The organism is Scandinavium sp. NPDC088450 (assembly GCF_044900545.1).
In the GTDB taxonomy this organism is placed as follows: domain Bacteria; phylum Pseudomonadota; class Gammaproteobacteria; order Enterobacterales; family Enterobacteriaceae; genus Scandinavium.
This window is the reverse complement of sequence record NZ_JBJDNI010000002.1, coordinates 111,748-227,090: the sequence shown is the minus strand read 5'-3', so window position 1 is coordinate 227,090 and position 115,343 is coordinate 111,748. Positions and strand designations below refer to the sequence as shown.

At 55.1% G+C, this 115,343-nt stretch carries 97 protein-coding genes, 1 tRNA gene, 1 other RNA gene and 1 pseudogene (2 of these 100 only partly in view); 44 read left to right on the top strand and 56 right to left on the bottom strand.

Translation table 11 applies throughout. From position 1 onward, the window contains the following. From hmsP to bcsR, 7 genes are all read right to left on the bottom strand, one after another. On the bottom strand, nucleotides 1-92 hold the 5' portion of the coding sequence (gene hmsP, locus ACI2I2_RS03630; protein WP_404656662.1) for a biofilm formation regulator HmsP. Its footprint begins 1,915 nt before the window's first position; the window shows 92 of its 2,007 coding nt (coding positions 1-92); its start codon is at nucleotides 90-92; its stop codon lies beyond the left edge, outside the window. Nucleotides 93-244: 152 nt separating this feature from the next. Further along, the gene (gene bcsC, locus ACI2I2_RS03625; protein ID WP_404656661.1) at nucleotides 245-3,562 is read right to left on the bottom strand and encodes a cellulose synthase complex outer membrane protein BcsC; all 3,318 of its coding nucleotides are present in this window, start codon (nucleotides 3,560-3,562) and stop codon (nucleotides 245-247) included. Beyond that, nucleotides 3,544-4,653: a cellulose synthase complex periplasmic endoglucanase BcsZ gene (gene bcsZ / locus ACI2I2_RS03620; RefSeq protein ID WP_404656660.1), complete on the bottom strand. Its 1,110-nt coding sequence runs from the start codon at nucleotides 4,651-4,653 to the stop codon at nucleotides 3,544-3,546. The genes bcsC and bcsZ overlap by 19 nt, the downstream gene beginning before the upstream one ends. A gap of 3 nt (nucleotides 4,654-4,656) precedes the next feature. Beyond that, nucleotides 4,657-7,086, bottom strand: a complete 2,430-nt coding sequence (gene bcsB, locus ACI2I2_RS03615; RefSeq protein WP_404656732.1) for a cellulose biosynthesis cyclic di-GMP-binding regulatory protein BcsB — start codon at nucleotides 7,084-7,086, stop codon at nucleotides 4,657-4,659. Between the two features lie 10 nt (nucleotides 7,087-7,096). After that, entirely contained in the window at nucleotides 7,097-9,715 is a 2,619-nt protein-coding gene (gene bcsA / locus ACI2I2_RS03610) for a UDP-forming cellulose synthase catalytic subunit (RefSeq protein WP_404656659.1), read from the bottom strand. After that, the gene (bcsQ, locus tag ACI2I2_RS03605; protein ID WP_404656658.1) at nucleotides 9,712-10,464 is read right to left on the bottom strand and encodes a cellulose biosynthesis protein BcsQ; all 753 of its coding nucleotides are present in this window, start codon (nucleotides 10,462-10,464) and stop codon (nucleotides 9,712-9,714) included. Before bcsQ (ACI2I2_RS03605) ends, bcsA (ACI2I2_RS03610) begins: the two co-directional genes overlap by 4 nt. Before the next feature lie 10 nt (nucleotides 10,465-10,474). Then, nucleotides 10,475-10,663, bottom strand: coding sequence for a cellulose biosynthesis protein BcsR (gene bcsR, locus ACI2I2_RS03600; RefSeq protein WP_404656657.1), 189 nt, complete (start codon nucleotides 10,661-10,663; stop codon nucleotides 10,475-10,477). Between the two features lie 215 nt (nucleotides 10,664-10,878). Here bcsR and bcsE point away from each other — a divergent pair, with 215 nt between their 5' ends. Genes bcsE through bcsG form a run of 3 tightly spaced genes read left to right on the top strand, consistent with a single transcriptional unit; the run spans nucleotide 10,879 to nucleotide 14,304 of the window. Beyond that, complete coding sequence (gene bcsE, locus ACI2I2_RS03595) at nucleotides 10,879-12,438, top strand: cellulose biosynthesis c-di-GMP-binding protein BcsE (RefSeq protein WP_404656656.1); 1,560 nt, start codon at nucleotides 10,879-10,881, stop codon at nucleotides 12,436-12,438. Next, a complete protein-coding gene (gene bcsF / locus ACI2I2_RS03590; protein WP_404656655.1) occupies nucleotides 12,435-12,632 on the top strand; it encodes a cellulose biosynthesis protein BcsF in 198 nt (65 codons plus the stop codon). Before bcsE ends, bcsF begins: the two co-directional genes overlap by 4 nt. Further along, nucleotides 12,625-14,304 carry a cellulose biosynthesis protein BcsG gene (gene bcsG / locus ACI2I2_RS03585; protein ID WP_404656654.1) on the top strand — a complete coding sequence of 560 codons (1,680 nt, stop codon included), beginning with the start codon at nucleotides 12,625-12,627 and terminating at the stop codon, nucleotides 14,302-14,304. The genes bcsF and bcsG overlap by 8 nt, the downstream gene beginning before the upstream one ends. 41 nt (nucleotides 14,305-14,345) lie before the next feature. Here bcsG and ACI2I2_RS03580 read toward each other — a convergent pair whose 3' ends face one another. The 19 genes from ACI2I2_RS03580 to ACI2I2_RS03490 all read right to left on the bottom strand — a co-directional run bounded on the left by ACI2I2_RS03580 (nucleotide 14,346) and on the right by ACI2I2_RS03490 (nucleotide 37,917). Continuing rightward, nucleotides 14,346-14,600 carry a Txe/YoeB family addiction module toxin gene (locus tag ACI2I2_RS03580; protein ID WP_404656653.1) on the bottom strand — a complete coding sequence of 85 codons (255 nt, stop codon included), beginning with the start codon at nucleotides 14,598-14,600 and terminating at the stop codon, nucleotides 14,346-14,348. Beyond that, nucleotides 14,597-14,848 (bottom strand): YoeB-YefM toxin-antitoxin system antitoxin YefM, encoded by a 252-nt coding sequence (gene yefM, locus ACI2I2_RS03575; RefSeq protein ID WP_404656652.1) that lies wholly within the window; start codon nucleotides 14,846-14,848, stop codon nucleotides 14,597-14,599. Before yefM ends, ACI2I2_RS03580 begins: the two co-directional genes overlap by 4 nt. A gap of 167 nt (nucleotides 14,849-15,015) precedes the next feature. Continuing rightward, nucleotides 15,016-16,005, bottom strand: a complete 990-nt coding sequence (locus tag ACI2I2_RS03570; RefSeq protein WP_404656651.1) for a glycosyl hydrolase family 8 — start codon at nucleotides 16,003-16,005, stop codon at nucleotides 15,016-15,018. Nucleotides 16,006-16,016: 11 nt separating this feature from the next. Further along, on the bottom strand, nucleotides 16,017-16,490 hold the full coding sequence (bcsD, locus tag ACI2I2_RS03565) for a cellulose biosynthesis protein BcsD (protein ID WP_404656650.1): 474 nt from the start codon (nucleotides 16,488-16,490) through the stop codon (nucleotides 16,017-16,019). 1 nt (nucleotide 16,491) lies between these two features. Next, nucleotides 16,492-20,547, bottom strand: a complete 4,056-nt coding sequence (locus tag ACI2I2_RS03560; protein WP_404656649.1) for a cellulose synthase subunit BcsC-related outer membrane protein — start codon at nucleotides 20,545-20,547, stop codon at nucleotides 16,492-16,494. Then, entirely contained in the window at nucleotides 20,544-23,072 is a 2,529-nt protein-coding gene (gene bcsB, locus ACI2I2_RS03555) for a cellulose biosynthesis cyclic di-GMP-binding regulatory protein BcsB (protein ID WP_404656648.1), read from the bottom strand. The genes ACI2I2_RS03560 and bcsB (ACI2I2_RS03555) overlap by 4 nt, the downstream gene beginning before the upstream one ends. Next, a complete protein-coding gene (bcsA, locus tag ACI2I2_RS03550; RefSeq protein ID WP_404656647.1) occupies nucleotides 23,069-25,174 on the bottom strand; it encodes a UDP-forming cellulose synthase catalytic subunit in 2,106 nt (701 codons plus the stop codon). Before bcsA (ACI2I2_RS03550) ends, bcsB (ACI2I2_RS03555) begins: the two co-directional genes overlap by 4 nt. 17 nt (nucleotides 25,175-25,191) lie before the next feature. Beyond that, the gene (gene bcsQ, locus ACI2I2_RS03545; protein ID WP_404656646.1) at nucleotides 25,192-25,998 is read right to left on the bottom strand and encodes a cellulose biosynthesis protein BcsQ; all 807 of its coding nucleotides are present in this window, start codon (nucleotides 25,996-25,998) and stop codon (nucleotides 25,192-25,194) included. Continuing rightward, nucleotides 25,989-26,561 (bottom strand): cellulose biosynthesis protein BcsO, encoded by a 573-nt coding sequence (gene bcsO / locus ACI2I2_RS03540; RefSeq protein WP_404656645.1) that lies wholly within the window; start codon nucleotides 26,559-26,561, stop codon nucleotides 25,989-25,991. Before bcsO ends, bcsQ (ACI2I2_RS03545) begins: the two co-directional genes overlap by 10 nt. A gap of 490 nt (nucleotides 26,562-27,051) precedes the next feature. Next, nucleotides 27,052-28,065, bottom strand: a complete 1,014-nt coding sequence (gene dppF, locus ACI2I2_RS03535) for a dipeptide ABC transporter ATP-binding subunit DppF (protein ID WP_404656644.1) — start codon at nucleotides 28,063-28,065, stop codon at nucleotides 27,052-27,054. After that, the gene (gene dppD / locus ACI2I2_RS03530) at nucleotides 28,062-29,045 is read right to left on the bottom strand and encodes a dipeptide ABC transporter ATP-binding protein (RefSeq protein ID WP_330984747.1); all 984 of its coding nucleotides are present in this window, start codon (nucleotides 29,043-29,045) and stop codon (nucleotides 28,062-28,064) included. Before dppD ends, dppF begins: the two co-directional genes overlap by 4 nt. Before the next feature lie 10 nt (nucleotides 29,046-29,055). Then, nucleotides 29,056-29,955, bottom strand: coding sequence for a dipeptide ABC transporter permease DppC (gene dppC, locus ACI2I2_RS03525; RefSeq protein WP_404656643.1), 900 nt, complete (start codon nucleotides 29,953-29,955; stop codon nucleotides 29,056-29,058). Between the two features lie 9 nt (nucleotides 29,956-29,964). After that, the gene (gene dppB, locus ACI2I2_RS03520) at nucleotides 29,965-30,984 is read right to left on the bottom strand and encodes a dipeptide ABC transporter permease DppB (RefSeq protein WP_404656642.1); all 1,020 of its coding nucleotides are present in this window, start codon (nucleotides 30,982-30,984) and stop codon (nucleotides 29,965-29,967) included. 159 nt (nucleotides 30,985-31,143) lie between these two features. Further along, complete coding sequence (gene dppA, locus ACI2I2_RS03515) at nucleotides 31,144-32,751, bottom strand: dipeptide ABC transporter periplasmic-binding protein DppA (RefSeq protein ID WP_404656641.1); 1,608 nt, start codon at nucleotides 32,749-32,751, stop codon at nucleotides 31,144-31,146. Nucleotides 32,752-33,527: 776 nt separating this feature from the next. Continuing rightward, nucleotides 33,528-33,660, bottom strand: a non-coding RNA gene (locus ACI2I2_RS03510) — RtT sRNA. Nucleotides 33,661-33,693: 33 nt separating this feature from the next. After that, nucleotides 33,694-33,770 (bottom strand) — tRNA-Pro (locus ACI2I2_RS03505). An 89-nt stretch (nucleotides 33,771-33,859) separates the two neighbouring features. Beyond that, entirely contained in the window at nucleotides 33,860-35,542 is a 1,683-nt protein-coding gene (gene eptB / locus ACI2I2_RS03500; protein WP_404656640.1) for a kdo(2)-lipid A phosphoethanolamine 7''-transferase, read from the bottom strand. A gap of 230 nt (nucleotides 35,543-35,772) precedes the next feature. Further along, nucleotides 35,773-36,975, bottom strand: coding sequence for an MFS transporter (locus ACI2I2_RS03495; RefSeq protein WP_404656639.1), 1,203 nt, complete (start codon nucleotides 36,973-36,975; stop codon nucleotides 35,773-35,775). A gap of 231 nt (nucleotides 36,976-37,206) precedes the next feature. After that, on the bottom strand, nucleotides 37,207-37,917 hold the full coding sequence (locus tag ACI2I2_RS03490; protein ID WP_404656638.1) for an autotransporter domain-containing protein: 711 nt from the start codon (nucleotides 37,915-37,917) through the stop codon (nucleotides 37,207-37,209). Nucleotides 37,918-38,061: 144 nt separating this feature from the next. Between ACI2I2_RS03490 and tag the strand changes: the two genes are divergently transcribed. Both tag and ACI2I2_RS03480 read left to right on the top strand, forming a co-directional pair. Further along, nucleotides 38,062-38,646: a DNA-3-methyladenine glycosylase I gene (tag, locus tag ACI2I2_RS03485; protein WP_404656637.1), complete on the top strand. Its 585-nt coding sequence runs from the start codon at nucleotides 38,062-38,064 to the stop codon at nucleotides 38,644-38,646. Continuing rightward, on the top strand, nucleotides 38,621-39,061 hold the full coding sequence (locus ACI2I2_RS03480; protein WP_404656636.1) for an N-acetyltransferase: 441 nt from the start codon (nucleotides 38,621-38,623) through the stop codon (nucleotides 39,059-39,061). Before tag ends, ACI2I2_RS03480 begins: the two co-directional genes overlap by 26 nt. On the opposite strand, the gene ACI2I2_RS03475 is transcribed toward ACI2I2_RS03480, so the two are convergent. Further along, nucleotides 39,030-41,363, bottom strand: coding sequence for a molybdopterin guanine dinucleotide-containing S/N-oxide reductase (locus tag ACI2I2_RS03475; RefSeq protein WP_404656635.1), 2,334 nt, complete (start codon nucleotides 41,361-41,363; stop codon nucleotides 39,030-39,032). The two genes, ACI2I2_RS03480 and ACI2I2_RS03475, sit on opposite strands and share 32 nt — an antisense overlap. 168 nt (nucleotides 41,364-41,531) lie before the next feature. Here ACI2I2_RS03475 and ACI2I2_RS03470 point away from each other — a divergent pair, with 168 nt between their 5' ends. The 6 genes from ACI2I2_RS03470 (at nucleotide 41,532) to ghrB (ending at nucleotide 47,480) form a co-directional block, all read left to right on the top strand. Further along, nucleotides 41,532-42,194: an OmpA family lipoprotein gene (locus tag ACI2I2_RS03470; RefSeq protein ID WP_404656634.1), complete on the top strand. Its 663-nt coding sequence runs from the start codon at nucleotides 41,532-41,534 to the stop codon at nucleotides 42,192-42,194. A gap of 101 nt (nucleotides 42,195-42,295) precedes the next feature. Further along, nucleotides 42,296-43,312, top strand: a complete 1,017-nt coding sequence (locus tag ACI2I2_RS03465; protein ID WP_404656633.1) for a LacI family DNA-binding transcriptional regulator — start codon at nucleotides 42,296-42,298, stop codon at nucleotides 43,310-43,312. A gap of 108 nt (nucleotides 43,313-43,420) precedes the next feature. Beyond that, nucleotides 43,421-44,173, top strand: a complete 753-nt coding sequence (locus ACI2I2_RS03460) for a sugar phosphate isomerase/epimerase family protein (protein ID WP_404656632.1) — start codon at nucleotides 43,421-43,423, stop codon at nucleotides 44,171-44,173. After that, nucleotides 44,170-45,111 (top strand): sugar kinase, encoded by a 942-nt coding sequence (locus tag ACI2I2_RS03455; protein WP_404656631.1) that lies wholly within the window; start codon nucleotides 44,170-44,172, stop codon nucleotides 45,109-45,111. Before ACI2I2_RS03460 ends, ACI2I2_RS03455 begins: the two co-directional genes overlap by 4 nt. Before the next feature lie 93 nt (nucleotides 45,112-45,204). Continuing rightward, the gene (locus ACI2I2_RS03450) at nucleotides 45,205-46,485 is read left to right on the top strand and encodes an MFS transporter (protein ID WP_404656630.1); all 1,281 of its coding nucleotides are present in this window, start codon (nucleotides 45,205-45,207) and stop codon (nucleotides 46,483-46,485) included. A gap of 23 nt (nucleotides 46,486-46,508) precedes the next feature. Then, nucleotides 46,509-47,480 (top strand): glyoxylate/hydroxypyruvate reductase GhrB, encoded by a 972-nt coding sequence (gene ghrB / locus ACI2I2_RS03445; RefSeq protein ID WP_404656629.1) that lies wholly within the window; start codon nucleotides 46,509-46,511, stop codon nucleotides 47,478-47,480. Nucleotides 47,481-47,580: 100 nt separating this feature from the next. Here ghrB and ACI2I2_RS03440 read toward each other — a convergent pair whose 3' ends face one another. Further along, on the bottom strand, nucleotides 47,581-48,291 hold the full coding sequence (locus ACI2I2_RS03440) for a DUF3053 domain-containing protein (RefSeq protein ID WP_330984765.1): 711 nt from the start codon (nucleotides 48,289-48,291) through the stop codon (nucleotides 47,581-47,583). A 388-nt stretch (nucleotides 48,292-48,679) separates the two neighbouring features. Between ACI2I2_RS03440 and ACI2I2_RS03435 the strand changes: the two genes are divergently transcribed. Both ACI2I2_RS03435 and ACI2I2_RS03430 read left to right on the top strand, forming a co-directional pair. Further along, on the top strand, nucleotides 48,680-50,047 hold the full coding sequence (locus ACI2I2_RS03435; RefSeq protein ID WP_404656628.1) for an MFS transporter: 1,368 nt from the start codon (nucleotides 48,680-48,682) through the stop codon (nucleotides 50,045-50,047). A 249-nt stretch (nucleotides 50,048-50,296) separates the two neighbouring features. Then, the gene (locus ACI2I2_RS03430) at nucleotides 50,297-50,587 is read left to right on the top strand and encodes an HTH-type transcriptional regulator (RefSeq protein ID WP_404656627.1); all 291 of its coding nucleotides are present in this window, start codon (nucleotides 50,297-50,299) and stop codon (nucleotides 50,585-50,587) included. 45 nt (nucleotides 50,588-50,632) lie between these two features. Here the strand turns inward: ACI2I2_RS03430 and ACI2I2_RS03425 are convergent, their stop codons facing one another. The 6 genes from ACI2I2_RS03425 to ACI2I2_RS03400 form a co-directional block, all read right to left on the bottom strand. Continuing rightward, nucleotides 50,633-52,255: an ABC-F family ATP-binding cassette domain-containing protein gene (locus ACI2I2_RS03425; protein ID WP_404656626.1), complete on the bottom strand. Its 1,623-nt coding sequence runs from the start codon at nucleotides 52,253-52,255 to the stop codon at nucleotides 50,633-50,635. Nucleotides 52,256-52,449: 194 nt separating this feature from the next. Continuing rightward, nucleotides 52,450-52,737 (bottom strand): type II toxin-antitoxin system RelE/ParE family toxin, encoded by a 288-nt coding sequence (locus ACI2I2_RS03420; RefSeq protein ID WP_404656625.1) that lies wholly within the window; start codon nucleotides 52,735-52,737, stop codon nucleotides 52,450-52,452. After that, on the bottom strand, nucleotides 52,737-52,976 hold the full coding sequence (locus ACI2I2_RS03415; protein WP_404656624.1) for a type II toxin-antitoxin system RelB/DinJ family antitoxin: 240 nt from the start codon (nucleotides 52,974-52,976) through the stop codon (nucleotides 52,737-52,739). The genes ACI2I2_RS03420 and ACI2I2_RS03415 overlap by 1 nt, the downstream gene beginning before the upstream one ends. A 209-nt stretch (nucleotides 52,977-53,185) precedes the next feature. Next, nucleotides 53,186-55,255 (bottom strand): glycine--tRNA ligase subunit beta, encoded by a 2,070-nt coding sequence (glyS, locus tag ACI2I2_RS03410; protein WP_404656623.1) that lies wholly within the window; start codon nucleotides 55,253-55,255, stop codon nucleotides 53,186-53,188. Between the two features lie 9 nt (nucleotides 55,256-55,264). Further along, a complete protein-coding gene (gene glyQ / locus ACI2I2_RS03405; protein ID WP_004126458.1) occupies nucleotides 55,265-56,176 on the bottom strand; it encodes a glycine--tRNA ligase subunit alpha in 912 nt (303 codons plus the stop codon). A 148-nt stretch (nucleotides 56,177-56,324) separates the two neighbouring features. Next, the gene (locus tag ACI2I2_RS03400; protein WP_404656622.1) at nucleotides 56,325-56,627 is read right to left on the bottom strand and encodes a YsaB family lipoprotein; all 303 of its coding nucleotides are present in this window, start codon (nucleotides 56,625-56,627) and stop codon (nucleotides 56,325-56,327) included. A 186-nt stretch (nucleotides 56,628-56,813) separates the two neighbouring features. Here ACI2I2_RS03400 and ACI2I2_RS03395 point away from each other — a divergent pair, with 186 nt between their 5' ends. Then, nucleotides 56,814-57,809, top strand: a complete 996-nt coding sequence (locus ACI2I2_RS03395; RefSeq protein ID WP_404656621.1) for an acyltransferase — start codon at nucleotides 56,814-56,816, stop codon at nucleotides 57,807-57,809. Here ACI2I2_RS03395 and ACI2I2_RS03390 read toward each other — a convergent pair. The 4 genes from ACI2I2_RS03390 to xylA form a co-directional block, all read right to left on the bottom strand. Continuing rightward, entirely contained in the window at nucleotides 57,798-58,721 is a 924-nt protein-coding gene (locus ACI2I2_RS03390; protein ID WP_404656620.1) for a GlxA family transcriptional regulator, read from the bottom strand. The genes ACI2I2_RS03395 and ACI2I2_RS03390 overlap by 12 nt on opposite strands. Then, the gene (locus tag ACI2I2_RS03385) at nucleotides 58,718-59,257 is read right to left on the bottom strand and encodes an isochorismatase family protein (protein ID WP_404656619.1); all 540 of its coding nucleotides are present in this window, start codon (nucleotides 59,255-59,257) and stop codon (nucleotides 58,718-58,720) included. The genes ACI2I2_RS03390 and ACI2I2_RS03385 overlap by 4 nt, the downstream gene beginning before the upstream one ends. A gap of 89 nt (nucleotides 59,258-59,346) precedes the next feature. Beyond that, nucleotides 59,347-60,801 (bottom strand): xylulokinase, encoded by a 1,455-nt coding sequence (xylB, locus tag ACI2I2_RS03380; RefSeq protein WP_404656618.1) that lies wholly within the window; start codon nucleotides 60,799-60,801, stop codon nucleotides 59,347-59,349. A 99-nt stretch (nucleotides 60,802-60,900) separates the two neighbouring features. After that, nucleotides 60,901-62,223 (bottom strand): xylose isomerase, encoded by a 1,323-nt coding sequence (gene xylA / locus ACI2I2_RS03375; RefSeq protein ID WP_330984775.1) that lies wholly within the window; start codon nucleotides 62,221-62,223, stop codon nucleotides 60,901-60,903. 373 nt (nucleotides 62,224-62,596) lie between these two features. On the opposite strand from xylA, the gene xylF reads away from it, so the two are divergent. From xylF to xylR, 4 genes are all read left to right on the top strand, one after another. Further along, nucleotides 62,597-63,589, top strand: a complete 993-nt coding sequence (gene xylF / locus ACI2I2_RS03370) for a D-xylose ABC transporter substrate-binding protein (protein WP_404656731.1) — start codon at nucleotides 62,597-62,599, stop codon at nucleotides 63,587-63,589. 61 nt (nucleotides 63,590-63,650) lie between these two features. After that, nucleotides 63,651-65,192, top strand: a complete 1,542-nt coding sequence (locus ACI2I2_RS03365) for a xylose ABC transporter ATP-binding protein (protein ID WP_404656617.1) — start codon at nucleotides 63,651-63,653, stop codon at nucleotides 65,190-65,192. Next, nucleotides 65,170-66,351 carry a xylose ABC transporter permease XylH gene (gene xylH / locus ACI2I2_RS03360; RefSeq protein ID WP_404656615.1) on the top strand — a complete coding sequence of 394 codons (1,182 nt, stop codon included), beginning with the start codon at nucleotides 65,170-65,172 and terminating at the stop codon, nucleotides 66,349-66,351. Before ACI2I2_RS03365 ends, xylH begins: the two co-directional genes overlap by 23 nt. A gap of 69 nt (nucleotides 66,352-66,420) precedes the next feature. Beyond that, nucleotides 66,421-67,599, top strand: coding sequence for a D-xylose utilization transcriptional activator XylR (gene xylR, locus ACI2I2_RS03355; protein WP_404656614.1), 1,179 nt, complete (start codon nucleotides 66,421-66,423; stop codon nucleotides 67,597-67,599). 119 nt (nucleotides 67,600-67,718) lie between these two features. Here the strand turns inward: xylR and ACI2I2_RS03350 are convergent, their stop codons facing one another. Beyond that, entirely contained in the window at nucleotides 67,719-68,546 is an 828-nt protein-coding gene (locus ACI2I2_RS03350; protein ID WP_404656613.1) for a protein bax, read from the bottom strand. A 315-nt stretch (nucleotides 68,547-68,861) separates the two neighbouring features. Here ACI2I2_RS03350 and ACI2I2_RS03345 point away from each other — a divergent pair, with 315 nt between their 5' ends. The 4 genes from ACI2I2_RS03345 (at nucleotide 68,862) to ACI2I2_RS03330 (ending at nucleotide 75,697) form a co-directional block, all read left to right on the top strand. After that, entirely contained in the window at nucleotides 68,862-70,892 is a 2,031-nt protein-coding gene (locus ACI2I2_RS03345; protein ID WP_404656612.1) for an alpha-amylase, read from the top strand. Nucleotides 70,893-71,049: 157 nt separating this feature from the next. Then, on the top strand, nucleotides 71,050-72,306 hold the full coding sequence (gene avtA / locus ACI2I2_RS03340) for a valine--pyruvate transaminase (protein ID WP_404656611.1): 1,257 nt from the start codon (nucleotides 71,050-71,052) through the stop codon (nucleotides 72,304-72,306). 354 nt (nucleotides 72,307-72,660) lie between these two features. Beyond that, on the top strand, nucleotides 72,661-73,893 hold the full coding sequence (locus ACI2I2_RS03335) for a collagen-like triple helix repeat-containing protein (RefSeq protein WP_404656610.1): 1,233 nt from the start codon (nucleotides 72,661-72,663) through the stop codon (nucleotides 73,891-73,893). Nucleotides 73,894-73,981: 88 nt separating this feature from the next. Then, nucleotides 73,982-75,697: a ShlB/FhaC/HecB family hemolysin secretion/activation protein gene (locus ACI2I2_RS03330; RefSeq protein ID WP_404656609.1), complete on the top strand. Its 1,716-nt coding sequence runs from the start codon at nucleotides 73,982-73,984 to the stop codon at nucleotides 75,695-75,697. Between the two features lie 4 nt (nucleotides 75,698-75,701). On the opposite strand, the gene ACI2I2_RS03325 is transcribed toward ACI2I2_RS03330, so the two are convergent. Continuing rightward, complete coding sequence (locus tag ACI2I2_RS03325) at nucleotides 75,702-76,523, bottom strand: helix-turn-helix domain-containing protein (RefSeq protein WP_404656608.1); 822 nt, start codon at nucleotides 76,521-76,523, stop codon at nucleotides 75,702-75,704. Nucleotides 76,524-76,772: 249 nt separating this feature from the next. On the opposite strand from ACI2I2_RS03325, the gene ACI2I2_RS03320 reads away from it, so the two are divergent. Next, entirely contained in the window at nucleotides 76,773-78,173 is a 1,401-nt protein-coding gene (locus ACI2I2_RS03320; RefSeq protein ID WP_404656607.1) for an MFS transporter, read from the top strand. Between the two features lie 10 nt (nucleotides 78,174-78,183). Further along, nucleotides 78,184-80,139: a glycoside hydrolase family 127 protein gene (locus tag ACI2I2_RS03315; protein ID WP_404656606.1), complete on the top strand. Its 1,956-nt coding sequence runs from the start codon at nucleotides 78,184-78,186 to the stop codon at nucleotides 80,137-80,139. On the opposite strand, the gene ACI2I2_RS03310 is transcribed toward ACI2I2_RS03315, so the two are convergent. Next, nucleotides 80,140-80,547 (bottom strand): type II toxin-antitoxin system HicB family antitoxin, encoded by a 408-nt coding sequence (locus ACI2I2_RS03310; RefSeq protein ID WP_404656605.1) that lies wholly within the window; start codon nucleotides 80,545-80,547, stop codon nucleotides 80,140-80,142. 17 nt (nucleotides 80,548-80,564) lie between these two features. Further along, a pseudogene (locus tag ACI2I2_RS03305) lies at nucleotides 80,565-80,751 on the bottom strand (type II toxin-antitoxin system HicA family toxin). Between the two features lie 258 nt (nucleotides 80,752-81,009). On the opposite strand from ACI2I2_RS03305, the gene ACI2I2_RS03300 reads away from it, so the two are divergent. The 4 genes from ACI2I2_RS03300 to msrB all read left to right on the top strand — a co-directional run bounded on the left by ACI2I2_RS03300 (nucleotide 81,010) and on the right by msrB (nucleotide 84,919). Continuing rightward, a complete protein-coding gene (locus ACI2I2_RS03300) occupies nucleotides 81,010-81,465 on the top strand; it encodes a MarR family transcriptional regulator (protein ID WP_404656604.1) in 456 nt (151 codons plus the stop codon). 15 nt (nucleotides 81,466-81,480) lie between these two features. Next, entirely contained in the window at nucleotides 81,481-82,659 is a 1,179-nt protein-coding gene (locus tag ACI2I2_RS03295) for an efflux RND transporter periplasmic adaptor subunit (RefSeq protein ID WP_404656603.1), read from the top strand. 10 nt (nucleotides 82,660-82,669) lie between these two features. Continuing rightward, nucleotides 82,670-84,208, top strand: a complete 1,539-nt coding sequence (locus tag ACI2I2_RS03290) for a DHA2 family efflux MFS transporter permease subunit (RefSeq protein WP_404656602.1) — start codon at nucleotides 82,670-82,672, stop codon at nucleotides 84,206-84,208. A gap of 255 nt (nucleotides 84,209-84,463) precedes the next feature. Continuing rightward, complete coding sequence (gene msrB, locus ACI2I2_RS03285; RefSeq protein ID WP_404656601.1) at nucleotides 84,464-84,919, top strand: peptide-methionine (R)-S-oxide reductase MsrB; 456 nt, start codon at nucleotides 84,464-84,466, stop codon at nucleotides 84,917-84,919. A gap of 39 nt (nucleotides 84,920-84,958) precedes the next feature. On the opposite strand, the gene selB is transcribed toward msrB, so the two are convergent. From selB to ACI2I2_RS03260, 5 genes are all read right to left on the bottom strand, one after another. Continuing rightward, nucleotides 84,959-86,809, bottom strand: a complete 1,851-nt coding sequence (gene selB / locus ACI2I2_RS03280) for a selenocysteine-specific translation elongation factor (protein ID WP_404656600.1) — start codon at nucleotides 86,807-86,809, stop codon at nucleotides 84,959-84,961. Then, nucleotides 86,806-88,194 (bottom strand): L-seryl-tRNA(Sec) selenium transferase, encoded by a 1,389-nt coding sequence (gene selA / locus ACI2I2_RS03275; RefSeq protein ID WP_404656599.1) that lies wholly within the window; start codon nucleotides 88,192-88,194, stop codon nucleotides 86,806-86,808. Before selA ends, selB begins: the two co-directional genes overlap by 4 nt. A gap of 93 nt (nucleotides 88,195-88,287) precedes the next feature. Further along, nucleotides 88,288-88,896, bottom strand: a complete 609-nt coding sequence (locus ACI2I2_RS03270; protein WP_404656598.1) for a glutathione S-transferase — start codon at nucleotides 88,894-88,896, stop codon at nucleotides 88,288-88,290. 61 nt (nucleotides 88,897-88,957) lie between these two features. Next, nucleotides 88,958-90,094, bottom strand: a complete 1,137-nt coding sequence (locus ACI2I2_RS03265) for an HlyD family secretion protein (RefSeq protein WP_404656597.1) — start codon at nucleotides 90,092-90,094, stop codon at nucleotides 88,958-88,960. Nucleotides 90,095-90,096: 2 nt separating this feature from the next. Further along, nucleotides 90,097-90,465 carry a DUF3302 domain-containing protein gene (locus tag ACI2I2_RS03260; RefSeq protein ID WP_404656596.1) on the bottom strand — a complete coding sequence of 123 codons (369 nt, stop codon included), beginning with the start codon at nucleotides 90,463-90,465 and terminating at the stop codon, nucleotides 90,097-90,099. Nucleotides 90,466-90,997: 532 nt separating this feature from the next. On the opposite strand from ACI2I2_RS03260, the gene ACI2I2_RS03255 reads away from it, so the two are divergent. The 3 genes from ACI2I2_RS03255 to mtlR all read left to right on the top strand — a co-directional run bounded on the left by ACI2I2_RS03255 (nucleotide 90,998) and on the right by mtlR (nucleotide 94,885). Next, a complete protein-coding gene (locus ACI2I2_RS03255) occupies nucleotides 90,998-92,917 on the top strand; it encodes a PTS mannitol transporter subunit IICBA (RefSeq protein WP_404656595.1) in 1,920 nt (639 codons plus the stop codon). A gap of 214 nt (nucleotides 92,918-93,131) precedes the next feature. Further along, nucleotides 93,132-94,295 carry a mannitol-1-phosphate 5-dehydrogenase gene (mtlD, locus tag ACI2I2_RS03250; protein ID WP_404656594.1) on the top strand — a complete coding sequence of 388 codons (1,164 nt, stop codon included), beginning with the start codon at nucleotides 93,132-93,134 and terminating at the stop codon, nucleotides 94,293-94,295. Next, nucleotides 94,295-94,885, top strand: coding sequence for a mannitol operon repressor MtlR (gene mtlR / locus ACI2I2_RS03245; RefSeq protein ID WP_404656730.1), 591 nt, complete (start codon nucleotides 94,295-94,297; stop codon nucleotides 94,883-94,885). The genes mtlD and mtlR overlap by 1 nt, the downstream gene beginning before the upstream one ends. A gap of 5 nt (nucleotides 94,886-94,890) precedes the next feature. Here the strand turns inward: mtlR and ACI2I2_RS03240 are convergent, their stop codons facing one another. Next, complete coding sequence (locus ACI2I2_RS03240) at nucleotides 94,891-95,112, bottom strand: hypothetical protein (RefSeq protein ID WP_404656729.1); 222 nt, start codon at nucleotides 95,110-95,112, stop codon at nucleotides 94,891-94,893. 273 nt (nucleotides 95,113-95,385) lie between these two features. Between ACI2I2_RS03240 and ACI2I2_RS03235 the strand changes: the two genes are divergently transcribed. The 4 genes from ACI2I2_RS03235 to trmL all read left to right on the top strand — a co-directional run bounded on the left by ACI2I2_RS03235 (nucleotide 95,386) and on the right by trmL (nucleotide 98,657). Then, on the top strand, nucleotides 95,386-95,748 hold the full coding sequence (locus tag ACI2I2_RS03235) for a YibL family ribosome-associated protein (protein ID WP_404656593.1): 363 nt from the start codon (nucleotides 95,386-95,388) through the stop codon (nucleotides 95,746-95,748). A 203-nt stretch (nucleotides 95,749-95,951) separates the two neighbouring features. Further along, on the top strand, nucleotides 95,952-96,710 hold the full coding sequence (gene lldR / locus ACI2I2_RS03230) for a transcriptional regulator LldR (protein ID WP_404656592.1): 759 nt from the start codon (nucleotides 95,952-95,954) through the stop codon (nucleotides 96,708-96,710). Nucleotides 96,711-96,722: 12 nt separating this feature from the next. After that, complete coding sequence (gene lldD / locus ACI2I2_RS03225; RefSeq protein WP_330984805.1) at nucleotides 96,723-97,910, top strand: FMN-dependent L-lactate dehydrogenase LldD; 1,188 nt, start codon at nucleotides 96,723-96,725, stop codon at nucleotides 97,908-97,910. A gap of 273 nt (nucleotides 97,911-98,183) precedes the next feature. Next, nucleotides 98,184-98,657, top strand: coding sequence for a tRNA (uridine(34)/cytosine(34)/5-carboxymethylaminomethyluridine(34)-2'-O)-methyltransferase TrmL (gene trmL, locus ACI2I2_RS03220; protein WP_404656591.1), 474 nt, complete (start codon nucleotides 98,184-98,186; stop codon nucleotides 98,655-98,657). 45 nt (nucleotides 98,658-98,702) lie between these two features. Here trmL and cysE read toward each other — a convergent pair whose 3' ends face one another. The 5 genes from cysE to ACI2I2_RS03195 all read right to left on the bottom strand — a co-directional run bounded on the left by cysE (nucleotide 98,703) and on the right by ACI2I2_RS03195 (nucleotide 101,810). Further along, nucleotides 98,703-99,524, bottom strand: a complete 822-nt coding sequence (cysE, locus tag ACI2I2_RS03215) for a serine O-acetyltransferase (protein ID WP_404656590.1) — start codon at nucleotides 99,522-99,524, stop codon at nucleotides 98,703-98,705. 79 nt (nucleotides 99,525-99,603) lie between these two features. Continuing rightward, nucleotides 99,604-100,623 carry an NAD(P)H-dependent glycerol-3-phosphate dehydrogenase gene (gpsA, locus tag ACI2I2_RS03210; protein WP_404656589.1) on the bottom strand — a complete coding sequence of 340 codons (1,020 nt, stop codon included), beginning with the start codon at nucleotides 100,621-100,623 and terminating at the stop codon, nucleotides 99,604-99,606. Continuing rightward, complete coding sequence (gene secB, locus ACI2I2_RS03205) at nucleotides 100,623-101,090, bottom strand: protein-export chaperone SecB (protein ID WP_330984726.1); 468 nt, start codon at nucleotides 101,088-101,090, stop codon at nucleotides 100,623-100,625. The genes gpsA and secB overlap by 1 nt, the downstream gene beginning before the upstream one ends. Before the next feature lie 19 nt (nucleotides 101,091-101,109). Beyond that, the gene (gene grxC / locus ACI2I2_RS03200; RefSeq protein WP_404656588.1) at nucleotides 101,110-101,361 is read right to left on the bottom strand and encodes a glutaredoxin 3; all 252 of its coding nucleotides are present in this window, start codon (nucleotides 101,359-101,361) and stop codon (nucleotides 101,110-101,112) included. Nucleotides 101,362-101,378: 17 nt separating this feature from the next. Further along, nucleotides 101,379-101,810 carry a rhodanese-like domain-containing protein gene (locus tag ACI2I2_RS03195; RefSeq protein WP_330984724.1) on the bottom strand — a complete coding sequence of 144 codons (432 nt, stop codon included), beginning with the start codon at nucleotides 101,808-101,810 and terminating at the stop codon, nucleotides 101,379-101,381. 247 nt (nucleotides 101,811-102,057) lie between these two features. Here ACI2I2_RS03195 and gpmM point away from each other — a divergent pair, with 247 nt between their 5' ends. Genes gpmM through ACI2I2_RS03180 form a run of 3 tightly spaced genes read left to right on the top strand, consistent with a single transcriptional unit; the run spans nucleotide 102,058 to nucleotide 105,822 of the window. Further along, complete coding sequence (gene gpmM, locus ACI2I2_RS03190; protein WP_404656587.1) at nucleotides 102,058-103,602, top strand: 2,3-bisphosphoglycerate-independent phosphoglycerate mutase; 1,545 nt, start codon at nucleotides 102,058-102,060, stop codon at nucleotides 103,600-103,602. Nucleotides 103,603-103,611: 9 nt separating this feature from the next. Next, nucleotides 103,612-104,883: a murein hydrolase activator EnvC gene (envC, locus tag ACI2I2_RS03185; RefSeq protein WP_404656586.1), complete on the top strand. Its 1,272-nt coding sequence runs from the start codon at nucleotides 103,612-103,614 to the stop codon at nucleotides 104,881-104,883. Between the two features lie 3 nt (nucleotides 104,884-104,886). Further along, nucleotides 104,887-105,822 (top strand): divergent polysaccharide deacetylase family protein, encoded by a 936-nt coding sequence (locus tag ACI2I2_RS03180; RefSeq protein WP_404656585.1) that lies wholly within the window; start codon nucleotides 104,887-104,889, stop codon nucleotides 105,820-105,822. Nucleotides 105,823-105,828: 6 nt separating this feature from the next. On the opposite strand, the gene ACI2I2_RS03175 is transcribed toward ACI2I2_RS03180, so the two are convergent. Further along, a complete protein-coding gene (locus tag ACI2I2_RS03175; RefSeq protein WP_404656584.1) occupies nucleotides 105,829-106,626 on the bottom strand; it encodes a glycosyltransferase family 2 protein in 798 nt (265 codons plus the stop codon). A 206-nt stretch (nucleotides 106,627-106,832) separates the two neighbouring features. On the opposite strand from ACI2I2_RS03175, the gene ACI2I2_RS03170 reads away from it, so the two are divergent. Next, nucleotides 106,833-108,065, top strand: coding sequence for a glycosyltransferase (locus tag ACI2I2_RS03170; RefSeq protein WP_404656583.1), 1,233 nt, complete (start codon nucleotides 106,833-106,835; stop codon nucleotides 108,063-108,065). Then, a complete protein-coding gene (locus ACI2I2_RS03165) occupies nucleotides 108,058-108,975 on the top strand; it encodes a hypothetical protein (protein ID WP_404656582.1) in 918 nt (305 codons plus the stop codon). The genes ACI2I2_RS03170 and ACI2I2_RS03165 overlap by 8 nt, the downstream gene beginning before the upstream one ends. Nucleotides 108,976-109,063: 88 nt before the next feature. On the opposite strand, the gene tdh is transcribed toward ACI2I2_RS03165, so the two are convergent. Both tdh and kbl read right to left on the bottom strand, forming a co-directional pair. Beyond that, a complete protein-coding gene (gene tdh, locus ACI2I2_RS03160) occupies nucleotides 109,064-110,089 on the bottom strand; it encodes an L-threonine 3-dehydrogenase (protein ID WP_404656581.1) in 1,026 nt (341 codons plus the stop codon). 9 nt (nucleotides 110,090-110,098) lie between these two features. Beyond that, nucleotides 110,099-111,295 (bottom strand): glycine C-acetyltransferase, encoded by a 1,197-nt coding sequence (kbl, locus tag ACI2I2_RS03155; RefSeq protein ID WP_330984716.1) that lies wholly within the window; start codon nucleotides 111,293-111,295, stop codon nucleotides 110,099-110,101. Between the two features lie 215 nt (nucleotides 111,296-111,510). Here kbl and rfaD point away from each other — a divergent pair, with 215 nt between their 5' ends. The 4 genes in view from rfaD to ACI2I2_RS03135 are tightly spaced (at most 10 nt apart) and all read left to right on the top strand, a layout consistent with a single transcriptional unit that may run on beyond the window. Next, entirely contained in the window at nucleotides 111,511-112,443 is a 933-nt protein-coding gene (gene rfaD, locus ACI2I2_RS03150) for an ADP-glyceromanno-heptose 6-epimerase (protein ID WP_404656580.1), read from the top strand. A 10-nt stretch (nucleotides 112,444-112,453) separates the two neighbouring features. After that, complete coding sequence (gene rfaF, locus ACI2I2_RS03145) at nucleotides 112,454-113,500, top strand: ADP-heptose--LPS heptosyltransferase RfaF (protein ID WP_404656579.1); 1,047 nt, start codon at nucleotides 112,454-112,456, stop codon at nucleotides 113,498-113,500. Nucleotides 113,501-113,503: 3 nt separating this feature from the next. Next, nucleotides 113,504-114,487, top strand: a complete 984-nt coding sequence (gene rfaC, locus ACI2I2_RS03140) for a lipopolysaccharide heptosyltransferase RfaC (RefSeq protein ID WP_404656578.1) — start codon at nucleotides 113,504-113,506, stop codon at nucleotides 114,485-114,487. A 3-nt stretch (nucleotides 114,488-114,490) separates the two neighbouring features. Further along, nucleotides 114,491-115,343, top strand: the 5' portion of a protein-coding gene (locus ACI2I2_RS03135; RefSeq protein WP_404656577.1) for a glycosyltransferase family 9 protein. It continues 236 nt past the right edge of the window; the window shows 853 of its 1,089 coding nt (coding positions 1-853); it begins with the start codon at nucleotides 114,491-114,493; its stop codon lies beyond the right edge, outside the window.

The window sequence follows — 115,343 nt, the reverse complement described above, 5'->3', positions numbered from 1 at the left end:
AACAAAATGGAACAAAAGACGAACACAAACACCATGGTCACTGCCGCCACCATGGCCATTTGTTTAATTGTGAGTGAGCGGCTGACGCGCAAAGGAACTCTCCCCAGAGTAAAACCACGCCCTTCGGCGGATCACGTTAAGGCCGGGTTAGCACAGTTCAGCCCGGCAGTAAGTGATTTTCGGCACATTATACGCTAACTGAGCGCATATCGTGACGGGAGAAAGCAGTTTTAAGGCTAATCTGTTACCAGTCAGCGTAAGGGATCAGCGGCTGCGGCGGCAAGTCCATATCGCCCTGCCAGCCTGCGGCGGAATAACGCACATACAGCAACGCATGGCTCGGGGTGTAATCCTTCGCCTGCTGAATGTCGATAGCCGCGCCGATAAACCAGTTTGAGGTCAGACGACGCTCAATCAACGCGTGCGCTGTGTAACCGATGCCCGAACTGCTACTGCCATCATCAATAATCTGACTGCCTTCATTGCGGAAGTCTGCCGGAAGCAGGTTCGGCAACGGATAGCGCGCCTGATTATTCGTTTTCGAATGCGACCACGACACCGACCCGCCCAGTTCCCATGACCAGTTTTCGGTACGCTGACGCCAGTTCACCGGCACCGCAAACGACAAATATTGCTGCGGGCTGTAATAACCGCCCTGCCCAAGCGTGTAGCCGCTGAGGTCTTTGTCGTAGTGCCAGATCATGTTGTTGAGGCCGACCGTCACCCGGCGGTCGTTCTCATTGATAACCTTGTAGTAATACCCGGCCATCCAGCGGGCGCGCCAGTTGTCTTCCACGTTCTGACCGGTCAGCGTATCGGCGCTTAATGAAGCCCAGACGCCGTTCGCTTCACCTTTGTCATAGCTCAGGCTCACGCCACCGCCGTTGGCTCGTACGCCGCCCCAGGTGGTGCCGGTGTTAGTGTCTTTTTGTCCGCCGAAGGCCAGCAGAGAGCTGGAAATCGGACGACGATGCCCTTCGAGCGTATAGCCCAGCGAACCGATGCTGTTGCTGTAACTCAGGCCGCCGACCACATCAACCACGTCAAAGCCCATCGGCGTGGTGCCGATGTCCATGTCCCAGGTGGCGTTACGCCAGCCCACGGCAACGCTCGCACCTTTACCGCTTTGGCTTTTATCGCCGCCGAAGCAGGTGATATCGGCACAAGTGCCCCATTTTGGCGAATATCCGCCGTTTTCATCCGTGGAGAAACTGCCCTCGTTCATGTTCACGTAATCGCTACGGAAGAACATGCGGCCATCCGCCAACGGCGCATCCACCTGGAACATGGTGGTGTGAGCTTTAAGGTCGGAATAGCCACCGGTGCCGCTTGAACCCCAGTAGTTATGTTCGAGGGTGACGTTCACATCCTGCTGACGGTAAAGATCGGCGGCATCGCTGCGCACGCCTCGTTTGAGCCAGTCGTCTTTCGGGTCGTTACGGGTCAAACGGGTAAAGCTGTCATTGTTCTGCGGGCGAACCGGCGTGATACCGGCTGCCACCATCGCATCTTTGTAGCCTTCCAGCGCCGCTTGCGGATCGCCGTTTTGTACCTGAAAACGCGAGTTATCCCGCAAAACCAAAGCGCTATCCATTGATGCGGGCTGGGCTTTTGCCTGTGGCACGATGGAGCTGAAAATCTGCTGGGCTTTTGCCGTGTCGCCAAGATCGGCATTCACCCATGCAATACGGCGCTGAGTGCCGAGTGAGGGCGTTTCTCCAGCCGCTGGCGCTTTGATTTTCGCCAGTTGCTCGCGGGCAGCGGCATCGTTGCCGTCTGCCACATACACTTCAGCCAGACCTAAGCGCGCATCGTCATTGTCCGCTTCTTTCGCCAGAGCCGAATTGTAGGCAGCGATAGCCGAAGAGGTATCTCCGCGCTGTTGCGCCCAGTCCGCCAGCGTTAAATCAAGACGAGCCGACGGTGGCTGCTGTTTGAGCAGAGCAATGGCCTGATCTTCATGGCCGTTATCACGCAGCAGATTGGCTTTTTGCAGGAGTTGGTCAGACTCAAGACGGTCTGAAAGCTCCTGAATATTGGCATTCCACTGGCTTTTCGGCAGGGTGTTGAGGTGCGACAGCGCCGCCAAATCCTGATTGTTCCCCGAGAGATAGAGGCTGTAGGCGTAAACCTGATCCGCATCGCCGGACTTTTTACGCGCCAGGTTCATCATCAGATTATCGGCTTCGCCGCGCTGTCCGGCGCTGTTCAAGTCTTTCGCCAGACGATAAGTGATCCACACGCTTTCAGGATCCATCGCCAGTCTGCGGCGTTGCAGTTCCGCGGCCTGAGCCCAGCGCCCCTGATTTTCCAGGGCTTCGGCCTGCTGGGACAGACGATCGTCGGTCAGGCTGCGTTCGATATCATCAATGCTGCGTCTTTGGCTGGCAGAGAGCCCATTGATAAACGCCGTCGCCTTCTCTGGTGACTCTGCACGGTAAATATTGGCCAGCCCACGCACGGCGCTGCTGTTAGTGCGATCCAGACGCAAAGCCTGCTGGTAATAACGCTCGGCTGCTGCCGTGTCTTTGCGAGCCAGCGCCACATCACCCAGGCCAAGCACGGCGTAGCTGTTGCTTCTGTCGACGCGTTGAGCCTGCTGATAAAAACGCTGCGCCTGGTCGAGATTGTTCGTTTTCAGCGCCGCATCGCCTTTACGGATCAGCGGCCAGACAATCTGCCAGGTTTGCGGCTTGCTGGCTTCCACCTTCGCCACTTCCGCGGCTTTGGCCTGCTGTTCAGCTTTGGCGTGGAACACCGGGTCGGCCAGTTGCTTTTGCTGTTCAGCAAGTTTGCTACGCGCTTCATCTGCCAAATCACCGGTGGTGAAAAGCGTCAGAAAACGCTGTAACTCTTTGACGGTGTTATCGCTGGGCGGCTCATTTTTAACCTGGTCATACCAAATATCGGCCGCGGTTCCGCGCCCGGCATTAGAGCGCGCCATTTGTTCCAGCACCGCATAACCTTCCTGATTGCGATTATCGGCAAACAGCATTTTCGCCAGCGTCGTCTGTAATTGGGTGTTGCCCGGATACTTCGCGTTAATAGCTTTCAGCTTGTTGACGGCTTCGTTATGACGAGCAGGCAAGCGTGCCACTGCTGTCCAGTATTCCACCGCGAGATCGCCATCAGGCGGCACGCCGTTAAACAGTTTGTCGTAGAGCGCGATACCTTCCGGAATATGCCCGGTTGTGACCTGCAAACGCGCCTGCTGCAAGGCCTGACGGCCCTCGCCGCTCGACAGTTGCAGCTCGCTCTGCGACGCTTTGAGGGTGTCGGAATCCGGCGCTAAAGCCTTCAGGCGTTCAAGCTGTTTCTGTGCCCCGGCGTTGTCGCCCTGGCGCAGCAGATAGCGCATACGAGCGGCAATCACCTGCGGGTCGTCAGGCGCGATAAGCTCCAGGCGATAGAGCGACTGGCGCACCAGGTCTTCACGCTTGGACGATTCGCCCAACCGGACCTGATCGAGGAGTTGTTGCTGTGCCGACGGCGCGGCATGCGCAATTGGCATGAGCGCAATGCCGAGCGAGAGGCTGAGTAAACTTAGTGAGAAGGTACGCATTCCTGGCCCCAGTCAGGTAGAAGTTCACCGCGAGCAGTGAACCGAAAACGGTGTTGATCCCATCCTTGCCCGAACAGGGTCAGAACATAGCTGTAATAGGCGTCATTGCCCGGAAAATGGTCTGCCACACGCTGGCGTTGTACCGCCTGAGCATCGCGATTTTGCAGGAAAGGCAGTAGCGAAGCGGAGAAACCGACCGGCCCATCGCCGTCAATTTTACCCGTGGCGATATCGATTTTTTCAGGCACTGCACCGGCTTTCGCGGTTTGCGCCGCCATGGCTTTAAACTTGTTCAGCAACCGGGCTTTCTGCGGATCAGCCTCGTTCATCATCCCAATCCACAGATAAACCCGAATGGCGTCGTAGCTGCCGAGCAAAGCTTTATCCTGCTTCAACTGCCAGCCTTTTTTCTTATCAAAGCGTACCCAGTTTGGCGAGTAGCCTTTCGGCGCGGTCTCTTGCAACAAACGTAAATTGGTCGCCTGAAGCGCTTGCCACGGTTCGCCGAAACGGGCGAAGTAAGCGGCTAGCTGCGGCGGCAAATAGCTGGGATTGAAGCGCCAGCCTGCGTCATCGACAAAGCCTACTTTCCCCGGCAGTAACATCGAACCGAGACCCGGAACCTTAACGACTTCTTCACTGGCGATGCGCGAGAGCAAGGCTTTTCCCGCTTCGCTGTAGTGCGGCTGATCCCACAACCGCCCCGCTTCCAGCAACGACCAGGCAATCCAGATATCGGCATCCGAGGCGGAGTTACTGTCGATAACGCTCCAGCTGCCGTCCTCTTTTTTGCCCCACAGCCAGGCCGGGAGATGCGCTTTCAGGTTGCCTTCGGCAAGGTTGTTTTGCGTCCAGTCGAAGAGTGATGAAAACGCAGTGCGATCGTTAGCCGCTAAGGCGAAGAACAGCGCATAGCTCTGCCCTTCGGAGGTGGTGATTTTCCTGGCATCGCTCGGGTCAATCACTCGCCCGCCGTCGCTGATATAGTCCTTTTTAAACTGCTCCCACGCGGGCCAGTTGCAGGCCGCAGAGGCCTGCAACGTGAACAGCATCAGCAGCGCCAGTGCAGACTGGCCCAGGCGGTTCATCATCGGTTACTCGTTATCCGGGTCGAGACGACGACGGCTGATAATACGCAGCAGACGCCACAGCACCCAGGCCAGCAGCACGACGCTCAGCGCAGCCAGAATCGACAGCAGAATCGGATGGTTAGACAATGCAAACCAGACGCGCTCATACCATGGCAAATGCCCGACATAATAGACGTCACCGACACGCAGACTGTTTACGCCAGATTCGCGGATAACCGAGACAGAACCAAACATCGCCGCACGCTTGCCGCTGTCGTTCAGCGCTTGATTCATCAGTTCGAAACCACGTGGGCTGTCGGCCATCAGGGCGATGACGCTGCGCTGATCATGATACGGCGACTGGAAGCCAATGATGGCGGCCATTGGGCCGTCCGAGGTCACCGTAGCCTGAGCCGCAGGTTGGCGCTCGTTGTCGTCCACGTTCACAGAAGGCAGTTCATTCTGGCGAACCGGCGTTTTCACCCAGCTCTTCGTCGCATCAACCAGCAGATCGATATGCTTGTCGTCTTTCAGTTTTTCCGGAATCGATCCAATCAGCATGATGTCAACATCCTGCTTTTGCATCTGGGCCGGATCGTCAGTCAGATTGAGGCGGGATCCCGTCAACCCAACCTGTCCACCGATAGTGGCTACCGTATCCAGCAGCGTGCTCACCTGGTTCTGCGTTGGTTTTGACGGCATGACGATTAACGTATCAGCCAGGTCCGCCATACGGCTGAACGGGAAGCCTGCGTTGGCGAACGCGCGCAAATCTGGCATCGCCAGGAAGTGGTAATAGTTGGAGAAATCGATAGTCGAATCATCACCAATCACCACGTGGTTCAGGATCGGCTGGAAAGTAATACAGTTTTCAATGGTGCCACCCGGCATCGGGTTGGTGTACTGGAAGTCAAAACGCAGTTGGTTGGTCGCCCCCAGACGCAGCGCCGGGATCGTCACTTCGTTTTTGCCGTCCAGCAGGCCCTGAACAATCGGCAGACGCAGCAGCAGGCTGCTCACTTCCTGAGTGCTGCTCAGTTTGTATGACTGCAGGAACTGGTTGTTGAGGTTAATATCCATGCGCGAGCTGTCTTTCATCGCCGGCTGGGTGTAGCGATATTTCAGGTCCATGTCGATGCCGTTGCTGCGCAGCAGATAGAGATCCGGTGGCAGGTTCAGCGACAGGTTGATGGACGCAGGCTCAAGCCCGGTAGACTGCAACTGCTGCTCGTAGGTTTTCAGCTCGCCAAACGTCACCGCGCGGTCGGTGTGCACCCAGTTCGGCGCATCGTAGGGCTTACGCGCCATCAGCGGTTTGACTTCATCCACCGTGACGGTATCTCCACGGAACAGGATGTTCCCGGCGGCAATGCCTTCAGCCGCCTGCAATAAATCTTTGTCATCGCGGCCAAACACCACCAGCAGCTTCACATACGGCTTATCCGGATGGCTGATCATCTGGATCGTCGGAGCTTTCACCAGCGGGTAATCTTTGAGGAAATCAGGGCGCTTGTCATTGGTGGCAAACACAATGGCGTTGCGATCCGGCAACTGGTTATACAGCACCGGGAACGTCTGTCCACGCCAGCCTGCGCGCGCACCAAACCACGAAGCCACCACTGACGCGGCTTTTTGCTGCGTGATATCCGGTGTATCGGCAAATACCATCGGCAAATTCAGCTGGCGGTTGTCGCGGGAATCAAAGAACGGCACCGGGAAGTGCGACAGGTCATTTTTGACGTTGAGCTGCTGGAAGGTCAAATCCAGCGACGTGTTACGCGCCACATCCAGCCACAGCGTGGTACTGGCTGGGTTCTCACATACATCGCGATAGTGGCCGACAAACTCCAGACGAACGTTGTTCAAATCGGTGATGTAAAGTGGATCAACCGGCAGTTGAGCCATCACTTTTTTACCCAATTGCTCTTTGGTGACCGGCAGTACGCCCATCAATTCATCGTTCAGATAGACTTTTAACTGCGACTGCACCGGCAGCAACGAAGGCGATGGCGTGTAGACCAGATTCAGCATCGCTTTGGACACCACTTCATCGCTACGCGTGCCAAACTGCACGGTGCCGTTCGGGTTGGAGCCTTTCAACACCATGCTGCCCGGCGCTGGTGCAATCTGCGCAAAACTCAGTTTCACGTCGCGGCTCGGCGTATTTTCAACAACCGCTGGCGTGGTCACTGCCGCAGCAGAATCTACGGCACCTGGGTCAGTGACGGTGGGATCAACCATGCCCGGAGCCGCGACAGGCGGAACCGGAGCCGCAGGGGTGGTGGCAATGCCTGCCGCCGCAGCAGGGGCTGTCACGACAGGTGCATTTGCCGTGGCGGGCGCAGGTTGTTCAGGTGACGGGGTCGCCGCCGTCGGCTCGGAGTAAGTCGTCAGTGGGGTCAGAGACCCCATTCCCACAGCCGCTGCGCAAATCCAGGAAAGTTTTCTTTTCATCATAGAATCATCATTGTTGAGCCATTGCCGATTGTGGATGCGTCGTGATCGCAGCGCGCTCGGGGCGACGCGGGACAAAAGAGACAATCCAGGCAACCAGTGAAAGAAGCGATCGGAAAATAAATTTCACCGAAGGCGGCGCGAACTCCGCAAGGTGGCGATAACCCCGGAACCCCAGTTTCAAAATGTCCAGCATGCTCTCCAGCGGTTTGTCTTCCGGGAAGCTGTCCTGCCACAGCGCCCAGGTATCGGCACGGGCAAAAGTACACTGAACAAAATCAATATGCTGACGCGTGGACATCGGCAGCAGTTGCAGGCCCACTTCGCTGCCGTAGACGCGAACCACTTGCGTCGGGAAGGCATATTCCTGCTGGCCGCGTTTGAGCAGAAGATTCACTCGCTGCCCTTCCAGCACCTGCGCCTGGCCGTTGATTTTCAGGCCGACACCGCCGTCAGAGAAATCGTGCAGCGTACAAGAGAACAGGTGCCCGTCTTCGCGTGCAATCGCGGCTGGCATCCTCATTTCCACACGGTGAGAGCGGCGAACCTGTTTGCTTTCCACCGATACCGCGACCGCGCCACCGAGAATAATCAGGTTGTAGAACACCCACACGATACTGACCCAGACGGTGAGAATTTCATTCTCCGGCCCGGTGAAGTAGCGCCAGATACCGAATCCAATCCCCAGTAAATTCAGCAACACCAGCCAGAGATACGGACGTGAAATCACCCAGTCGACATACTCTTCTTTGACCAGACCGCCTTTGGCGGTGACGTTAAACTTACCGATTTTCGGGTTAATCAACGCCACGATAGTCGGCGGTGCGATATACCAGGCCAGCACCGTTTCATAGATTTCACTCCAGAACGAGTGGCGGTATTTGCCCTGTATTTTGGAGTTAGTCAGGCTGGCGTGGATCATGTGCGGCAAGACGAACAGCGCAATCATCAGCGCCGGGGCGTAGATGATGTAGGCATGCAGCAGCAAGAACGCCAAAGGCGCGGTGAGGAAGATCAACCGTGGCACGCCTGAAAGGAAGTGGAGCATAGCGTTCGCATAACAGATACGTTGCGCCATCTTCAGCCCTTTACCCAACAGCGGGTTATCCATACGGAAGATTTGCACCATACCGCGCGCCCAACGAATACGCTGACCAATGTGCGCCGACAGGCTTTCTGTCGCCAGGCCAGCCGCCTGTGGGATTCGCATGTAAGCGGAGGTGTAGCCCAGACGGTGCAAACGCAGAGAAGTGTGCGCATCTTCTGTCACCGTTTCTACCGCAATACCGCCAATGGCATCCAGCGGTTCACGGCGGATAACCGCACAGGAACCGCAGAAGAACGTGGCATCCCACATGTCGTTGCCGTCCTGCACCAGGCCATAGAACAGCGTGCCTTCGTTTGGCGTTTTACGAAAACGCCCGAGGTTACGTTCAAACGGATCAGGCGAGAAGAAGTGGTGCGGCGTCTGCATGACGGCGAGTTTATTGTCCTTGCGGAACCAGCCCATGGTCATTTGCAGGAACGAGCGGGTCGGCACGTGGTCACAGTCAAAAATCGCCACAAACTCGCCTTTGGCGTGCTTCAGCGCATTGTTGATGTTACCGGCTTTGGCGTGTTCATGCGTGGTACGCGCGATGTACTCCACCCCGACGTCTTTCGCAAACTGGCGGAACTCTTCACGTCCGCCATCATCCAGGATCCAGATATTCAGCTTGTCTTTCGGCCAGTCGATCCCGAGCGAGGCGTAAAGGGTGTTCTTCACCACGTTCAGGTCTTCGTTGTAGGTCGGGACAAAAATATCGACCGCAGGCCACTGCGACATGTCTTTAGGCATCGGCACAGGCTGGCGATTCAGCGGCCAGATAACCTGGAAATACCCCAGCACCAGCACGATCCAGGCGTAGGTTTCTGCGAAAAGCAAAATGAGGCCGCAGGTCAGGCTGACCGGATCGTTCCAGTTCAGGGTGGCAGTGTAGCGCCACCAGATATAACGGCATGACACCGTAAGCGATAACACAATCAGCATCAGCGCCGAGAAACGCCCCGGCATGCGGCGCACCAGCAGCGCCACGCCCCAAAGCAGCAGCAGGAAAATGAACTGCGACATCGGGTTAAACGGTTGAGTCACGCAGACCAACGCCAACAACAGCGAACAGAAAATAACGACGCCGAGAATGGCTTTACGCACTTTCGGGTTCACATGCGCCAGCTCTTTTTTATGGTCGAGGTGCGCTGTTTTTTTGCTCATTCGCTCCGGCAAATCTTCCAGCCACTGGTGGTAACGTCCGCGAACGCCCGCCATCTTCTTGAAGCCTTGCCAGTCGAAGTTTTTCTTCTCTTCCGTCGGCCGAGTTGCCACCAGCCACACGCTTTGCAGCAGGTAGCGAATCGGGTCCAGCGGACGCGGGCGATGAGGATTGATGTGAGGATAAAATTCGGCGTGATTCTCCCGAATGCGCTGCCAGCGAGGATGCTCCAGCGGCAGGAAAATCCAGGCCAGAGCGACCCAGAAACAGCCCAGCGTGGCACCAAACCACGACGCTTTATGAGTTCGATAATCCTGATACCGCGCGCGCAGGCGTGCCCCCGCTTCCGGTGCCAGCAGCAGAGCGGTCAGGCGTATCATGAAGAGGACTCCACTGCCGCCGGAATACCGGCGTAATGCATCAGGCACCAGTTAGCAAAGGTAATCATCTCTTCGGCGGCCAAAGAGTCACTGCGGTACTCGCCTAAAGGTTGTTTTGCTGCCAGGCACTCGGCCATGGCTTCATCACGATGAATAACTACCGGTAGCAAACGGTGCTGGCTTTGCAGCCAGATGCGATGCAGGTCATCCTGAATCTGGCTGCCCACGCGCAGGTCGTTAATCAAGATGTGACCATGTTTTGGCAGCACTTGCTGATGCAGGCGAATATGTGTGTTCGCGTCCGGATTGACCACCGTCACCACATGATGACAGGCTTCAACCAGCGGCTGGAGCCACGGCGCACTCTCATGCGGGAGATCGACCAGCACCCATTGATGCTGACCCTGCTGATGCAAAGTCTGGATAATTTCAACCGCCTGATTCAGTACCGGGGTCAAAACCTGAAGATTTAAACGTTCTGTGGCTGAAAGCTGGCCAAAGGGGAGAAAATCGACGTGAGAGGTGTATCGCATACCGGCCTGTCGCCAGTCCCCTCCATCGAGTAATGCCCGCGCCCAGCCATCATGGTGCGAAATGCTGTCATTGAAACAAAAACGCAGCATATTATTCGGACACGCGTCGACCACGATGACGGATTCACCCAGCATCTGTAATGACCAACCCAGCGCTGCCGTCAGCGATGTTGTTCCGACGCCGCCTCGCAGGCCCTGCAATCCCAAAATGGCCATTCAGGCTTCCTTATTTATGTTCCGCAAACTCTGCCAGCAGCGGCCAACGCTTTAAGGCGGCAGCAAGATGCTCGCGCTGGGAAATATCGGTGTAATCTATTTCCGGCAATGAGAATGCCCGGCTTAATGCCAAAAAGTCATTCTGGAAGGTGTAGCCAGGCGTTGTATCAGATGGTGTCCGGAGTTCATTCTCAGACATAGCTTTAACCCTTCATCGGACATTTCGTGGATAAACGTATCGGACATTTCTTTGATTCGCGGGACTCAACGCGGGTTCTGCTTTTCGATACACTGTGCCCGATCGGAAAATTCGTTTACATGCTAAATCTGTTACTCTTTAATTTCAATGTTAGGTTTAATCTGACTCTTTTGCTAGTAAACTGAGAGTGAGTTAATTTGCACACGAGGGATGCCGTGGACCCTGTATTTTCACTTGGAATCCAGTCCCTATGGGACGAAGTTAGCCATATGCCCTTAGGCGGTGTGTGGTGGATGAATGTTGAACGTCGGGATGATGCCGTAAGCTTGCTGAATCAAACGATTGCAGCACAGGCTTCTGACGCCAAAATCGCCGTCATCACGATGGGGGAAAAACCCCACACGATAGTGAAACTGAATGACTCTCACGGTCCTGAAAAAATACGCCTGTTCACCATGCCAAAAAATGAAAATGGGCTATACTCGATGCGTCGGGATCTGCTCTGTTCATTAGAACCCGCAGGCTACTTATTTATCCTCTTGTGTGCCGATAATACCTGGCAGAATATTCCCGCCGAACGTTTACGATCCTGGCTAAATAGCGCTCAGCGTTGGGCCGAATACTACCATTGCTCTTTGCTGGTGCTTAATCCTGGTAACAATATCGATGCGCAACTGTCGCTATTATTGAGCGAATATCGAGCCCTTTCCGGTCTGGCAAGTTTACGTTTTCAGGGCGACAGCCACCTGTTTGATATTGCTTTCTGGGGGAACGAGAAAGGGGTCAGTGCGCGCCAGCAATTACGCGTGAAGTATCACGATAAGTTATGGAAACTGGCGGAAGAAGAGGAAGCTGTGGTGCAGCCTCGTAGTGATGAAAAAGACGTGCTCAGCACCAAAGTGGCGCTGGAAGGTGCGCCACCGCTGTCAGAATACTGGTCAGTTTTCGACACTAACGATGCCGTCTTTAACGCTTCCCGTTCAGCACAGGCCGCCACGATAATCTTCTCCGTAGAGCAAACCAGTCAGATAGAACAACTGGCACACTACATTCATACCCTACGTCGACAACGCGGAAGCGCAATGAAGATTGTGGTTCGTGAAACCACAGCCTGCCTGCGCGCAACGGATGAACGCCTGCTGCTGGGCTGCGGCGCGAACCTGGTGGTGCCGTGGAATGCCCCACTCTCACGCTGCCTGACATTGGTGGAAAGTGTGCAAAAACAACAGTTCCAGCGCCACGTTCCGGACGAGATTGGTACCCTGCTGGCGATGACCCAACCGCTGAAACTGCGCGGCTACCAGAAGTGGGATATTTTCTGCGACGCTGTGCACAACATCATGAACAACCCTCTGCTGCCTGATGACAACAAAGGGGTGATGGTCGCTCTGCGCCCGGTGCCAGGCCTGAGAGTGGAGCAAGCGCTCACGCTGTGCCGCCCAAACCGTCTTGGCGATATTATGACCATTGGTGATAATCGTCTGGTGCTGTTCTTAACGTTCTGCCGCATCAACGATCTGGATACCGCGCTCAACCACATCTTCCCGCTGCCGACGGGGGATATTTTCTCCAACCGAATGATTTGGTTTGAAGACAAGCAAATCACTGCGGAAATCGTGCAGATGAAAGCCGTTACCGCTGAGCACTGGACAGCGCCGCTGCCGCTCACGACGGACAGGAACGAAGTGATGAATGCCACGCACGACGGCCGTAGCTGGCGCCGCTTCCCTGAGCCACTTCATCTGGGGCAGACACAGGGAGAATCACAAAAATGATGTCCATTGCCGATATTATTCAATTGGTTGTCCTGTGTGCGCTGATTTTTTTCCCGCTGGGCTATATCGCGCGCCACTTTTTCCGTCGTATTGAAACGACGCTCAGACTGATGTTTTTCAAACCTCGTTATGTCAAACCGGCAGGCACATTGCACAGGACCGGGCACGTCAAGGCAAAGCAAAAAGATGACTAAACCAACTAAAACCGCCGTCTCCCCGTCACCTTTCTGGCAGTACTGGCGCGGCCTCTCCGGCTGGAACTTCTACTTTCTGGTGAAGTTTGGCCTGCTGTGGGCAGGCTATCTGAATTTTCACGCGCTGCAGAACCTGGTCTTTATGGCATTTTTGTTGATGCCGATCCCCAACAGCAAGCTGCACAAATGGCGCCACTGGATTGCCATTCCGATTGGCTTTGCGCTGTTCTGGCATGACACCTGGCTGCCGGGCCCGGAAAGTATTTTCAGCCAGGGCTCGCAGCTGGCGGGCTTCAGTATGGATTACATCCTCGACCTGGTGACCCGTTTTATTAACTGGCAGATGGTCGGGCTGTTCTTCGTTGGCCTCGTGGCGTGGCTGTTTTTATCCCAGTGGGTGCGCGTCACGGTGTTTATCGTGGCGGCGATGCTGTGGCTGAACCTGATAACCGTCGTCGGGCCGAACTTCTCTCTGTTCCCGGGCGGCCAGCAAACCGGCACCGTGACCACCACTGGTGGAACGGCTGCGGCAACTATCGCCACGGCTAACGCAAAACCTGTGGTGGGGGATATTCCTGCACAGACTGCCCCACCGACGTCGGCGAACCTGAATGCCTGGCTGTCTAGCTTCTATGCTGCAGAAGATAAACGCCAGACCACCTTCCCAACGGCATTGCCTGCGGATGCCCAGCCGTTTGAGCTGTTGGTGATCAACATCTGCTCCCTGTCGTGGGATGACATTGAGGCCGCAGGCCTGATGCAGCACCCGCTGTGGTCGCATTTCGATATTGTGTTCAAACACTTTAACTCAGCGACCTCCTACAGCGGCCCGGCTGCCATTCGTTTACTGCGCGCCAGCTGCGGACAGCCCTCGCACACCAACCTCTATTCACCGGCCGGAAAACAGTGCTATCTGTTTGATAACCTTGCCACGCTGGGCTTCAAAAACCAGCTGATGCTGGGCCACAACGGCGTATTTGGCGACTTCCTGAAAGAGCTGCGTAACTATGGCGATATGCAAGCGCCACTGATGGATCAGAAAGGTCTGCCAGTGAACCTGCTTGGGTTTGACGGTTCGCCTGTCTACGACGACCTGGCGGTGCTGAATCGCTGGCTGGAAGGCGAAGGCAAAGAGAACGGTGAACGAACAGCGACCTTCTTTAATATTCTGCCGCTGCATGACGGCAACCATTTTGCCGGGCAAAGCAAAACAGCAGATTACAAAGTGCGTGCGCAGAAGCTGTTTGATGAGCTTGATTCGTTCTTCACCGAGCTGGAAAAATCGGGCCGTAAAGTGATGGTCGTGGTCGCACCAGAGCACGGTGGCGCGCTGAAGGGCGATAAGATGCAAGTCTCTGGCCTGCGCGATATCCCAAGCCCGAACATCACCAACGTGCCAGCCGCTATCAAGTTCTTTGGTATGAAAGCGCCGCATCAGGGCTCTGCGATTGAAATCGACCAGCCGAGCAGCTACCTGGCAATCTCTGAACTGGTGGCCCGCGCGGTTGACGGCAAAATGTTTACCGAAGACAGCGTGAACTGGGATCAGTACACCAGCAATCTGCCACAGACTGCACCGGTCTCAGAAAACTCGAACGCCGTCGTGATTCAGTACCAGGGTAAACCGTATGTCCGTCTCAACGGCGGCGACTGGGTGCCTTATCCTCAGTAAGCTTCGACCACAAAAAACCCGCTCTCGCAGCGGGTTTTTTATTAATAATGATACCGACAAGCAATGATCAGCAGCGCCTCATCAGTCACCTTATACACCAGCCGGTGCTCGCCGGTGACTCGGCGTGACCAGAGCCCTTTCAGGGTATGTCGCAACGGCTCAGGTTTCCCTTTGCCAGAAAAGGGCGTTCGCAGACACTCTTTAATCAGTTCATTGATCCTGGTAAGCACCGACCGGTCATGCTCTTGCCACCAGAGATAATCCTTCCAGGCATCCGCTGCCCAGATCAGTTTCATTCAATGATGTCCCTTTCCAGGCTTTGCCCGGTATTTAATTGCTCGATAGATTGCAGTAAGCGGCGGGCATTTTCTGGGGAACGCAGCAGATGGAAGGTTTCTTCCAGCGCGTTGTACTCTTTCAAAGACATCAGTACACAGTCATCCCCATTCTGTCGGGTAATCAGAACGGGCTCACTCCCTTCAACGGCCTGCATCATGGTTTCCGACAATTTTTGTCGAGCTTCGCTATAAGTGATTGTACGCAAGGGCACCTCCATCATTGTACTAGTTACTGTACAACTTCGATGCATATTTGACCAGTCAACATCCATATACTTTCACCGGTGATTCACTTTTGGGCAGTGTACCCCCCGGAAGTTTGCTGTAAATAGCGCCGTTCCCATTCCTGAAAGCGCCTCGCAAAACGCTGTCGCTACTTCGTAATATCTCGTTCAGCGAGCCAGGTCAGCATTTTCAGGCTGGCGGAGTAATAGTCATCCTGCGCGGTGATTTGCGGTTCGCCCGGGTTATTGCCCATCGTGAAATCACGCACAGCCAGCAGGCCACCGTTCATTGGATAAGGCGAAGTTTCATTGCTGAGCACGTTAACCCAGGCTGGCGTTTTTTCACGCTGATAGCGTCCCCACCAGGCTTTCCACGGTGTCAGCAGTGGGCTTTGCGGGTCTTGCCAGCGGATGTAGAGCGGAATGCGAATCGCGTCGTAGCTCATCCGGGGTTTCCACTGGTCGGCGGGTTTCATTTTGCCGTCCGCGCTCAGGCTGACCCAGTCTGTCGGCAGGTTGGCATTGCCCCAGCCCATTTTGCCAAGCAGCTTCTGCCCGTCTCGCTGTAAATCTCGCCACGCCACCAGATGTGTTCTGTCGGCAAATGCTTTCCAGGCCGGGAAGATAAAATACGAAGGGTTGAGATTGATATAGCTGTTGAGGTTAAAGCCGTTTGCTCCAGGCAACATGACTTTGTACCCGGCATAAGTGATCACTGTGTGTTTGAGCAACGCGCGGGTGATTTCATCGGACGCCATGCCGTAGCTGTTTTCCCGCCACTGCTTTTGCGCTTTCAGCAGCGCCCAGGCAATCATCATGTCGCCGTCGGTGGCATCGTTTTTATCGGTGATCGGATCAGCGGCGACCGGGTTGTAGCGCCAGTAAAACAGGCCGTTATCCTTGTTTTTTAGCGTCGCGTTCGTCCACTGCCAGAGCTTATCAAACGTCGGGCGGTCGTTAAGATTAACCGCCATCAACATGGCAAACCCCTGGCCTTCCGTGTGCGACACATTGCCATTGCCGGTGTCCACCACTCGCCCGTCAGGCATCACAAAACGGGATTTAAAGCTCTCCCAGGCGTCTGCCCGGGCAAAACCCGACATCAGCACTGTCATCGCTATCAGCAGTCGCACCAGCATAGCAGTCACTCTTATGGATTGAAGTAGCGGAACTGTACATCGGTCACGGACCAAATCCGTTCCCGCTGTAGCAGCACATGGTCGCCGCCGCCCTGCGCTTGCAGCCAGCGAGCGTAAAGCCCTTCCAGTATCGTACAAAATGCGTTGCACCAGCGCATCTGTTGTTCCTCATCACGGCTGACGGGCAACGCCTGATGGCGGATAAGAATGCCGTTTTCGCCGGTGTGCAGGGTGATAACGCCCCACTTGAACAACGTCAGGAAGTGGTTGATGTTGCTCTCCAGTTGCCCCAGCGTTTCCGATTCGGGCAGCGGCCAACTCTCCGCAAGCTGCTGGCCCATCTGACGCAGAAACGGCTGGCTTTCCACTTCACCCGCATTACGCACCATCCCATCGACCATGATGGTCAGGAGATCAAACCAGCCCGCAGGTGTCTGTTGCTGTTGAAACCACGCCAGCGCGGTGGAGGCGGTGTTGTCCGTCATTTTAATAATCTCCCAACATGTAACGGAAGTAGAGCGCGGCGGTGCTTTCGTTATAACTCCCAAAGGTGTCGTAACCCACCTGACCGCCAATGGTCATCTGATGATTGACCTTATAATCTGCACCCGCGCGCACGGTGTAACCCATGCCGTTTTCGGTGGTACCCTTGTAGTACGCCTCTTTTGCGAACCCGTTAGCCACAGCGTTTTCTAACGACTGCTGCCAGCCGGACTGCGTTGGGAAGTACGGGCTTTCATCCTGACTGTAGGACTGATAGCCGACCGCGCCGCCCACTTTCAGCGTCCAGTTGTTGTATTTCTGCGTCAAATCCACCGGCAGCGACACGCTGACATAGTTCTGCGGACTGAAGTAGCCGCCCTGCCCGAAGGTGAACTGGCTTAAGTTCTTCGAGAAGTCCATGTAGCTCATGCTGAGCCCGGTTTGCAGCGTCTGGTATTCATCGTGATACGGACGCAGATAGACCCCGGCGTTGGCATTAAAGCTGGTGTTGCTTTCCACGTTGTCGCCGAGATAGCTGTAGCCACCCGCGCCCACATAGAACCCGGCATCACCATCGTCATAGCTCAGTTGAACGTCACCGCCGTTTTTCGTCACCTGACCCCAGGTTTTGCCGGAATACTGATCTTTCAGCCCAACATACGAAAGCAGGCTGTCGGTCAGCGAACGGCGCTCGCCGGTGAAGATAAGCGACAGATAGTTCGTCAGCTTCGGCGACCATTTCACGCCGCCGACCAGCGTATTGAGATCCTGCCCGAGCGGCGTACTGCCGATATCAATCTTGTAATCGTCACCACTCAGCGCCATCCCCAGCTCAACGCCGTTGGCCTTTTGCGAATCCGTCGAGACATCGCCCGGCTGATTCACGTTCGGTTTCTGGTTGGAGGCCGCCAGATAGGAAGCCACTCTCCCGCCGTCGTACGCGCCAAGCTTCGCCAGATTCTCCATTCCGCTATCGGTTGTGGCATTGAAATCAGCCGGGTCTAGCGTGCCCAATCCGGCCAACGCTGCGGCCCCCGGGTTCGCGGCGAAGTAAACCGCGCGCTCTGCGGCAGTCATATTCGCAATGGCTTTCTGTTCATTTGTTGCAGTGGTGGTGATGTTCGATACCGCATTTGAGAGCGGATTCGAACCGTAGCGACGCCAGGCATCGCCAGTTGCAGCCCCGGCGCTGAGCGTCACTGGTGTGACGGTGAAATCAAAGCGTGCGTCGCCAAACGGGGAAGAAGACCACGTCAGCGGCGCTTTCATTTCAGTGAGTTTACTGGTGCCCGATTCCCCATCGCGGCTGCGAACCTGCATGCCCGCTTGCAGCCAGGTACCGGTTTTCTCTTCGAGCTGCTGCATCATGGTGTCAACCTGGCGCAGCGTACGGGTTTGGGCAGTATCCACTGGCAAATCGGTACGCTGAGTGCCCGGATACGCCGTGCCCGGATCAGCAGCCACCTGCCCGACCTGCCACGGCAGCGTGGTGCCATAGGCTGAAGCCGTGCGCGGCGGAACCTGTGTTTTCGAGGTGCCGATGAACGGGTTATCTGCCATCAGCAAACCGCCCACCGTTGGTGTCTGAGCGTTGTTGGAGGACTCCAGCCCCACCAGCTTGCCGCGCGCGCTACGCAGATAAGTCATGGCCTGCTGATGGTGGCCCTGCGCTTCTTCCACGCGAGCCAGCAGCAGTAAGCGATCAGGCGTGTTGTCGTTACGTAATCCTTTCGCCAAATCCGCAGCGCGATCGTCGTTGCCTTGTGCCAACGCCACATCGATTGCACCCGCGCGGGCATCCTGCGTTGGCGTGTCACGCGTCATCAGGTAGTCATAAACGACACCCGCTTCTTTGTTCATTTTGCCCGTCTGATACAGACGCGCCATGGCAAACATCAGGTCGGTGTTTTGCGGATCGTTTTGCAGCGCGCCAATCAGTTTGTCGTAAGCCCCGGCATAGTTGCCTTGCTCACGCAGCCTATCGGCATCGTTGATCACGTAACCATTACGAATGCTTGCCAGCTGCGTCGGCGTGCTGCTGGCCTGTAAGGTAGGATTCGACAGCAGCGTCTGCGCTTCACGCGTTAACCCGGCCTGATTCAGTACTGTCACCTGGTCGGCGTAATCGCCCACGTTGCCCTGCACGCCCTGGCTAATGTTGTTCCGCACCAGCGAAACAGCCGTATTCATATCACCGCTATCCGCCAGCATACGTGCCAGTTTACCGACATCCGCCGGATCTTTCGGCGGCGTCGCCGCCAGCGCTTTCAGGGTGTTTGCGGCGGCGACAGTATTGCCTTGGGCCAGATAGCTTTGTGCTGTCGCCATTTGCAGGTTGTAGTTCACACGCTGGCGCAAATCCCGCATTTGCTGAGTTTGCGCTGAAGCTGGAATACGCGACAACAGTGACTGCGATTGCTGCCATGCCCCCTGCTCGCTGGCAAACAGCGCAGCAGCATAAAGCGAGTTACTGCTGGCTCCCGGGCGATAGGCGGCCGCCATTACCGAAGCGGCTTCGCCACTGTTGCCTGATTTTTGCAGCAAACGGGCGAGGTCCAGACGCATCCACGGATCGTCCGGATAACGCGCCACGCCCTGTTGCAGCGTGGCAATGGCCTGCTGTGTATTGCCGTTGACCGCCAGTTGTTGTGCCTGACGGCGAATGCCATCACCCGGCACGCCAGTCACCACTTTCGGCGACAGCTTAGCCTGCAAACTGGCTGGCAGCGTGCGCAGCATCGCCTGGGCTTCTTCCGTTTTGTTCTGATCGCGCAGCACGTAATACAGGTTTTCACGCGCGGAGGCGTTTTGCGGCTGATCGTTAAGCAACGAACGCAGCGTCTGTTCCGCCTGCGGATAATCTTTGTTGTGACGCAGCACATCAGCACGGAACAGCTTGGCGGCTGTGCCTCGTGTGCCGCTTTGTTCTGCCAGCGGAGCAGACAGCGCCAGCGCCTGGCTGACGTTGCCTTGCTTATAAGCCGCCTGTGCCTGTGCCAGTTGCCCATAGAATTGCGCGTCGAGCGCCTGTTCTTTGCGTGATGCGGAAGCATCGCCACCCAGTGCGGCTGCACGGTTAAGGTATTGTGCCGCCGCCTGATAATCGCCATTACGCTGAGCGATATAGCCCATTCCCGCCAGCGCATCAGCATCTTCCGGGTTGGTCTGTAAAACCTGCTCGAACTGCTGTTTCGCGCCCGCGGTATTACCGCTGTTGAGATCGGTATAACCCTGGCCTTTCGCCAGCCCGCCCACATGTTCACGGTAGTACGCCTGTACCGCCGAATCCTGCGGGTGGCGCTGCATCCAGGTGTTGTAATACTGGTCATCGCCCGATTGCGGCCCCAGCCACAACAGCGCCTGACGTAACCCGGCATCCGCTTCTTTGTTGCCGCTCGCCATCGGCTCCAGCATCTCGATACCTTCACGGCGTGAGTCTTCACGCCAGGTCAGCACTTTGCCGAGCGCCACACGGCTGGCGTTATCCTGCGGATGCTGCGCCACGTAGCCTCGCAGCTCGCTTAATGCCTGAGGGTAGAGCGACTTATCGCTCGCCATGGTCATGTAGTATTCCGCCGCCAGCGCCTGAGGCGGCTGGTTGCCGTTAAACATGCTGCGCCAGGTGGTCAGTGCTGCGGGAATATTGCCGCTACGCGCCTGCTGACGGGCAAGGTTTAGCTGGCCCTGCGGGACTTTCGCCATTTTGCGGGCGTTATCCAGCTCCTGTAAGCCGTTGTCATTCGGCGAGGCTTTCGCCAGACGCTCACGCCACTGCGCGGACGCCTGCATGTTGCCGCTCTGCTGGTTCCACAACGCCATCAGGTAAAGCGCCTGAGTGTTGTTGGGGTCGACCATCAGCACTTTCTTCAGCGAGTCCATCGCCAGGTCGTCATGGGATTTTTCATGCCAGTACTGCGCCTGATCGAACAGCGCTTTCATCGCCGCATCGTTGCCCGCCGCCAGGGCGCTGTCCATCGCCCCGAACGCCAGCGCGCCGGAAAGGCACAGCGTGGAAAGCCTGCGCAGCTTAGGTGTTTTCATTGGGGTGGCTCTTTTCATTTATCTTCCCCCGGATTCAGGCGCTTACGAGCATGACGGCGGAACATGGCGGTGAGCGCCACGCCCATTATCGTGGTGGCAATCAGCCCCAGGATCGCCAGCAGGCCGGAGTGCTGGTTGGCATACCAGATGGCCATCATGTACCACGGCATTTGCCCGCTTGGGAACTGAGTGCTGACGCGGAAACTGCGCACCCCGTTTTCATTGGTGATGATTGAGGTGTCGCCACGGATCCCGGCGTTGATGCGCGGTGAATTCAGGTCGTCATACAAGTGCGACAGCTGCTCGTCGTTACTGCCGATGGCGGTCACCACCAGACGATCACTGTTCCACGGCGAGCGATAGCTGATAAACCCACGCCAGGAGCTGTTGGAGGAGAAGTAACGGTCTGCGTCAACCCCATCTGCCGTCCAGTCGCCAACCATCCAGCGCTGCAGTTTTTGCCACGTGGTGGCCCCACGCACGCCAAGGGTGTTATCGGTGACGGTATAAGGCGAGTTCTCCAGCAAACTCTGGTTGAAGGCTTTCTGATCGAGACCACTGACCGCCAGCACATCACGGTTACGCAGATACTCCAGATTCGCCCCACCTGCCGGAATGCCCATCACCACTTTGTTGTTGCCAAGCGCGGTACCGGTGGCATTACCGGAACGCGCGGTCATGTTCAGCATCGTGGTAATCTGCATTTCAGACGGTTTTTCCGGCAGCAGTAACACGGTCTGTGAGTAGTCCGCGAGGCGCGTGAACGGGAACGAAGCCCCGACAAAATACGACAGGTTCGGCAGCAGCGCGAAGTGGCGGGTGTGGCTCAAATCAATCCACGAGTCGTCGGTTATCCGGCTCTTGATGTTGTTGTTGAGCAGTACGCTGCACGGGGCGCTGTCTTTCGGCACCACGTTGAAATAGAGCGACATCTGGTTGTCACCGTAAATCAGGTACGGCTCCAGCGGAATGGTGAACTGTTCCTGACGAGCGTCACCACCGAGTTTGTGCCACAGCGACTCCAGCAGCCCTTGCTTGTTCATCGGCAGATTGCGCAGGAAAGTGTTGTTGAGCGTCACGCTCAGCAAGGATTTCTGCTCATCAATCCAGCTTTCAGACGGGAAACGGTAGCCAATCTGCAGCGGAATAGTTTCGCCATCCCACAAGTACAAATCTGGCGCTGCACGGAACGCCACACGCAGCGGCTCATGCCATACCCCGCTGACGGTCGTGCTCTGATCTTTACGGATCAGATCGCTGATTTTCACCCGACGATCGGTTGCGATCCAACGCGGCGCATCGTAAGGACGGCTCACGGGGATCGCCTGCGGATCGATATCGCTGCTGGCTGTTTGCAGGGCAAAGTTGCCCTTCGTCAGCCGCCAGGCCGCTGCACGCAGCGCGGTTTCATCGTTGCCGACAATCAGCAGCAGTTTATAAACCGGGTTCGCCGGGTTCGGAATGATTTTCAGCAGCGGCTTGCTGGTTTGCGGCAACGTCAGCCCGCCAACCTGCTCACCAGGATGCCCAATCACGATACCGTGTTTATCCGGCAGGCGGTCATGCAGCGCATCGAAGGAGATCCCTCGGTAATCCGCCTGAATCCCCAGCCAGGAAGAGACTATCGCCGCCGCGCCCACTTCATCAGGCGTCACGCGTGCCGGGAAGCTCACGGAAACGCTGGCAGGCGTCATCTGCATGCTGTCGAAAAACGGGCGTGGGAAGTGGCTCAAATCAGAACCAATATCCAGTTGCTGCCCTTCCCAGTTAAAACGGGAAGTCGGCATGATCACCACGCGATATTTATCCGTCAGGTCACGCAGACACTGCTGAGCATCGCCGTCGTTAATTTTGAAACTCAGGTTGTTGCTCGACACCATCAGCGCCGCCGGAACGTCGAGCTGATAGTGGGAAATGTCATTTTCTGCCGCGCCCAGTGGCACGGTGCCTAACGGCTGGCCGTTGAGCATTAATTGCAGCGTAGCGTTACGGGTCGCCATTTCTGGCGAAACTTTCACATCAAGATTCAGCTGTGCTGTGGTGACCACCTGATCACCAGGCAGCGTAAAATCAGCGCCGCCCTGGAGCTGCCCGCCGCTGAGGATCACCCCTTCCGGCATCCCCATTTGCGACAGGTTCAGGCTGCTGACCATTGAGGGAACCAGGCCACCGAGCGCTGGCGTGGTGTCATCCTGAACGGGTGGCAGAGTCGGAGGCGGAACGACCGCAGCAGGTGTGCTGTTTGCCTCCGGTGCCGGAGTGGTTTCAGGCGTTGTCGTCGTGGTATCGGGTGCAGCCGTCGTATCAGGTGCCGCCGTGGTATCAGGTGCAGCCGTTGAGTCTGGTGCCGCATCCCCTTCCGCTGCTGCCGCATCAGGCGCAGTCGCACTGGTTGCAGGCGCACTCTGGCTGTCAGGTGCTGCATCCCCGCTTTCAGCAATCGGAGACGGGAAGCTCATCGGCGCTGATGGCGTGTCGTCGCTGTGGACAGAAGGCGCCAGCAGCGTGCCCATCAGCAACGCCAGCGTCGTCATTCGTTTCATACTCGGCCTTCCCCTTTTGCCATCGCCGCACGCGCGCGACGATTCTCCTTACGCGATTTCCAGGACAGCCAGAACAGGTCAAAGACGCAGCGTAAAATGGTCACGAACGAGCGGAACGGGTTGTCCTGCGGACGCGGCGGATTGATCCAGGCATCGGCACGAGACAACACCACACGTACCAGCTCACGGCGGCGCGACAGCGGCATGTTTTCTTCAAACATCAGGCGAATATAGCGCTCGTCCGAGGCAATCATTTTCGCCGGAATCGAAATCGCGCCGGAGCCGAGGATCAGTTCCACTTCTTCAATCTCATCATTCAGATGACGCTCATCCTGAACCACCACGCGGCAGCCGCCCATTGACAGGTCAGCGGTGGTGCTGCGAGACACAATGCCGCTGGCATAGTGGATCAACACCGGAATATCGACATCGATACGGATAGTTTTACGGGTTTGTTTGGTTTCACGCGCCACCGCGATGGCCGCCAGCAGGAAGATAAGGCTGTAAGCGCCCCAGCCAACGTTCAGGGCGATAACGCTCGGGTCTGAGCCGAAGTAGTCATGACCGATAGCCCTGACAATACCGGCAATCACCGCGGCCCCCAGCAAGAACGCCACCACCAGATGCGGGCGCACCACCGTGAAGTCGAAATAGCCTACATCCAGCAACTGGCCTTTGTCGGTCACGTTGAACTTGCCGCGTTTCGGGAAAATCATGGTGATAAGCGTCGGCAGCACCAGGTGGAAGGCCAGCACGATGTCGTAGATTTCGCCCCAGAAGCTGTAACGATAGCGGCCATTCATTCGCGAGCCGACGTAGATTGCCAGGAACAGGTGTGGCAAGGCGTAAGCGACAATCAGGCTCGCGGAAGAGTGAATGATGTTGAGGTTAAACAACAGATACGCCAGCGGCGCGGTGACAAACACCACACGCGGCAGAGCAAACTGGTAGTACATCATGGCGCTGAGATAACACAGGCGCTGCTGGAATGTGAGCCCACGCCCAAACAGCGGGTTATCCATACGGAAAATCTGGGTCATGCCGCGCGCCCAGCGGGTTCGCTGGATAACGTGCAGAACCAGACGCTCCGTCGCAAGCCCAGCGGCCAGTGGGATATCGATAAACGCAGATTTCCAGCCAAGACGCTGCATCTTCAACGCGGTGTGCGCATCTTCGGTCACGGTTTCTACCGCAAAACCGCCAATCTCTTCCAGCGCACTGCGGCGGATCACCGCACAGGAACCGCAGAAGAAAGTCGCGTTCCAGTTGTCGTTGCCCTGTTGAATCGGCCCGTAGAACAGCATCCCTTCGTTAGGAATATCGCGGCCTACGGAAAGGTTACGTTCAAACGGGTCTGGCGAGTAGAAGTAGTGTGGCGTCTGCACCAGCGCCAGTTTCGGGTCTTTTAAGAAGCCGCCAACCGTCGCCTGCAGGAAAACTCGCGTTGCTACGTGGTCGCAGTCGAAAACACAAATCAGCTCGCCTTTGGTGAGCTTCATCGCGTGGTTCAGGTTGCCCGCTTTGGCGTGTTTGTTGTCCGGACGGGTGATATACCCCACCCCCACATCCGCAGCAAACACCGCAAATTCACTGCGCTTGCCGTCATCCAGCAGGTAGATTTTGATTTTGTCTTTCGGGTAGTCGATACACTGCGCCGCCAGCACGGTATCGCGTACCACTTCCAGCGGTTCGTTGTAGCTTGGGATATAGACATCCACCGTTGGCCACAACGACATATCATCCGGCAGCGGCGTAATATCGCGCTTTAACGGCCAGACGGTCTGCAAATAGTTCAGCAGCAGCATTATCCAGATATAGACTTCCGCCAGAAATAACCCTGTTCCGAGGATGGCTTCTATTTCTGAATTAAAATGCAGCGTTTGCGTCAGGCGAAAATACATATATCGGGTCGACATCAGCAGCGACGTCACCACCATGATAACCGAGATACTGCGCCGTTTACTGAATCCCATCAGGAAAAGAATGCCAATGCTCAGCAAGCCGAAAATAAACTGTTTCTGGCTGTCCATGGGCGTAGCAATCACAAGTATGGCAATCGGTGCCAGTGCCAACACCAGCAACCAAAAGAGAAACTTTTTCATAGGCGACCCTGAATGTATTAAAGCCCGGCTGACATGCGTGGCATGTTATGAACCGTGCCATCCCCAACTTTGATGCCCAGCTTGGCGGCAACTTTTTTAGCAATGATTTCAATATCAAACGCAGCGGCAGACGCCGGGCTGAATTCAAATATCGATTTCTGTGAGGCGTTAGCTTCAATCACGCTTTCATCGCGATGAATGATGCCGATCAGTTGCTCACCCAGCCGTTCTTCCATAAAGGCGGTCACATCACGGCTGATTTGTCGGCGGCTATCGCTTTGGTTAACAACAAAAAAATGACCATGCTTGTGGTTTAGCGCTTCACCGGTTAGCCGGTTGTTTTCCACATGCGGTAAGAGTGACATTGAGGCCGTGTCGGCCAGCAGCGTCACCAGATGGATATCCGCCAACGGCGTCATGGCTTTCAGCGCCGCGGACGGGCCAGGAGGGAAATCGGCCACGATAATCAGCCCAGGGTAATTGAGCAACGTGCCCAGGCCGCGAGCCAGAAAATGTTCATCGTTGGTCAATTTGTCTTCGAATTCAACGCGCTGCTGTTCGGTCACTTCACCGTAGGGCAGCACAAACATGTTGCTGCCCGCGCCCAGCACGTGCTGGCTCCAGTCAAAGGACTCTGACGATTTGCCAACATAGCCGCGCTCATCGGAGAGCGGCACACCAAAATGCAGACGCAACGCGTTCTGCACATCGAAATCAATCGCCAGCACTTTACTGCCTGCACGCGCTAACGCATAAGTCAGGTTAGCCGCGAGAGTGGTTTTACCTACACCTCCCTTGGGGGAGCAGACGCAAATTAACGGCATGAAGCAATCCTTTCCAGCAATGATTTTAAGGGCTGATCTTTCTCTTCTTTTTCAGCTTTACCCGGAATGTCGGCGGTTTTAGGCGCGAAGAGCCGAGAGTAGTTCACCGCGTCACTCGTCGCGGCGGGTGCAGACGGTCTTGAGACAGGCGCGGCCGGTTGAACAGGTGGCACAATAGCGGGGGCCGGTTGCGGTTGAATAACGGCCTGTGGTGCGCTTTCCTCAACGGCTTCAGGTTCAACCTGCGGCGTCATTTGCGCCGTGACGCTTTGCATAATCGAAGCTGAACGAGTCTCGTGCGGCACATCAACGTGTGAAACGGCGCGCGCTGGCGAAACGTCATGTGGAACAAAAGCATCGGCAGAAACGGGCTGCGGGACAATTTGCGAGACAGACCCGCCCATCGCCAACGTGGTTTCTTTTTCTGTGGACGGTGACAGCTGATCAAGGATCGCCCAATCACCGCGCTCGCTGGCAGCGGTTTGCGCAGAAAGATCCTTGAAGTCGAGGCTTTGCGTACGCGTTTTGTCCTTAAACCGCTGCAAATCATCATAATGGTTCATAGTAACCCCATGATTCACAAATATATTACGACAGTAACTTGCTGTTTTATGCGGAGTCCATCCAATTACAGCATAGTGTATTTTGTTAAAATGCGAACGCTAAACCCATCGATGAGTTAATTACCATGCGTAACTATTAAGCACGGATTTACTGTTAATTAAGGGCAGGTTTTATTTAGCGCAATATTCACCTGGAAAGTGAACCGCCGCCATCTTTTTTTCTGCCTTCAAATAGCACAGTGTTTTGTACTTTCTATTTGCCTTATCAGCAATAGAACATACTACTTAATCCGCAAACCGTAATAGAGTTTGATGAAAAACGGAAGATACCAGGACTAATACTTTAGCGTTATTTTTCTTTATGGAAACTTTTTTACATTAAATGAAATTTATCGTTACATTTAATCAATTAACGGAAAGCCCTCTTTTGCCGCCAATAAAAAAACCGGAGCTGAAGGCTCCGGCTTTGTCGTAAATGACTTAAAGCAAATTAAGCCAGCGGCTTCTCACCGTTTTCATCCTGATCGACCGCAAAGCAGGCGACCAGTTGCCCACCGTACTCTTTCAGCTGTGGCTGCAACTGCGTGCAAGGCCCGAAACGGCGACGGCAACGTGCGTTGAACGCACAGCCCGGCGGCGGATTCAGCGGACTTGGCAGCTCGCCGGTCAGCTTGATACGTTCACGGCGCTCATCTGGATTCAGACGCGGAGTCGCAGAGAGCAGCGCTTGCGTATACGGGTGACGAGGATAATTGAAGATCTGGTCCTTGGTGCCTTTCTCCACACAGCGACCGAGGTACATCACCATCACTTCATCAGCGATGTGCTCTACCACCGACAGGTCGTGTGAAATAAACACGTACGACAGGCCCATATCCTGCTGCAAATCCATCATCAGGTTCAGCACCTGCGCACGCACGGACACGTCCAGCGCGGAGACAGGTTCATCGGCAATCACCACGTCCGGGTCAAGCATCAGGCCACGGGCGATAGCGATACGCTGGCGCTGACCACCAGAGAACATGTGAGGATAGCGGTCGTAATGTTCGGCTTTCAGGCCTACTTTCGCCATCATCGCCAGCACTTTTTCCTTACGCTCTGCTTTGCTCAACGTGGTGTTGATTTGCAGCGGCTCTTCCAGAATCTGGCTGACTTTTTTACGCGGGTTCAGAGAACCGTACGGGTTCTGGAACACGATCTGAATCTTCTGGCGACGCAGTTTTTCTGCGCTGACATCAGGCTTAAGCAGGTCTTGCCCTTGATAATAGAGCTCACCGCCGGTCGGCACTTCAATCATGGTCAGCAGGCGGCCGAGCGTGGATTTTCCACAGCCGGATTCCCCTACTACGGCCAGCGTTTTGCCCCGTTCCAGCGTGAAGGAAACGCCGTCCAGTGCTTTCACCAGGCGTTCCGGGGCGAAAATCCCCTTCTTCACCGGATAGTGTTTTTTCAGGTCGATTGCCTGCAACAGCGGCTGCTGTGAGGTGGCCTCGTGCGTACTCATAGTGTCGGCCTCCCGGCATCATCGAGGGGGAAGTGGCATTTAGACTGACGTCCGTTATCCACCAGATTCAGTTCAGGTTCAACGCTGCGGCATTTGTCCGTCGCGTACGGGCAGCGCGGGTTGAGCAGACAACCGTTCGGACGGTCATATTTACCCGGTACCACACCCGGCAGCGAGGCCAGACGCGCTTTATCTTGCGCAAACTCCGGCAGCGCACGAAGCAATGCCTGAGTATAAGGATGGCGCGGAGCACGGAAAATATCCTGCGCTGCGCCCGTTTCAACCACCTGACCTGCATACATCACGATGATTTTATGTGCCGCTTCGGCCACCAGTGCCAGATCGTGAGTGATCAGAACCAGCGCCATGTTCTCTTTCTGTTGAAGCTCCAGCAGCAGCTCGATGATCTGTGCCTGGATGGTCACATCCAGTGCGGTGGTCGGTTCATCGGCAATCAGCAGTTTCGGACGACAGGCAATCGCCATCGCAATCATCACACGCTGGCTCATCCCACCGGAAAGCTGGTGCGGATAGACATCGAGACGTGATGCCGGATCAGGAATGCCCACCAGGTTCAACAAATCAATCGCGCGCTGGCGACGGGTTTTCTTGTTCCCGCCCTGATGCACCTTGATAGCTTCCATTATCTGGAAACCGACGGTGTAGCACGGGTTCAGGCTGGTCATCGGGTCCTGGAAAATCATCGCCACTTCCGCGCCCACCAACTGGCGGCGTTCTTTTTCGGAAATGCGCTGCAAATCGCGACCGTTAAATTCCAGCTTTTCAGCCATCACGCGGCCGGGATAATCAATCAAGCCCATGATAGCCAGCGAGCTCACGGATTTACCGGAGCCAGATTCGCCCACGATGCCGACCACTTCACCTTGCTTAACGCTGTAACTGATGCGGTCTACGGCACGGAACGGGGTGCCTTCGTCTCCGAAGTGCACTGATAATTTATCTACATTTAATAACGCCATCTCGTGCCTCTTACTGCTTCAGTTTCGGATCCAGCGCGTCGCGCAGACCGTCGCCCATCAGGTTAAATGCCAGCACCGTCAGCAGGATAGCGAGACCCGGGAAGGTCACCACCCACCAGGCGCTCTGCGCGAACTGCAACACGTCGGAGAGCATGGTGCCCCACTCCGGTGTTGGCGGCTGCGCACCCATGCCAAGGAAGCCAAGAGCGGCCATATCGAGAATGGCGTTCGAGAAACCGAGCGACGCCTGAACAATCAGCGGCGCAAGGCAGTTTGGGAAAATATTGACGAACATCTGGCGCATCGCACCAGCACCCGCTACACGCGATGCGGTCACGTAGTCGCGGTTCACTTCCACCAGCACCGCCGCACGCGTCAGACGCACGTAGTGAGGAAGGGCGACGAACGTCAGCGCCAGCGCGGCGTTACCTATCGACGGGCCAAAAATGGCCACCAGCACCAGCGCCAGCAGCAGGCTTGGCAGCGCCAGCATGATGTCGACGATACGCATGATGATGTTATCAACGATACCGCCGAAGTAGCCCGCCACCAGACCGAGGACAATCCCCAGCACCAGCGACAGCACAACGACCAGACAGCCGACCAGCAACGACAGACGCGCGCCGTACATCAGACGCGACAGCACATCACGGCCTACGTCATCGGTGCCCAGCAGGTGCGACAGCGTGCCGCCTTCCTGCCAGAACGGCGGGACTAACAGCGAATCACGGAACTGATCTGCTGGGTTATACGGCGCAATCCAGTTGGCGAAGATAGCGATGAACATCACCACCACCACATACGCCAGCCCGACTACCGCGCCTTTGTTGCGTTTGAAATAGTGCCAGAACTCCTGCAACGGGGTCATGGGCACCGGAGCAGTAACTTTAGTTTCAGTGACTTGTGACATGATGGCCCCTTACTTCTTATGTCGAATACGCGGGTTCACCACGCCGTACAGCAGGTCGACCAGCAGGTTGACGAGAATAATCATCGTCGCCACCAGCAGCACCCCGCCCTGCACCACCGGATAGTCACGGCGCTGCAACGCATCAATCAGCCAGCGTCCAAGACCCGGCCAGGAGAAGATGGTTTCCGTCAGGATCGCGCCCGCCAGCAGCGTGCCAACCTGCAAACCGATAACCGTCACCACCGGCAGCATCGCGTTACGCAGCGCATGGACGATGATCACGCGCATGCGCGTCAGCCCTTTCGCGCGTGCGGTACGGATGTAGTCTTCGCCCAGCACTTCCAGCATCGCCGAACGGGTCATACGCACGATCACCGCTAACGGAATGGTGCCGAGCACGATGGCAGGCAGCACCATGTGTGCCAGCGCGTCGATAAAGTCGCCCGGTTCGCCCCAGATGGCGGTATCTATCAGCATGAAACCGGTCAGGGGTTGGCTATCGTCGAGGAAAATTGAATCGCTGACACGTCCGGAAACCGGCGCAAGGTTGAGCTGCACGGAGACCAGCATGATCAGCATCATGCCCCACCAGAAGATAGGCATGGAGTAACCGGTCAGCGCCAGGCCAACAGCGGTATGGTCGAAGATGGAGCCACGTTTGACGGCAGCCAGCACGCCAACGGGAATGCCAACCGCGACGGCAAAAATCATGGCGCAGACGCCGAGTTCCAGTGTCGCTTTAAAACGCGGCACGAACTCCGTCCACACCGGAAGACGGCTCTTCAGCGATATACCCAAATCGCCATGAAGAACACCCCAGACATAGTGGACATATTGCTGCCACAGCGGCTTATCCAGGCCTAAAGCGGCCAGAAGCTCGGCGTGACGCTCAGGGGAGATACCACGCTCACCTGCCATGATCAGCACCGGGTCGCCGGGGATCATATGAACGAAGGCAAACGTGAGGAGGGTGATACCGATAAAGGTCGGGATGACTAATCCCAAACGTCGGAGGATGAACTGCAACATAACACGTACTCTCTCTAAAGACGCTCAGCCTGGAACTGCTCGTCTGTATTGCTCACAACTGCCGGGTGGCGCTGCCGCTTACCCGGCCTACTTGTGTAGGCCCGCGCAAGCACAGCGCCGCCGGGCATAAGGGCACGTGAGTGCCCCTTACATTTTTAATTATTCGACAGAGACGTTTTCGAAGTGGTGTTTGCCCAACGGATCCACCACATAGCCTTTGACTTCTTTACGCACTGGCTCGTACACGGTGGAGTGAGCGATGATCAGCGCCGGAGCCTGGTCATGCATCACTACCTGAGCCTGTTTGTACAGTTCAACACGCTTGTTGTGATCGTCGGTCGCACGCGCCGGCTGAATCAGGTCTTCAAACGGCTTGTAACACCAGCGAGAGTAGTTGGAACCGTCTTTCGCCGCAGCACAGCTGAACAGGGTCGCGAAGAAGTTATCCGGGTCCCCATTGTCGCCGGTCCAGCCCATCATCACAGACTGATGCTCGCCCGCTTTCGCACGTTTCAGGTACTCGCCCCACTCGTAGGTCACGATGTTGGCTTTCACGCCCACTTTCGCCCAGTCAGCCTGAATCATCTCAGCCATACGGCGAGCGTTCGGGTTGTATGGACGCTGAACTGGCATTGCCCACAGGTCGATGGTGAAACCGTCTGCGTGGCCCGCTTCTTTCAGCAGCGCTTTGGCTTTCTCAGGATCGTAGGTGTAATCCTTCACTTCATCGTTATAGCCCCACATGGTTGGTGGGATCAGGTTTTTCGCGGCAACGCCAGCGCCCTGATAAACGGCTTTGATGATCGCTTCTTTGTTCACCGCATAAGTCAGCGCCTGACGAACTTTCACCTCATCCAGCGGCTTCTTCTCGGTGTTGAAGGAGAGGTAACCCACGTTCAGACCCGCCTGAGACAGCAGGTTGATGTTCTTGTCCTGCTTCATGCGAGCGATGTCAGCCGGGTTCGGGTATGGCATGACCTGGCATTCGTTTTTCTGCAGTTTGGCGTAACGCACTGAGGCATCTGGAGTGATGGAGAAGACCAGACGGTCGATCTGTGGCTTGGTGCCCCAGTAACCCGGGAACGCTTTGTACAGAATACGGGAGTCTTTCTGGTACTGCAGCAGCTGGAACGGACCGGTACCGATTGGGTTCAGGTCAACTTTCTCCGGCGTACCGGCTTTCAGCATGTTGTCTGCATATTCTTTGGAGAGAATAGACGCGAAGTCCATCGCCAGATCCGCAAGGAACGGTGCTTCCGGGCGAGTCAGCACGAACTGAACGGTATTGTCGTCCACTTTCTTCACTTCGCTGATCAGGTCCGGCAGGCCCATACCTTCGAAGTACTCATAGCTGCCGCCAGAGACTTTGTGGTACGGGTTTTTGTCATTCTTCTGACGATCGAAGGAGAAGACGATGTCGTCAGCATTCAGATCGCGAGTCGGTTTGAAATCTTTGTTGTCCTGCCACTTCACGCCCTGACGCAGGTGGAAAGTGTAGGTTTTGCCATCGGCGCTAACGTCCCATTTCTCTGCCAGGCCAGGAATGATTTCCGTGGTCCCGGTTTTGAATTCAACCAGACGGTTATAAATAGGAACGGAGCTGGCATCGTAAGTGGTACCAGAGGTGAAGAGCTGTGGGTTAAAGCCTTCCGGCGAGCCTTCAGAACAGTAAACCAGGGTTTTGGCCTGCACGCTTGCCGCTACAGTCAGTGCCACCAGGCTAAGACCAAGCTTCAGCATCCCTGACTTTTTCAAGGAAATACTCATTATTCTGCTCCAAATGTGATGTTTGTTTGTTGTGTTTTTCCGCCAGGCCTTTATTTGTTTTTTACCCGGTCTGGTCGGTAGTGCCCGAAGGCGTTAAAAGGGTTGGAGATTCCTTTCAGAAGAGCGACTGAGTTGCAGCGCAGATTCTCCCTGAAATGCCCCTCATGCCCTACAATCTGTCAACAAGATGTGCAAACGTCAATACAGGTAACCGGGATTTACATCAGGGGTGAGAATTGACAAACAAAGATTAAAAAAACTTCAGAGGCATGTTTTCAGCAGGGAAATTTATGCTACGCACTTAACAGCAGCACAATCATCTTCACACCTTGTAATAACCAGTGATTAACAATTGTGCGAATTGGCAAAAATTTCTTGCGAGATGGCGATAATCTGAGCGATTAATAGCGTGAACGTTAAAACGCACAGCGGAAAATGCTGAGCTTATCCATAAGTAACGCAAGATTTGAGCTAATCAAATATAAAAAAATACAATGGAATATGTCACAAAATGGTTAACTGATGGCGTGATATGGGGTGAGTGAGGGGTTTATTACAGTTTGCCGATGAGGCTGAGGTGGATGCCCCTCTCCCCTGCCCTCTCCCGCGGGGAGAGGGAGAAAGACATGGCACTTTTTATCCCCTCTCCTTTGGGAAACGGGAGTAAGACACGGCGCTTTTCATCCCCTCTCCTTTGGGGAGAGGGTTAGGGAGAGGGGGGAATTGCCAAACTCCAGACGAAAAAAAACCTGCTTTAAAAGCAGGTTTTTCGAATGTGGTCGGCGAGAGAGGATTACTCGCCACTGCGTGGCTCGCCCTGCGGGCCGTTGCTAAAGCAACGTTGTCTCGCTTCGCTCGGCTCGAACCTCCTTCCCCGGAGCTTCTCATCCTCACAAATTCCGGACGAAAAAAAACCTGCTTTAAAAGCAGGTTTTTCAAATGTGGTCGGCGAGAGAGGATTCGAACCTCCGACCCACTGGTCCCAAACCAGTTGCGCTACCAAGCTGCGCTACTCGCCGAATGCGGAGCGCATCTTACTGCTGCGATGCTACCCCGTCAATCCCTTTTAGCCAAAAGCCGATTCAGTCGGTGAGAAACTCGCCAGCTGTTATTGAACCTTTGCCGGAACGTGACACCAATTGCTGTTTTCATTGATGCCGCCATTCGGCGAGGTGTAGCCCAGACAGCCCATGATGGTGTCGTACAACTCCACATGGCGGCGCGGCACCTTCATTTCAGCCTGTTGCTTCAGGTGCTGGAATGCCTGTTCGTTGGCTGGGTTGGCCAGATATTTATCCGACATCCACACCAGCATTGGCACGCGGAATTGTTCTGGCGGCGCGAGTTTGCGCGGTGTGCCGTGCAGGTGCTCTCTCTCATTGATCGACTCGCCATGGTCTGCGGCATAGAACACGATCGCCTTCTTATCCCGCAACTGATCGAACACCCGGCTGATAAAGGTATCGATATACAGCACCGAGTTATCATAGGCATTGATAAGCTCTTGCTTGCTACAGTTTTTGTTGATCCCCACACACTCCGGTCCCCACTTGGCGAAATCACGGGTGTAGCGCTGATAGTAGCTGTAGTGCGACCCCTTGGTGTGCAGAATAATCAGATGTTTGCCTTTAGGATGGCCTTCCAACGAGCGGGACATCTCGTTCAGCAGCAGCATGTCGTCCACGTCTTTGCCACGGTTGCGCGGCTCGGCGCCAATCTGCTCGCGGTAAGCGATGTTATCCGCCATGGTGTTGCTGTAGAACCACATTTCGCTCTGCATCGCGAAAAGGTCAGAGCTAAAGCCAAGCTGCTTGAGCACGGCAAAAACGTTCTGCTCTTTCAGCGTTCGCTGTGGGTTCTCATCAGCCCCGCCCTGACGCACAAACATGCAGCGTAAAGAGAGTTTGGTTGCGGTATCGCACGAATAACCGCGGTAAGCCACCAGGTTTTTCTCCTGGGCCAGCTTCGGCGTGGTGTCGCGGTCGTAACCCAGGATCCCCATATGATCCCAGCGCGTCGTTTCGCCGATGATAAACACCACGTAGGTGTCATCCAGCTCGTGACCTGGCGCCACATAGGTAAACTTTTTGGCCGGGTTAATCAGGGATTTGTTATCCGATGACTCGTCGACTTGCGCCCAGGCATACAGCCCCAACGCAGAAAGCCAGTTTGATGGCAGGTACGAGTTCGCCACCACGCCGCCATAACTCGGCATATCCACACCGGTGGCTTTTTCGATTTTCTTCTGTTGCTGTTCCATCAGGCGAATCGGGGCCCAAACCAGAAGGCCCGCCATCAGCACGACGGCAATGTTACGGACACGCTGCCCGCGAGTGCGAAGCTGGCGCAGCAGAGTGTAGCGGCAACGGTTACTCCAGATGAACAGCAGCGGCGGAAGGCTGGACAGCACGGTCCACATCATGAAGCCCTGGCCCACCACTTCTTTCGATAAATCAATATCGGTGGTCATCACCGAGGCCACAATCCCGTAGCCAATCACCACGTTCATGAAAGTCATGTAGTAGCTGGCTGCGGCGGATATGATCACTACCAGCGAAGCCAGCACTTGCCAGGCCCGACGGCCGAATAGCGATAAAAGGCGAAGTAAGAAGAAAGTCGCGAGGAAGGAACCAAACACCTCAATGAGGGCAAAAATTCCATTTCTGACCGTGAGATGTTCGAGATAAACCTCAACGCGGCGGACTAAAACAGCACCGTTAAGAAACAGGCCGATATACACAGCAAGGAATAAGCAAAGTCTTTGCTGCGTCAGCGATTTTATGTAATTCATGCAAGCTAAACCCTGGGAAAGGGAAATCAAAAAACCGACTTGGTTGCCGGAATGACAACAAGCAGATTAAGTTATTGCGTCAGAAACGGTTATCGGAAACGTCTACAAGCGCGACAAGTAGACCATAGCGCGGGGAAAAAGTGTCAGCAGGAAGTGTGATCCGGGGAATATTTACAAAATTAATCACCCGGATCGTCTTATTGACTGGAGTAATAAATTACAGCTTCACGTTAAGCGTGGGCCTGTTGCAGCACTTCGCGTTTTGGCTGGCGAATGGTGGTGGACAGCGCCAGAGAGAGAATTAACAGGGCGAAAATTACGCAGAAGGTGACATAGAACCCGCCAAACAGCGAGGCAATGATAGACCCGCAAATGCTGCCAATCCCAAAGCCGAGGTAAATCACACCGTAATTTTTTGCCAGATTATTCAGGCCAAAGAACTCACTCACCAGTGATGGGAACACGGTGATGGTGCCGCCGAAGTTAAAGGCCACACAGGCAATCGCCGCAAAGAAGCTTGTTGCATTCAACGGTGCAAACAGCAAGGCCGCCATACCAACCAGAGAAATAACCTGACCAATGGTGATAACCCTGATACGAGCGATTTTGTCGGACAGAATGCCCAGCACCAGACGGCCGCTAAGGTTGGCGATGGAAATCACCGTCACAGCGTTCGCCGCAGTCATCACATCCAGGTGAACCATGCCCTGCGCGATATCTTTCGCCACGCCAATCACATACAGCCCGCTCATACAGGCGGTGAGGAACATCACTGCCAGCATCCAGTATTGTGGTTTACGCATCGACTGCGCCAGGGTGAAATCACGCGCCACGGTACCGTTAGCCGTTTTCACTTCCTGCTCCGGCGCATCTTTCATCAGCGTCGAGCCAAAGACAATCATCACCAGCACAATCGCGCCCCAGATAACAAACGTCTTCTCAAGCCCGACGCTTGCCAGCAAATGGCTGTCGATAAACTTAAACCCGAGGCTACCCAGGCCATAAGCGCCGATAGAAAACGCCGAAATAAGCCCTTTACGTTCCGGGAACCACTTCACGCAGTTAGACAGCGTCAGCAGATACCCCGCGCCATCCGCCAGGCCGACCAGCAGGCCCGCACTGAGCCACAGCATCATCAGGCTGTTCGCATGAGCCGTCAGGAAGAAACCCACGCCGAGCAAAATACCGGAGGCCATGGTGACGCGCTTCACGCCAAAACGCTCCTGCAACTTACCGGCAACGGATGACGAAAGCGCCAGGCCAAGGCTCAACAGACCGAAGGAGAAAGCGACCTGGCTGACAGGCTCATCCAGTTTGTCGGAGAGTGCGCCGTTAAACAGGCTCCAGGTGTAAACCGAACCCAGCGCAAACTGGGTGATGATGGTGCCAACCAAAGTCAGCCAACGAGTAGAGGGGCGAATTGCAGCGTTCATAGCAGAGGTGCCTTATGAAGATTAACTGCTGCTTAAAATAACGAAGTGCATTTCATGCCGGGTTAAAAAAGGCATGAACTGCCGTCAGCGCGGAATGAAATGCACTGAGGACGGAATGAATGACATTGCCAAAAAATAAAACGACGAAGAGTTAGTGATTACTATCGCCGAAAGCGGCGCGATAATTGTAACTTTACCGTAAAACGAATGTATTTCCGAAGTAGGAAAATGTTAAAAACGAGCGCTCACACCCATGATATAAAGCGTGTTGGCCCCTTCGCTCATGTTGTCCGCCTGTGACAACGAAGCGTAAGCCGCAACATGCTGGGTCAACAGCATATCGGCCCCGACGGTAACGTCGGTCCAGCTTCCGTCCTGGGCTGAAGTGGGCGTGCGGTTCAGGCCCGACTGTGATTTCCACTGATTCTCGCCAAACTGCTGGTTGTAGCTGATTTGCGCCCAAGGATGCACGCCCCACAAGGGCTGAGCATCAAAACGCCATCCCAACGAGCTCACGCTGGCGTGCCACATCGGGTCAGTCAGTGCGGTAGTGCTGGTGCCGCTGTCGCCAAATTCGTTCCACATTGAGGTGGCCGAACCGTCATAATGCCAGCTTGCCACCGGCCCGGTAGAAAACATCTCGCTGAGCGGAATATTCCAGCCCACGCTAAGCGTGCGAGTGGTCTCGATCGGCGTTTCATCGGGGGTATTCATCGCCACGCCGGGTTGGGGTTGCGACGCGCTGATACGCTCCGCGAGAATATCATCGTAACGCGGTTGGTGATCGCTATCCCAGGTATAACGTTCCGGCGTATTACTTTGTGGGTCAGTAACGATATATTCCTGTTGCCAGGCAAATGCGGATGTCGCGAAAGACATCCCGACAAAAACAGAAACCGGGTAGATCATACCCCGGAAGCCATTGCATCTCTTAACTATCATTATTGCGACTCCGAAAGAGCCGAATCCGGCATTGTTGTTATGATTTTTTTACGCACTGCGTATTACTAAATATTGTCATTTTATTTCTGTCGTCAAGGCAGGTTGAACATTTCTTCATCGACATCAAAAAAGTGGGAGAACAGGATGGAACGTTGCGGTTGGGTCAGTCAGGACCCGCTTTATATTGCCTACCACGACAGCGAATGGGGTGTCCCTCAGCGAGACAACCAGCAGCTGTTTGAGATGATCTGCCTTGAAGGCCAGCAAGCCGGACTCTCGTGGATTACGGTGCTGAAGAAACGTGAAAATTATCGCGAGGCCTTCCACCATTTTGATCCGGTAAAAGTCGCGGCGATGACCGAAGAAGATGTGGAGAAGCTGGTGCAAAATGCCGGAATTATCCGCCACCGTGGGAAAATTCAGGCCATTATTGGCAACGCAAAAGCCTTTCTGGAAATGGAAGCTAAGGGCGAATCCTTCAATGATTTCGTCTGGTCGTTTGTCGATAATCAGCCACAGCAGAACCGGGTTGCCGCACTGTCAGATATTCCCGTGAGCACGCCTGCGTCTGATGCGCTCTCTAAAGCCCTAAAAAAACGCGGCTTCAAATTTGTCGGCTCTACCATTTGCTACTCCTTTATGCAGGCGTGCGGTCTGGTTAACGATCACGTCAGCACCTGTTTCTGCTACCCGGGAGGTGGAGATGATCCACAAGTGGCAAAGTCGTGACCTCCAGCCTCTGCTGACACTGTGGCTTGAAAGTACTATCTTCGCCCATCCTTTTATTGAAGAGCGCTACTGGTACGAAAGCGAGCCGATAGTGCGCGATGTGTACCTGCCTTCGGCGCAAACCTGGGTGTGGGAAGAAGATGAGGGGGTGAAGGGCTTTGTCAGCGTGATGGACCAACGTTTTGTCGGCGCGCTGTTTGTTGCGCCTGACAGTATCGGAAAAGGTATTGGCCGGGCGCTGCTCGCGTGGGTCTGCGAGCGTTACCCGGATTTAAGCCTTGAGGTGTATCAGAAGAACAGCCGGGCGGTGAACTTCTACCATGCGCAGGGTTTTCGTATTGAAGACAGCGCATGGCAGGATGAAACCCGGCAGCCGACCTGGATTATGCGTTGGCAGGCGGATCGAATGCTGTAAGCGGCAGAACCGGGCCGTTGTACTTCTCCAGCCACACCAGCGCCGTATTGCCCGCGCAGCCATTCCCCAGCTTCGAGCTGGGGAGATCTTTGGTCAGCACATTGACCGCCCCGTTTTTGCAGATGCCACCCGCCTGTCTATCCAGGTCCGGCCACGCGCCTTCGTGCAGGCAAATCACGCCAGGCCGAATGCCTTCTGTCACCACGGCTCCAGCCAGCACTTGTCCACGGCCGTTCCACACCCGCACCAAATCACCGTCAGCAATGCCACGTTCGGCGGCATCCTGAGGATGTAACGTCAGTGGTTCACGCCCGGCAACCGCATAGCGCTCGCGCAAGGCGGTGTAATTAAGCTGACTGTGCAAGCGATGGGCCGGATGCGCTGACAGCAACTGAAGCTGCCCCGCCTGAGCGTTGCCATGCCACTCGTCTGGCTCCAGCCACGTCGCATGCCCCGGACAATCTGCATAGCCATAACTTGCGATGCGTTGGGAGAAGATTTCGATTTTGCCGCTGTCGGTTTTTAACGGATTCGCCTGCGGATCTTCACGGAAGTCGGCAAAGCGGACGAACTGCGCGTTTTGCTCGCTCTCCGGCATTTCGATAAGCTGATTGGCCTGCCAGAACTCACTGAACGGCGGCAACGTCACCTTCTGGCTGGCCCCGCGCTGCCCGGCAATGTCATAGAAGGTTTCGAGCCATTCGAGGTCGCTTTTGCCTTCGGTAAAGCGCTCGCGACCGCCGGTTTCCCAGCGTTCACTCAGTTCGGCAAAAACGTCCCAGTCATCACGCGCTTCATCGCGCGGCGGCACAACACGCTTCATCGGCACCAGATGCTGGTTGCTGTAATCGCCGGTCATGGTCAAATCATTACGCTCGAACGAGGTGGTCGCGGGCAGCACGATATCAGCGTGGCGCGCCGCGGCAGTCCAGAAGCATTCGGAGATAACCACCAGCTCAGGTTTTTGCCAGGCACGAATCAGACGGTTGGTGTCCTGATGATGGGTGAAATTAGCCCCGCCCGCCCACCAGACAAAACGGATGTCCGGAAAATGCCTGTCCATCCCGTTGTGCTGATAAGGTGCGCCAGGGTTTTCCAGAGCCTCTACAATTCGCGCCACCGGGATTTTATCCACCGCATCGGTTCCACCCGCCACGCTGCCCTGCATCGAAGCCAGCACGGCGGAACGACGCGTCGGGTTACCGCCATTGGCAAAGTGATAAGAGAGGCCAAACCCGCCGCCCGGCGTCCCGATTTGCCCGAGCATGGCGGCAAGTGTCACCAGCATCCAGTGTTTTTGCTCGCCAAACTGCTGACGCTGCATGCCCCAGCCAGACATCAACAAGGTGGTATTTTCGTGGAATATTTTCGCCAGTTCGCGAATTTTATCCGCATTAATGCCACAAATTTCCGCTGCCCATTCTGCGGTTTTGGCTAACCCATCGCGTTCACCCGTCAGGTAGTCGGCAAAATGCTCATAGCCTGTCGTGCATCGCGCGAGGAAATCAGTATCGTGCCAGCCGTTTTCCACCAGCGTATGGGCGATGCCGAGCATCAATGCCACATCGGTGCCCATGTGTGGGGCAATCCACTCCATCGAGTCGCCGAAGAAATCGACGGTTTCCGATCGCATCGGATCAATGCAGATCAGCTTCTTACCGCTTTTACGCAGTTGGTCGAAATAAGGAATGCCCTGCTCATCAGAAGCATTCCAGGCAATTTTCAAAGTATTGAGCGGGTTGGCGCTCCACAGCACCACCACGTCGGTGTTTTCCAGAATCAGCGGCCAGCTGGTTTGCTGCTGGTACACCTCGTTGCCGCCCACGACATAAGGCATGATGGCCTGCGCTGCGCCGGTAGAATAGTCGCCAAGATGCCCGGTATACCCGCCTGCGAGGCTCATGTAGCGCTGTAACAGCGTGGCGGCTTTGTGCAGCACGCCGTTGGAACGCCAGCCGTAAGAGCCAGCAAAAATCGAAGCAGGCCCGTAGGTTTCGCGAATGCGCTGATGCTGAGAGTGAATCAAATTGAGCGCATCATCCCAACTTACCCGCACAAATTCATCCTGCCCGCGCACGCCTTGTGGGCTGGCTGGTGAAGCCAGAAAACCCTTGCGCACCATCGGGTAACGCACACGTGTTTTGCTGTGAACCTGGTCGCGCACCACGCTTTGCAGCGAGTTTTCAAAGGTACCCGCCAAAGCGCCACGGGAAGAAAGCACCGTGTCGCCATCGGTTTCAACCAGCATTGGCCCCCAGTGGGCCGCGGTCAGAATGGTTTTTGTTGCAGATGAATTGGCCAAAACAGGCTCCCGGTTAACTGATGCAGGTGTTGCGACGGCGGTTTTGTCACTGCCGTTCGATTTATTTACAAATTTATAAAAAGCTTATGGAATTTTCATCACTTTCCCGCGTCATAATCAACCGCCACGTACGCCGTGGCAAAGAATAAAAAGGATTAAGGAAAGAAGATGAAAAAACGCGTAATCATGATTGCCGCTATGGTAAGCGGCGCGCTGGCCCTGTCAGGCTGTACGACGAACCCTTATACCGGTGAGCGCGAAGCCGGTAAATCCGGCATTGGCGCAGGCATTGGCGCACTGGCCGGGGCCGGTATCGGCATGCTCTCGTCGTCGAAGAAAGACCGCGGCAAAGGCGCGCTGATTGGCGCAGCAGCAGGCGCTGCTGTCGGCGGTGGCGTCGGTTATTACATGGACGTGCAGGAAGCAAAACTGCGTGAAAAAATGCAGGGCACTGGCGTCAGCGTTACGCGTAATGGTGACAGCATCGTGCTCAACATGCCCAATAACGTCACCTTTGACAGCAGCAGCGCAAACCTGAAACCCGCAGGGGCTAACACGCTGACGGGCGTGGCGATGGTGCTGAAAGAGTATGAGAAAACTGCCGTGAACGTGGTCGGCTACACCGACAGCACCGGTAGCCAGGACCTGAACATGCGTCTGTCTCAGCAGCGTGCTGAATCTGTCGCCAGCTCGCTCATCACTCAGGGCGTATCAGCCAACCGTATTCGTACCACCGGCATGGGCCCGGCGAATCCTATCGCCAGCAACAGCACCGCCGAAGGCAAAGCACAGAACCGTCGTGTAGAAATCACGCTGACTCCGCTGCAGTAACCGTTGTGCCGGGCGGCGAGACCATCGCCCCCGGTATTAACAACTTGCCATCGCCCATTTTCACGCTAAGGTGTTCACACATTCAGGCGAAGGAACCCCTCATGGCGAACAAGGCGCGAGCCACCATCAGCGACGTGGCAAAAGCAGCAAAAACGGGTAAAACCAGCGTTTCACGCTATCTGAACGGCGAAAAGCATTTGCTCTCTGAGGCGTTGCTGGCCCGAATCGAAACCGCCATCGCCGAGTTAGATTATCGCCCAAGCCTTATGGCACGTGGGCTCAAGCATGGCAGAACCCGCCTGATTGGCCTCATCATCGCTGATATCACCAACCCCTATTCCGTCAATGTGCTCAGTGGCATTGAAGCGGCCTGCCGAGAGCAGGGATTCACTCCGCTGGTCTGTAATACCAACAACGAAGTTGATCAGGAACGCCACTACCTCGATTTGCTGCGCAGCTATCAGGTGGAAGGCATCGTGGTCAACGCCGTGGGGATGCATGAAGCGGGGCTAAACCGCCTGCAGCAATCTGCGCTGCCGATGGTGCTGATTGACCGCAAAATCCCGGACTTCGCCTGCGATGTTGTCGGACTCGACAATACTCAGGCCGCCACCACCGCCACTGAACACCTCATCGATCAAGGGTTTGAAGCCCTGCTGTTTTTGAGCGAACCGCTCGGCAGCGTCAACACGCGCCGGGAGCGTCTGGCTGCGTTTCGCGCCACACTTGCCCGCCACCCAGGGATCAGCGCGGAAAACGCCGAAGTGCCTCTCAACGACAGTGCGCTTATCGACAATGCCTTGCGTCAGTTTCACACCACCCACCGAGGCATGCGCAAAGCCGTGATCTCAGCCAACGGCGCACTCACGCTGCAGGTCGCTCGTTCGCTTAAAAGGCTTGGCCTGCATTGGGGAAGCGATATTGGCCTGCTCGGGTTTGACGAGCTGGAATGGGCCGAACTCGCAGGCGTGGGGATCACCACCCTCAAACAACCCACCTGGCAGATTGGTTATGCCGCCGTAGAGCAAGTGGTGCGCAGGATTGAAGGCAGCAATGAGCCTATCCGCGAACAGGTTTTCTCCGGTGAACTGATCGTCAGAGGTTCCACCAGCCGTTAATTGAGTTGTGACTGCGATCATAAATTGAGCGGCGTTGGCTTTTCTTTGGAACCGGTTCCATTTAGCGTACTACAGAGACACTCATATCATTTGCTCTGGAGTCGCCAGATGGGAAGACAAATCATCGTTGTGACCGCTGCCTACGGTCACCAATGCGTGGAATCGCTGGGAGGGCAGCAGGCCGTTCTGCCGATTATTGCCGCCGCAGGCGCGGATGGCGTGGAGATCCGCCGGGAAATGTTCAGCCCACAGGAGCTGGATACCCTGCCTGCACTCGGTGCCGCGATACGCGAACATAACCTGAAGGCCTGTTACTCTGCCCCACAGGCCTTGTTTGCCGCTGACGGTAGCCTGAATCCTCAGCTGGCGTCCCTGATGCAGGAGGCGAAGGCGCTAAATGCGCAGTGGCTCAAACTCTCTCTCGGCCATTTCAATGCCTCCTCTTCCCTGTCTGTGCTTCGGGAAACGCTAGCCAGCAGCTCTGTTCCACTGGTGGTTGAAAACGATCAGACCGACTGCGGCAAACTGTTGCCAATGCTCGGTTTCCTGACGGCCATCACCGAACACCCGCTCCCGCTTCGCCTCACATTTGATATGGCAAACTGGCTGTGGGTGGGCGATTCACCGGAAACCGCAGCGCAACAATTAGCCTCTGGCGTCGGTTATGTTCACGTCAAAGCCGCTCAGTCTCACGCATCCGGCTGGCGCGCAGTGCCACCAGACAGCGATCCGCGCTGGGCCGAATTGCTGGCTCTTCTGCCGAACGACGTGCCGCGCGGCATTGAATTCCCACTCGAAGGCAGCGATTTGGTTGCTGTCACCCGCCGTTATGTCCGCATGTTGCGCGAGGAGGCAAAATGAACCAGCCACTGGATGTCATTACTGTCGGCGAAGCGATGGCGATGTTTGTCGCCCAACAGAGCGGCGACCTGAGTGCCGCCGAGCAGTTTATCAAACGTGTCGCAGGCGCAGAGCTAAACGTCGCTACCGGCCTGGCACGCCTGGGTTTACGGGTCAGTTGGGTCAGCCGTGTAGGGGATGACAGCTTTGGCCGCTTCGTGCTCGATACGCTGCAAAAAGAAGGGATTGATCAAGCGGGCGTCACGCTGGACGGGCGCTACCCAACGGGTTTTCAGCTAAAATCTAAAGCTGAAAATGGAACCGATCCCATTGTGGAATACTTCCGCAAAGGCTCCGCCGCAAGCCACCTGAGCTTGCAGGACTATCAAGCCACCCACTTTGCCAGAGCCCGCCATTTGCACCTCAGCGGCGTTGCCGCAGCCCTGTCGGCAAGTTCTTATGAACTGCTCGACCACGCAGCCAGCGAGATGAAAAAAGCAGGGAAAACGCTCTCGTTTGATCCGAATCTTCGTCCGGTTCTGTGGCGCAGCGAAGGTGAAATGCGGGAGAAACTCAACCATCTGGCGTTCAAAGCGGACTGGGTTTTGCCGGGCCTGAAAGAAGGCACGATCCTCACAGGCGAGACCACGCCAGAAGGGATTGCCGAGTTTTATCTCAACCACGGCGTAAAAGCCGTCGTTATCAAGACGGGCGCAGACGGTGCCTGGTATCAGAGTGCTGACGGAGAAAAAGGCGCGGTAGCGGCAGTGCACGTGGAAAACGTGGTCGACACCGTCGGTGCCGGAGATGGCTTTGCCGTCGGCGTGATCAGCGCGCTGCTGGAAGGCAAAACGCTGCCGCAGGCCGTTGCCCGTGGCAACAAAATTGGCTCTCTGGCGATTCAGGTGCAGGGCGACAGCGAAGGGCTGCCGATCCGGGAAACGCTCGGCGAAGCGTAACCGGTCCTCTTACTGAAAGCTTTAAGAAAAAACAACGCTACCCTGTACCCTACAAAAGGCGGTAGCACTCACCTCACTGACAGAGGCTCGCTTATGAACCGTTCAACCAATGCAACAAAACGCTGGTGGTACATCATGCCGATCGTGTTTATCACGTACAGCCTGGCGTATCTCGATCGTGCCAACTTCAGTTTCGCTTCCGCCGCGGGGATTAACGACGACCTCGGGATCACCAAAGGCATCTCTTCCCTGCTCGGTGCCTTGTTTTTCCTCGGCTATTTCTTCTTCCAGATCCCCGGCGCGGTGTATGCCGAACGCCGGAGCGTACGTAAGCTTATTTTTGTTTGCCTGATCCTGTGGGGAGCTTGCGCCTCGCTGACCGGCATGGTCAGCAATATTCCGATGCTGGCTGCCATCCGCTTTATTCTTGGCGTGGTGGAAGCTGCGGTGATGCCTGCAATGCTGATTTATATCAGCAACTGGTTTACCCAATCGGAACGTTCACGCGCCAATACTTTCCTGATTTTGGGCAACCCGGTCACGGTACTGTGGATGTCCGTCGTGTCGGGTTACCTGATTCAGTCCTTCGGCTGGCGGGAAATGTTCATCTTCGAGGGCATCCCGGCGGTCATCTGGGCATTCTGCTGGTGGCTGCTGGTGAGAGATAAACCGGCTCAGGTGGGCTGGCTGTCAGACAGTGAAAAATCCGCTCTGCAAGCGCAACTCGAACGTGAACAGCAGGGTATCAAGGCCGTCCGCAACTACAGCGAGGCATTCCGCTCCCGCAACGTTGTACTGCTGTGCCTGCAATATTTTGCCTGGAGCATCGGGGTGTATGGCTTCGTGCTGTGGCTGCCGTCGATTATTCACAGCGCCGGACAGAATCTGGGGATGGTCGAAGTCGGCTGGCTTTCTGCTGTGCCTTATCTGGCGGCCACCATCGCCATGATCCTGGCATCCTGGGCATCCGATAAGCTGCGCAACCGCAAACTGTTCGTCTGGCCACTGCTGTTGATTGGCGGCCTGGCGTTCATTGGTTCATGGGCCGTCGGTGCCGATCATTTCTGGATTTCCTACTCCTTGTTGGTGGTTGCAGGTGCGGCGATGTATGCCCCATATGGCCCGTTCTTCGCCATTATTCCTGAGATGTTGCCGCGCAACGTCGCCGGTGGCGCCATGGCTTTGATTAACAGCATGGGCGCACTGGGGTCGTTTTTCGGTTCCTGGTTTGTCGGCTATCTAAACGGCGCAACCGGCAGCCCGGCTGCTTCCTACATTTTTATGGGGGTGGCACTTTTCGTCTCGGTATGGCTGACTTTGCTTGTTAAGCCTGCTAATAATCAGCAACTTCCCGTCGGCGCTCGCCACGCCTGAATCTTTTGTCATGGAGCCTAAACATGAAGCCGTCCGTTATTCTCTACAAAACGTTACCCGACGATCTGCAGCAGCGCCTCAGCGCGCATTTCACCGTGACTCAGGTGCCGAATCTGAACCCGGACACGGTTCATCAGCATGCCCAGACGTTTGAAAATGCCGTCGGCCTGTTAGGCTCCAGTGAAAAAGTGGATGCCGCACTGCTGGAGAAAATGCCTGCTCTGCGGGCAACGTCGACCATTTCCGTGGGCTACGACAATTTCGATGTGGATGCGCTGAATGCCCGCAAAGTGCTGCTGATGCACACCCCAACGGCACTGACGGAAACTGTCGCCGATACGCTGATGGCACTCATTCTGAGCAGCGCACGACGCGTGGTGGAAGTGGCTGAACGCGTGAAAAAAGGCGAATGGACCAAAGGCATCGGCCCGGACTGGTTTGGCACAGATGTGCACCATAAAACCATCGGCATCGTCGGGATGGGGCGCATCGGCCTGGCGCTGGCGCAACGTGCGCACTTTGGCTTTGGCATGCCGGTGCTTTATAACGCGCGTCGCCAGCATAAAGAAGCAGAAGAGCGCTTCAACGCACGTCATTGCTCGCTGGACACCTTGTTACAGGAAGCCGATTTTGTCTGTTCCATCCTGCCACTCACGGAAGAAACCCGACATCTTTTTGGCGCAGAGCAATTCAGCAAAATGAAAAAATCCGCCATTTTCATTAACGCCGGACGTGGCCCGGTGGTGGATGAACAGGCGCTGATTACTGCGCTGAAAAACGGCGACATTCATGCCGCAGGGCTGGATGTCTTTGAGCAGGAACCGCTGCCGGTCTCTTCGGAACTGCTGAAAATGCCCAACGTGGTGGCGCTGCCGCATATTGGCTCCGCGACGCACGAGACACGCTACAACATGGCGGCCACTGCGGTGGATAACCTGATTGCGGCCCTGGAAGGGAAAGTCGAGAAGAACTGCGTGAACCCGCAGGTTCTTTGAAAAGATGTTGTCGGGCGACACGTTGTTTGCCCGACCTACAAAGGCGCAAATTAGCGGTTTGTAGGCCGGGCCAGGCGAAGCCACCGCCCGGCAATGACGATTAACGCGTGGCGTTAACCGCTGCGCTCCAGGCCTGATTAAACGCCTGGTGCTGAGAAGCCAACGGGCCAATCAGCTGATTGTACTGGCTGGCTTGCTGAGACGTCGGGAACTGAATGCCGTTCGCGACGAAGCTGACCTGAGTCCCTTGCTGGGCCACAAAATCACCCACCTGAACCAGTTGCTGAGTGAAAATCTGCGCGGCAGGGATCAGAGGCTGCAGGGCGTTCGCAGGCAGCGTCACCACTTTGTTGTACACCTGATCAAACACCGGTTTCAGATCTTCATTCTGCTTCAACGCTGAATGCGCAGCATCCGCCTGCATTTTGGCGTTTTCCAGCTGCTGGCTCAGTACACCGAGCGAGCCGTTTGCCTGCCGCAGCGGTTCACGCTGAGTCATATAGTCCTGCGGCACACGAATGGTGTTCACGCTATCGACCACGGGACGCAGACCTGCATCCATCGCCTGGCTCACCTGCTGTGAATAACCATAGATGACGGCGTAATCGGACACGAACGGGCCAAATTGTTTTTTCTGATCGGTGGTCAGCGTCGGCAGACGTTCGCCACTACGCATCACGGTATTCTGCAAAAAGTCGATGAACGCTTTGCGCTGATCGCCTTCTTTATCGAAACACCCACTCAGGCTAACAACCATCAATAACGCCGCAACAGGCGCAAACCAGCGAGAGCAGGACTTTCCTGTCGCCATTTTATTACTCCTTCAACCAAAAAAAGCGCAAACGGGCACACACGTGCCTGACGCTGACAAGGATAGTCCACGAGCGCCTCGCAAGATACCCTTTCCTGCATCCAGGACCGGAAAAATCGCAGGCGATCCTGGCCTGCTAAATATGTTAAGTATTTGTTGCTTGCATCACAATTACGGTGTTGCCTCTTTTGCGGAAAATAGGCCATAACTTAATGAATTAACGAATTTTAATTCTTAACCCCACCCCACACCGTTGCTCTCCGTACGATTATCGCACGCTTCCGCCCGCCAGCCCATTGTCGAAAAAGCACGCTGATGGTTTGATTAAATGAACGATTAACGGATATCTGTTCGGTAATCGCACATTTTACCTCCCAGGAATCGAGACATGACAAAGACAACAACCGATATCCAGGCCTTTATCAACGACCATCCGTTCACCCGGTACCAGTGGATGATTCTGGTGCTGTGCTTTATTACGGTGGCGATGGACGGCTTCGACACCGCCATTATTGGCTATATTGCTTCTGACCTCGTACAAGAATGGGGCGTGCAGAAATCTGCGCTCGGCCCGGTAATGAGCGCTGCGCTGGTCGGCCTGGCCGTCGGGGCGCTAACCGCCGGCCCCATGGCGGACAAAATTGGCCGCAAAAAAGTGCTGGTCCTGTCGATCCTCGTGTTCGGGAGTTTCAGTTTACTGACCGCCGCGGCGACCAGCCTCAATCAGCTGACACTGCTGCGCTTCCTCACCGGCCTTGGCCTCGGGGCCGCGATGCCCAATGCCGCGACGCTGATGAGTGAATATGCCCCGGAGCGCCGCCGTGCACTGATGGTGAATCTGATGTTCGTCGGCTTCCCGATTGGCTCTTCCCTCGGCGGGTTTATTTCCGCGTGGCTGATTCCCCATTATGGCTGGCAAAGCGTGCTGATCCTCGGCGGTATCATGCCGCTGGTGATGGCTGTGGTGCTGATTTTCTTCTTACCGGAATCGGTACGTTATCTGGTCGCGAAAAACAAATCACAGCAGCAGGTTGCCGCCATCTTAAAACGTATTGCTCCCCTTCCTGCTGAGACTCGCTTCGTGCTGCACGAAGCGGGAGATGTGCAGGAGAAATCCGCGCTGGGTGTGATTTTCTCTCCGCGTTATCTCGTGGGAACCGTGATGCTGTGCCTCACCTATTTTATGGGCCTGCTGATTTTCTACCTGCTGACCAGCTGGCTGCCGCTGCTTATCCGTGAAACGGGCGCATCCATGAGCCAGGCCTCGGTTGTGACGGCATTGTTCCCGCTGGGCGGCGGCATTGGCGTGCTGGTGCTGGGCTGGCTGATGGATAAATTTAACCCCAACAAAGTGGTCGCCGTGGGATGGCTACTGACAGGCATCTTCGTTTGCCTGGTCGGTTTCTCCACCAGCAGCCTGGTGCTGATGGGTGTGATGGTGTTCATCGCGGGCAGCATCATGAACGGCGCACAGTCCTCCATGCCTGCACTCGCGGCAGGGTTCTACCCAACGCAAGGGCGAGCGACAGGTGTAGCGTGGATGCTCGGCATCGGCCGTTTCGGCGGTATTTTGGGCGCATTCAGCGGCGCCTTCCTGATGCAGGCGCAGCTGTCGTTTGAGACCATCTTCGGCCTGTTGGCGATTCCGGCGCTGCTTTCTGCCTGCGCATTGATGATCAAATACTTTGCCACCCGTCCAGGCCGGGTTGCTCAGGGGAATGCCAGCGAACTGGCGAAAACCACCCAGAAAGCCTGATAGCGGAACGGCGGGTGCAATGCCCGCCCTTTCTCATTTTTTTACTATCGATTTACAAAAAAAGCGCTGAACAAGGTTCCCGTTTCTTTATCAAATAATTAGTCCTGCCCGTGCTGCTGCTGAAACGCATCAGGAAAAATATATCGCACAAATAATCACTCCCGTAACGATCCCTCACCCGTTTTACTGACTAAGCTTAATGAGCTTCACCATAATAACGATCCCTCAGACCTTCCAGAGGAGTTCTCAATGGAATATAAAGATCCGATGTTTGAACTGCTGAGCAGTCTGGAACACATTGTTTTTAAAGATGATTCAAAGAGCTTTACCCTGACCCAAAAGCCCACAGCCTTTACCGAGTTTGAGCAACTGCGTAAAGGCTCCGGCCTGAAAGTTGAAGAATTTGCCAGAGCCATGGGTGTGAGCGTGGCGATGGTGCAGGAGTGGGAATCGCGACGAGAGAAACCGTCGCCCACCGAGCTCAGACTGATGCGCCTGTTGCAGGCGAACCCGGTTATCAGCCAACAGCTTATTGATTGACAACATGTTCTCTGTACCCGCCCCCGCCTCTGCGGGGGTTTTTGTTTATATCGCCCCAAACTCCCAACCGTTCTCCCGCCATTCCAGCACGTGTGTCAGGGCCAATCCTTGCAAAAAAGCCTCATCGTGCGACACCACCAGCATCGCGCCGGGAAACGTCGATAAGGCGGTTTCAATGGCCTGCGTCGAAGCCAAATCCAGATGGTTGGTTGGCTCATCCAACAGCAATAACTGCGTGGCATCACGGCGCCAGAGCACGCTTGCCAGCGCGGCTTTCAGGCGTTCGCCTCCGCTAAGTGCAGAAAGCGGCAACTTCACTTTATTGGCCGTGAGCTGGAGTTGAGCCAGGCGACTGCGTAACACGCCCTCTTCCAATGGCGTATCGCCGAGGTGCAGAAGGTCCATCACCGACAGCGATAAATCGAACTGGCTAAGGTGCTGATCGAGCCAGGCAGCCTGCACGGACAGCCTGCAACTGCCGGAAATGGGGGATTCAAGCCCAAACACAGTTTTCAATAACGTGGTCTTTCCGCAGCCATTTGGCCCGCGCAGAGCAACGCGCATCGGCCCCGTAATGAGGGCACTCAGCGGCGGTAAGCATGAATGTGGGAGCGCCAGTTCATCCAGTTCAAGCACCTGTTTACCTGCGGCTATCTGACTGCCCGGCAGCATGAACATCACCGCAGCCTCGTCTTCCACCTTTTCACGCGCCTGATTTACCGCTGCGTTAAGCGCCTCATTTTGTTCGTTATGCTGCCGACGGAGGGTGCCCGGTCGGGCTTTCGCTGCCCCTTTGTAAGCCACTCGTTCGAACGACGCGATGTTCAGTGAATCCACGGTTCGAAGCGTCTGGGCAGAGCGTCGCAGACTGGCATCGTGCTCTTTCTGCATTCTTGCGCGCTTTCGTTTTCGCTCTGTCGCTGCGTGCTCCAATGCGGCACGAGCCGCCTGCTGTTCAGCATCGCGTTGCTGTTGGTAAACCGCAAAGTTGCCGCCATAGCTGCGTAGATCACCCACCGCCAGTTCCAGTATACGCGGCAGTTTCCCCAGCAGTTCCCGGTCATGGCTGGCAATGAGCGCCCCGCCTCGCCACCGCGAAAGCTGCTGCCAGAGCCACTCTCGTCCGGCGCGATCCAGATGGTTGGTCGGCTCGTCCAGCAGAAGATAATCCGCCCCGGAAAGAAACGCGCCGCACAGCAGAGCTTTGACTCGCTCACCACCGCTTAACCGCCCTGCGGGAAGCCACGGATCAAAGGCGGGCAACGAGAGCTCAGCAAAGCCGGCGCTCAGACGTTCCGCCAAATCCCACTGACCATCCAGTAAGTCAGCGTCTTCAGGCAGCATTTCACCCTGAGTGACACGGGCTAATGCCTCGAAGCGATCGCGAAGGCCGAGTAAATCAGCAAGAGTGTGATGAAGGGGAAGTTCATGATGTTGGGCGACATACGCCACGTCACCGAAGCGCTCGATATGCCCGTGAGCAGGCAGTTCGACGCCAGCAAGAAGTTGCAATAACCGGGATTTTCCGCTGCCATTTCGCCCCACCAGGCCGCACAGCGCAGGCTCGAGAGACACATTCAACGGACCAAATAACACCTCGCCCGTCGCAAACTGACAGGTGATCTGATGCAAAATAAAAGAAGGGGATTGCGCAATAAAATGAGCCATAAGCACTCCTGAATGAAATCAATACCATCCCCGCCAACGCGATGCGTTGTATCAGGGCCGAATTCATCAGTCGTGAGTGTTCATTTTCGGTATGCGCTCCTGGAAGGAAGAAAAGTCGGGGCTAAGAATAGCCTTAGTAACGGGTGGGTTTCAAGGCGAAGTTTTGCACAGCTTAGCGGGAAAAGCATTTCCCGCTAAAGAATGCGGCGAATAGCTTCTGCATAGGCATCGCCTTTCTCACGCTTACCGATAGCCACGACAAAGACCACCACTCGCTCATCAATAACCTGATAAATAAGGCGATAGCCGGACTGCCTGAGTTTTATCTTGTAGCAATCGGGTAAGCCGCGAAGTTTATTGGCCTCGACTTTTGGATTCTCGAGGATCTCCGCCAACTTCTTTTTCAACTGCTCACGAACGGTTGATCCCAGTTTGCGCCAGTCCCTGAGCGCCCGTTCGTCAAAGTCCAGTAGATAAGCCATTAAAGATCATCCAGAGTCACTCTCACTGGTTTCGGATCACGGAGGCGTTCCTTCACAATGGCAAGGAGTTCGGCGTCCTCATCACTGAGTAACGTCTGTCGAAAGGGAAGGCGCCCATTTTCTGCGATATATTCCAGCGTCAGGCGCAACGCCTCAGAAGGCGTCATGCCAAGCTTTTCAAGCGCGGCGAAAGAGCGGATTTTCAGGTCATCATCAATACGAAGATTAATGCTTCCCATGGTATTCACCTCGGTGCGTATTTACATTTGTCATTACAATTATCATGACACAATGATTAAATAGCAAGCAGAGTAAAGCTGTCACCCCGAAATGCAGATAACTGTGCTTTTCTGACGGGTTTTGCGAGCCTCCTCGTGGAATGACACCAGCATACGTGGCCCATAAAAAAACCCGCCAACAGGCGGGTTCGTTTTATGCGTAAAGCTGATTACTGAAGAAGGGAAATATCCGCAACTTGCAGGAACAGCTCGCGCAGTTTGCTGAGCAGCGTCAGACGGTTGATGCGCACGTCTTTGTCGTCGGCGTTAACCATCACGTTGTCGAAGAACTCATCCACTGGCTCGCGCAGAGAGGCCAGTTCAACCAGCGCTTCCTGATAACGGCCTTCAGCGAAGAACGGCTGCAGTTTATCGCGCAGCACCACCAGATGGGTCGCCAGCTTGATCTCTGCGGCTTCTTTCAGCACGGAAGCATGAACGGTGTCGTTCAGCGTTTCTTCAGATTTCGCCAGGATGTTCGATACACGTTTGTTGGCTGCTGCCAGTGCCGCCGCTTCTTCCAGAGAACGGAAGTGAGAGACTGCTTTCATGCGCGCATCAAAATCTGCTGGACGCGTTGGACGGCGCGCCAGTACAGCCTGAATGGTGTCCACGCTGAAGCCTTCGTCCTGATACCAGGCGCGGAAGCGGCCCAGCATGAAGTCGATAACTTCATCCACTACTTTCGCGTTGGTCAGTTTGTCACCGTACAGACGCACCGCTTCTTCGGTCAGCGTTTGCAGATCGAGATTCAGGTTCTTCTCAACGATGATACGCAGCACGCCGAGCGCCGCACGACGCAGCGCAAACGGGTCTTTGTCGCCTTTCGGATGCTGGCCAATACCGAAGATGCCCGCGAGGGTGTCCATCTTATCGGCAATCGCCACAGCACAGGCCACCGGGTTGGACGGCAGTTCGTCACCCGCGAAACGCGGCTGGTACTGCTCGTTCAGCGCCACGGCAACGTCTTCGGCTTCGCCATCGTGACGCGCATAGTGCATGCCCATGATGCCCTGAGTGTCGGTAAATTCGAACACCATGTTGGTCATCAGGTCGCACTTGGAGAGCAGGCCCGCACGGGTCGCGTGGTTGACGTCTGCGCCAATCTGTCCGGCAATCCAACCCGCCAGGGCCTGAATGCGGTCAGTTTTGTCACGCAGCGTACCCAGTTGCTGTTGGAACAGCACGGTTTGCAGGCGTGGCAGATTGTCTTCCAGACGCTTTTTACGGTCGGTGTTGAAGAAGAACTCGGCATCTGCCAGACGTGGACGAACCACTTTCTCGTTACCGGAGATAATCTGCAGCGGATCTTTCGACTCGATGTTGGTCACGAAGATAAAGTTCGGCAGCAGTTTGCCGTCGTTGCCATACACCGGGAAGTATTTCTGGTCACCTTTCATGGTGTAGACCAGCGCTTCCGCAGGCACCGCGAGGAATTTCTCTTCGAATTTCGCCGTCAGGACAACAGGCCATTCCACCAGGGAGGTCACTTCTTCCAGCAGGCTTTCGCTCAGATCGGCGTTACCGCCAATTTTGCGTGCCGCTTCTTCAGCATCGGCTTTGATTTTGGCTTTACGCTGTTCGTAATCCGCAATGACTTTGCCACGCTCAGCCAGGATTTGCGGATACTGATCGGCATTGTCGATAGTGAATTCCGGCTCGCCCATAAAGCGATGGCCGCGAATCACACGATCGGATTGAATACCGAGAATGGTTGCCGGAATGACTTTATCACCGAGCAGCAGCGTCACGGTATGAACCGGGCGCACGAACTGCACGTCGGACGCGCCCCAGCGCATCAGTTTTGGAATAGGCAGTTTGGTCAGCGAGGTGGCAATCATGTTCGGCAGCAACGCTTCGGCGCTTTCGCCTTTCACGTGTGCGCGATACAGCAGCCATTCGCCTTTGTCGGTGACCATGCGCTCGGCCTGATCAACAGTAATACCGCAACCGCGCGCCCAGCCTTCAGCCGCTTTGCTCGGCTTGCCTTCTGCATCAAACGCTGCAGAGACCGCCGGGCCACGTTTTTCGACTTCGCGATCCGGCTGGGATTCTGCCAGATTGGCCACTTTCAGCGCCAGACGGCGTGGAGCAGCAAACCACTCGACGTTACCGTGAGCGAGGCCAGCGGCATCAAGTTCCGCAGTCACGTTGGCAGCAAAAGATTCCGCCAGGCTGCGCAGGGCTTTTGGTGGCAGCTCTTCGGTGCCGATTTCCACCAGGAAAGTTTTTTCAGACATGGCCGCCTCTTATTTATTCTTGTTGCACATCGGGAAGCCCAGGGCTTCACGGGAAGCATAGTAAGCTTCTGCCACGGCTTTGGTCAGGGTGCGAATGCGCAGAATGTAGCGCTGACGCTCGGTGACGGAGATGGCTTTACGCGCATCCAGCAGGTTGAAGCTGTGGGCGGCCTTCAGAATACGTTCGTAAGCAGGCAGTGGCAGCGGGTTTTCCAGCGCCAGCAACTGCTGAGCTTCTTTCTCGTACTGCTCGAAGCAGGAGAACAGGAAGTCGACATCTGCGTATTCGAAGTTGTAGGTGGATTGCTCCACTTCGTTCTGATGGAACACGTCGCCGTAGGTGGTTTTACCCAGCGGGCCGTCGCTCCAGACCAGGTCGTAAACGCTGTCTACGCCCTGAATGTACATCGCCAGACGTTCCAGACCGTAGGTGATTTCGCCGGTCACCGGCTTACACTCCAGGCCGCCAACCTGCTGGAAGTAAGTGAACTGCGTCACTTCCATGCCGTTCAGCCACACTTCCCAACCCAGACCCCAGGCACCCAGTGTTGGGTTTTCCCAGTTATCTTCCACGAAACGAATGTCGTGAATGGTCGGGTCCATGCCCAGCTCTTTCAGGGAACCGAGATACAGTTCCTGAATGTTGTCCGGAGACGGCTTAATCACCACCTGGAACTGGTAGTAATGCTGTAAACGGTTCGGGTTTTCACCGTAGCGACCATCGGTCGGGCGGCGGGATGGCTGCACATAAGCAGTGGCCATCGGCTCTGGGCCGAGCGCGCGCAGACAGGTCATCGGATGGGAGGTGCCAGCGCCGACTTCCATGTCCAGAGGTTGAACAATGGTGCAGCCCTGACGAGCCCAGTAATCCTGTAAGGTCAGGATCAGGCCCTGGAAAGTCCTGGTATCAAACTTTTGCATATATTTTCGTGCTGGATACGTGTGGATTTAAGGAAGCGACCAGTATACCCGCTGGCTGCGAGATATACAGTATGAATGGGTATTGTTTGCGGAAAATTGAGGGAATATTGGGAAAAGGCAGCGCGTTGCGCCTCCTTTCCACAGGCCATCAGCGCATCGAAAGATGTAAAAATTGGCCTTCTGAATCAAATGAGCAGATGAAACTCTCATTCCGGGGCGTATACCCTTTTAGCTCGTAGCTGCCCTGAAATTGCTCAAAGCCGGTGACATCAATCTTCTGCGCGCCTGTGTTATAGCGTTTTGCGGCCTGGCCTTTGCACAGCTGCTCCATTTCCAGCGAGCGAGAGGGGTCCATCTTTGCTCGTTGTGCTTTTTGTTCGGGAGCTTGCGGGGAGCTGCATCCTGCAAGGGCGACGACCACCAGTAACAGGGGGAAATACTTCATCATCATTTTTCGTTACGGCCTTAATCGTTGGCTGTTATTGTCATAATTTATTTTTGGACGATTATTCTGACACGGATTTTGCCAATCCGTTCGACCAACAGTAAGACACCTAAGCCAAATCAGATTTTTCTAAAGAGACAGGGGCTGTGTTTGCGGGTCAGACTTACTGTTCACCCTAATACTGAGGAACTGATGTCGGGAAAGATTAACTGGATAACTAATCTGCGAGGGATTGCCTGCCTGATGGTGCTGATGATCCACACCACCACCTGGTATGTGACTAACTCACACAGCACCAGCCTGTTTAACTGGGATATCGCCAACCTGCTGAACTCAGCCTCTCGCGTCAGCGTGCCGCTGTTTTTCATGATTTCAGGCTATCTGTTCTTCGGCGAGCGCAGCGCTCAACCGCGCCATTTCCTGAGAATCGGGTTGTGTCTGCTGTTTTACAGCGCCATTGCGCTGCTCTATATCCTGCTTTTCACCCACATCAACATTGAGCTTTCGCTGAAGAATCTGCTGCAAAAACCGGTGTTCTATCATCTGTGGTTTTTCTTCGCGATTTTCGTGATTTACCTGCTTTCCCCCCTGATTCAGGTTAAAGCCGTCAACGGCTGGATGCTGCTGGCGCTGATGGTGGTTCTCGGGATTGTCGCCAACCCCAACACGGTCCCGGTCAAAACAGGCGGGTTTGAGTGGCTCCCGGTGAATCTGTACATCAATGGCGATACGTTTTATTACGTCCTTTATGGCCTGCTGGGCCGGGCGCTGGGGATGATGAATACCGATAAAAAACCGCTGACACTGCTGTGCGCGGGGCTATTCCTGGCTTCAGTGTGGGTGATTTCCCGGGGAACGCTGCATGAGCTGAAATGGCGGGGTAACTTTGCTGACACCTGGTATCTTTACGCCGGGCCGATGGTCTTTATCTGCGCGGTTACGTTGCTGATTGTGGTGAAAAATACGCTAAATGGCCGCGAACTTCCGGGTTTAAGCACGATCTCACAACACTCTTTAGGCATTTACGGATTCCACGCCCTGCTGATTCATGCGCTGCGTTCCAGCGGCCTGGAACTCAAAAGCTGGCCACTGCTCGACATCCTCTGGATTTTCAGCGCCACACTTGCGGGCAGTCTGTTGCTGTCAATGCTGGTGCAGAAAATCGACACTCGCCGGTTAGTCAGCTAAAGCGCGATGACGTGCCCGGTGTAATTGCCGGGCAGAGCTGAATCCCGCTGCCTGCGCGGCTTGTTCCACGCCACTGCCTTGCAACAGCCTTTGTTCTGCTAATGCCAGCCTGAGCTGTTCAAGGTAATCCCTGACGCTGATACCCAAGTGCTGTCTGAACAAGCGAGTGAGGTGCCGGGGGGTGACATGGGCTCGCTCAGCGATGTCTGCCAGCGACCATGAATGCTGTGGGGCCGCCGTTAATGCGTCCTGCGCGCGATGAATGGCAGGATGCAGGTGATTGCGATAGCGCAGCCACGGTGAAAGCTGCGGGTCATCACCAGAGCGACGAAACCAGACCACCATTTCTCTTGCCACCGCCATCGCCCGTTCCGGGCCATACAGCCGATTAATCAAATGCAGCGCCAAATCGATACCGGACGTAATGCCGGCGCTGGTCCAGATGCCTTTATCTTCGATAAAAATGCGGTTCTCTTTCACCACCGCCCCCGGGGCCGCCGCTTTCAACCGAGTGATCACATCATGATGCGTTGTGCACTGAACGCCGTGCAGCAGCCCGGCTTTAGCCGCCAACAAAGCCCCGGAACAGACGCACATCAGGGTAAGTTTTTGGCTATGGATCTGCGGCTGCTGACGCGTAAGCCAGCGGCGCACCAGCTCGGCCTGTGGGGTGGCAAAAAAGTGATTTGAATCGCAAACACCGGGCAGCACCAGCAGGCTTCCTGCCGGTAGCGACTCCGGCAGCGGCTGAATATTGCCCATCGTCATGCCAATCGAGGTCGGCACCTCCGCATCTGGCCCGATGTAATGCAGGCGGAAGGCGTCACCTGCCAGCACAAATGTTTCTGCCGGGCCGGTCATATCCAGCGACAGCACACCCGGCAACATCACGAACCAGACATCGGTGGTCATAGCGATTCAAGCGTCTCCGCAACAGTTTTAACGGTGGCGAAACGCCCGTCCAGCACGGTTTCCGTTCGATGGCGCAGCGTTTCAACATCCAGCGTAACGCCTTTGTGGGTCATCGGAAAGGTCAGCGTCGCTTCCGTGACAAACGTGACCTGATAGCCAAGATCGGAGGCCACACGCGTCGTGGTTTCACAACACTGTTCGGTGCGTAATCCGCAAATGATCAAGTGGTTGATATCGCGGCTTCTCAGCCAAAAGTCGAGCCCGGTATCGGTGAAAGCGTTGTGAACATGCTTAAAGAACGTCACGTCAGGTTGATGGCGCAAAAAGGACATCGGTTTTACGAAGCCGCTTTCCAGGGAAAATGGCCCCTGAGTGTCGACATGAAAAATGTCGACCACAGGAATATCACGCTGCTGGCAGCCATCAATCAGTTGCAACATGACTGATTGAAATGCCGATAAATCATCAATCTGCCAAAAAGGACGGTGTTCAAAAGACTGCTGCGTATCGATGTTAATCAGAGCGGTGCGGGACATGATGCAACTCCTGTTGAGGTCAGTATAGAACAAGTCTGGCAACAAACAGGAGTCACGCGAAGGTCAAAAAAGGACAGCTAACCGTCGCTTCAGGACATTAACGGTTTGAGCTGCTGATAAAGCTTACGGAACATCTCCCGACGGGGTGCATACGCGGCAACGTTCGCGGCATCAGGCTGATGCGTTTGCTCCAGCGCCAACTGAGGCAATAAATCGGAATACGGTTTTCCCGGATTCATCGCCAGTTGAGCAAGACGCGCCGCCCCTAAAGCCGGGCCAACATCCCCACCGGTACGGTAATCCAGCGCAATTCCGCTGATATCGGCCAGCATTTGCCGCCAGTACGCGCTGCGTGCGCCGCCACCAATCAGGGTCACACTTTTCGGCGTGATCCCACAGGCGTGAACCACATCCATTCCATCAGCCAGTGCAAACCCCACACCTTCGAGTACGGCTTGTGCCAGTTCTGCTGGCCCATGCTGATGAGTCAGCCCGAAAAAGACACCTTTGGCATTCGGGTTATTGTGCGGAGTACGCTCGCCGGAAAGGTAGGGCAGGAACCACACCGGATCGGCATTTTTATCGGCTTTTTGCGCAGCAGCAAGTAATGCAGGCACGTCGTTGAGGCCTGTTAATTTTGCCGCCCAGTCCAGGCAGGAGGCTGCGCTCAGCATCACCGACATCAAATGCCAGCGCCCAGGCAAAGCGTGACAGAAACTGTGCACCGCGCTTTCAGGCTTGCTAAGGAAACCTTCGCTGACAGCGAAATAAACCCCGGACGTCCCCAGCGACAGCATGGCCTGCCCGGCATCCGCTAGCCCAACGCCAACGGCACCTGCCGCGTTATCACCGCCACCCGCCACAACGGGCACAGCGGGAATATTCCACGCCTGAGCAACCGCCGGCAGCAGCGTGCCTGTTATCTCGCTTCCTTCAAACAGCGCGGGCATGTTGTCGCGACTCAACCCGCACGCTTGGAGCATGTCGTCGCTCCAGTCTCGTTTTGCCACGTCCAGCCACATCGTGCCCGCCGCATCGGACATATCGCTGGCAAACTCACCGGTCATTCGCAGACGCAGATAATCCTTCGGCAACAATACTTTATCAACCTGGTTAAAAACATCCGGTTCATGCCGTTTAACCCACAGCAATTTTGGTGCAGTAAAGCCCGGCATCATCAGGTTGCCGGTGATTTTCCTTGAAAGTGGAACCGCCGCTTCCAGCAGCGAGCACTCTTCAGCACAGCGCCCGTCATTCCATAAAATGGCTGGCCGTAGCACGCGCTGTTGCTTGTCCAGCAAGGTGGCACCGTGCATTTGCCCGGCAATGCCCAGAGCTTTTACTTCCGCTAAAGAATGTTGCTTGCTTAACGCTTTGATCGCGCGATCCGTCGCCAGCCACCATTGTTCGGGATCCTGTTCAGACCACAACGGCTGAGGACGAGAGACAGTCAGTTTTTCGGTCTGTGAAGCCAGTACGTCGCCCTGCTCGCTAAGCAAAATCGCTTTTACGCCGGAGGTGCCGAGATCTATCCCGATATACATGAGTGGGTTCCTTAAGCGTCAATGCCCGGTGGCGCTACGCTTACCGGGCCTACAGGGTTCACAGGCCGGGCAAGCACAGCGCCGCCCGGCAACCAAAAATTACTTATCAAACAGGTAATGATTCACCAGGTTTTCCAGCAGTTCCTGGTGCCCACTGTGATGCTGTGGAGACAGGTTATGCTGTTCAGCGTACTTCGCGATGTCGGTCAGTGACATCTGCCCTTTCAGGATTTGCTGGCCCAGTTCACCATTCCAGCCCGCGTAGCGACGCGCCACACGCTTATCCAGCTCGCCGTCTTCAATCATGCGCGCGGCGACTTTCAGCGACAGCGCCATGGTGTCCATCGCGCCGATATGGCCATAGAACAGATCGTATTTGTCGGTACTTTGACGGCGTACTTTGGCATCAAAGTTCAGGCCACCGGTGGTGAAGCCACCCGCTTTGATAATTTCATACATCACCAGCGCGTTTTCTTCCACGCTGTTCGGGAACTGGTCGGTATCCCAGCCAAGCTGCGCGTCGCCGCGGTTAGCATCGACCGATCCAAACAGACCCAGCGCAATGGCAGTGGCGATTTCATGATGGAAAGAGTGCCCCGCCAGCGTCGCGTGGTTCGCTTCGATATTGAGTTTAATCTCTTTTTCCAGGCCGAACTGCTTGAGGAAACCATACACGGTAGAAGCATCATAATCGTACTGGTGCTTGGTCGGCTCTTGCGGTTTTGGTTCGATCAGCAATGTGCCACGGAAGCCGATTTTGTGTTTGTGCTCAACTACCATCTGCATGAAGCGGCCGATTTGCTCGCGCTCCTGACGCAGGTCGGTATTCAGCAGGGTTTCATAGCCTTCACGACCGCCCCACAGCACGTAGTTTTCACCACCCAGCTTATGGGTCGCGTTCATTGCGGTGACGACCTGAGTCGCCGCCCAACTGAACACTTCCGGATCAGGGTTGGTCGCCGCACCTGCGCCGTAGCGCGGATTGGTGAAGCAGTTCGCCGTGCCCCACAGCAGCTTCACGCCACTCTGCTGCTGTTTTTCAGCCAGCACATCGGTCATCTGCGCGAAGTTGTTCAGGTACTCTTTCAGTGAAGCGCCTTCCGGTGAAACGTCAACATCGTGGAAACAGTAGTACGGCACATTCAGCTTGTGGAAGAACTCAAAGGCCACATCTGCTTTGCGTTTTGCCAGCGCGATGGCTTCACCCGGCTGCTGCCATGGGCGGTCAAAAGAGCCGACGCCAAACATGTCGGCACCGTTCCAGCAGAAGGTATGCCAGTAGCAGGCCGCGAAGCGCAGATGGTCTTCCATACGTTTGCCGAGCACCAGCTCGTCCGGGTTGTAGTGGCGGAAAGCCAGCGGATTTTGCGATTTCGGGCCTTCATAACGAACACGATCGAGTTGGTCGAAATAAGCTTGCATAATTGAACTCCATTAGACGCGGCGAATACCAGGTTGTACCGTAATACTGTTACTGGAATCGCGGTTGCTCAATTACGTTATTTCACACTGAGGTTGAGAGAATGCGCAAACGTGCGCTGGCTCGCAAAATATTTCTACCTCAACGAACGTTGCGGCCTGGCTCCATGAAAATGATGAAACAAATTGCTGAAACGATGTAAAAGCCGATCGCGGTCATAAATCAGGAAATAAACCAAATATCATAATCAGAAGATAAAAATCTGTAATTGCCAGAATCTCTCCCCGTGCTAAAAATTTGCTCCGTACCCGTCGTATTTGTTTCTTTTATCGCCAATCTCACCACACTGACATTCTTACAAAAGGCCCTACGATGATGAAGATAAAGAACCTTTGCCTGACCCTCTGCGCTTCCCTGCTGCTGACAAGCTTTGCAGGCATCGCCAAAGAAGTGAAGATCGGGATGGCTATCGATGACCTGCGCCTGGAGCGCTGGCAAAAAGATCGCGACATATTTGTCAATAAAGCCGAATCCTTAGGTGCCAAAGTATTTGTGCAATCGGCTAACGGTAATGAAGAAACCCAAATGTCGCAGATTGAAAATATGATCAACCGCGGCGTGGATGTTCTTGTTATTATTCCTTATAACGGCCAGGTGTTAAGTAACGTTATTAAAGAAGCCAAACAAGAAGGCATTAAAGTATTGGCTTATGACCGTATGATTAATAACGCAGATATCGATTTTTATATTTCTTTTGATAACGAAAAAGTCGGCGAAATGCAGGCCCAGAGCCTGGTCGATAAAGTGCCTACCGGCAACTACTTCCTGATGGGCGGTTCTCCGGTGGACAACAATGCCAAACTGTTCCGCGCCGGGCAGATGAAGGTCTTAAAACCTTATATCGACAGCGGCAAAATTAAAGTGGTTGGCGATCAGTGGGCGGATGGCTGGCTGCCAGAAAATGCCCTGAAAATCATGGAAAACGCCCTGACCGCAAACAATAACAACATTGATGCCGTGGTGGCTTCCAATGATGCCACTGCGGGCGGTGCGATTCAGGCACTGAGCGCACAAGGCCTGGCAGGTAAAGTGGCCATTTCCGGGCAAGACGCCGATTTGGCGGGAGTAAAACGCATTATTTCCGGCACGCAAACCATGACGGTCTACAAGCCAATTACGCAACTTGCCACCACGGCGGCAGAAATTGCGGTAGAGCTGGGTAACGGCCAGCAGCCAAAATCAGACGCGACGCTGAATAACGGCCTCAAAGATGTTCCCGCCCGTTTGCTGACCCCGATTGAAGTTAACAAAACCAATATCGCCCAGACGGTTATCAAGGACGGCTTCCACAAGAAAAGCGAGCTGTGATCGCGCAGCCCCTCTGTCGGGGGGCTGATTCCTTTTACGCGGAACGCTACGTGGAGTCGTTATGCCTTATTTACTTGAAATGAAGAGCATTACCAAAGCTTTCGGGTCGGTAAAAGCCGTCGATAACGTTAGCCTGCGCCTGAACGCCGGGGAAGTTGTTTCCCTGTGCGGTGAAAACGGCTCGGGCAAATCAACGCTAATGAAAGTACTGTGCGGCATTTATCCCCATGGCAGCTTTGAAGGCGATATCGTCTTTGCCGGGGAACCGCTGCAGGCCGCGCATATTCGCGATACCGAACGCCGGGGTATAGCCATTATTCACCAGGAACTGGCACTGGTTAAGCACCTGACCGTACTGGAAAATATCTTTCTTGGTGCCGAAATAAGCCGTTATGGCGTGCTCGATTACGACCAGATGACCGTGCGCTGCGAGAAGCTGCTGGCGCAAGTTAGCCTTGCCATTTCTCCGGATACGCGAGTGGGGGAGTTAGGTCTGGGGCAGCAACAACTGGTTGAGATCGCAAAGGCGCTAAACAAACAGGTGCGCCTGCTGATCCTCGACGAACCCACTGCCTCGCTCACCGAGCAGGAAACGGCAGTGCTGCTGAATATCATCCGCGACCTGCAAAACCACGATATTGCCTGCATCTACATCTCGCACAAACTCAATGAAGTGAAGGCCATTTCGGACACCATCTGCGTGATTCGCGACGGGCAGCATATCGGCACCCGGGATGCCAGCGGCATGAGTGAAGACGATATCATCACCATGATGGTCGGTCGTGAGCTGACGGCGCTTTACCCTAACGAACCGCACACGCCTGGCGAAGAAATCCTGCGCGTGGAACACCTTACCGCCTGGCATCCTGTGAATCGCCATATCAAACGGGTTAATGACATCTCGTTTTCGCTTAAGCGCGGGGAAATTCTGGGGATTGCTGGCCTGGTGGGTGCCGGGCGAACTGAAGCGGTGCAGTGTCTGTTTGGCGTGTGGCGCGGGCGCTGGGAGGGACAAATTTTTATCGACGGCCAACCCGTAACCATCAATTCCTGTCAGCAAGCCATCGCCCACGGCATTGCGATGGTGCCGGAAGACCGTAAGAAAGACGGCATTGTGCCGGTGATGGCGGTGGGTAAAAACATCACGCTCGCCGCACTCAGTCAGTTTACCGGGCCGCTCAGCGCATTAGACGATGCCGGGGAACAACACTGCATTCTGCAATCCCTGCAAAGATTGAAAGTGAAAACTTCATCGCCAGAGCTGGCGATTGGCCGACTCAGCGGCGGAAACCAGCAGAAAGCCATTCTGGCTCGTTGCCTGTTGCTCAACCCTCGCATCCTGATCCTCGACGAACCGACACGCGGCATCGATATCGGGGCGAAATATGAAATCTACAAACTGATTAACCAACTGGTGCAGCAAGGCATCGCGGTGATCGTCATCTCTTCCGAATTGCCGGAAGTGCTTGGCCTGAGCGACCGCGTGCTGGTGATGCACGAAGGCAAACTGAAAGCGGACCTGGTCAACCATCAACTGACCCAGGAGAAAGTGATGGAAGCGGCCCTCAGGAGTGAACGACATGTCGAAAAACAGCCCGTCTGAACTGAAGCTTAACGCGCAGGCGCCCGCCGCCTTTGCGGGGCTGAAAAACCTCAATCTGCAGGTCTTTGTGATGATAGCGGCCATTATCGCCATTATGCTGTTCTTCACCTGGACCACCGACGGCTCTTACCTTAGCGCCCGTAACGTCTCGAACCTGCTACGCCAGACCGCGATCACCGGCATTCTCGCAGTCGGTATGGTGTTCGTGATTGTCTCGGCCGAAATCGATTTGTCCGTGGGCTCAATGATGGGTCTGCTGGGCGGCGTGGCGGCCATTTTTGACGTCTGGCTGGGCTGGCCGCTGCCCTTAACCATCGTGGTGACGTTGGTACTGGGCCTGGTGCTTGGCGCATGGAACGGTTGGTGGGTGGCTTATCGCAAAGTGCCGTCATTTATCGTTACGCTCGCCGGTATGCTGGCGTTTCGCGGCATTCTGATTGGTATCACCAATGGCACGACGGTGTCGCCCACCAGCCCGGCCATGTCGCAAATCGGGCAGAGCTATTTACCGGATGGCATTGGCTTCGTGATTGGCGTGGTTGGCCTGATGGCCTTCGTAGCCTGGCAATGGCGTGGGCGCATGCGTCGTCAGGCGCTGGGCTTGCAAACGCCTGCATCGTCCGGCGTGGTGGCTCGTCAGTCGCTGACGGCGGTCATTGCGCTGGGTGCTATCTGGATGCTGAACGATTATCGCGGGGTGCCCACTCCGGTGCTGATTCTGGCGTTACTGCTTCTGGCAGGCATGTTTATGGCGACCCGTACGGCATTCGGCCGTCGCATTTATGCCATCGGCGGCAACATTGAAGCGGCACGCTTGTCGGGCATAAACGTGGAACGTACTAAGCTTGCCGTGTTCGCCATCAATGGCCTGATGGTGGCGATTGCCGGGCTTATTCTTAGTTCGCGGCTGGGGGCAGGCTCACCCTCAGCCGGGAACATTGCCGAACTGGATGCTATCGCCGCCTGTGTGATTGGCGGTACCAGCCTCGCGGGCGGCGTGGGAAGCGTGGCTGGCGCGGTGATGGGGGCGTTTATTATGTCTGCGCTCGATAACGGAATGAGCATGATGGACGTGCCGACTTTCTGGCAATATATCGTGAAGGGCGCCATTTTACTGCTGGCAGTCTGGATGGATTCCGCCACCAAACGACGAGCCTGATCGCGGCGAAGGCCGATATGATGGCGAGACCCACGAGTTTCGCCATTTTTGCTCCCAGGAAAGCTGAACATGTTTGAAAAGCGCCACCGGATAACATTGCTGTTCAATGCCAATAAAGCCTATGACCGACAGGTCGTTGAAGGCGTGGGTGAATACCTTCAGGCTTCGCAGTCCGAATGGGACATCTTTATTGAAGAAGATTTTCGCGCCCGTATCGAAAATATCAAAGAGTGGCTCGGTGACGGCGTCATTGCTGATTATGACGACCCCGAAATTGAAGCGCTGCTGGCAGACGTTGAGGTTCCCATCATTGGCGTCGGCGGTTCTTACCATCGCCCGGAGCACTATCCGGCCGTGCACTATATCGCAACGGATAACTATGCTCTGGTCGAAACCGCCTTTCTGCATCTGAAAGAAAAAGGCGTTCATCGTTTTGCCTTTTATGGTTTGCCCTCTTCCAGCGGTAAACGCTGGGCGGTGGAGCGCGAACACGCGTTTTGCCAGATAGTGGCCAAAGAGAAGTACCGCGGCGTGGTGTATCAGGGGCAAGAAACCGCGCCTGAAAACTGGCAGCATGCGCAAAACCGCCTCGCGGATTGGCTGCAAACGCTACCGCCGCAAACCGGCATTATCGCCGTCACGGATGCACGCGCTCGCCATGTCCTGCAGGCCTGCGAGCATTTACATATTCCGGTCCCCGAAAAGCTGTGTGTGATTGGCATCGATAACGAAGAGCTGACACGCTACCTGTCTCGTGTGGCGCTTTCTTCTGTCGCTCAAGGCACGCGTCAGATGGGTTATCAGGCAGCGAAGTTACTGCACCGTTTGCTGGATGAAGAAAATCTGCCATTGCAGCGCTTGCTGGTGCCACCCGTTCGCGTGGTGGAGAGGCGTTCCACGGACTACCGTTCGCTTGACGATCCGGCGGTGATTCAGGCGATGCACTACATTCGCAATAACGCCTGCAAGGGGATTAAGGTGGAGCAAGTGCTGGATGCGGTGGGCATTTCGCGCTCGAATCTGGAGAAACGCTTTAAAGAAGAAGTAGGGGAAACTATTCATGCGGTGATCCACAGTGAAAAACTGGAGAAAGCCCGCAGCCTGCTGGTGTCCACTTCCCTGTCAATCAACGAGATTTCGCAGATGTGCGGCTACCCGTCGTTGCAGTATTTCTATTCGGTGTTCAAGAAAGAGTACGACATCACGCCAAAAGAATACCGTGAACGCTTCGGTGAGGCGCTGGTTTAGCCCTATTGCAGAAACAAAAACGCCTTCCGGAGGGAAGGCGTTTTAACATCATCATACCGCATTACATATGCACAGTTCTTGCAGGCCGGGTAAGCATCGCGCCACCCGGCAATGCCGCATTACATATGCGCAGCAATCAGACGCTGGTTATCCTGATACATACTGAACAGGTAGTTGTTGTAGCTTGAACCACGCGTCGAATAGCCTTTCAGCTTGTGGATCATCGCGCTGGCCGTCACTTCCTGGTCCGTTTTACGCAACTGCGCGCGGGACTTACGGAAAGAGGCATAAGCCGGGTGCGTGTTCAGATTCACCACGTACGCTTCAACAGACTCTTTCACTGAATCAAAGTGAGAATACCCTTTCACTTTACCCGTTCCTGACGGACACTTACCGCGTCCACACTTCATACCGAACAGGTTGTTGTTACTACGCGCAAGCTTTGACGTGCCCCAGCCGCTTTCTGCTGCGGCCATGGTCGCAACCATGCTACCCGGGATGATATCCACGCGTTCCATCAGCGAGTTCCACGGAATTTTACGGGTATTCCCGGACCAGCTAATTTTATAACGCTGGGTAATCCCTTTCAGGCGCGTACGCTCTGACGGTGACCAACGACCGTCATACTGCTTGGACACAAGCCAGTTACGATCAGCGGTAATCGCCGCATTTTGACTGGTAATATAAGGCATTACGGTCCGGAGAAACGCTTTTTTTCTTGGTGTCCCGGAAGGGTATTTTCGCAAATCAGGAAGTGAACTACTCTTTGCACTATTGCGAGAATACTCTTGTTTACTGCTAACCTTACTATTACTGCTTGTCTTTATTATCGGGGCTTTATGACTCGTTGTTGCTGTGTGCGTCTTTGCCAGCACGCCACCTGAAAATGCACAGGTGAGTAACATGAGTATCGCAGCCCCATATCGTCGAATGGGAGTCGATATCATTAGGTCTCCTGGTCGGATAAATGCATTCCAACGCCTTGTATTTTTCGTAAATTCGAGAAATGAATCACAAATCATACCAAAAATACCCCGCCGGCGCACCCAAAGAAATAGTCCAAATCTGAAACGATGTCACGCATGATTTGCTTCCTTTCGCCTCATATTCCTGAAATTGCACGGTTTATCGCAGAAAATTAACGGCATTTTTGAACCCGATCACTCACCCTTTCACGTCCTCCCCTGGATTACCCTGGAAGGAGGAGTTAGCGCTGGCGTAACGCTGGCAAAATGAGAAAAAACTGACAACAGGTGAACGGAATGAAACTTGTCGCTCTGCTTCCTCTTCTGCTGCCCGGCATGGCGCTGGCGGCATGGACTTCCGCCGATTTCCCCGCCTTTACTCCGGAAGGCACCGGGAAGTTTGTCAGTCAGCAAAAGCTCGCGAAGGGTACTCGTCCTTTAACTTTAAATTTTGACCAGCAGTGCTGGCAGCCTTCCGGCACCGTCAAACTGAATGAGATGCTCTCGCTGGAACCCTGCCATGGCACACCGCCACAATGGCGGCTTTTTCGCGACGGTTTATACACGTTAACGCTCGATACCCGCTCGGGCACGCCAACGCTGATGTTAGGTGTGGAAAGTGCCGCCACAGACACGGCAAAAGTTGAAGTTCGCCAATGTCCTCGTTGGGATGGAAAACCGCTCACGGTAGATGTCAGCAAAACATTTGCAGAAGGCAGCAAAGTTCGTGATTTTTACAGCGGACAAACTGTCGTGGTCAGCAACGGCAAAATCACACTGCAACCCGATCCCAGCAGCAACGGGCTGCTGTTGCTGGAAAACGCGCAAACGGCCGAACCCGCCGCTTTTGACTGGCACAACGCAACCGTCTACTTCGTTCTCACAGACCGTTATGTGAACGGTAATCCCGCTAACGACAACAGCTATGGCCGCCATAAAGACGGCATACAGGAGATAGGCACCTTTCACGGCGGCGATCTGCAAGGGCTCACCACTAAACTGGATTATCTGCAACAGCTAGGCGTCAACGCGCTGTGGATTAGCTCCCCACTTGAGCAAATCCATGGTTGGGTGGGCGGCGGCACCAAAGGGGATTTCCCGCATTACGCCTATCACGGCTACTATCCACAGGACTGGACAAAGCTCGACGCCAATATGGGGACGGAAGACGATTTACGCCAGTTGGTCGATGAAGCGCATAAGCGCGGCATTCGTGTGCTGTTCGACGTCGTGATGAACCATACGGGCTACGCCACGCTGGCTGATATGCAGCAATACCAGTTTGGCGCGCTCTATCTGCAAGGCGATGAACTGAAGAAAACACTGGGCGAACACTGGACCGACTGGAAGCCCGGCGCAGGGCAAAGCTGGCACAGCTTTAATGATTACATTAACTTCAGCGACAAAGCCGCATGGGACAAATGGTGGGGCAAGCAGTGGATTCGCACCGATATCGGCGATTATGACAACCCCGGCTTTGACGATTTGACGATGTCACTCGCCTTTTTACCTGACCTGAAAACCGAATCGAAAGCCGTGTCAGGCCTGCCTGTTTTCTATCAGCACAAACCTGATACCGCCGCCAAAGCGATCGCGGGCTACACGCCGCGGGATTACCTCACTCATTGGTTGAGCCAATGGGTTCGTGATTACGGCATTGACGGTTTCAGGGTTGATACCGCCAAACACGTCGAACTTCCAGCGTGGGATCAGCTCAAAACGCAAGCCACTGCGGCGCTGGCTGAATGGAAAAAAGTGAATCCAGACAAAGCCCTGGATAACTCACCGTTCTGGATGACCGGTGAAGCCTGGGGCCACGGTGTGATGCAAAGCGAATACTATCGCCACGGTTTCGATGCGATGATCAACTTTGATTACCAGGACCAGGCGGCAAAAGCGGTCGACTGTTTCGCCACTGTCGACATGACCTGGCAGCATATGGCCGAGAGCCTTCAGAGCTTCAACGTGCTCAGTTATCTTTCTTCCCACGATACGCGGCTGTTCCGTGATGGAGGAAGTGAAGCGGCTGAGCTGCTGATGCTCGCCCCAGGTGCTGTGCAAATTTTCTATGGTGACGAATCTGCTCGTCCGTTTGGGCCCACCGGTTCCGACCCATTACAGGGCACGCGTTCAGACATGAACTGGCAGGATGTTAGCGGCAAAAATGCGGCAACGGTTGCTCACTGGCAGAAGCTGGGTCAGTTCCGCGCCCGCCATCCGGCGATTGGAATGGGCACGCAAACCACGCTCTCTTTATCACAAGGCTATGGGTTCGCCCGTGAACGCGGCGAAGATAAGGTCATGGTCGTCTGGGCCGGAAAACCCTGACCAAAACAAAATCCCTCTTCAGCCTGTAGAGGGATCGTCCACCTCACTCTAAAACTTCAGCATAAATTCCTGCTCCAGGCGCATCCCGGCAGTTTGCACCTCACTGGCGCAGGGGGTATGGTTAGCCCCTGAACCCAGATCAACTACACACCTGCATATGACTTTTTCAGCTTTTGGCGACAAATTCACCCGTCATTCCGGTATCACCCGCCTGATGGAAGACCTTAACGATGGCCTGCGCACGCCCGGTGCCATCATGCTTGGCGGCGGTAACCCGGCGCAGATCCCGCAGATGAACACCTATTTTCATCAGCTGCTGGCGGACATGCTGGAAAGCGGTAAAGCCACGGAAGCCCTGTGTAACTATGATGGCCCGCAGGGGAAATCAGAGCTGCTGGCCCTGCTGGCGGAGATGCTGCGTGAAGAACTGGGTTGGGATATCGGCCCACAGAATATTGCACTAACAAATGGCAGCCAGAGCGCGTTTTTCTACTTGTTCAATCTCTTTGCCGGACGCCGTGCCGACGGTTCGACGCGTAAAGTGCTGTTCCCGCTGACCCCGGAATACATCGGTTATGCGGATTCTGGCCTCGAAGACGATTTGTTTGTCTCTGCGCGCCCGAACATCGAGCTGCTGCCAGAAGGCCAGTTCAAGTATCACGTGGACTTTGAACATCTGCGTGTCACCGAAGAAACCGGGATGATTTGTGTCTCGCGCCCGACGAACCCTACCGGCAACGTGATCACCGATGAAGAGCTGATGAAGCTTGACGTGCTGGCTAATCAGCACGGCATTCCGCTGGTTATCGATAACGCTTACGGCGTGCCGTTCCCGGGCATTATCTTTAGCGAAGCGCGTCCGCTGTGGAACCCCAACATCGTGTTGTGCATGAGCCTTTCCAAACTCGGCTTGCCGGGTAGCCGCTGTGGGATAATCATCGCCAACGAGAAAATCATCAGCGCCATCAGCAACATGAACGGAATTATCAGCCTGTCGCCAGGCGGTATTGGGCCGGCCATGATGTGCGAAATGATCAAGCGCAAAGACCTGCTGCGTCTTTCAGAAACGGTCATTAAGCCTTTCTATTACCAGCGCGTTCAGGACACTATCGCCATTATCCGCCGTTACTTGCCGGTAGAGCGCTGCCTGATTCATAAACCCGAAGGTGCTATTTTCCTGTGGCTTTGGTTCAAAGATTTGCCAATCACCACTGAAGTGCTCTATCAGCGTCTGAAAAAACGTGGTGTGTTGATGGTGCCGGGTGATTTCTTCTTCCCAGGGCTCGATAAACCGTGGCCGCATACGCATCAGTGCATGCGGATGAATTATGTTCCTGAGCCCGATAAAATCGAAGCGGGGGTCAAAATTCTTGCCGAGGAAATAGAATTAGCCTGGCAAGAGAGCGGTTGTTAAATAAAAGGGCTCTGAATAACAGGGCCCATTTTTTTCCGTGATCGGCAGCTTAAAATAAAGATATATCCCTCATTTAAAAACCGCCCCCAATTATTAGGATTGCTCTTAAATTTGTCCGATATTTAATTCTCACTCCATGACAAAGCGCACTCTTTAGCTGCACTTAACTAAAATAATAATTACAAGCCATTGTTTTAAAACAACCATATAACGAAGCGGTTATTTTCCTGATATATGAACCCTCAATAAATTCGAAATTTCTTCTCTGCTCATTCCTGAGGCCAGTGCAGCGATTCCATTTCCACATACACTCATTAATACGCCGCCCGGCGTTTTATTTAGTGGAGTATTGTTATGGCCTCGAATAACGTTAGCCACTTAAGCGTTATCGCAGTGGCGGTGCTACTCGCATTTTCTCTTTCCGCCTGCAGCGGTAGCGGAGGCGGAAGTCATTCAACTGCAAAAACAAACCCAACGACTGGCAGCAGCGGATCAGGCTCCGATGATGGCAGCGGTGGCGGCACGACAGCCAATAACGGCGGAGGTGATGGTTCCGGCAGTGGAGGAACTGGCACTGGCGGCGGCGGCACAGGAACCGGTGGTGGCGGTACTGGCACCGGTGGCGGAGGAACGGGCACTGGCGGTGGCGGTACAGGAACCGGTGGCGGAGGAACAGGCTCCGGTGGAAGCACCTCTACGGCAGCGCTGAACAATGTCCTGAGCGATACGGGTAAAACCGTGACCGCCGTCGGCACCACAGTCGACAGCCTGGGCAGCCAGTTGCCAACCGATAACCCAGTGACCTCAACAGTCTCTACCACAGTGACCGGTGTGGGTGATGCCGTGTCTACCGTCGGGACGGGTGTCACGACCGGGATAGGCAACCCAACCAATCCTAACGGCGTCGGCACCACGGTCAAAGGTGTGACCACCACCGTAACCTCGCTTGGGAATACGGTTTCCACCGTCGGCACCGATCTTGCCAGCAGCACGTCCGGTACCCCACTTGGTGGCGTGACAGGCGTTGCAGGCAATGTTGTTAACAGCACCGGGCAACTCGTCAGCAATACCGGCACCGGCCTCACCAGCACAGTCAACAGCGCTGGCGTGACCAAACTGACTACCGGCACCACCACCGTCGTAGATAAAACGCTCGGCGGCGTGCAGGGCGTCACTCAGGAAGTCGGCACCACCACTGGCCTTGGCGCACCGGTCAATACTCTGCTGACTCAGGTTGGCACCTCCGTCAGCGATGTGGGCACCAAAGTCGGCGGCACTAATTCAGGGCTGAATGGCGTCGGTCAGGTGGCTCAGAACGTAGGGCAAACGGTGACTGACACTGGCGGATTAGTGAAACCAACCTCGTCGTCCACCAGCAGCAGTGGTGGCAATGTGTCAGCCAATGCCTCAGTGAACACCAACAACAACGGACTGGTCGCGAGCGTGAACACCACCGTTAATACGCTCACAGCAGGGGTGACTGCCAACGCGGGCACCACCACAACAACACAGAGTAGCGCCAACACCAATCCGCTGAACGGGCTGAATACGCTTGTCGGCGACATCCTGAAACCGAAACATAATTAAGTGGTTCTTTTCTGTGCCCCCGGTTTAGGGGGCACATTTCACAGCAGTGACCACCCGCAAAGACGGGACTAAGAACAGGGATTGCACGATGAAACAGCACGCTTATTTTGCGTTGCCTGCTCTGCTCTTGCTGAGCCTGGCTCGCGCCGATACTCTGCCCGCCATTATCGACCCCAGCAACCCGGCCAAAGCCGCGCCGGATATTGCGCCACCTGCGCCTGCAACCCCGGCGCCGAAAGTGACGGTCCAGAAGCCGGAGTCCAGACTGACGCCGGATACGCCTATCCAGGTCAATCATATTCAGTTCATTGGCGGTACCGTTTACCCGCTAAAGTCATTGCTGCAACCTTTTCGACCCTACGCGAACAAAACCATTCCGCTAAAGACGCTGGCGGGGCTGGTGAACGATATCACCCAGCGCTACAAAGCTGACGGTTACCCGCTTTCCTATGCCTGGCTGCCTGATAACAACTTTCAGGGCGGTAACATCAAAATCGTGCTGGTTGAAGGCTACGTTGCGCACAGCGATATCAACAGCAACAATCCGGATGTCGCCGCTCGCCTGAAAAGGTTGTCTGAAAAAATCATGGCGGAAAAGCCGCTCACCCAGGACACTTTCGACCGCTACAGTCAGTTGATGACCCAGACGCCCGGCGTGCCCATTGAAGCAAATGCCCAGTTGCCGAAAAATATTTATGGCGCAGCCGCGATGCAAGTCACCGGCATGCAGCCGCATATCTGGGATATCTCTTCCACGCTCGACACACGTAAAGGCCAGAATCTGGCGCTGGTCAACGGCACGTTAAGCAACCTGACAAGCTATGGCGATCAGCTTGGCGTGGCGACGCTGATCCCGCTCGATAAAGACACGCGCAAGACTTACCTCGGCCTGAACTGGCAGCAGTTTTTGAACGATGAAGGGCTGACCATGCAGTTAAAAGGCAGCTATTACCGCGAAAATCCGCAGGATTTCACGCCGTTGCTCTCACTGCCAAACGACATCACCGTGAATGCCCGGCAAAAATCGACCCAGTACAACGGCGGCGTCAGCTTTGGCTATCCGTTGATTCTGACCCGCAAAAAACAGCTCAATATCACTGGCGGCTTCGATTACACCGATCGCCGTGATGATTACGATTTGCAGGCAAAACTCGGCGGGCAAACGTACGGCCTCGACGCTCAGCACCAGCACGTGCGTTACCCGGCCTTTGAATTCGGCATTAACGGCGCACGCAATTTCGACACCGCCAGCGTCAGCAGCCGCCTCACGCTGCGCCAGGGCATTGACGGGCTGGGCGCTGATGCCGCGCCTTCGCAAGGAACAGACCTTAATTTTACGCTGTGGAAAGGGCATCTGGATGCAGCGTGGATGATGGCCGAAAACTGGAAGCTTTCGACGTCATGGGAAGGAGACTGGTCGAACAATGATTTGCCGGAGCCGGAACGCGTCAGCTTCGGCGCACAGCATTTTGGCCGAGGCTATCAGGACAGCGAAGCCAGCGGCGATTACGGCTACGGCGGCCAGCTTGAACTGCGCTATCTGCACATGCGCAAAGACAGCACCTGGCTGGCGACCATTCAACCCTACGTGCTCACCGACACAGCGCAAACCTGGTACAACCAACCTGGCTTTCGCCATCAGCGCCTGGGTTCCGTGGCTGCCGGGGTGATGGTGGGCGATAACCGCCACTACAGCGTCAGCGTCGAAGCGGCTAAACCGGTCGGCGATGTGCCAACAGACAACAACAATCGCGACTGGCGTTACAGCCTGACGCTGACCTGGAATTTCAACAATCTGCGTTAAAGCGTTAAGCCGAATTAATATGCTCTTTGCAGTAACGCCGTTTCCACACCGCAGGCGTCAGCCCGGTATGTTTACGGAAGATTTGCCGGAAGTAGCCGGTATCACTAAACCCACACTGCTCGGCGACTTCTTTCAGTGAGCGGGAGTCGCTGATGAGCAGCTTCTCTGCTGCCATCACTCGCTGGCGGTGCAGCGCTTCCGTCAGCGTAAGATGAAAGACGCGGCGGTACACGCGGCCCAGATAGTCAGCGTTACAGTGAAGTTCTCGAGCCAGCTGCGAAGTGGAAAGCGGCAGGTGATATTGCGTGCGAATAATCTGCTGCGCCTTGTACGCCAGCGCAACGCCGGGGCTGTCGTCGGCGCGCTCCTGCAAACCTGAAGCACTGATCTGCTGTAAAATCAGCAACAAGATGCACTCCAGCGCGATGCTGCGGTGAATATTCTCCTGCTCGCTGAGAAACTGACGAAACAGCGAAATGACGTACTGCGCGTCACTCACCCGCGTTTGTTGGGGAAGGCTCAACAACGTCTGCCGTAATGCAGGATCGGGTCGCGATCCCAGCCACTCAAAATGAAGCCAGTAAAATTTCAGGTCTGCGGGAAATTCCCCCTCGCCGACATGACGTCGCCCGGGTTTAAGCAACAAGCTCTCCCCTGCCGCGACGGTGAACAGCTCGCCCTCTTCACGGATTTGCAACTGACCCCGTTCGACAAAAATCAGCTCCCAGGACGCCAGCGTACGTGCAGGATGACTCCCCACTCCACGGGAAATAAACAATCCGCCATTTTGAACCTGAATCGGAAACGCTATGGATAATTCGAGCATGGATATTCACTTTTCCACTTTATGGTTGGTCATAAACGCGCTTTCATCTTGATTATTCATCAAAAAATGCATTATCACTGGATCACGATCACATTTTAGCCACCAGGTCGGAATCGTTATCTTTTTATACTTTCCTCTTCCCTTGTTGCCTCAGCGATTCCGGGCAGAATGAATCAGGTAGTTTGCAATCCCAACAAGAAGCCCGCCGCGATGCGGGTCACGCACTCTGACCTACGTAAGGAGTTTTCGATGACTTCTACCCCGATTACACAAACCGATATTGCCCGTCAGGCCGCCAGTGAAACGCTGTCGCTACGGGAAAAAATTGGTTACGGGTTAGGCGATGCCGGTGGCACGGTAATCACCTGCCTGATCATGAATTTTTTGACCTTTTTCTATACCGATGTCTTTGGCCTGACGCCCGCGCTGGTCGGCACGATGTTTATCGTCCTGCGCGTGTTTGATGCGATTTCCGACCCGATTATGGGCGTGATTGCCGACCGGACCCAAAGCCGATGGGGACGTTTTCGCCCGTGGCAATTGTGGGTCGCCGTACCGATTGGCGTTATCGGCTTCCTGACCTTCACCGTGCCCGACGTCAGCATGAACATGAAAATCGTCTGGGCATTTGGCACCTATCTGCTGCTTTCCGTTAGCTACACCGCCATCAACGTGCCCTATTGTGCGCTGATCAACACCATGACCACTCGCCATTCAGAAGTGCTCGGCTGCCAGTCATGGCGCTTTGTGCTGTGTGGCGTGGCGGGCTTTTTGGTTTCCGTCGGGCTGCCGTGGCTGGTTTCAACACTGGGCAAAGGCGATGCCGCACACGGCTATCAAATGGGTGTCGGCATTCTGTGTGGCGTGGCGGTGGTGATGTTCCTGTGCTGCTTCTTCTGGGTGCGTGAGCGTGTGCCGCTGGACGCGATGGGCAAATTCACCCTGCGCGAACACCTCGCCGGGCTGCGCAACAATGACCAATTGCTGCTGATGCTGTTGATGTCCTTCCTGCTGATCAACGTGTTCAACATTCGCGGCGGCGGGTACATGTATTTCATCACCTACGTGCTGAAAGGCAGCACCGCGTATACCTCGCTGTTTTTCACCATGGTGACCTTCGCCTCGATTCTTGGCTCCGTGCTGGTCAGCCCGCTGTCGAAACGCATTGATACCGTCAAACTCTACTACTACACCAATATCGTGCTGGCCGCGCTGGCTGTGATGATGTGGTTCCTGCCAACAGGCCCGGCGTGGCAGACACTCTGGCTGGCAGTTATCCTCGGTAACGGCTTGATTCTCGGCTTCACTCTGCCACTGCATTTTGGCCTGATGGCTTTCGCCGATGACTACGGCGAGTGGAAAACCGGCGTGCGCTCTTCAGGCATGAACTTCGCCTTCAACCTGTTCTGTATCAAGCTCGCATGGGCTTCCAGTGCAGGGATAATCAGCCTGGTGTTTATTTTCGTCGCCTACCAACCGGGAGCAGGCAATCAAACCGCCGCTTCGCTGCAAGGCATGACGGCAATGGAAACACTTCTGCCTGCTCTCTTCCACCTGCTGCTGGCCTTCACCATCCGCGCCTGCAAGCTCAATAATCCAATGATGTCGCGCATCAGTACCGATCTTCGCGCTCGCCATGTTCAGTCTTAAGGAGAACACTATGTCTGTGATGGAAGTCGACCTGCATAAGCTCAAAATCAGCGATCCGTTTCTGGGTCAGTATCAGCAACTGGTTCGTGATGTCGTGATCCCTTATCAGTGGGATGCGCTTAACGATCGCATCGCAGAAGCCGATCCCAGCCACGCCATTGAAAACTTCCGTATCGCCGCCGGGCTGCAACAGGGCGAGTTCTACGGCATGGTCTTTCAGGACAGCGATGTGGCGAAATGGCTGGAGGCCGTGGCGTGGTCACTGTGCCAAAAGCCAGACGCAGAGCTGGAAAAAACGGCCGATGAGGTGATTGAACTGGTTGCCGCCGCGCAGTGCGATGACGGTTATCTCAACACCTATTTCACGGTCAAAGCCCCGCAAGAACGCTGGACCAATCTGGCCGAATGCCACGAACTCTATTGCGCCGGACACATGATTGAAGCGGGCGTTGCGTTCTTCCAGGCTACCGGCAAACGCCGCCTGCTTGAGGTCGTGTGTAAACTCGCCGATCACATCGACAGCGTTTTTGGCCCTGGCGAAAGCCAGTTGCACGGCTACCCCGGGCACCCGGAAATCGAGCTGGCGTTAATGCGCTTGTATGAAGTCACACAAGAGCCCCGCTATCAGACACTGGTGAAATACTTCGTCGAACAGCGGGGAACGCAGCCCCATTTCTACGATATCGAGTACGAAAAGCGCGGAAAGACCTCGTACTGGAATACTTACGGCCCGGCGTGGATGGTAAAAGACAAACCTTACAGCCAGGCACATCAACCGCTTGCTGAACAACAAACTGCGATTGGCCATGCGGTGCGCTTTGTCTATCTGATGACCGGCGTGGCGCATCTGGCGCGGCTCAGTCAGGATGAAGGCAAACGCCAGAATTGCCTGCGGTTGTGGAATAACATGGCCCAGCGCCAGCTCTATATCACTGGCGGTATCGGCTCACAGAGCAGCGGCGAAGCATTCAGCAGCGATTACGATCTGCCAAACGACAGTGTTTATGCCGAAAGCTGTGCCTCAATTGGCCTGATGATGTTCGCTCGCCGAATGCTGGAGATGGAAGCGGATAGCCAGTATGCCGACGTGATGGAACGCGCGTTGTACAACACAGTGCTGGGCGGCATGGCGCTGGACGGCAAACACTTTTTCTATGTGAACCCGCTGGAAGTCCACCCGAAATCGCTGGCGTTTAACCACATCTACGATCACGTGAAACCCGTTCGCCAGCGCTGGTTTGGCTGCGCCTGCTGCCCACCGAATATCGCGCGCGTGCTGACATCGCTCGGCCATTACATCTACACGCCACGCGAGGACGCGCTCTATATCAACCTGTACGTCGGCAACAGCGCAGAAGTGGCGGTGGGTGACGACACGCTGCGCCTGCGCATCAGCGGCAATTTCCCCTGGCAGGATAAAGTGACGATCGCCATTGATTCACCGAATCCGGTGCAGCACACGCTGGCGCTGCGCCTGCCCGACTGGTGTGACGCGCCACAAGTCACGCTGAACGGCATCGAAGTGAAGAAAGATATCCGCAAAGGCTATCTGCATATCAACCGCGAATGGCACGAAGGCGATACCCTGACGCTCACGCTGCCCATGCCAGTGCGCCGCGTTTATGGCAATCCTTTGGTGCGTCATGTGGCCGGAAAAGTCGCCGTTCAGCGCGGGCCGCTGGTCTATTGCCTGGAGCAGGCCGATAACGGCGAAGAACTGCATAACCTCTGGCTGCCTGAAAACGCCACCTTCAACGCCTTTGAAGGTAAAGGTCTTTTTGCCCACAAAGTGCTGATTCAGGCCGAAGGGCTCCGTAAGAGTTCTGCAAATCCTGAACAGCAATCGCTGTGGCACTATGATCGCTCGCCATCCTCAGCAACATCGCAAACCCTGACCTTTATTCCGTGGTTCAGTTGGGCCAACCGCGGCGAAGGGGAAATGCGTATTTGGGTGAATGAGGGGTGATTAACCGAGCAGCACACGCCGTGCTGCTTCGGCTAAAAACGCGCTTCGGTTGCTGAAGCGCGGATGTTCACCGACAAAGGTGTCAATTTTGACTAACAGACGGCGGGGCAGAGTGATATTGATTCGCTCTGCACGTCCGTCAAATTGATTCATGTTGATATCGACCAGCAGCCATTGCCCGCCAGAAAAGTCCTCAGCATGGGTTTCAAGATGGCCTTCCACTCTCCCAGGATTGGGAATATCTTGATTCATTTCGCACAGCGTTTCGAAATGCGCGGTTAACGCGCTTCTCGCATCCTGAAATGCCTCATCCAGCGACTCCCCGGCGAAGTAGCATCCGGGCACGTCCGGGAAAAAACCGCTGGCGCTGCCGTCAGTATCAGAATGGATATAAGCCGGATAGAACATGATCGCTCCTCAGAGGATTAGGGTTTAATCCCGGCCTGACGCCAAATCTGCGCCAAAGTACCAGGTTTGATATCTTTCCTGGGATGGGGAACCGTCACCAACCCCAGCACGCTCAGGATGGCAGAATTGATGATGACTTCCTTTCACGCGCTTCTGGAACCATCCATGCTTTCTCAGCACCACGATGACATCCGCACTGGTCATGCTCCCTGCCTTAGATGATTATACACACCATACACACAAAATCAGTAATCAAGACGATATCCTGATTTGACGTGCGGGGTACAACGGCACATTCCCCTTCCTGAAACCCACGCGCAAGAAACTTAAGCGGCCTGCGGCGTTGCACAGGCATTTGCGACCCGCCTCTGATTTGTCAATCTGTGTGCTTTACGCTGACAGAATTTGACAATTGATGACCAGGCAGTAATCATAAAGTTAATTACTGACCAGGCAGCTATCATGAATTCTTCCACACTTTCCCAAAACAAAAACCTGCATCTGGGTTTGCTTTTTCATCTGGCAAACCAGTTTAAAGACCAGCTTATTGGCCACTATTTTTCTGGCAGCGGCATCACCGCCCCGCAATTTAAGGTTCTGATTAATATCTATAAAGGCAACACCAGCCCGGCTGAAATTTGCAAGAGCTTGCAGATGGACACCGGGGCGATGAGCCGAATGGTTGAGCGGATGGTGAAAAGTGATTTGATTGAACGTCACCCTAATCCTCAGGACAAACGTCAGGTGATTCTGGCCCTGACGGAGAAAGGGCAAACGCTGTGCAATACGTTTCAGAATGAAGCCCTGACCACCATTTTGGCGGACTTAACCGCCCGTCTGACGCCTGAAGAATCCCGGCAGTTACAAGAACTGCTGATCAAAATGCTGCCGGATGAATTTACGGCCCCCCATCGCTAATTAAGGCCACACGCTATGTCTATGGAAAACACCACTCCGGCGCCTGAAAAACGCCCGAGCAAACGTAAACGCAATTTTGCGATCCTGTTTCTGATCCTGACTCTGGCGGCCGCCGGGTGCCTGGCCTGGTACCTGCTGTACGCTCGTTATTATGAAACGACCGATGATGCTTATGTGAATGGCAATCAGGTCACGCTGACACCGCAGATTGCCGGAACGGTCACTCAGGTCACCGTAGATGAAGGCGATTATGTGCAGAAAGGCCAGCCGCTGGTTCTGCTCGACCCAAGCGATACTGAAATTGCGCTTCAGCAGGCTGAGGCCAGCCTCGCCAATACCGTGCGCCAGGTACGCGGCTTGTACAGCACCGCAGATAACTACCGCGCGCAGGTTGAAGCGAAAAGAGTCGCCCTGCAAACCGCGCAAAGTGACTACGCTCGCCGTGCCAAAATCTTCTCAACCGGAGCCATTGCTGCGGAAGATCTGGCGCACTATCGCGATGCCGTCACCAGCGCCCAAAGCGATTTGGTTGCCGCACAACAGGCATTGAAAACCAATCAGGCAATGGTGGATGACACCGTTATCGACAGCCACCCGGAAATCAAAACGGCCGTGGCGACCCTGCGCCAGCGCTATCTGGACAACGCGCGTAGCACCATTGTTGCGCCTGTCAGCGGTTATGTGGCGAAACGCGCCGTGCAGCTCGGCATGCGCGTCACTTCAGGCACTACGCTGCTCGCTATCGTGCCTCTGGATCAGGTTTGGGTTGATGCCAACTTCAAAGAGAGCCAGATGCAAGATATGCGTTTAGGGCAGAAAGTGACGCTGAATGCCGACCTGTACGGTGACGATGTGCAGTATCAGGGCACGATTGAAAGTTTAGGCATCGGCACCGGCAGTGCGTTTTCCCTGCTGCCTGCGCAGAACGCCAGCGGGAACTGGATCAAGATTGTTCAGCGTCTGCCGGTTCGCATTACGCTCGACCCGCATGACATGCAAAAACATCCGCTGCGTATTGGCTTGTCGATGAACGCGAAGGTGGATATCCGCAATGTGGATGGTCATCTTCTGCCGCAAAAAACCGTCGATCAGCCGCGATTCACCACCGATGTGTATGAAACGCCAATGGAAGCGGCCGACAAACTGGTGGCGAAAATCCTTCATGACAACAGCAGCGCCGTAGCCCAGCGTTAAGAGAGAAGCTATGTCTGAGCCGAAGGCGGCCTATACGCCCCCAAGCTTGTTCCTCGCGACGCTTGCGCTGTCGCTGGCCACGTTTATGCAGGTGCTGGATTCCACCATCGCCAACGTCGCGCTGCCCACTATTTCCGGTAATCTCGGGGTGAGTTCGGATCAGGGCACATGGGTAATTACCTCGTTCGCGGTGTGTAACGCCATCGCGTTACCGCTGACCGGCTGGTTTACCCGCCGTTTTGGGCAGCTGCGGCTGTTTATTGCCTCGGTAGTGTTCTTCACGCTCACGTCGTTCCTGTGCGGTTTTGCCCACAGCATGACAGAGCTGATCATCTTCCGTGCGCTGCAGGGCTTTTTCGCCGGACCCATGTTCCCGATGTGTCAGACGCTGCTGCTGGTCATCTTCCCGCCGATGAAGCGAAGTATGGCGCTCGCGCTGCTGTCGATGGTCACCGTTGTCGCGCCTATTGTCGGCCCGATTACCGGCGGGTGGATAACCGATAACTACTCCTGGCCGTGGATTTTCTACATCAACGTGCCGATCGGGATTTTTGCCTCGATAGTGGTCTGGACGCAGCTGAAAGGAAGGGAAGAAACCACGCAGTCGTCGCCTATCGACTATATCGGCATCATGCTGCTGGTGTTGGGCGTAGGGCTGCTGCAGGTGGTGCTGGACAAAGGGAATGACGAAGACTGGTTCTCTTCGATGCCGATCATCGTGATGTCGGTGGTGTCCGCGATTAGCCTGATTAGCTTTGTGATTTGGGAGCTGGGTGAACGCCACCCAATCGTAAATTTGCGCCTGTTCAAGGAGCGTAACTTTGCGATTGGCACCCTGGCGCTGATGCTCGGTTATGCCGCGTTCTTCGCCATCAACATTATTTTGCCGCAGTGGCTGCAAACACAGATGGGCTACACCGCCATCTGGGCTGGGCTGGCGGCCGCGCCAATGGGCTTCTTGCCGTTGTTGCTGACGCCGATCATTGGCCGTTACGCAACGAGAGTCGATTTGCGGCTGCTGTGCTCTATCTCGTTCCTGACGATGGGCGTGTCGTGCCTGATGCGCGCGCAATTCACTACTGATGTGGATTTCCGCACCATCGCGGGCGTGCAGATGTTTATGGGGATTGGCGTGGCCTTCTTCTTTATGCCGCTGACGACCATCGTGCTGTCGAACCTGCACGGCAATGAAGTGGCGGAAGGTTCAGGCCTGGCGACGTTTTTCCGCGTGCTTGGCGGCTCTTTTGCGTCGTCGCTCACCACCTGGATTTGGCAGCGTCGGGAGATTTTCCACCACGCAAATCTGACGGAAAGCGTGTCGCAATATAACCCGGCGGCGGTGGATTATGTGCAGAAGATGGGCGGCCCAACGCAACAGCATTTTGCGATGATTGAGCAGAACCTCACGCAGCAGGCGTACATGATGTCGACGATTGATTATTTCTGGGTGCTCGGCTGGGGCTTTATGGGGTTGATCCTGATTATCTGGTTTACCCGTCCGCCATTTGTCCGTTCAGGCGCTCCGGGCGCTCCTGCGGCAGGGCATTAACTCTCACTGCCCGGTGGCGGCTACGCCTTACCGAGCCTACGAAAGATTTTGTAGGCCGGATAAGCGTAGCGCCATCCGGCATTTTTGACGTTAAAACAGCCACAAAGGTTTCACTGCGGACGGCAGACACCGGCCGCCATTGTTAACTTTTCTGTGAGGAATTTGACGTCATTCCCTTCACCGTGATTATCTGATTGTCACTCCACGTCAGTCTTAACTTGTTTTCACTGACGCGATCCCAACCAGGAGATAACCATGAGCCGCCCGTATCAAAAAGACCCGAAAGCCGTTCAGGCCCTGTCCGAACTGGAATTTAACGTCACCCAGAAAAATGCCACCGAGCGCCCGTTCACCGGCAAATATGATGAGCATTTTGAGGAAGGACTGTACGTCGATATTGTTTCCGGCGAGCCGCTTTTTTCGTCGCTGGATAAGTTTGATTCCGGCTGTGGCTGGCCTGCTTTCAGCCGTCCGGTGGAAGACAATGTTCGCAACATCAGAGATTTAAGCCACGGCATGGTGCGCACCGAAGTTCGCTCTCAGCACGGCGACAGCCATCTCGGACACGTGTTCCCGGACGGACCGCAGGACAAAGGTGGCCTGCGCTACTGCATTAACTCCGCGTCGCTGCGCTTCATCCCGAAAGCGAATTTAGCCGCGGAAGGCTACGGGGAATATCTCTCCCTTTTTGACGCCGACGCGAATCAATAACGCGAAGCGGCAGGCCTCTCACCTGCCGCCTTTAGCCGTTTATTTTTCTGCCGCCGGGAACAGCAACGCGTCGCGTAAGAGGTGGTCGTTACCGCGACGGCGAGTGAAGCCAATCCTGTCAAAGTATTCAAGGATTTGAATCGCCAGCTTGCGCCCCACATTGAGGCTGTCTCGGAAATCGGCCGCACAGGCTGATCCCCGCGCCAGATCCAGTTGGCGGATCAATCCGGCAAACTGAACAATCCGATCGTTACGGTAATAACGATCTTTGACGATCGCCGTAATCATCCCCTGCTGCGCTGCCTGCCGTAACGTCACGCGCATGACCTGTTCGTCGCTGCCCGTTTCTTTCGCCAAATCCCGCACCCACCAGGGTTCATCGCCAAACAGTGGTTCAACTTTTTGCCACAATGCCGCCTGTTCGTCTGTAAATCCGGCTTTATGATCTGGCAGATGCAGCCAGCCGTGGTGGCTGTTGATAAGCCCCGAGGTGCGCATTTGCTCGATCAACATCAGCACCAGCGCTTCGTCTTCCATCGGCAGCGCGATACGGCGCAGACGTTCCCGGCCTGGCCCCGGCTCATCGCGATGCTGCTCGTGGTAAATGGACAAGGCGTAGATCAACTTCTGCTGCCAGCGCTGGCTCAGTGCGCCGCTCAGCACGCTATCGCCTGCTCGCAGCAGGTTCGGCTGTTGAAGCAGTGGCGTTAAGCCTTCGTCGTTAAGCTGACGCGCCCAGCCAAATTCACTCAGGCGCAGCGCATCCCGTTGCAGGTGGACATCGAATGCTTCTGCGTCTGTGTTCACCTGAGAGAGTTGCGCCAGCCACTGCAAGTATTCCGGCTTACGTTTACCGCGACGAGGCGGGTTCAGCGTCACTACGCGTGCCCCTGCGAGCGTGTTTCTGGCAGAGATATCGCGAAGTACCAATCTGTCGTTATCTGCCAGCCACAGCGGCGTATCCAGGACCAGTTCCGCCAGATTATTTTCCAGCAGCGAGACGCGCCCGGTGATATGGCTTGCGGCGTGGTGAATGTGCAACGGCTGCCACTGGGAGAGCGGCGTGTGGCATTGCAGCTCAACAATGACGCGCTCTGACGGTTCTGCGGGCTGTTGCACCAGCAGCCAGTCGCCGCGGGTGATGTCTTCTTTTTGCGCATCACCGGCAATGTTCAGCGCTATACGCTGCCCGGCGTGTGCTTGTTCTGTCGGCTGGTTTTGCGCATGTAGTCCACGCACGCGCATGGGTTTGTTGATGCCTGTCAGCCAGAGCGTATCGCCAACCTTCACCGCGCCCGTCAGCGCGGTGCCGGTCACGACCAGGCCTGCGCCTTTCACGGTGAATGCCCGGTCAATCGCCAGGCGGAAACGTTGATGCTCAGCGTGCTGGCGTTCTGCCAGATTCAGCAGGTGCTCACATAAGGCCTCGATGCCGCGCATTTCCGTGGCTGCTGTTTCAAACAAAGTGGCTTCACTGAAATCGTATTCGCGTAAAACGTCGGTGACTTGCTGACGAACGTCGGCAATACGTACGCTATCAACGCGATCGGTTTTGGTCAGGGCGACGGTGATCGTCGGCTTGCCGGTCAGTTGCAAAATCGCCAGATGTTCGCGGGTTTGCGCCATGACGCCGTCATCACACGCCACCACCAGCAGGGCATGATCGATACCGCCTACGCCCGCCAGCATATTGGCGAGGAATTTTTCGTGGCCTGGTACATCGATAAACCCCGGCACGCGGCCGTCAGGTTGCGGCCAGTAGGCATACCCCAAATCGATGGTCATGCCACGCGCTTTTTCTTCCGGCAAGCGAGAGGCATTTACGCCGGTGATAGCCTTCAATAAGGTGGTTTTGCCGTGGTCAACATGCCCGGCGGTGGCAATAATCATTTCAACACACTCTCCAGAAAGCGCGCCTCGTCTTCAAGGCAGCGCAAATCCAGCCATAAACGCCCGTCATAAATGCGCCCTAAAACCGGCAATTCACGCTGTCGCCAACTTTCTGCCAGCGCTTCCAGCGTGCTGCCTCGTCCGTCATTCGGCGTGAACGTGACTGCCTGAGAAGGCAGGCGATCAACCGGCAGCGAACCACTGCCTATCTGCGACAGACACGGCTCAAGGCGCACGGTGAAATCAGGAAAATGCGCTTGCAACGGCGCAAGTAAGCGCTCGCCCTGCTCACGAATCTCATCTTGTTGGCGCGTTAACAGGCGTAAGGTTGGCAACGCCTGCGGTAATTTTTCAGGATGCAGATACAGACGTAGAGTGGCTTCCAGCGCTGCCAGCGTCATTTTGTCGGCCCGCAGCGCACGCTTGAGCGGATGCTGTTGCAGCTTCGCAATCAGCTCACGTTTGCCAACAATAATGCCCGCCTGCGGGCCGCCGAGCAGCTTGTCACCAGAGAAACTCACGAGGCTTACGCCGCTGGCAATCAGCTCCTGCGGCATCGGCTCTTTCGGCAGGCCATACTGGCTCAAATCCACCAGCGAACCGCTGCCTAAATCCGCCACCACCGGAATGCCTTTCTCCAGCCCGATGGAGGCCAGTTCGGCTTCATCAACCGCTTTGGTGAAGCCTTCAATGCTGTAGTTGCTGGTGTGAACTTTCATCAGCAAGCCCGTGTTGTCGTGGATGGCATTCACGTAATCACGGGCGTGAGTGCGGTTGGTGGTGCCCACTTCGTGCAGCGTGCAGCCCGCCTGACGCATGACATCAGGAATGCGGAACGCGCCGCCAATCTCCACCAGCTCGCCACGTGAAACCACCACTTCTTTACCGTTTGCCGTTGCCGCCAGCATTAACAGCACCGCAGCGGCGTTGTTATTCACGATACAGGCGTCTTCAGCGCCCGTCAGACGGCACAGCAATTCAGCCAGCGCGCTATCACGATGCCCACGTCCGGCGCCATCTAACGAGTATTCCAGCGTGACGGGCGAGCGCATGACTTCACTCACCGCCGCAACAGCCGCTTCCGACTGTAAAGCTCGCCCCAGATTGGTGTGCAGCACCGTGCCGGTGAGGTTAATGACCGGGCGCAGCTTGCTCTGCGTATTTCCAGTCAGGCGCGCTTCTGCCGCCTGATGCCAGTTCTGGCACCACTCCGGCAGGACATTGTGTTCACGGATGCTGGTGCGCGCTTCGTCCTGCATCTGACGCAATACTGCGACAAGCTGGCTGTGGCCGAAATGCTCAATAAGAGGAAGAAACGCCGGATCGCGCAACAAGCGGTCCGTGGCGGGAAGTTGACTGAACAGCGAAGGAGTTTCGGTGGTCATGAATTTGCCTGTGGTTTGCCCCCTCCCGACGGGAGAGGGGTATCAACGTGCAGGAATTGTACTGTTTTTTGGACCCGAGAGTTATTGATCGCGTTACGCTTTTGGCGGTTCTGTGCGGGCAAAACTGTCTCGCTGGAACAACGTCTCGACCAGTTTGACCAAATGGGGGCGTGTCGCGCACCAGCCTGGCGAGACGTGGCGGAAATTGAGATAACCCACAGCACAGGCCGTGGCGATGGTCGCCAGGTTCAGCTCGTCCGCTTTCAACGTGCCGTCCGCTACATAACTTTCCAACGCATCCAGCCCTCGGCTGATTTTCTCACGTTGGCGCACCAGTTCTTCCGGCGACTGCTGCGCCGCCGGGCGCGCCTGTTCACGAACGGACACCAGACCCGCATCCATAATGCCGTCGGCCAGTGCTTCAAGCTGGCGCAGTTGCAGGGCGGCTTTGGCATCACGCGGCACCAGCGCCGGAGCAATATTCAGTTGCTCAATATACTGGGCGATAATCGGCGAATCGTACCAGCACTCGCCATCGTCCGTGACCAGCGCGGGCACTTTACCGAGCGGATTGTACTGCGCCACGCCGTTGACAGCGTTATAAGGCATCTCGTTGATAAACTCGAAGGTGATCCCCTTTTCCAGCAAGATCACCGAAATTTTACGCACAAACGGGCTAGTGTAACTCCCGATCAGTTTCATCTCCTGCTCCCTGATATTCAGCAAAAATATCAGTATGGCGCAGGCGACGTAAAAATTCAGGTTAATGATCGAGATACAGGTAGTGCATCCAGCTGGTCATGCGAAGCAGCACTTTGCGCATCACGGAAACGTGAGAGAAGTGGTCGGAATAGACCGCCACCTGGGCGTAAATACCGTCCGGCAACGCGTCAACATCGGCATTCGGAGCCAGCTCAATTGTCGCAAGCACGCCATCCGTCCCCGGTACCACCGTTAAGGATTGCAGCGCCCCTTGGGCCTGATAAGACCCGCCTGGCACCACGGGCAGGATACTGGTCAGCTTGCCGCTGAACACCTGACCGGGTAAGGCGTTAAACACCACTTCAGCCTCATCACCCGGTTTCAAACGCAGCAGGGAATTCTGCCGGAACTGGGCCACAATCTGGCGCTTCTGTTCTGGAATGAAGACCATCACCGGACGCAGCGGCAGCGCTGCAGCATAGGTACCTGGGCGAATCAGCACCTGGGTGACATAGCCATTACTGGGGGCACGAACGATGGTCTGATCAAGGTTATATTTCGCCTCCGTCAGCTGCGCACGCAGCGAGGCAATCTGCGACTGTTCGCCGTTCGCCATGCTGTCCAGCTGGCTGCGAATTTGGGTTTGCTCGGCAACGGACGCTTTCACCATCGCATCCTGCGCCAGGTAATTTTGCCTCGCGTTGTCGATATCACTTTCTGAGAACGGGTTCACCCTTGCCTTACTGCCCTGCAAATAGCGTTGATAGTCTTTATACAGGCGGTCACGCTCAGCAGATACGCGGGTCGTATTGGCCTGAGCCTCAGAAAGCTGCGCCTTAAGCACGTCAATATTATGCGTTGCGGTGATCAGGTCGGCCTGTAACCTGTCGACACGTGCCTGATAGCGAGTGGGATCCAGCTCAAACAACACCTCGCCTTTTTTAATCAGCTGATTATTTTTATCCGTTACCTCGCTAACAACCCCCGTCACCTGCGGGGTAATGGGAATAGAGATCACGGCCTTTTGCGCCGTAAAGGTATACGGGTGGTTATAGTTCATCAGTAATATCAGACCGGCGACAATAAATACGCCGCCCAGGGTCGCGGTGGCCAGCGTCCACTGATTGACTGGAATTCGGAAAATCTTAAATATCACCCACGCAAAGGCCACATAAGTTAATACGATTAACAGATCCATGGTTATTGCTCCGGCGTGTTCTTCTCAACGGGCGTTTGCACGGCCGCCAGCTTCATTTCCAGCTCTGTAACACGTCTGGACAGGGCATCAATGTCGGGGTTGGCGTCGGGCGGCAAGCCGGACGGAGAAATGTGGTTTTGCATCCCCCAGCCGCGCTCAGGCTGGTATAGCGTGGCCCAGATCCACAGGAACGGCCAAATAGCGTGGAGCGTGAACAGGCTTATCCACCCTGCCGTGTGAATCGCGTCGGCATGAGGATGGTTACGCTTTTTGGCCATATTATAAGGAATATCGTGAATGGCGATGATGCCGTAAAACAGGACCAGGAAGACAAAAATTAACACGCCCAGCGCAAAATAGTTAAGAAACATAGCTGCCTCTTATTACGCTCAAAAGGAAAGGAAATGTGCCCGGGTGGGAACCGCCTCTCCCACTGTCACTCAAGCATAATAAGGCTTTGCTATTCTCGCTATGCCCACAGCGGGTTATTTCTTGCGCCGTTTGTCATTTAGTTACAGCGGTGGCAACGGGTTAGGGCAAATGTAGGCCTGGATCACATCAGGCTTTGTCTGAAGAAAAATATCTTGTGACTCACATCACACATCAGCAACAAACCCACCATCATAAAATGTGATTAACATCACATTAACAGCCTTGTTGGGACTATTTTTTGCGCTTAGTACTTTTTTTACACAGGCATTTTGTGATGGCGATCACTTCATTTAGCGCTCACCACCCTATATTAGCGTGATTCAGATCACACCAAAGGGTGCTAACTGGACAGTTGAACGATTCAGTGCCAGATTTCGCATCATCAACAGGGTCCGGCTACCTCTGCCGCCAATTAACAACAAACCTCGGGCTTTGGCCTGCGCGACAGCAAACATAAGAAGGGGTGTTTTTATGTCATCCGATATCAAGATCAAAGTGCAAAGCTTTGGTCGCTTCCTCAGCAACATGGTGATGCCAAACATCGGCGCGTTTATCGCGTGGGGTATTATCACCGCATTATTTATTCCAACAGGGTGGTTGCCGAACGAAACGCTGGCGAAGCTGGTCGGGCCGATGATCACTTATCTGCTGCCACTGCTCATCGGTTATACCGGTGGTCGTCTGGTTGGCGGTGACCGCGGTGGCGTGGTCGGTGCTATCACCACCATGGGCGTTATCGTCGGTGCAGACATGCCGATGTTCCTCGGCGCAATGATTGCCGGTCCTCTGGGCGGCTGGGCGATTAAACGCTTTGACGTTTGGGTAGACGGTAAGATCAAGTCCGGTTTCGAAATGCTGGTGAACAACTTCTCCGCTGGCATCATCGGGATGATCCTCGCCATTCTGGCGTTCCTCGGCATTGGCCCTGCGGTTGAAGTGCTGTCCAAAGTGCTGGCGGCTGGCGTTAACTTCATGGTTGCGCACGACATGCTGCCACTGGCGTCTATCTTTGTTGAACCGGCGAAAATCCTGTTCCTCAACAACGCCATCAACCACGGTATCTTCTCGCCGCTGGGCATTCAGCAGTCTCATGACCTCGGCAAGTCCATCTTCTTCCTGATTGAAGCCAACCCAGGCCCAGGTATGGGTGTTCTGCTGGCGTACATGTTCTTCGGTCGTGGGAGTGCGAAACAGTCTGCGGGCGGTGCGGCCATCATCCACTTCCTGGGCGGTATCCACGAAATTTACTTCCCGTACGTGCTGATGAACCCACGTCTGATCCTGGCCGTTATCCTCGGCGGTATGACGGGCGTGTTCACTCTGAGCGTACTGAACGGCGGTCTGGTTTCTCCGGCTTCTCCAGGTTCCATCCTGGCGGTACTGGCGATGACCCCGAAAGGCGCGTACTTCGCTAACATTGCGGCAATCTGTGCGGCAATGGCGGTCTCCTTCGTGGTTTCTTCTATCCTGCTGAAAACCAGCAAAGTGAAAGAAGAAGACGACATCGAAGCAGCGACCCGTCGTATGCAGGACATGAAAGCAGAATCCAAAGGCGCAGCTTCTCCGCTGACCGCAGGTGATGTGACTAACGACCTGAGCCACGTGCGCAAAATTATCGTTGCCTGCGATGCCGGTATGGGTTCCAGCGCAATGGGTGCAGGCGTGCTGCGTAAGAAAGTCGCCGATGCGGGTCTGACCCACATCTCTGTGACCAACAGCGCTATCAACAACCTGCCACCAGACGTAGACCTGGTCATCACTCACCGTGATCTGACCGAACGCGCCATGCGTCAGGTGCCTCAGGCACAGCACATTTCGCTGACCAACTTCCTCGACAGCGGCCTGTACACCAGCCTGACAGAGCGCTTGGTTGCAGCACAGCGTCACGAAGAGAACGAAGTGAAAGTCCGTGAAACGCTGCAAGGCAGTTTCGAGCAGGACGACAGCCATCTGTTCAAACTCGGCGCGGAAAACATCTTCCTCGGCTGCAAAGCCTTCAGCAAAGAAGAAGCTATCCGTTTTGCCGGTGAGCAACTGGTGAAAGGCGGCTACGTTGAGCCGGAATATGTTGAAGCGATGCTGGAACGTGAAAAACTGACCCCGACCTATCTGGGTGAGTCCATCGCGGTACCACACGGCACTATCGAAGCGAAAGACCGTGTGCTGAAAACCGGCGTGGTATTCTGTCAGTACCCGGACGGTGTGAAATTTGGTGATGAGCCAGACGACATTGCCCGCCTGGTGATTGGTATCGCGGCGCGTAATAACGAGCACATCCACGTTATCACCAGCCTGACCAACGCTCTGGATGATGAATCTGTTATCGAGCGCCTGGCGACGACCCACAGCGTGGCTGAAGTGCTGGCCCTGATTTCGGGTAACAAAGCGTAATGGACACTATCCCCTAAATAATTCGAGTTGCAGAAAGGCGGCTCCGCAGAGAATCCCCAGGAGCTTACTTTAGTAAGTGACTGGGGTGAGCGAGGACAGCCAACGCATCTGCGGCTTGAAGTATGACGGGGATACTCTCTCCCTGCGGGGAGAGGGTTCGGGTGAGGGGAAATCCCGCAGTTCCTCACCCGAGCCCTCTCGGGTAAAAACATTGATGAAGGTTAAGACTATGAAAGCATTACATTTTGGCGCAGGTAATATCGGACGTGGCTTTATCGGCAAACTGTTGGCCGATGCGGGTATCACCCTGACGTTCGCCGATGTGAATCAGGTGGTTCTTGATGCCCTGAATGCCCGTCATAGCTATCAGGTGCACGTGGTTGGCGAGAATGAGCAGGTTGAAACCGTTTCGTGTGTGAATGCCGTCAGCAGCATCGGCGATGATGTGGTGGAACTGATTGCTCAGGTTGATCTGGTGACCACCGCCGTTGGCCCGGTTGTGCTTGAGCGCATTGCTCCGGCCATCGCTAAAGGCCTGGCGAAACGTAAAGCCGCTGGCAACACTACGCCGCTGAACATCATCGCTTGTGAAAACATGGTGCGCGGTACCACTCAGCTGAAAGGGCACGTTGATGCAGCGCTGGCCGCAGAAGACAAAGCCTGGGTTGCTGAGCACGTGGGCTTTGTGGATTCCGCTGTTGACCGCATTGTTCCACCTTCTGCCTCCGCCACTAACGATCCTCTTGAAGTCACGGTAGAAACCTTCAGCGAGTGGATTGTCGACAAGACCCAGTTTAAAGGCACCCTGCCAACCATTCCGGGAATGGAATTAACTGATAACCTGATGGCATTTGTGGAACGCAAGCTCTTCACCCTGAACACCGGGCATGCTATAACCGCCTACCTCGGTAAGCTGGCAGGTCTCCAGACCATTCGCGACGCGATTCTCGATGAAAACATTCGTGCCGTGGTGAAAGGCGCAATGGAAGAGAGCGGCGCGGTGCTGATTAAGCGCTACGGTTTCGATGCGCAGAAACACGCTGCCTATATCCAGAAAATCCTCGGTCGCTTTGAGAACCCGTATCTGAAAGATGACGTCGAGCGCGTTGGCCGCCAGCCGCTGCGTAAACTGAGCGCGGGTGACCGTCTGATTAAACCGCTGCTCGGCACGCTGGAATATGGCCTGCCGCATGCGAATCTGGTGAAAGGGATTGCGGGTGCGATGCACTACCGCAGCGAAGAAGATCCACAGGCGCTGGAACTGGCCCAGCTTATCGAAGAGAAAGGCCCACAGGCCGCGTTGGCACAAGTCTCCGGGCTGGATGCCAACAGCGACGTGGTCGCGGAGGCGGTTAACGCATATCACGCGATCAAATGATGCACGACCCGGTGCTGCTCGTGGAGCAGCACCTCAACAAAAGATTGTCAGATATGCAGGCAATAATGGAAGAAACCCAGGCCTTTGAAAACCGTGTGCTTGAGCGTCTGAATGCTGGCAAAACCGTTCGAAGCTTCCTGATTACCGCCGTCGAGTTACTGACCGAGGCGGTCAACATGCTGGTGCTTCAGGTCTTCCGCAAAGACGATTACGCGGTGAAATACGCAGTGGAACCGTTGCTGGACGGCGAAGGGCCGCTGGGCGATTTGTCTGTGCGTCTGAAACTTATCTACGGCCTGGGCGTTATCAGCCGTGCAGAGTATGAAGACGCGGAACTGCTGATGGCGCTGCGAGAAGAACTCAACCACGACGGCAATGAATACGCCTTTACGGACGATGAAATTCTTGGCCCTTTTGGCGAACTGCACTGTGTTGCCGCCCTGCCGCCGCAGCCGGTTTTTGAGACCAGCGATGCCGAGCTCTTTGCCATGCAAAAGCAGCGCTACCAGCAGGTTGTACGCTCAACCATGGTGCTGTCACTCACTGAGCTGATTTCCCGAATCAGCTTAAAAAAAGCCTTTCAGAAGTAATCTGCTCAGTCCTGGTTTTCACTTTCCCGTTCACACACCGGTTTATACAAATCCCGATAGTAGGCCAGCCGCTCACGAAAGAGCTGGGCTTTCTCCTCGGGGATATGCTCAGGCATGTGATTCAGCGGCGGAGACTTCTTCAGGTACTCCATAAACGCCTGGCTGGAGGCCATGAAATCCACCGCTTTATCGATGATCCGTGGCACGTTTTCACCCATCTTAGCCATCATCTTCCCTCCTCTTCGGTTATCTCCTCTAAGCCTGGTCCGGTCGCTTCGCTTTTGCTGAGGAAAATGTGCCTTTTTGTTCACTTAAAGCGCAAAAATGCGATCAGACAGACACTTCTAAAAAATTATATATTTTTCATATTATTAGACTTAATAAAATCCTGTTAAAGCTCGTCTTCGCCGCAACAATGTCGATAATTAACTATCAGGAATAACGCTCAACGCGCATACTATGGGGTAACAAACGTCTTTTACATCACTAAGCCACAGACTATGAAAGAAGTAGAAAAGAACGAAATCAAACGCCTGAGCGACCGCCTGGACGCTATCCGTCACCTGCAGCCCACCCTCTCTCTGGTGGATGACGCAGAGAAGTATGCTGAGCTCGAAAAAGAGAAAGCGACGCTGGAAACAGAAATCGCGCGCCTGCGCGAAGTGTATGGCCAGAAGCTGAGCAAAGAAGCACAGAAACTGGCCGATATGCCGTTCCGCCGCGCTATCACTAAAAAAGAGCAGGCCGATATGGGCAAGCTGAAGAAAAGCGTCCGTGGCCTGGTGGTTATCCACCCGATGACCGCGCTGGGCCGTGAAATGGGCCTGAAAGAGATGACTGGCTTTTCGAAGACTGAGTTTTAATTCGACGCGGGAGAGCGTCCCTCTCCCCGACCTTCTCTCGCACGGAGAGGGAACCCTCAGATTGGCCCAACCAATTTAACTCCGTTCTGTACAACGCCTCACAGTTTCCTCTTCCCACGCAACATATGCATTGCCTGTTAACAACATATCGTTAACCATTCCCTTTCAGAACGTCTCCCCAACTTTGGCAGGACCACTTTTACATGAGCACTGCTCCACGCTGTCTGGCAGACGAGGTGGCAACCCGTGTGCGTAAGCTGATTGAAGAACAGCAACTGGAAGCCGGTATGCGGCTGCCTGCCGAGCGCCAGCTGGCTGTACAGCTTGGCGTGTCGCGTAATTCGTTGCGGGAAGCGCTGGCAAGGCTGGTGAGCGAAGGGCTGTTGTTAAGCCGTCGCGGCGGTGGCACGTTTGTGCGTTGGCAGCACGAACCCTGGTCTGATCAAAACATTGTGCAGCCGCTGAAAAGCCTGTTGGCAGATGACCCGGATTACACCTTCGATATTCTCGAAGCTCGCCATGCGATTGAAGCCAGCACCGCGTGGCACGCCGCGCTGCGAGCGACCGACGCCGATAAAGAGAAACTTCGGCTCTGCTTCGAAGCTTCGCAAAGTGAAGATCCTGATCTCGCCGCACAGGGTGACGTCCGTTTTCATCTGGCTGTCGCCGAAGCCTCTCACAATGTTGTTTTGCTTCAGACCATGCGCGGTTTCTTCGAGCTGCTGCACTCCTCGGTGATTAAGAGCCGACAGCGGATGTACCTCGTGCCTCCAGTGTTCGCCAGGCTGACTGAACAGCACCAGACGGTACTGAACGCGATTCTGGCAGGCGATGCGGAAGGTGCGCGCCAGGCGATGATGGCGCATCTGGGATTCGTTCACACCACCATTAAGCAGTTTGATGAAGACCGGGCCCGACAGGCTCGCATCACCCGCCTGCCCGGCGATCCTAACGAACCTTAAGGGAGACAAGCCATGATCATTTCTGCCGCCAGCGACTATCGCGCCGCCGCACAGCGTATTCTGCCGCCGTTCCTGTTTCACTACATCGACGGCGGGGCATACAGCGAACATACCCTGCGTCGCAACGTAGAGGATTTATCGCAGGTCGCGCTACGCCAGCGAGTGCTGAAAAACATGGCCGACCTCAGCCTGGAAACCAAATTGTTCAACGAAACGCTGTCGATGCCGGTGGCGCTGGCTCCGGTCGGCCTGTGTGGCATGTACGCCCGTCGTGGTGAAGTGCAGGCGGCGGGGGCTGCCGATGCCAAAGGCATTCCGTTTACGCTCTCAACGGTTTCCGTGTGTCCGATTGAAGAAGTCGCGCCAACCATTAAGCGCCCGATGTGGTTCCAGCTTTATGTTCTGCGTGACCGTGGCTTTATGCGTAATGCGCTGGAAAGAGCCAAAGCCGCGGGCTGTTCGACGCTGGTGTTTACCGTGGATATGCCTACGCCCGGCGCACGCTACCGTGATGCGCACTCCGGCATGAGCGGCCCGAATGCAGCATTGCGCCGCTACTGGCAGGCCGTCACGCATCCACAATGGGCATGGGATGTGGGCGTAAATGGCCGTCCGCACGATTTAGGCAATATTTCGACTTATCTGGGCAAACCGACCGGGCTGGAAGATTACATTGGCTGGCTGGCGAACAACTTTGACCCGTCTATCTCCTGGAAAGACCTGGAGTGGATCCGCGAATTCTGGGACGGCCCAATGGTCATCAAAGGCATTCTCGATCCAGAAGATGCCCGCGATGCCGTTCGCTTTGGCGCTGACGGTATCGTGGTGTCAAACCACGGTGGTCGCCAGTTGGATGGTGTGCTTTCTTCTGCGCGTGCGCTTCCCGCCATTGCTGATGCAGTAAAAGGCGATATCGCGATCCTGGCCGACAGCGGTATTCGCAATGGTCTGGACGTGGTGCGCATGCTTGCGCTGGGTGCAGACAGCGTGTTGCTGGGCCGCGCTTATCTGTATGCGCTTGCAACGCATGGCGGCGCTGGCGTCACCAACTTGCTGAACCTGATCGAAAAAGAGATGAAGGTGGCAATGACGCTGACCGGGGCGAAATCTATCAGCGAGATTTCCCGTGATTCTTTAGTGCAGGAGGCGAAGCACCTGGCTTCAGCACTGGCACCTGTAGTGCGTGGAGATGCGGCATAAGAGTCCCCCCTCTCCCTAGCCCTCTCCCACAGGGAGAGGGAACAGATCGAGCGCGGGCTCGGTATTCTCCTCTCCTTTTCTTCTGGCTGAGGAAACAGATCGAGCTCGGGCTCGGTATTCTCCCTCTCCTTTTCTTCTGGCTGAGGGAACAGATCGAGCGCGGGCTCGGTTTTCTCCCTCTCCTTTCGGGAGAGGGTCGGGGAGAGGGAGACAGCCAGCTTTACAAGTCATCCTGAATTTCTGCTATTCTGCCCGCGCAATTAAGGGGGCAGCATGCTTAACATCGTTTTATTCGAACCAGAAATCCCGCCGAATACCGGCAATATCATCCGCCTGTGCGCCAACACCGGATTTCGTCTGCACATCATCGAACCTATGGGTTTTACCTGGGATGATAAGCGTCTGCGCCGGGCCGGGCTGGATTACCACGAATTTACCGCCGTGAAGCGCCACGCTGACTATGCCGCTTTCTTTGAAGCCGAACAGCCTCAGCGTCTTTTTGCCCTGACGACGAAAGGCACGCCTGCTCACAGCGCAGTGAGCTATCAGGATGGGGATTTTTTGATGTTTGGCCCGGAAACACGCGGCCTGCCTGCCAGTATTCTTGATGCTCTGCCGGCTGAGCAAAAAATCCGTATTCCGATGATGCCAGACAGCCGCAGCATGAACCTGTCCAACGCGGTGTCGGTCGTGGTATACGAAGCCTGGCGCCAGTTGGGTTATCCGGGCGCAGTGTTACGAAGTTAACTCAGCCGCGAGAGCCCGGTAAGCAAAGCGCCACCGGGCAGGCAATCAGATGCCGTCACCAAACTCAAAGGTATGGTGAATGCCGTTGAAGTGCTGGTCCATATCCATCGCAGGTTTATCGCTGTCCGGCTTGCCGACAATACGCGCTGGCACGCCAGCAGCCGTGGTATGCGGTGGCACAGGCTGAAGCACGACAGAGCCCGCCCCAATTTTCGCGCCACGCCCGACTTCGATATTGCCGAGAATTTTTGCCCCTGCGCCAATCATCACCCCTTCACGAATTTTCGGGTGGCGATCTCCACTGGTTTTCCCTGTACCGCCGAGCGTTACAGATTGCAGGATTGAGACGTCATTTTCGATAACCGCTGTTTCCCCCACCACGATGCCTGTGGCGTGGTCGAGCATGATCCCTCGGCCAATTTTTGCCGCCGGGTGAATGTCGACCTGGAAGGTCACTGACACCTGATTTTGCAGGAAAATCGCCAGTGCGCGACGCCCCTGATTCCACAGCCAGTGGCCAATGCGGTAGGCCTGCAGCGCATGAAACCCTTTCAGGTAGAGCAACGGTGTGGAGTATTTGTCGACCGCCGGGTCGCGGGTGCGCACGGCCTGAATGTCGCAGGCTGCGGAGGCGATCATTTCCGGATCGGCGGCGTAGGCCTCTTCCACCACTTCACGAATGGCGATGGCGGGCATGATGGAGGAGGCAAGCTTATTGGCGAGCATGTAGCTCAGCGCGCTGCCCAGGTTTTCGTGCTTCAGGAGCGTGGCGTGGTAAAAACTGGCAAGCATGGGCTCGCAGTCAGCCAGCGCGCGAGCTTCGGCTTTAATATTGTTCCAGACAATTTCCAGTTCTTCACACGGCATTGCAGACTCCAGAAGCGATGATAATGGCCGGTCAGTTCTGCGCCGACCGGGCCATTCAGGTAACAACGATTCCTTGCGATTAGCGGTGGCTGCGCTCTTCCTTGCTGGCACGGCCTAATAAGGTCAATGCTGCCTCGCGCGCGTTTTTTCCGCAATACAATACCTGATAAATTTCCTCGGTTATTGGCATTTCGACACCAAAACGGTGGGCAAGTGCCCTCACCTCTTTGGTATTGCGGTAGCCTTCAACCACCTGACCAATCGCATCCTGTGCGCTTTGCACGTCCTGGCCCTGGCCGAGCGCCATGCCAAAACGGCGGTTACGCGACTGGTTGTCGGTACAGGTCAGCACTAAATCCCCCAGCCCTGCCATCCCCATAAAAGTGGAAGGATCTGCACCTAACGCGGCACCCAGCCGTGACATTTCTGCCAGACCACGGGTAATCAGCGCCGTACGAGCGTTTGCGCCAAAGCCAATACCGTCGGACATGCCTGCGCCAATCGCGATGACGTTTTTCACCGCACCACCCAGCTGCACACCGATAAAATCAGGGTTGCTGTAGACACGGAAGCTTTTGCCGCAGTGCAGCAGCTTTTGCAAATCATCGGCAAATTGCGGATCGGTGGACGCCAGGGCGATCGCCGTCGGCAGGCCTGCCGCCAGCTCTTTCGCGAAAGTTGGCCCGGAAATCACCGCCAGCGGAATAGCATCACCCAACGCTTCGCGGGCGACATCCTGCAGCAAACGGCCGGTTTCTGCTTCCAGCCCTTTTGTGGCCCACACCAGGCGCGCATCAGGACGCAGCAGCGGTTTCAGCTGACGCAGCACTTCGCCAAACACATGGCTTGGCACGACGACCAGAATATCGCGGCTGGCGGCTAACGCTTTGGCGAGATCGGTTTCGAGATGCAGCGTATCGGGGAAAGGCACATCGGGAAGGAAAGCCGTATTACAACGGTCACGTTGCAACAGCTCGATATGTTTTGGGTCGTGGCCCCAGAGCACAACATCGTGCCCGTTTCTTGCCAGAGTGATGGCAAGAGCGGTGCCGTACGAGCCGGCACCGATCACAGTCATTGCAGCTTTACGTGCGTTCATCAGGCATCCTGATGTTGTTCAGCACCTTCGCCAGCCTGCTGCTGCAGATAGTTCATGAACAGCGCATCAAAGTTCACTGGCGCAAGGTTCAGTTGCGGGAATGTACCGCGACCCACCAGGCTGGTGATGCATTCGCGAGCATACGGGAACAGGATGTTCGGGCAGTATGCACCCAGGCAATGCGCCATCTGGTTACCGTCGATGCCTTCGATGGAGAAAATACCGCCCTGCTGAACTTCACACAGGAACGCGGTTTCTTCACCCAGAGATGCGGTAACGGTTACACGCAGTACGACTTCGTATACGCCTTCTGCCAGTTGGGTAGAAGCCGTATCCAGATCAAGTTTAACCTCTGGCTGCCAGTCTTTCTGGAAAACATGCGGTGCATTTGGCGCTTCAAAGGAAACGTCTTTGGTGTAGATACGCTGGATCTGGAAAGTCATTTCTGGGTTGTTTTGTTCTGACATCTTTTTGTCCTTAAAAGGGTTATTTCAGCAGGGGATCAAGTCCACCACGTGCATCAAGTGCATACAAGTCGTCACAGCCGCCAATGTGCTGTGCATCAATAAAAATCTGCGGCACCGTGGTGCGGCCACTACGTTCAATCATCTCTTCGCGCTTCGCCGCGTTGCCATCAATTGGCAACTCCTGGAAACTGACGCCTTTTTCGTTCAGCAACGCTTTTGCGCGGTGGCAGAACGGACAAGTTGCTTTGGTGTAGATCTCGATATTGGCCATGACGTTACCTCAGATAATTACTTACCACGAACCAGCGGCAGGTTTTCACCGCTCCAGCCAGCGACACCTTCTTTCAGAACAAACACGCGCTCAAAGCCCGCTTTATTCAGTGCAGTAGCTGGATCCTGTGCCTGCATACCAGAACCATCAACAACAATGATGGGTTTATCTTTATGCTTTTCAAGCTCACCGAGGTTATTGGCTTTGATTTCAGTCGGCAGCAGGTTAATCGACCCTGCGATATGACCTTTACGGAAATCGTCACGCTGACGCAAATCCACCACCACTGCCTCTTCTTTGTTGATCAGACGGGTCGCTTCGCCACGGGTGATCACCTTAATTTTCGAGGTTAACCCTTTGAATGTCGTGAACAGAACGGCTGCCAGTAAGCCAACCCAGGCAATGCTCAGGATAGGGTGGCGACTCACAAATTGCATAATTTCTTGCATGGGGGGTAATAACTCCCGACTCAGTGATTAAAATTCAGGAAAGGAGTATACCTGTGCGTTTGTGCAAATACAGCACACGGACATAAGCTAATCCATTTTCTGCGGCCTGAAACGAAAAAATAAGAGCAAAAATAACCAAACTCACTGCCAGCCGGACCCGATCTTTGATCTTCCGAGGCAGATTTATCGATTCAGCTGTAGTAAAATTACGCAAATTTTTTATCTTGTGAGCATAGAGGTTGTCGCAATGTCTGATACTAAAAAACCGATGGTACTGGTGATTCTGGATGGCTACGGCTACCGCGAAGACCAGCAGGATAACGCGATTTTCAACGCGAAAACGCCGGTCATGGACGCCCTGTGGGCCAAACGTCCACACACCCTGATTGACGCTTCCGGCCTGGAAGTGGGTCTGCCAGACCGTCAGATGGGTAACTCCGAAGTGGGCCACGTCAACCTGGGCGCGGGCCGTATCGTGTATCAGGACCTGACGCGTCTGGACGTCGAAATTAAAGAACGTACGTTCTTTGAAAACAGCGTGCTGGCGGGTGCTGTTGATAAAGCTGTTGCCGCTGGCAAAGCCGTTCACATCATGGGCCTGCTGTCTGCCGGTGGCGTTCACAGCCACGAAGACCACATCCTGGCTATGGTCGAACTGGCCGCGCAGCGCGGTGCAGAAAAAATCTACCTGCACGCCTTCCTCGATGGCCGCGACACTCCGCCACGTAGCGCAAAATCTTCTCTGGCCACCTTTGAAGAGAAATTTGCCGCGCTGGGCAAAGGCCGCGTAGCCTCTATCATCGGCCGTTACTTTGCGATGGACCGTGACAACCGCTGGGATCGCGTGGAACAGGCCTATGACCTGATGACTCAGGCGAAAGGTGAATTCCAGTTCAACACCGCAGTGGAAGGCCTGGAAGCCGCCTATGCTCGCGACGAGAACGACGAATTCGTGAAAGCGACTGTCATCCGTGCTGAAGGTCAGGCTGACGCAGCCATGGAAGATGGCGATGCGCTGATCTTCATGAACTTCCGTGCTGACCGTGCGCGTGAAATCACCCGTGCTTTCGTGGACAAAGGCTTCGATGGCTTCGCGCGTAAGAAAGTGGTCAATCTCGACTACATCATGCTGACCCAATACGCAGCAGATATCGACGCGCCTTGTGCCTACCCACCCGCTTCTCTCGCGAACACCTTTGGTGAGTGGATGGCGAAGAACGATAAAACGCAGCTGCGCATTTCTGAAACCGAGAAATACGCACACGTCACCTTCTTCTTCAACGGCGGCGTAGAAGAGCCGTTTGCCGGCGAAGAACGCATCCTCATCAACTCCCCGAAAGTGGCGACCTACGATCTGCAGCCAGAAATGAGCTCGGCAGAACTGACCGAAAAACTGGTGGGGGCGATCAAAGGCGGCACATTCGACGCCATTATCTGTAACTACCCGAACGGCGATATGGTCGGCCATACCGGCGTGATGGAAGCAGCAGTAAAAGCTATCGAAGCGCTGGATCACTGCATTGATGAAGTGAGCAAAGCTGTCGAATCTGTTGGCGGCCAGTTGCTGATCACCGCAGACCACGGCAACGCCGAGCAGATGCGCGACCCGTCTACCGGCCAGGCGCACACCGCGCACACCAACCTGCCGGTTCCGCTGATCTACGTTGGCGACAAAGCAGTGAAAGCGGTTGAAGGCGGCAAGCTCTCTGATATCGCCCCGACCATGCTGACGCTGATGGGGATGGAAATCCCGCAAGAGATGACTGGCAAGCCGCTGTTCATCGTGGAATAATCCCTCCCCATGAGGGGAAAGGCGATTTTTTCAAATACATGGATCGCGACGGCAGTCCGATCCATGAGTTACGCCAGCGCACTCAGCGCTGGCGTATTGCTGTGCGCGACATATGCTCATGCAGACGATCGAAGCCAGCTGCAATCCATTCAGGCTGATATCGCCGCCAAAGAGCGCGCGGTTCGCCAACAGCAACAGCAACGCTCTACCCTGCTTGCTCAGCTCAAAACGCAAGAAGAAGCCATCGCAGCAGCAGCCCGTAAGCTGCGAGAAACGCAGAATACCCTCGCCGACCTCAATAAGCAGGTTGATGCGATGAATGCCTCCATCGCCAAACTCGAAAAGCAAAAAGCAGCCCAGGAACGTAATCTTGCCGCGCAGCTTGATGCGGCTTTTCGTCAGGGGGAGCACACCGGTATCCAGTTGATACTGAGTGGGGAAGAGAGTCAGCGTGGTCAGCGTTTGCAGGCTTATTTCGGCTATCTCAATCAGGCCCGTCAGGAAACCATCGCCCAGTTGAAGCAAACCAGCGAAGAGGTGGCCTCACAGAAAGCGGAACTGGAAGAGAAGCAAAGCCAGCAGCAGACGCTGTTGTACGAGCAGAAAGCTCAACAGGCCAAGCTTGAACAGGCTCGTAACGAGCGTAAGAAAACCCTTTCCGGGCTGGAATCCTCTATTCAGGCCGGACAACAGCAACTCAGCGAACTTCGTGCCAACGAATCGCGCATGAGGTCCCGCATTGCGCAAGCTGAAGCCGCTGCGCGTGCGCGTGCTGAGAAAGAAGCCAAAGAAGCGCAAGCCGTGCGTGACCGTCAGCAAGACGCTTCCCGCAAAGGCACCACCTACAAACCTTCTGAAAGTGAACGTTCACTGATGTCACGAACAGGCGGCCTGGGCTCGCCTCGCGGTCAGGCCTATTGGCCGGTTCGTGGCCCAACGCTGCATCGCTATGGCGAACAGCTGCAAGGTGAACTACGTTGGAAAGGGATGGTTATCGGTGCGTCTGAAGGCACCGAAGTCAAAGCCATTGCCGATGGCCGGGTGATCCTCGCCGACTGGCTGCAGGGTTACGGCTTAGTGGTTGTCGTCGAGCACGGCAAAGGCGATATGAGCCTTTATGGCTACAACCAAAGCGCGCTGGTAAGCGTTGGAACACAGGTCCGCGCAGGCCAGCCGATTGCCCTTGTGGGCAGCAGTGGTGGTCAGGGCCGGCCGTCACTCTACTTCGAAATTCGCCGCCAGGGTCAGGCGGTCAATCCACAGCCGTGGTTGGGAAGATAAGTTTTGCTTCAATTTCGCACGTTAGTGTTCTCCATCAGCGCCGCCCTGGCGATGGTGGCTCCGGTCCACGCCGGAAAACTCGCCATTGTGATTGATGACTTTGGCTACCGCCCACAGCAGGAAAACCAGGTCCTGGCGCTGCCAAACGCCGTTTCCGTCGCAGTGTTACCCAATGCGCCGCACGCCCGGGAAATGGCGACCAAAGCCCACAACGGCGGCCATGAAGTTCTGATCCACCTGCCCATGGCGCCCATCAGCAAACAGCCGCTGGAAAAAGACACCCTTCGTCCTGACATGAGCAGCGATGAGATTGAGCGTATTATTCGCGATGCTGTGGGCAAAGTGCCGTACGCAGTTGGGTTGAATAACCACATGGGCAGCGCGATGACGTCCAGCCTGTTTGGGATGCAAAAAGTGATGCAGGTGCTGAACCACTATAACTTTTACTTTCTCGACAGTATGACGATTGGCAATAGCCAGTCGATGCGTGCTGCCGCAGGCACGAATGTGAAGGTGATAAAACGTAAGGTGTTCCTGGATGACACGCAAAACGAAGCGGATATTCGCGTGCAGTTTAACCGCGCCGTTCAGCTTGCCAGACGAAATGGTTCCGCCATTGCTATCGGGCACCCACATCCTTCAACGGTGCGCGTCCTTCAGCAAATGATTTACAACCTGCCGCCAGATATCACGCTTGTGCGCCCGAGCAGCCTGCTCAATGAGCCGCAGGTTGATACTTCAACGCCAAACAACACGCAGCCTGTACAACCAACTGCACCGCGTAATCCTTTCCGTGGCGTGAAGCTGTGTAAGCCGAAGCTGGCTCCGCAGCCTGTCTACGCCAGCCGTTACTTTGCCGTGCTCGGCGAAAGCATTACTCACAGCACGCTGGTGCAGTATCTGCAATTGCAGTGGCAGGGTTGGGATAAAAAAGCCTGATAGCTGTCAGGCTTGATGGGAGTCTGTGCGCTCTTCAGCCACGACTCCCGGTTTTTTCTCGTGCGCGTACCAGGCTTTGAAGTACTTCAGAAAGCTATATAGCGTGGCATACAATCCTGTCACCGCACCGACTTTCCCTTTCCGCCAGGCTCCGCTAAACAAATACCATTTAAAAAACGCTCCAATTGCGCTAATAAACCCGCGCGCAAGAGAAGGCCGGATTTTTTTGTATTTCACGAGGCGTGTCGTATAGCTGTTTAATTTGCTGAAGACTTCGTGCAACGACCAAAAAGTATCGTGTCTGACGTGGCCTTCAATTTTGAACGTTTTAATCTCACCCTCAACCTGATCATCCACCGGGCGCAGGTTAAACCGGGCATGCTGGCGATTAAAAAGCCGGACAGGATAATCGGGGGATGAGATAGGGTAGAGAGTGCGGATCTCTTCCCCTAACACATACCAGTGACGCGTGATGCGCCAGCCATGGTTGGCTGGCGGCTCTTGCCCGGCTTTCAGTGTGTTAATAAAGGCCACGGTTTGGGCATCGAGGATCTCATCGCTGTCCATGCACAATACCCAGTCATGCGAGGCATGCTGTATCGCGACATTCATTTGTTCGCCATGCATACGATATGGATGATATATCGCATTCAACCCATATTCGTGGCAAATGTTTAATGTCCCATCGGTGCTGCCGGAATCGATGACTACAATTTCATCGGCCACGGTGATTAATGGCGGGATCACTTTGTGCAACAAACGTTCAGAATTAAAGGTTAACAGACAGACCGTTAATTTAAGCATGACTGCCCTGCCGATATTAAAAAGGTGGGAGATAAACCCGAAGTTTAGTGTGCGTTTTCACTTTTAAACATAATCGAATCCACACCTTTATAGCGATTGCCTTTTCGTTTATTTCTGGATCGTCACTGACGGCAACAAAAAACGCTGAATCTTCCGCCAGTTTCTTTATAATGCTCGCTGGTTTTTTAATATGAGAATCAGAGAGCATGGTGCCGCAAAAACGAAAAATCCTGCTGTTCGACAGTGGCAAAGAGTGGGGTGGTGGCACCAACAGCATGCTCGAACTGCTCAAGCGCATTGACCGCCAACGGTTTGATATAACTTGCTGTTTTTACCATAACTATCGCCGAGCAGGCGGTGAAAGCATTGAGCAGGTACTGAACGCAATTGGCATTCCGATGCTTGTCTTACCTGCTCGCCGCCAGCCTGGCTGGGCGAAAGTGCTTAAAGAGCTTGGCCGCAGCCTGCTGTTTTTCTCTCGCAATGCGCGCAAAGCGTTTACCCGCAAAATGGATACGCTGTGGCGTATTCAGCCGGATGCCCGCCGCCTCAAAAAAGTGCTGCAGGATGGCGAATATGACGTGCTGTATATGAACAATCAACCCGGCTCTAACGAAGAAGGCTATCACGCCGTGCGTGGAACGTCCGTTGCGCTGGTCCAGCACTGTCGTATTGAACCGGTACTTTCCCCCTCGTTAGTGCAGCTGGTGAATCAGCAGATTGACCGAATCATCGCGGTATCAAAGGGGGTGGAAAAAGTGCTGCTCGCCAATGGTGTGGAGGCAAAACTCTGTGTCACGGTGAATAACGCTATTGATATCCACCAGCCGCTGCCCGATCGGCACAAAATGCGCGAATCATTGGGCCTCAATGACGACACCTTTGTTTTCGGTAGCATCGGTTCTCTGATTGCTCGTAAGGCTAATCACCACACGCTTGAAGCATTGGCCTTGTTCCGGCAAAAACACCCTGACGCTGAATGGAAAATGATCCTTATCGGTGAGGGCCCGGAACGTCAGGCGCTTGAAGCACAGGCCGCTAAGCTAGGCTTGAGCGATCATCTTATCTTTACCGGTTTTCGCAATAATCCCTTTGATTATCTCGCCACGTTCGATGCCTTTATCCTCGCCTCCAGCAGCGAAGGATTACCGCGTGTGGTACTCGAAGCCATGCTATTAGGCATTCCGGCCATCGGCTCCGACGTCACCGGCACAGGCGAATTAATCAGCCACCAGCACACCGGGTTGCTCTTCCCGTGGAGTGACATTCACGCGCTGGCTGAACATCTTTCGGCTATCTGGCAGGACGCCGATCTGCGCCAGCGCCTGGCAAACCAGGCTCATCAGCATGTTCGTGATCATTACGCCATTGAGCACTATGTTGCTGGCGTGGAGCACGAGCTGGCTTCTCTTTCATCAAGACGGACAGACCATGTTTAAATTTCTGAATGCCCGCTATCGCCACATCAAGGCGCGTCACAATATTCCTTACGCTTCACTCGCCCCTTCTTCTGTGAGCGTGCCGGTGACGTCTGTCGTCATTCCCTGCACTGGCGCGGATTACATTGAAGAAGCGCTGCTGTCCGCGACCTTTGCCGAGCGCTTTGCCCCTGATCTCGAAGAGATTGTGATCGTCAGCGACCAACCAGAAAGCGCTTTTGGCGAACTGCCAGCGAAAACGCGCGTGGTCACGCTGGAGCTGCCAAAGCGTGAAGAGAGCTATCGCTATAAGCAAATCTACCTGAGCCGCCTGGTCAAACTGAATGCACCTCTTCAGGCTCGTGGTGAAGGAGTTTTGATGATCGACTCCGACCTCAACCTGCTGCAAATGCCGCAGTTCCGCGTTGAAGATCAACACATCTACTCCAGCTTCCGTCAGGGCAAAATGATCGCCAAGCTGGACGGTGCGCCTGAGCAAAATGTTCCGGCTTATTATAAAGAAACCGTTCGCCCTTATATTGTCGACCACGTGAATGGCGCCTTCCTGGCCGCCACTCGCAAAACCTGGCGTCGTATCTGCCCGCTGTGGTTAACGCTGTTCCAGGATACCTGGGAACTGATGGACGACAGCCAGCCGCCAACCGATCAGCTGCCGCTGGCTGCGCTGCTGGATATGCTGGATTTGAAAACCGTGAATCTGGGCGACTGGATGAACTGGCCGGTATCGAAAAAAATCGGCGGACAGGAAGCCGTTATCCCCAAAGAAGTGGTTGGGGCGCACGGCGGTTTCCCGTTATCGGAATGGCAGAAGTATCTCGCCTCTCGCGACAGTAAGCTGTTGTTTAAAGGACAGGATTACACCCGTAAAGTGCGTTATCTGACCGACAAAGAGAAGCAGCAGCAAAGCTAATGCCCGGCGGCGCTACGCTTGCACAGGCCTACAGAAAGCAGATTTCGTAGGCCGGATAAGCGCAGCGCCATCCGGCAATTTACGCGGATTAATCCCAGCTCAGGATAACTTTCCCTGATTGCCCGGAACGCATCGCGTCGAAGCCTTTCTGGAAGTCATCGATACCGAAACGGTGGGTGATGATAGGGGAGAGATCCAGACCAGACTGAATCAATGCCGCCATCTTGTACCAGGTTTCGAACATCTCACGGCCATAGATGCCTTTGATGAACAGGCCTTTGAAGATGACTTTAGTCCAGTCGATGGACATGTCTGACGGTGGAATACCCAGCATCGCAATACGCCCGCCGTGGTTCATGGTATCGAGCATGGTGCGAAACGCCGGTGGCGCACCGGACATCTCCAGACCCACGTCAAACCCTTCCGTCATGCCCAACTCTGCCATTACGTCTGTCAGGCTTTCATTGGCGACGTTCACCGCGCGAGTGATGCCCATTTTGCGAGCCAGTTCCAGACGGTATTCGTTCACGTCCGTGATAACCACGTTGCGAGCGCCGACGTGTTTCGCCACAGCAGCAGCCATAATGCCAATCGGGCCTGCGCCGGACACCAGCACGTCTTCACCGACCAGGTCAAAAGAGAGCGCCGTGTGAACCGCGTTACCGAACGGGTCGAAGATGGAAGCCAGATCGTCGGAAATATTGTCCGGGATTTTGAAGGCGTTAAAGGCCGGGATCACCAGATATTCCGCGAAACAGCCCGGGCGGTTCACACCGACACCGGTGGTATTGCGGCACAGGTGTGTACGGCCAGCACGGCAGTTACGGCAATGACCGCAGGTGATATGACCTTCGCCAGAGACGCGATCGCCAATCTTAAAGCCTTTCACTTCCTGGCCGATACCGACCACTTCACCCACGTATTCGTGGCCCACAACCATTGGCACCGGAATGGTCTTCTGCGACCATTCATCCCAGTTGTAGATATGCACATCGGTGCCGCAGATAGCGGTTTTGCGGATTTTAATCAGCAGGTCGTTATGCCCGACTTCCGGTTGCGGAACGTCGTTCATCCAGATCCCTTCTTCGGCTTTCAGTTTCGATAATGCTTTCATCTCACACCCTCAGGCAATCACGCCCAGTTGCTTACCGATGCGGGTAAACGCGTCCACCGCACGTTCAATTTGCTCAGGAGTATGCGCCGCGGACATCTGCGTGCGGATACGCGCCTGGCCTTTTGGTACCACCGGATAGAAGAACCCGGTGACGTAAATCCCTTCTTTCTGCAGCTCGCGCGCAAACTCTTGCGCCACGGTGGCTTCGCCCAGCATCACCGGAATGATCGCGTGGTCAGCACCTGCCAGCGTGAAGCCTGCTGCCGTCATTTTTTCACGGAACAAGCGAGCGTTAGACCACAGGCGATCGCGCAACTCTGCGCCAGACTCAACCATCTCCAGCACTTTGATGGACGCCGCGACAATCGCCGGAGCCAGTGAGTTGGAGAACAGATAAGGACGAGAACGCTGACGCAGCCACTCAACCACTTCTTTGCGAGCGGCGGTATAGCCACCGGATGCGCCACCCAGCGCTTTACCCAGCGTGCCGGTGATGATGTCCACGCGCCCCATCACTTCGCAGTATTCATGGGAGCCACGGCCGTTTTCGCCCACGAAGCCTACCGCGTGGGAATCATCGACCATCACCAGCGCATCGTATTTATCCGCCAGGTCGCAGACGCCTTTCAGGTTAGCAATCACGCCGTCCATGGAGAACACGCCGTCGGTGGCGATCAGCACATGGCGAGCACCCGCTTCACGCGCTTCTTTCAAACGAGCTTCCAGTTCCTGCATATCGTTGTTGGCATAGCGGAAGCGTTTTGCTTTACACAGACGCACGCCATCGATGATGGACGCGTGGTTCAGTGCATCAGAAATAATGGCATCTTCCGCGCCCAGCAGCGTTTCAAACAGGCCGCCATTGGCATCGAAGCAAGAGGAGTAAAGGATTGCATCTTCCATGCCGAGGAAATCGGCCAGCTTTTTCTCAAGCACTTTATGGCTGTCCTGAGTGCCGCAAATAAAGCGCACGGACGCCATGCCGAACCCGTGGCTGTCCATGCCGGATTTTGCTGCGGCAATCAGCTCAGGATGGTTCGCCAGGCCAAGGTAGTTATTGGCGCAGAAGTTAATGACATGATTGCCGTCACCGACGGTGATGTCCGCCTGCTGGGCGGAGGTAATGATGCGTTCTTCTTTAAACAACCCTTCCGCGCGAGCGGTCTCCAGGTCACCGGTTAACTGTTTGTAAAAATCACCACGCATTGCAACTCTCCAGATTCGGCAAAATTTGCCACATATTACCCAATGCTCCAGGCGTATACGAGATGACGCTGTGCCAGATAAGTATTTTTGTAGCATAAATCACGTGTACCCCTGCGGCTTGTCGGTGAATGTGAAGACTCCGCGTAGTGATGGTATGATAAGAACCATTAGCGTCCGGGAAAGGCCCGGTCACCCACATTTCAAAGGTTATCGTTATGATCATCGTTACCGGCGGCGCAGGTTTTATTGGCAGCAATATCATTAAGGCCCTGAATGACAAAGGCATCTCTGACATCCTTGTCGTGGACAACCTGAAAGATGGCACCAAATTCGTCAACCTGGTCGACCTCAATATCGCCGACTACATGGACAAGGAAGACTTCCTGATCCAGATTATGGCGGGCGAAGAGTTCGGTGAAATTGAAGCCGTGTTCCATGAAGGCGCCTGTTCATCCACCACCGAGTGGGACGGCAAGTACATGATGGATAACAACTATCAGTACTCCAAAGAAGTGCTGCATTACTGCCTGGAGCGTGAAATCCCGTTCCTGTACGCCTCTTCAGCTGCCACCTACGGCGGCCGTACTTCTGACTTCATTGAATCCCGCGAATATGAAAAGCCGCTTAACGTTTACGGCTACTCCAAGTTCCTGTTCGATGAATACGTACGTCAAATCCTGCCAGAAGCAAATTCCCCAGTAGTAGGCTTCCGTTACTTCAACGTTTATGGCCCACGTGAAGGCCATAAAGGCAGCATGGCGAGCGTCGCTTTCCACCTCAACACCCAGTTGAACAACGGTGAAAGCCCGAAACTGTTCGAAGGCAGCGATGGCTTCAAACGTGATTTCGTCTATGTGGGCGACGTGGCGGCAGTTAACCTGTGGTTCTGGGAGAACGGCGTGTCCGGCATTTTCAACCTCGGCACAGGCCGTGCGGAATCTTTCCAGGCTGTGGCCGACGCCGCGCTGGCTTATCACCAGAAAGGGTCCCTCGAATACATCCCGTTCCCGGAAAAACTGAAAGGCCGCTACCAGGCATTTACTCAGGCGGATCTGACTAACCTGCGTAAAGCGGGCTACGACAAGCCTTTCAAAACCGTGGCGGAAGGTGTCGCGGAGTACATGGCCTGGCTGAACCGCGACGCATAAGATAAGACGAATGAAGATACTGGTGATCGGCCCGTCATGGGTGGGCGACATGATGATGTCGCAAAGTCTCTACCGCACGCTCAAGGCGCGCTATCCCCAGGCGATCATTGATGTGATGGCACCCGCGTGGTGCCGTCCTCTTTTATCGCGCATGCCAGAAGTTAACGAAGCCATCCCGATGCCATTAGGCCACGGCGCGCTGGAAATCGGCGAGCGTCGTCGGCTCGGCCATAGCCTGCGCGAAAAGCGTTACGATCGCGCTTACGTCCTGCCTAACTCATTCAAATCCGCGCTGGTGCCGTTCTTCGCGGGGATCCCGCAGCGCACAGGCTGGCGTGGCGAGATGCGTTACGGCCTGTTGAATGACGCACGCGTGCTCGACAAAGCGGCATGGCCTTTAATGGTTGAACGCTACGTCGCCCTGGCTTATGACAAAGGCGTGATGCGTTCTGCTAAAGATCTGCCGCAGCCGCTGTTATGGCCTCAGCTTCAGGTTAACGAAGGGGAGAAATCCCAGGTCTGTAACGCGTTTAGCCTCTCAGGCGAACGCCAGATGATTGGCTTCTGCCCGGGTGCTGAGTTCGGCCCGGCAAAGCGCTGGCCGCACTATCACTATGCCGAGCTGGCGAAACAGCTGATCGACGAAGGATATCAGGTCGTGTTGTTTGGCTCAGCCAAAGACAATGATGCCGGCAATGAAATCCTTGCCTCATTGAACACCGAGCAGCAGGCGTGGTGTCGAAATCTGGCCGGTGAAACTCAGCTTGAGCAAGCTGTGGTGTTGCTCGCGGCTTGCAAAGCAGTCGTCACCAACGATTCTGGCTTGATGCACGTTGCTGCGGCACTGAATCGCCCATTGGTTGCGCTGTATGGCCCAAGCAGCCCGGATTTCACACCGCCACTGTCGCACAAAGCGAAAGTCATTCGCCTCATTTCTGGCTATCACAAAGTACGTAAAGGCGACGCTGCCGAAGGCTATCACCAAAGCCTGATCGACATTACGCCGTCTCGCGTTCTGGAAGAGCTCAATCAACTGCTGCTGGACGAGGATGCCTGACGCATGCGAGTGCTGATCGTAAAAACGTCTTCAATGGGCGATGTGCTGCATACTTTGCCTGCCCTGACCGATGCCGCAAAGGCCATTCCAGGTCTTCGTTTTGACTGGGCTGTGGAAGAAGGCTTCGCCCAAATTCCGACCTGGCATGCCGCCGTTGATAAAGTTATCCCTGTGGCTATCCGCCGCTGGCGCAAAGCATGGTTCTCTGCGCCCGTAAAGGCCGAACGCCACGCTTTTCGCCAGATGATCCAGGCTGAAAAATATGACGCGATCATTGATGCACAAGGGCTGGTAAAAAGTGCAGTGCTGGTGACGCGTCTGGCGCATGGCGTGAAACATGGCATGGACTGGAGCAGCGCCCGTGAGCCGCTGGCCAGCCTGTTTTACAACCGCCGCCATTCTATCGCCAAAGATCAACATGCTGTCGAACGCACGCGTGAACTGTTCGCAAAAAGCCTGGGCTATGTGAAACCTGACGCTCAGGGTGATTACGCGATTGCCCAGCATTTTCAGAATTTACAGGAACACACTGGCAATCCGTATGTCATATTCCTGCATGCCACAACCCGGGATGATAAGCACTGGCCGGAATCGCACTGGCGAGCCCTCGTAGAACTGGTGCAACAAAGCGGATTACAGATTAAACTGCCGTGGGGCGCGGAGCATGAACGCCTGCGCGCGGAACGCATTGCAGCAGGCCTCAGTCACGTCGACGTCTTGCCGAAGCTAACGCTGGCAGAGGTTGCCGCAGAGTTGGCTGGGGCGCAGGCCATTGTCTCTGTCGATACCGGTTTGAGTCACTTAACGGCTGCACTGGATCGCCCAAATATCACTCTTTTCGGCCCAACCGATCCCGGGCTGATTGGGGGCTACGGCAAAAACCAACAACAATACGTAAGCCCGACGGGCAAGATGGGAGATATCACGGCTGATGCGATTTTTAACGTTCTACAGGGCAACCGGCAACGTACGGGCAAGGAAACGTAGTTAATGAGCTATGTGCTTCTGTTTATTCTCTTTCTTCCGGCAAAATTGCTGGGGAAGCTGTTTCGCAAAGAGACCGGTAAAAACCTTGTCATCCAGACTGCGAAGATTGGCGATTTCGTCAATGCGACCCCTTTGCTCAGCCACCTGAAAAAGAGTGATGTGCTGATAAGCCGTGCCGTAGAGCCGCTGGCAAGCCGCGACGACACCATCGAGACGATTTATCTCATCGGCAAAAAGAAGCGCAATGTGTTCGCCAAACTCCGCTTTGCCTGGCAAGTCATGAATCGCTACGACAACGTGTATCTGCTGCAGCCGAACAGTACCAATCTCTTCTTCGCCGCCGTCTGCAACGCAAAGAACAAACAGTTCCTGAGCATCTACACCCGCCGCTGGTATCACGCCATTTTCTACATGGCAGCAGATGGCGTGGTGGAGCATGGGAAACAGACGTTATCCGTCACCAATTATCTGCAATTAGCTGACAGATCACTGAGCTGGCAGGATGCCCCAAAGCATGCCACGCATCCGCTCTATCAGCCCAAAGCCTGGCCTGAGTGTCTGGATAAACCGGATGTTATTCGTATCGGTCTGAGCATTTCCGCAGGCAATAAAGCGAAGACGGTACCGCCGTCCGTCTGGAAACGTATTTTCGACACGCTGAGTGATTTGCCTTGCCAGTTCTACATCTTCGGCACAGAGAACGAACAACCGTGGCTCGACGAGCTTTATCGCGCCACAGGCGAACAAAGCAATATCACCAGCCTGCTGGGGTTGCTGCCGTTGGAAGATGTACCGTGGGCCATCTCCAGAATGGATTGCTACATTGCCTCCGACTCTGGAAATGTCTATATCGCAG

What these genes read in the sequence shown, in the direction of transcription:
- mtlD (WP_404656594.1), top strand. Translation starts at nt 93,132, where the DNA reads ATGAAGGTTAAGACTATGAAAGCATTACATTTTGGCGCAGGTAATATC.
- dppD (WP_330984747.1), bottom strand. Translation starts at nt 29,045, where the DNA reads ATGGCGTTATTAAATGTAGATAAATTATCAGTGCACTTCGGAGACGAA.
- gpsA (WP_404656589.1), bottom strand. Translation starts at nt 100,623, where the DNA reads ATGAACGCACGTAAAGCTGCAATGACTGTGATCGGTGCCGGCTCGTAC.
- ACI2I2_RS03385 (WP_404656619.1), bottom strand. Translation starts at nt 59,257, where the DNA reads ATGTCCCGCACCGCTCTGATTAACATCGATACGCAGCAGTCTTTTGAA.
- bcsC (WP_404656661.1), bottom strand. Translation starts at nt 3,562, where the DNA reads ATGCGTACCTTCTCACTAAGTTTACTCAGCCTCTCGCTCGGCATTGCG.
- dppC (WP_404656643.1), bottom strand. Translation starts at nt 29,955, where the DNA reads ATGTCACAAGTCACTGAAACTAAAGTTACTGCTCCGGTGCCCATGACC.
- ACI2I2_RS03270 (WP_404656598.1), bottom strand. Translation starts at nt 88,896, where the DNA reads ATGAAACTGATCGGGAGTTACACTAGCCCGTTTGTGCGTAAAATTTCG.
- ACI2I2_RS03395 (WP_404656621.1), top strand. Translation starts at nt 56,814, where the DNA reads ATGTCGGGAAAGATTAACTGGATAACTAATCTGCGAGGGATTGCCTGC.
- ACI2I2_RS03495 (WP_404656639.1), bottom strand. Translation starts at nt 36,975, where the DNA reads ATGAACGCTGCAATTCGCCCCTCTACTCGTTGGCTGACTTTGGTTGGC.
- ACI2I2_RS03310 (WP_404656605.1), bottom strand. Translation starts at nt 80,547, where the DNA reads ATGTTCTATCCGGCTTATATCCATTCTGATACTGACGGCAGCGCCAGC.
- bcsQ (WP_404656646.1), bottom strand. Translation starts at nt 25,998, where the DNA reads ATGCCGTTAATTTGCGTCTGCTCCCCCAAGGGAGGTGTAGGTAAAACC.
- rfaF (WP_404656579.1), top strand. Translation starts at nt 112,454, where the DNA reads ATGAAGATACTGGTGATCGGCCCGTCATGGGTGGGCGACATGATGATG.
- ACI2I2_RS03240 (WP_404656729.1), bottom strand. Translation starts at nt 95,112, where the DNA reads ATGGCTAAGATGGGTGAAAACGTGCCACGGATCATCGATAAAGCGGTG.
- bcsA (WP_404656659.1), bottom strand. Translation starts at nt 9,715, where the DNA reads ATGATACGCCTGACCGCTCTGCTGCTGGCACCGGAAGCGGGGGCACGC.
- rfaC (WP_404656578.1), top strand. Translation starts at nt 113,504, where the DNA reads ATGCGAGTGCTGATCGTAAAAACGTCTTCAATGGGCGATGTGCTGCAT.
- avtA (WP_404656611.1), top strand. Translation starts at nt 71,050, where the DNA reads ATGACTTTTTCAGCTTTTGGCGACAAATTCACCCGTCATTCCGGTATC.
- tag (WP_404656637.1), top strand. Translation starts at nt 38,062, where the DNA reads ATGGAACGTTGCGGTTGGGTCAGTCAGGACCCGCTTTATATTGCCTAC.
- ACI2I2_RS03440 (WP_330984765.1), bottom strand. Translation starts at nt 48,291, where the DNA reads ATGGCGACAGGAAAGTCCTGCTCTCGCTGGTTTGCGCCTGTTGCGGCG.
- bcsF (WP_404656655.1), top strand. Translation starts at nt 12,435, where the DNA reads ATGATGTCCATTGCCGATATTATTCAATTGGTTGTCCTGTGTGCGCTG.
- glyQ (WP_004126458.1), bottom strand. Translation starts at nt 56,176, where the DNA reads ATGCAAAAGTTTGATACCAGGACTTTCCAGGGCCTGATCCTGACCTTA.
- xylA (WP_330984775.1), bottom strand. Translation starts at nt 62,223, where the DNA reads ATGCAAGCTTATTTCGACCAACTCGATCGTGTTCGTTATGAAGGCCCG.
- ACI2I2_RS03320 (WP_404656607.1), top strand. Translation starts at nt 76,773, where the DNA reads ATGACTTCTACCCCGATTACACAAACCGATATTGCCCGTCAGGCCGCC.
- ACI2I2_RS03335 (WP_404656610.1), top strand. Translation starts at nt 72,661, where the DNA reads ATGGCCTCGAATAACGTTAGCCACTTAAGCGTTATCGCAGTGGCGGTG.
- ACI2I2_RS03400 (WP_404656622.1), bottom strand. Translation starts at nt 56,627, where the DNA reads ATGATGATGAAGTATTTCCCCCTGTTACTGGTGGTCGTCGCCCTTGCA.
- ACI2I2_RS03425 (WP_404656626.1), bottom strand. Translation starts at nt 52,255, where the DNA reads ATGGCTCATTTTATTGCGCAATCCCCTTCTTTTATTTTGCATCAGATC.
- ACI2I2_RS03235 (WP_404656593.1), top strand. Translation starts at nt 95,386, where the DNA reads ATGAAAGAAGTAGAAAAGAACGAAATCAAACGCCTGAGCGACCGCCTG.
- ACI2I2_RS03325 (WP_404656608.1), bottom strand. Translation starts at nt 76,523, where the DNA reads ATGCTCGAATTATCCATAGCGTTTCCGATTCAGGTTCAAAATGGCGGA.
- bcsG (WP_404656654.1), top strand. Translation starts at nt 12,625, where the DNA reads ATGACTAAACCAACTAAAACCGCCGTCTCCCCGTCACCTTTCTGGCAG.
- ACI2I2_RS03265 (WP_404656597.1), bottom strand. Translation starts at nt 90,094, where the DNA reads ATGGATCTGTTAATCGTATTAACTTATGTGGCCTTTGCGTGGGTGATA.
- ACI2I2_RS03260 (WP_404656596.1), bottom strand. Translation starts at nt 90,465, where the DNA reads ATGTTTCTTAACTATTTTGCGCTGGGCGTGTTAATTTTTGTCTTCCTG.
- selA (WP_404656599.1), bottom strand. Translation starts at nt 88,194, where the DNA reads ATGACCACCGAAACTCCTTCGCTGTTCAGTCAACTTCCCGCCACGGAC.
- bcsR (WP_404656657.1), bottom strand. Translation starts at nt 10,663, where the DNA reads ATGTCTGAGAATGAACTCCGGACACCATCTGATACAACGCCTGGCTAC.
- ACI2I2_RS03420 (WP_404656625.1), bottom strand. Translation starts at nt 52,737, where the DNA reads ATGGCTTATCTACTGGACTTTGACGAACGGGCGCTCAGGGACTGGCGC.
- ACI2I2_RS03465 (WP_404656633.1), top strand. Translation starts at nt 42,296, where the DNA reads ATGGCGAACAAGGCGCGAGCCACCATCAGCGACGTGGCAAAAGCAGCA.
- dppF (WP_404656644.1), bottom strand. Translation starts at nt 28,065, where the DNA reads ATGAGTACGCACGAGGCCACCTCACAGCAGCCGCTGTTGCAGGCAATC.
- dppA (WP_404656641.1), bottom strand. Translation starts at nt 32,751, where the DNA reads ATGAGTATTTCCTTGAAAAAGTCAGGGATGCTGAAGCTTGGTCTTAGC.
- ACI2I2_RS03480 (WP_404656636.1), top strand. Translation starts at nt 38,621, where the DNA reads ATGATCCACAAGTGGCAAAGTCGTGACCTCCAGCCTCTGCTGACACTG.
- lldR (WP_404656592.1), top strand. Translation starts at nt 95,952, where the DNA reads ATGAGCACTGCTCCACGCTGTCTGGCAGACGAGGTGGCAACCCGTGTG.
- bcsO (WP_404656645.1), bottom strand. Translation starts at nt 26,561, where the DNA reads ATGAACCATTATGATGATTTGCAGCGGTTTAAGGACAAAACGCGTACG.
- grxC (WP_404656588.1), bottom strand. Translation starts at nt 101,361, where the DNA reads ATGGCCAATATCGAGATCTACACCAAAGCAACTTGTCCGTTCTGCCAC.
- ACI2I2_RS03175 (WP_404656584.1), bottom strand. Translation starts at nt 106,626, where the DNA reads ATGCTTAAATTAACGGTCTGTCTGTTAACCTTTAATTCTGAACGTTTG.
- ACI2I2_RS03300 (WP_404656604.1), top strand. Translation starts at nt 81,010, where the DNA reads ATGAATTCTTCCACACTTTCCCAAAACAAAAACCTGCATCTGGGTTTG.
- gpmM (WP_404656587.1), top strand. Translation starts at nt 102,058, where the DNA reads ATGTCTGATACTAAAAAACCGATGGTACTGGTGATTCTGGATGGCTAC.
- ACI2I2_RS03390 (WP_404656620.1), bottom strand. Translation starts at nt 58,721, where the DNA reads ATGACCACCGATGTCTGGTTCGTGATGTTGCCGGGTGTGCTGTCGCTG.
- mtlR (WP_404656730.1), top strand. Translation starts at nt 94,295, where the DNA reads ATGCACGACCCGGTGCTGCTCGTGGAGCAGCACCTCAACAAAAGATTG.
- dppB (WP_404656642.1), bottom strand. Translation starts at nt 30,984, where the DNA reads ATGTTGCAGTTCATCCTCCGACGTTTGGGATTAGTCATCCCGACCTTT.
- ACI2I2_RS03255 (WP_404656595.1), top strand. Translation starts at nt 90,998, where the DNA reads ATGTCATCCGATATCAAGATCAAAGTGCAAAGCTTTGGTCGCTTCCTC.
- cysE (WP_404656590.1), bottom strand. Translation starts at nt 99,524, where the DNA reads ATGCCGTGTGAAGAACTGGAAATTGTCTGGAACAATATTAAAGCCGAA.
- secB (WP_330984726.1), bottom strand. Translation starts at nt 101,090, where the DNA reads ATGTCAGAACAAAACAACCCAGAAATGACTTTCCAGATCCAGCGTATC.
- kbl (WP_330984716.1), bottom strand. Translation starts at nt 111,295, where the DNA reads ATGCGTGGTGATTTTTACAAACAGTTAACCGGTGACCTGGAGACCGCT.
- ghrB (WP_404656629.1), top strand. Translation starts at nt 46,509, where the DNA reads ATGAAGCCGTCCGTTATTCTCTACAAAACGTTACCCGACGATCTGCAG.
- tdh (WP_404656581.1), bottom strand. Translation starts at nt 110,089, where the DNA reads ATGAAAGCATTATCGAAACTGAAAGCCGAAGAAGGGATCTGGATGAAC.
- ACI2I2_RS03580 (WP_404656653.1), bottom strand. Translation starts at nt 14,600, where the DNA reads ATGAAACTGATCTGGGCAGCGGATGCCTGGAAGGATTATCTCTGGTGG.
- rfaD (WP_404656580.1), top strand. Translation starts at nt 111,511, where the DNA reads ATGATCATCGTTACCGGCGGCGCAGGTTTTATTGGCAGCAATATCATT.
- ACI2I2_RS03350 (WP_404656613.1), bottom strand. Translation starts at nt 68,546, where the DNA reads ATGATATCGACTCCCATTCGACGATATGGGGCTGCGATACTCATGTTA.
- envC (WP_404656586.1), top strand. Translation starts at nt 103,612, where the DNA reads ATGAGGGGAAAGGCGATTTTTTCAAATACATGGATCGCGACGGCAGTC.
- bcsB (WP_404656648.1), bottom strand. Translation starts at nt 23,072, where the DNA reads ATGAAACGAATGACGACGCTGGCGTTGCTGATGGGCACGCTGCTGGCG.
- xylH (WP_404656615.1), top strand. Translation starts at nt 65,170, where the DNA reads ATGTCGAAAAACAGCCCGTCTGAACTGAAGCTTAACGCGCAGGCGCCC.
- selB (WP_404656600.1), bottom strand. Translation starts at nt 86,809, where the DNA reads ATGATTATTGCCACCGCCGGGCATGTTGACCACGGCAAAACCACCTTA.
- ACI2I2_RS03365 (WP_404656617.1), top strand. Translation starts at nt 63,651, where the DNA reads ATGCCTTATTTACTTGAAATGAAGAGCATTACCAAAGCTTTCGGGTCG.
- eptB (WP_404656640.1), bottom strand. Translation starts at nt 35,542, where the DNA reads ATGAATTACATAAAATCGCTGACGCAGCAAAGACTTTGCTTATTCCTT.
- ACI2I2_RS03330 (WP_404656609.1), top strand. Translation starts at nt 73,982, where the DNA reads ATGAAACAGCACGCTTATTTTGCGTTGCCTGCTCTGCTCTTGCTGAGC.
- ACI2I2_RS03570 (WP_404656651.1), bottom strand. Translation starts at nt 16,005, where the DNA reads ATGCTGGTGCGACTGCTGATAGCGATGACAGTGCTGATGTCGGGTTTT.
- ACI2I2_RS03490 (WP_404656638.1), bottom strand. Translation starts at nt 37,917, where the DNA reads ATGATAGTTAAGAGATGCAATGGCTTCCGGGGTATGATCTACCCGGTT.
- ACI2I2_RS03470 (WP_404656634.1), top strand. Translation starts at nt 41,532, where the DNA reads ATGAAAAAACGCGTAATCATGATTGCCGCTATGGTAAGCGGCGCGCTG.
- ACI2I2_RS03450 (WP_404656630.1), top strand. Translation starts at nt 45,205, where the DNA reads ATGAACCGTTCAACCAATGCAACAAAACGCTGGTGGTACATCATGCCG.
- ACI2I2_RS03560 (WP_404656649.1), bottom strand. Translation starts at nt 20,547, where the DNA reads ATGAAAAGAGCCACCCCAATGAAAACACCTAAGCTGCGCAGGCTTTCC.
- glyS (WP_404656623.1), bottom strand. Translation starts at nt 55,255, where the DNA reads ATGTCTGAAAAAACTTTCCTGGTGGAAATCGGCACCGAAGAGCTGCCA.
- ACI2I2_RS03460 (WP_404656632.1), top strand. Translation starts at nt 43,421, where the DNA reads ATGGGAAGACAAATCATCGTTGTGACCGCTGCCTACGGTCACCAATGC.
- ACI2I2_RS03435 (WP_404656628.1), top strand. Translation starts at nt 48,680, where the DNA reads ATGACAAAGACAACAACCGATATCCAGGCCTTTATCAACGACCATCCG.
- bcsA (WP_404656647.1), bottom strand. Translation starts at nt 25,174, where the DNA reads ATGAAAAAGTTTCTCTTTTGGTTGCTGGTGTTGGCACTGGCACCGATT.
- ACI2I2_RS03415 (WP_404656624.1), bottom strand. Translation starts at nt 52,976, where the DNA reads ATGGGAAGCATTAATCTTCGTATTGATGATGACCTGAAAATCCGCTCT.
- xylR (WP_404656614.1), top strand. Translation starts at nt 66,421, where the DNA reads ATGTTTGAAAAGCGCCACCGGATAACATTGCTGTTCAATGCCAATAAA.
- bcsQ (WP_404656658.1), bottom strand. Translation starts at nt 10,464, where the DNA reads ATGGCCATTTTGGGATTGCAGGGCCTGCGAGGCGGCGTCGGAACAACA.
- ACI2I2_RS03455 (WP_404656631.1), top strand. Translation starts at nt 44,170, where the DNA reads ATGAACCAGCCACTGGATGTCATTACTGTCGGCGAAGCGATGGCGATG.
- lldD (WP_330984805.1), top strand. Translation starts at nt 96,723, where the DNA reads ATGATCATTTCTGCCGCCAGCGACTATCGCGCCGCCGCACAGCGTATT.
- xylF (WP_404656731.1), top strand. Translation starts at nt 62,597, where the DNA reads ATGAAGATAAAGAACCTTTGCCTGACCCTCTGCGCTTCCCTGCTGCTG.
- ACI2I2_RS03315 (WP_404656606.1), top strand. Translation starts at nt 78,184, where the DNA reads ATGTCTGTGATGGAAGTCGACCTGCATAAGCTCAAAATCAGCGATCCG.
- bcsD (WP_404656650.1), bottom strand. Translation starts at nt 16,490, where the DNA reads ATGACGGACAACACCGCCTCCACCGCGCTGGCGTGGTTTCAACAGCAA.
- xylB (WP_404656618.1), bottom strand. Translation starts at nt 60,801, where the DNA reads ATGTATATCGGGATAGATCTCGGCACCTCCGGCGTAAAAGCGATTTTG.
- ACI2I2_RS03170 (WP_404656583.1), top strand. Translation starts at nt 106,833, where the DNA reads ATGGTGCCGCAAAAACGAAAAATCCTGCTGTTCGACAGTGGCAAAGAG.
- ACI2I2_RS03430 (WP_404656627.1), top strand. Translation starts at nt 50,297, where the DNA reads ATGGAATATAAAGATCCGATGTTTGAACTGCTGAGCAGTCTGGAACAC.
- ACI2I2_RS03345 (WP_404656612.1), top strand. Translation starts at nt 68,862, where the DNA reads ATGAAACTTGTCGCTCTGCTTCCTCTTCTGCTGCCCGGCATGGCGCTG.
- ACI2I2_RS03290 (WP_404656602.1), top strand. Translation starts at nt 82,670, where the DNA reads ATGTCTGAGCCGAAGGCGGCCTATACGCCCCCAAGCTTGTTCCTCGCG.
- ACI2I2_RS03295 (WP_404656603.1), top strand. Translation starts at nt 81,481, where the DNA reads ATGTCTATGGAAAACACCACTCCGGCGCCTGAAAAACGCCCGAGCAAA.
- bcsZ (WP_404656660.1), bottom strand. Translation starts at nt 4,653, where the DNA reads ATGATGAACCGCCTGGGCCAGTCTGCACTGGCGCTGCTGATGCTGTTC.
- ACI2I2_RS03195 (WP_330984724.1), bottom strand. Translation starts at nt 101,810, where the DNA reads ATGCAAGAAATTATGCAATTTGTGAGTCGCCACCCTATCCTGAGCATT.
- ACI2I2_RS03165 (WP_404656582.1), top strand. Translation starts at nt 108,058, where the DNA reads ATGTTTAAATTTCTGAATGCCCGCTATCGCCACATCAAGGCGCGTCAC.
- bcsB (WP_404656732.1), bottom strand. Translation starts at nt 7,086, where the DNA reads ATGAAAAGAAAACTTTCCTGGATTTGCGCAGCGGCTGTGGGAATGGGG.
- msrB (WP_404656601.1), top strand. Translation starts at nt 84,464, where the DNA reads ATGAGCCGCCCGTATCAAAAAGACCCGAAAGCCGTTCAGGCCCTGTCC.
- trmL (WP_404656591.1), top strand. Translation starts at nt 98,184, where the DNA reads ATGCTTAACATCGTTTTATTCGAACCAGAAATCCCGCCGAATACCGGC.